Annotated in this window: 92 protein-coding genes and 1 riboswitch (1 of these 93 only partly in view); of the genes, 79 read left to right on the forward strand and 13 right to left on the reverse strand. The window is 47.7% G+C overall.

Going from position 1 to position 115,343, the window contains the following annotated elements; all coding sequences use genetic code 11:
- Together FS818_RS20925 and FS818_RS20930 are read left to right on the forward strand one after the other, a co-directional pair.
- Window positions 1-349 carry the 3' end of a carbohydrate ABC transporter permease gene (locus tag FS818_RS20925; RefSeq protein WP_145334358.1) on the forward strand. The gene continues 536 nt to the left of window position 1, outside the view, so 349 of the gene's 885 nt are visible here — the last part of the coding sequence; the start codon falls outside the window, past its left edge; its stop codon occupies window positions 347-349.
- Window positions 346-1,173, forward strand: coding sequence for a carbohydrate ABC transporter permease (locus FS818_RS20930; RefSeq protein ID WP_090922754.1), 828 nt, complete (start codon window positions 346-348; stop codon window positions 1,171-1,173). The genes FS818_RS20925 and FS818_RS20930 overlap by 4 nt, the downstream gene beginning before the upstream one ends.
- Before the next feature lie 239 nt (window positions 1,174-1,412).
- Here the strand turns inward: FS818_RS20930 and FS818_RS20935 are convergent, their stop codons facing one another.
- Window positions 1,413-2,930, reverse strand: a complete 1,518-nt coding sequence (locus FS818_RS20935; RefSeq protein ID WP_145334360.1) for an aminotransferase-like domain-containing protein — start codon at window positions 2,928-2,930, stop codon at window positions 1,413-1,415.
- A 234-nt stretch (window positions 2,931-3,164) separates the two neighbouring features.
- Between FS818_RS20935 and FS818_RS20940 the strand changes: the two genes are divergently transcribed.
- Window positions 3,165-3,773 carry a LysE/ArgO family amino acid transporter gene (locus tag FS818_RS20940; protein WP_145334362.1) on the forward strand — a complete coding sequence of 203 codons (609 nt, stop codon included), beginning with the start codon at window positions 3,165-3,167 and terminating at the stop codon, window positions 3,771-3,773.
- Window positions 3,774-3,937: 164 nt separating this feature from the next.
- Here FS818_RS20940 and FS818_RS29530 read toward each other — a convergent pair whose 3' ends face one another.
- The 3 genes from FS818_RS29530 to FS818_RS20955 form a co-directional block, all read right to left on the reverse strand.
- On the reverse strand, window positions 3,938-4,774 hold the full coding sequence (locus FS818_RS29530; protein ID WP_145334364.1) for a methyl-accepting chemotaxis protein: 837 nt from the start codon (window positions 4,772-4,774) through the stop codon (window positions 3,938-3,940).
- Window positions 4,775-5,047: 273 nt separating this feature from the next.
- On the reverse strand, window positions 5,048-6,049 hold the full coding sequence (moaA, locus tag FS818_RS20950) for a GTP 3',8-cyclase MoaA (RefSeq protein WP_145334366.1): 1,002 nt from the start codon (window positions 6,047-6,049) through the stop codon (window positions 5,048-5,050).
- Window positions 6,050-6,183: 134 nt separating this feature from the next.
- Entirely contained in the window at window positions 6,184-8,394 is a 2,211-nt protein-coding gene (locus tag FS818_RS20955; protein WP_145334368.1) for a methyl-accepting chemotaxis protein, read from the reverse strand.
- A gap of 519 nt (window positions 8,395-8,913) precedes the next feature.
- Here FS818_RS20955 and FS818_RS20960 point away from each other — a divergent pair.
- From FS818_RS20960 to FS818_RS21010, 11 genes are all read left to right on the forward strand, one after another.
- Window positions 8,914-9,759, forward strand: coding sequence for an ABC transporter ATP-binding protein (locus FS818_RS20960; protein WP_260989934.1), 846 nt, complete (start codon window positions 8,914-8,916; stop codon window positions 9,757-9,759).
- Window positions 9,731-10,552 (forward strand): ABC transporter permease, encoded by an 822-nt coding sequence (locus FS818_RS20965; RefSeq protein ID WP_260989935.1) that lies wholly within the window; start codon window positions 9,731-9,733, stop codon window positions 10,550-10,552. Before FS818_RS20960 ends, FS818_RS20965 begins: the two co-directional genes overlap by 29 nt.
- Window positions 10,549-11,481 carry an ABC transporter permease gene (locus tag FS818_RS20970; protein WP_260989936.1) on the forward strand — a complete coding sequence of 311 codons (933 nt, stop codon included), beginning with the start codon at window positions 10,549-10,551 and terminating at the stop codon, window positions 11,479-11,481. Before FS818_RS20965 ends, FS818_RS20970 begins: the two co-directional genes overlap by 4 nt.
- Window positions 11,482-11,645: 164 nt before the next feature.
- The gene (locus FS818_RS20975; protein WP_145334370.1) at window positions 11,646-12,710 is read left to right on the forward strand and encodes an ABC transporter substrate-binding protein; all 1,065 of its coding nucleotides are present in this window, start codon (window positions 11,646-11,648) and stop codon (window positions 12,708-12,710) included.
- 70 nt (window positions 12,711-12,780) lie between these two features.
- Window positions 12,781-14,169, forward strand: a complete 1,389-nt coding sequence (locus tag FS818_RS20980) for an aspartate aminotransferase family protein (protein WP_145334372.1) — start codon at window positions 12,781-12,783, stop codon at window positions 14,167-14,169.
- Between the two features lie 23 nt (window positions 14,170-14,192).
- Complete coding sequence (locus FS818_RS20985) at window positions 14,193-15,467, forward strand: M20 family metallo-hydrolase (protein ID WP_145334374.1); 1,275 nt, start codon at window positions 14,193-14,195, stop codon at window positions 15,465-15,467.
- 4 nt (window positions 15,468-15,471) lie between these two features.
- Window positions 15,472-16,353 (forward strand): nitrilase-related carbon-nitrogen hydrolase, encoded by an 882-nt coding sequence (locus tag FS818_RS20990; protein WP_145334376.1) that lies wholly within the window; start codon window positions 15,472-15,474, stop codon window positions 16,351-16,353.
- Between the two features lie 107 nt (window positions 16,354-16,460).
- Window positions 16,461-17,828: an NAD(P)-dependent oxidoreductase gene (locus FS818_RS20995; RefSeq protein ID WP_145334629.1), complete on the forward strand. Its 1,368-nt coding sequence runs from the start codon at window positions 16,461-16,463 to the stop codon at window positions 17,826-17,828.
- Window positions 17,829-17,869: 41 nt separating this feature from the next.
- Complete coding sequence (gene preA, locus FS818_RS21000; protein WP_145334378.1) at window positions 17,870-19,165, forward strand: NAD-dependent dihydropyrimidine dehydrogenase subunit PreA; 1,296 nt, start codon at window positions 17,870-17,872, stop codon at window positions 19,163-19,165.
- On the forward strand, window positions 19,162-20,607 hold the full coding sequence (gene hydA, locus FS818_RS21005) for a dihydropyrimidinase (RefSeq protein ID WP_145334379.1): 1,446 nt from the start codon (window positions 19,162-19,164) through the stop codon (window positions 20,605-20,607). The genes preA and hydA overlap by 4 nt, the downstream gene beginning before the upstream one ends.
- On the forward strand, window positions 20,607-20,834 hold the full coding sequence (locus tag FS818_RS21010; RefSeq protein ID WP_145334381.1) for a hypothetical protein: 228 nt from the start codon (window positions 20,607-20,609) through the stop codon (window positions 20,832-20,834). The genes hydA and FS818_RS21010 overlap by 1 nt, the downstream gene beginning before the upstream one ends.
- 103 nt (window positions 20,835-20,937) lie before the next feature.
- Here the strand turns inward: FS818_RS21010 and FS818_RS21015 are convergent, their stop codons facing one another.
- The 8 genes from FS818_RS21015 to FS818_RS21045 form a co-directional block, all read right to left on the reverse strand.
- The gene (locus tag FS818_RS21015; protein WP_222128832.1) at window positions 20,938-22,617 is read right to left on the reverse strand and encodes a PucR family transcriptional regulator; all 1,680 of its coding nucleotides are present in this window, start codon (window positions 22,615-22,617) and stop codon (window positions 20,938-20,940) included.
- A 372-nt stretch (window positions 22,618-22,989) separates the two neighbouring features.
- On the reverse strand, window positions 22,990-26,319 hold the full coding sequence (locus FS818_RS21020; protein WP_145334385.1) for an efflux RND transporter permease subunit: 3,330 nt from the start codon (window positions 26,317-26,319) through the stop codon (window positions 22,990-22,992).
- A 33-nt stretch (window positions 26,320-26,352) separates the two neighbouring features.
- Window positions 26,353-27,282, reverse strand: a complete 930-nt coding sequence (locus tag FS818_RS21025; protein ID WP_222128833.1) for a TetR/AcrR family transcriptional regulator — start codon at window positions 27,280-27,282, stop codon at window positions 26,353-26,355.
- 1,213 nt (window positions 27,283-28,495) lie between these two features.
- Window positions 28,496-28,627 (reverse strand): hypothetical protein, encoded by a 132-nt coding sequence (locus FS818_RS29405; protein WP_260984713.1) that lies wholly within the window; start codon window positions 28,625-28,627, stop codon window positions 28,496-28,498.
- 264 nt (window positions 28,628-28,891) lie between these two features.
- A complete protein-coding gene (locus FS818_RS21030) occupies window positions 28,892-29,206 on the reverse strand; it encodes a DMT family transporter (protein WP_145334389.1) in 315 nt (104 codons plus the stop codon).
- Entirely contained in the window at window positions 29,206-29,562 is a 357-nt protein-coding gene (locus FS818_RS21035; RefSeq protein ID WP_145334391.1) for a DMT family transporter, read from the reverse strand. The genes FS818_RS21030 and FS818_RS21035 overlap by 1 nt, the downstream gene beginning before the upstream one ends.
- Before the next feature lie 5 nt (window positions 29,563-29,567).
- On the reverse strand, window positions 29,568-30,182 hold the full coding sequence (locus tag FS818_RS21040; RefSeq protein WP_145334393.1) for a TetR/AcrR family transcriptional regulator: 615 nt from the start codon (window positions 30,180-30,182) through the stop codon (window positions 29,568-29,570).
- A 293-nt stretch (window positions 30,183-30,475) separates the two neighbouring features.
- Complete coding sequence (locus FS818_RS21045; RefSeq protein ID WP_260989937.1) at window positions 30,476-31,966, reverse strand: phospholipase D family protein; 1,491 nt, start codon at window positions 31,964-31,966, stop codon at window positions 30,476-30,478.
- A gap of 216 nt (window positions 31,967-32,182) precedes the next feature.
- Between FS818_RS21045 and FS818_RS21050 the strand changes: the two genes are divergently transcribed.
- From FS818_RS21050 to FS818_RS21100, 12 genes are all read left to right on the forward strand, one after another.
- Complete coding sequence (locus tag FS818_RS21050; RefSeq protein ID WP_145334395.1) at window positions 32,183-33,124, forward strand: MerR family transcriptional regulator; 942 nt, start codon at window positions 32,183-32,185, stop codon at window positions 33,122-33,124.
- Between the two features lie 279 nt (window positions 33,125-33,403).
- Window positions 33,404-34,954 carry a phytoene desaturase family protein gene (locus FS818_RS21055; protein ID WP_145334397.1) on the forward strand — a complete coding sequence of 517 codons (1,551 nt, stop codon included), beginning with the start codon at window positions 33,404-33,406 and terminating at the stop codon, window positions 34,952-34,954.
- Window positions 34,951-36,414: a phytoene desaturase family protein gene (locus FS818_RS21060; protein ID WP_145334399.1), complete on the forward strand. Its 1,464-nt coding sequence runs from the start codon at window positions 34,951-34,953 to the stop codon at window positions 36,412-36,414. The genes FS818_RS21055 and FS818_RS21060 overlap by 4 nt, the downstream gene beginning before the upstream one ends.
- A complete protein-coding gene (locus FS818_RS21065; RefSeq protein WP_145334401.1) occupies window positions 36,411-37,283 on the forward strand; it encodes a phytoene/squalene synthase family protein in 873 nt (290 codons plus the stop codon). Before FS818_RS21060 ends, FS818_RS21065 begins: the two co-directional genes overlap by 4 nt.
- The gene (locus tag FS818_RS21070) at window positions 37,283-38,050 is read left to right on the forward strand and encodes a carotenoid biosynthesis protein (protein ID WP_145334403.1); all 768 of its coding nucleotides are present in this window, start codon (window positions 37,283-37,285) and stop codon (window positions 38,048-38,050) included. The genes FS818_RS21065 and FS818_RS21070 overlap by 1 nt, the downstream gene beginning before the upstream one ends.
- Entirely contained in the window at window positions 38,019-38,792 is a 774-nt protein-coding gene (locus FS818_RS21075) for a lysophospholipid acyltransferase family protein (RefSeq protein WP_145334405.1), read from the forward strand. The genes FS818_RS21070 and FS818_RS21075 overlap by 32 nt, the downstream gene beginning before the upstream one ends.
- Before the next feature lie 2 nt (window positions 38,793-38,794).
- Complete coding sequence (locus FS818_RS21080) at window positions 38,795-39,955, forward strand: glycosyltransferase family 2 protein (protein WP_260989938.1); 1,161 nt, start codon at window positions 38,795-38,797, stop codon at window positions 39,953-39,955.
- Between the two features lie 113 nt (window positions 39,956-40,068).
- Window positions 40,069-41,589 carry a phytoene desaturase family protein gene (locus tag FS818_RS21085; protein WP_145334635.1) on the forward strand — a complete coding sequence of 507 codons (1,521 nt, stop codon included), beginning with the start codon at window positions 40,069-40,071 and terminating at the stop codon, window positions 41,587-41,589.
- 452 nt (window positions 41,590-42,041) lie between these two features.
- The gene (fni, locus tag FS818_RS21090; RefSeq protein WP_145334407.1) at window positions 42,042-43,109 is read left to right on the forward strand and encodes a type 2 isopentenyl-diphosphate Delta-isomerase; all 1,068 of its coding nucleotides are present in this window, start codon (window positions 42,042-42,044) and stop codon (window positions 43,107-43,109) included.
- A gap of 141 nt (window positions 43,110-43,250) precedes the next feature.
- A complete protein-coding gene (locus FS818_RS28965; protein ID WP_186375561.1) occupies window positions 43,251-43,415 on the forward strand; it encodes a hypothetical protein in 165 nt (54 codons plus the stop codon).
- 1,560 nt (window positions 43,416-44,975) lie between these two features.
- The gene (locus FS818_RS21095) at window positions 44,976-46,289 is read left to right on the forward strand and encodes a transcriptional regulator (RefSeq protein WP_145334409.1); all 1,314 of its coding nucleotides are present in this window, start codon (window positions 44,976-44,978) and stop codon (window positions 46,287-46,289) included.
- Window positions 46,290-46,525: 236 nt separating this feature from the next.
- The gene (locus FS818_RS21100; RefSeq protein ID WP_260989939.1) at window positions 46,526-46,729 is read left to right on the forward strand and encodes an aspartyl-phosphate phosphatase Spo0E family protein; all 204 of its coding nucleotides are present in this window, start codon (window positions 46,526-46,528) and stop codon (window positions 46,727-46,729) included.
- Between the two features lie 89 nt (window positions 46,730-46,818).
- Here FS818_RS21100 and FS818_RS21105 read toward each other — a convergent pair whose 3' ends face one another.
- Window positions 46,819-47,304: a hypothetical protein gene (locus FS818_RS21105; RefSeq protein WP_222128834.1), complete on the reverse strand. Its 486-nt coding sequence runs from the start codon at window positions 47,302-47,304 to the stop codon at window positions 46,819-46,821.
- A gap of 343 nt (window positions 47,305-47,647) precedes the next feature.
- On the opposite strand from FS818_RS21105, the gene FS818_RS21110 reads away from it, so the two are divergent.
- The 53 genes from FS818_RS21110 to FS818_RS21370 all read left to right on the forward strand — a co-directional run bounded on the left by FS818_RS21110 (window position 47,648) and on the right by FS818_RS21370 (window position 114,738).
- On the forward strand, window positions 47,648-48,121 hold the full coding sequence (locus FS818_RS21110) for a GNAT family N-acetyltransferase (RefSeq protein WP_145334415.1): 474 nt from the start codon (window positions 47,648-47,650) through the stop codon (window positions 48,119-48,121).
- Window positions 48,122-48,311: 190 nt separating this feature from the next.
- Window positions 48,312-49,412: a redox-regulated ATPase YchF gene (gene ychF / locus FS818_RS21115; protein WP_145334417.1), complete on the forward strand. Its 1,101-nt coding sequence runs from the start codon at window positions 48,312-48,314 to the stop codon at window positions 49,410-49,412.
- Between the two features lie 223 nt (window positions 49,413-49,635).
- Window positions 49,636-50,235 carry an SUKH-4 family immunity protein gene (locus tag FS818_RS21120; protein WP_186375562.1) on the forward strand — a complete coding sequence of 200 codons (600 nt, stop codon included), beginning with the start codon at window positions 49,636-49,638 and terminating at the stop codon, window positions 50,233-50,235.
- 438 nt (window positions 50,236-50,673) lie between these two features.
- Window positions 50,674-51,741 (forward strand): peptide chain release factor 1, encoded by a 1,068-nt coding sequence (prfA, locus tag FS818_RS21125; RefSeq protein WP_145334421.1) that lies wholly within the window; start codon window positions 50,674-50,676, stop codon window positions 51,739-51,741.
- 24 nt (window positions 51,742-51,765) lie between these two features.
- Window positions 51,766-52,656, forward strand: a complete 891-nt coding sequence (gene prmC, locus FS818_RS21130) for a peptide chain release factor N(5)-glutamine methyltransferase (RefSeq protein WP_145334637.1) — start codon at window positions 51,766-51,768, stop codon at window positions 52,654-52,656.
- Between the two features lie 85 nt (window positions 52,657-52,741).
- Window positions 52,742-53,971: an FtsW/RodA/SpoVE family cell cycle protein gene (locus tag FS818_RS21135; protein WP_145334423.1), complete on the forward strand. Its 1,230-nt coding sequence runs from the start codon at window positions 52,742-52,744 to the stop codon at window positions 53,969-53,971.
- Window positions 53,972-54,281: 310 nt separating this feature from the next.
- A complete protein-coding gene (locus FS818_RS21140; protein ID WP_145334425.1) occupies window positions 54,282-55,508 on the forward strand; it encodes an FtsW/RodA/SpoVE family cell cycle protein in 1,227 nt (408 codons plus the stop codon).
- 494 nt (window positions 55,509-56,002) lie between these two features.
- On the forward strand, window positions 56,003-56,662 hold the full coding sequence (gene spoIIR / locus FS818_RS21145; protein ID WP_145334427.1) for a stage II sporulation protein R: 660 nt from the start codon (window positions 56,003-56,005) through the stop codon (window positions 56,660-56,662).
- Window positions 56,663-56,876: 214 nt separating this feature from the next.
- Window positions 56,877-58,124, forward strand: coding sequence for an L-threonylcarbamoyladenylate synthase (locus FS818_RS21150; protein WP_145334429.1), 1,248 nt, complete (start codon window positions 56,877-56,879; stop codon window positions 58,122-58,124).
- A 260-nt stretch (window positions 58,125-58,384) separates the two neighbouring features.
- Complete coding sequence (locus FS818_RS21155) at window positions 58,385-58,945, forward strand: manganese efflux pump MntP (RefSeq protein ID WP_145334431.1); 561 nt, start codon at window positions 58,385-58,387, stop codon at window positions 58,943-58,945.
- Between the two features lie 65 nt (window positions 58,946-59,010).
- Window positions 59,011-59,583 carry a low molecular weight protein arginine phosphatase gene (locus tag FS818_RS21160; protein WP_145334433.1) on the forward strand — a complete coding sequence of 191 codons (573 nt, stop codon included), beginning with the start codon at window positions 59,011-59,013 and terminating at the stop codon, window positions 59,581-59,583.
- Window positions 59,584-59,679: 96 nt separating this feature from the next.
- A riboswitch (ZMP/ZTP riboswitch) is annotated at window positions 59,680-59,761 on the forward strand.
- A 333-nt stretch (window positions 59,762-60,094) separates the two neighbouring features.
- Window positions 60,095-60,688: a TIGR01440 family protein gene (locus FS818_RS21165; protein WP_145334435.1), complete on the forward strand. Its 594-nt coding sequence runs from the start codon at window positions 60,095-60,097 to the stop codon at window positions 60,686-60,688.
- A 217-nt stretch (window positions 60,689-60,905) separates the two neighbouring features.
- Window positions 60,906-62,153, forward strand: coding sequence for a serine hydroxymethyltransferase (locus tag FS818_RS21170; RefSeq protein WP_186331760.1), 1,248 nt, complete (start codon window positions 60,906-60,908; stop codon window positions 62,151-62,153).
- A gap of 443 nt (window positions 62,154-62,596) precedes the next feature.
- Window positions 62,597-63,226 (forward strand): uracil phosphoribosyltransferase, encoded by a 630-nt coding sequence (upp, locus tag FS818_RS21175; protein WP_090922856.1) that lies wholly within the window; start codon window positions 62,597-62,599, stop codon window positions 63,224-63,226.
- Between the two features lie 39 nt (window positions 63,227-63,265).
- Window positions 63,266-64,423 carry a non-hydrolyzing UDP-N-acetylglucosamine 2-epimerase gene (wecB, locus tag FS818_RS21180; protein WP_145334439.1) on the forward strand — a complete coding sequence of 386 codons (1,158 nt, stop codon included), beginning with the start codon at window positions 63,266-63,268 and terminating at the stop codon, window positions 64,421-64,423.
- A 186-nt stretch (window positions 64,424-64,609) separates the two neighbouring features.
- The gene (locus FS818_RS21185) at window positions 64,610-64,864 is read left to right on the forward strand and encodes an AtpZ/AtpI family protein (protein ID WP_090922860.1); all 255 of its coding nucleotides are present in this window, start codon (window positions 64,610-64,612) and stop codon (window positions 64,862-64,864) included.
- Window positions 64,857-65,234: an ATP synthase subunit I gene (locus tag FS818_RS21190; protein ID WP_145334442.1), complete on the forward strand. Its 378-nt coding sequence runs from the start codon at window positions 64,857-64,859 to the stop codon at window positions 65,232-65,234. The genes FS818_RS21185 and FS818_RS21190 overlap by 8 nt, the downstream gene beginning before the upstream one ends.
- Window positions 65,235-65,281: 47 nt before the next feature.
- Window positions 65,282-66,100: a F0F1 ATP synthase subunit A gene (atpB, locus tag FS818_RS21195; protein WP_090922864.1), complete on the forward strand. Its 819-nt coding sequence runs from the start codon at window positions 65,282-65,284 to the stop codon at window positions 66,098-66,100.
- A 74-nt stretch (window positions 66,101-66,174) separates the two neighbouring features.
- On the forward strand, window positions 66,175-66,399 hold the full coding sequence (gene atpE, locus FS818_RS21200; protein WP_090922866.1) for a F0F1 ATP synthase subunit C: 225 nt from the start codon (window positions 66,175-66,177) through the stop codon (window positions 66,397-66,399).
- Between the two features lie 113 nt (window positions 66,400-66,512).
- Window positions 66,513-67,001, forward strand: a complete 489-nt coding sequence (gene atpF / locus FS818_RS21205) for a F0F1 ATP synthase subunit B (RefSeq protein ID WP_090922868.1) — start codon at window positions 66,513-66,515, stop codon at window positions 66,999-67,001.
- Window positions 66,998-67,546 (forward strand): F0F1 ATP synthase subunit delta, encoded by a 549-nt coding sequence (locus FS818_RS21210; protein ID WP_145334444.1) that lies wholly within the window; start codon window positions 66,998-67,000, stop codon window positions 67,544-67,546. Before atpF ends, FS818_RS21210 begins: the two co-directional genes overlap by 4 nt.
- 16 nt (window positions 67,547-67,562) lie before the next feature.
- Window positions 67,563-69,077, forward strand: coding sequence for a F0F1 ATP synthase subunit alpha (gene atpA, locus FS818_RS21215; protein WP_145334446.1), 1,515 nt, complete (start codon window positions 67,563-67,565; stop codon window positions 69,075-69,077).
- 154 nt (window positions 69,078-69,231) lie between these two features.
- Window positions 69,232-70,104, forward strand: a complete 873-nt coding sequence (gene atpG, locus FS818_RS21220; protein ID WP_145334448.1) for an ATP synthase F1 subunit gamma — start codon at window positions 69,232-69,234, stop codon at window positions 70,102-70,104.
- Window positions 70,105-70,199: 95 nt separating this feature from the next.
- The gene (gene atpD / locus FS818_RS21225; protein ID WP_145334450.1) at window positions 70,200-71,603 is read left to right on the forward strand and encodes a F0F1 ATP synthase subunit beta; all 1,404 of its coding nucleotides are present in this window, start codon (window positions 70,200-70,202) and stop codon (window positions 71,601-71,603) included.
- Window positions 71,604-71,666: 63 nt separating this feature from the next.
- Window positions 71,667-72,071 (forward strand): F0F1 ATP synthase subunit epsilon, encoded by a 405-nt coding sequence (locus FS818_RS21230; protein ID WP_145334453.1) that lies wholly within the window; start codon window positions 71,667-71,669, stop codon window positions 72,069-72,071.
- Between the two features lie 634 nt (window positions 72,072-72,705).
- Complete coding sequence (locus tag FS818_RS21235; protein ID WP_145334455.1) at window positions 72,706-72,963, forward strand: DUF1146 family protein; 258 nt, start codon at window positions 72,706-72,708, stop codon at window positions 72,961-72,963.
- Between the two features lie 521 nt (window positions 72,964-73,484).
- Window positions 73,485-74,831: a UDP-N-acetylglucosamine 1-carboxyvinyltransferase gene (murA, locus tag FS818_RS21240; RefSeq protein ID WP_145334457.1), complete on the forward strand. Its 1,347-nt coding sequence runs from the start codon at window positions 73,485-73,487 to the stop codon at window positions 74,829-74,831.
- A gap of 464 nt (window positions 74,832-75,295) precedes the next feature.
- The gene (spoIID, locus tag FS818_RS21245; protein ID WP_145334458.1) at window positions 75,296-76,681 is read left to right on the forward strand and encodes a stage II sporulation protein D; all 1,386 of its coding nucleotides are present in this window, start codon (window positions 75,296-75,298) and stop codon (window positions 76,679-76,681) included.
- 394 nt (window positions 76,682-77,075) lie between these two features.
- Window positions 77,076-77,813: a stage II sporulation protein SpoIIQ gene (locus tag FS818_RS21250; RefSeq protein WP_145334460.1), complete on the forward strand. Its 738-nt coding sequence runs from the start codon at window positions 77,076-77,078 to the stop codon at window positions 77,811-77,813.
- Between the two features lie 171 nt (window positions 77,814-77,984).
- Window positions 77,985-78,272 carry a sporulation transcriptional regulator SpoIIID gene (gene spoIIID / locus FS818_RS21255; RefSeq protein ID WP_024632710.1) on the forward strand — a complete coding sequence of 96 codons (288 nt, stop codon included), beginning with the start codon at window positions 77,985-77,987 and terminating at the stop codon, window positions 78,270-78,272.
- A 220-nt stretch (window positions 78,273-78,492) separates the two neighbouring features.
- The gene (gene mreB / locus FS818_RS21260; RefSeq protein ID WP_145334462.1) at window positions 78,493-79,491 is read left to right on the forward strand and encodes a rod shape-determining protein; all 999 of its coding nucleotides are present in this window, start codon (window positions 78,493-78,495) and stop codon (window positions 79,489-79,491) included.
- 102 nt (window positions 79,492-79,593) lie between these two features.
- Complete coding sequence (locus tag FS818_RS21265) at window positions 79,594-80,478, forward strand: flagellar hook-basal body protein (protein ID WP_145334464.1); 885 nt, start codon at window positions 79,594-79,596, stop codon at window positions 80,476-80,478.
- Window positions 80,479-80,557: 79 nt separating this feature from the next.
- Entirely contained in the window at window positions 80,558-81,394 is an 837-nt protein-coding gene (locus tag FS818_RS21270) for a flagellar hook-basal body protein (RefSeq protein WP_145334466.1), read from the forward strand.
- Window positions 81,395-81,405: 11 nt separating this feature from the next.
- The gene (locus FS818_RS21275; RefSeq protein ID WP_145334468.1) at window positions 81,406-81,633 is read left to right on the forward strand and encodes a DNA-directed RNA polymerase subunit beta; all 228 of its coding nucleotides are present in this window, start codon (window positions 81,406-81,408) and stop codon (window positions 81,631-81,633) included.
- A gap of 481 nt (window positions 81,634-82,114) precedes the next feature.
- Complete coding sequence (gene fabZ, locus FS818_RS21280; RefSeq protein ID WP_090922893.1) at window positions 82,115-82,546, forward strand: 3-hydroxyacyl-ACP dehydratase FabZ; 432 nt, start codon at window positions 82,115-82,117, stop codon at window positions 82,544-82,546.
- A gap of 315 nt (window positions 82,547-82,861) precedes the next feature.
- The gene (locus FS818_RS21285) at window positions 82,862-84,583 is read left to right on the forward strand and encodes a phospho-sugar mutase (protein ID WP_145334470.1); all 1,722 of its coding nucleotides are present in this window, start codon (window positions 82,862-82,864) and stop codon (window positions 84,581-84,583) included.
- Window positions 84,584-84,774: 191 nt separating this feature from the next.
- On the forward strand, window positions 84,775-86,796 hold the full coding sequence (locus FS818_RS21290; protein WP_145334472.1) for a DUF5693 family protein: 2,022 nt from the start codon (window positions 84,775-84,777) through the stop codon (window positions 86,794-86,796).
- A complete protein-coding gene (csaB, locus tag FS818_RS21295; RefSeq protein WP_145334474.1) occupies window positions 86,772-87,929 on the forward strand; it encodes a polysaccharide pyruvyl transferase CsaB in 1,158 nt (385 codons plus the stop codon). Before FS818_RS21290 ends, csaB begins: the two co-directional genes overlap by 25 nt.
- 7 nt (window positions 87,930-87,936) lie before the next feature.
- Window positions 87,937-88,695 (forward strand): WecB/TagA/CpsF family glycosyltransferase, encoded by a 759-nt coding sequence (locus FS818_RS21300; RefSeq protein WP_145334476.1) that lies wholly within the window; start codon window positions 87,937-87,939, stop codon window positions 88,693-88,695.
- A gap of 380 nt (window positions 88,696-89,075) precedes the next feature.
- Window positions 89,076-90,203 carry a glycosyltransferase family 4 protein gene (locus FS818_RS21305; protein WP_090922903.1) on the forward strand — a complete coding sequence of 376 codons (1,128 nt, stop codon included), beginning with the start codon at window positions 89,076-89,078 and terminating at the stop codon, window positions 90,201-90,203.
- A gap of 167 nt (window positions 90,204-90,370) precedes the next feature.
- Complete coding sequence (locus tag FS818_RS21310; RefSeq protein WP_145334477.1) at window positions 90,371-94,300, forward strand: S-layer homology domain-containing protein; 3,930 nt, start codon at window positions 90,371-90,373, stop codon at window positions 94,298-94,300.
- A 205-nt stretch (window positions 94,301-94,505) separates the two neighbouring features.
- On the forward strand, window positions 94,506-94,847 hold the full coding sequence (locus tag FS818_RS21315) for a hypothetical protein (RefSeq protein ID WP_145334479.1): 342 nt from the start codon (window positions 94,506-94,508) through the stop codon (window positions 94,845-94,847).
- Between the two features lie 586 nt (window positions 94,848-95,433).
- On the forward strand, window positions 95,434-98,718 hold the full coding sequence (locus tag FS818_RS21320) for an S-layer homology domain-containing protein (RefSeq protein WP_186375563.1): 3,285 nt from the start codon (window positions 95,434-95,436) through the stop codon (window positions 98,716-98,718).
- Window positions 98,719-98,849: 131 nt separating this feature from the next.
- A complete protein-coding gene (locus tag FS818_RS21325) occupies window positions 98,850-101,447 on the forward strand; it encodes a hypothetical protein (protein WP_145334483.1) in 2,598 nt (865 codons plus the stop codon).
- Window positions 101,448-101,614: 167 nt separating this feature from the next.
- Window positions 101,615-102,178, forward strand: coding sequence for a hypothetical protein (locus FS818_RS21330; RefSeq protein WP_145334485.1), 564 nt, complete (start codon window positions 101,615-101,617; stop codon window positions 102,176-102,178).
- A 148-nt stretch (window positions 102,179-102,326) separates the two neighbouring features.
- Entirely contained in the window at window positions 102,327-102,602 is a 276-nt protein-coding gene (locus FS818_RS21335; RefSeq protein WP_145334487.1) for an alpha/beta-type small acid-soluble spore protein, read from the forward strand.
- 251 nt (window positions 102,603-102,853) lie between these two features.
- Window positions 102,854-104,056 (forward strand): methionine adenosyltransferase, encoded by a 1,203-nt coding sequence (metK, locus tag FS818_RS21340; protein WP_145334489.1) that lies wholly within the window; start codon window positions 102,854-102,856, stop codon window positions 104,054-104,056.
- Between the two features lie 346 nt (window positions 104,057-104,402).
- Entirely contained in the window at window positions 104,403-104,966 is a 564-nt protein-coding gene (locus FS818_RS21345) for a putative immunity/bacteriocin fusion bifunctional protein (protein WP_260989942.1), read from the forward strand.
- A gap of 504 nt (window positions 104,967-105,470) precedes the next feature.
- Complete coding sequence (locus tag FS818_RS21350) at window positions 105,471-109,187, forward strand: SwmB domain-containing protein (RefSeq protein ID WP_145334493.1); 3,717 nt, start codon at window positions 105,471-105,473, stop codon at window positions 109,185-109,187.
- A 265-nt stretch (window positions 109,188-109,452) separates the two neighbouring features.
- Complete coding sequence (locus tag FS818_RS21355; RefSeq protein WP_145334495.1) at window positions 109,453-112,176, forward strand: stalk domain-containing protein; 2,724 nt, start codon at window positions 109,453-109,455, stop codon at window positions 112,174-112,176.
- Between the two features lie 47 nt (window positions 112,177-112,223).
- A complete protein-coding gene (locus tag FS818_RS21360; protein ID WP_090922925.1) occupies window positions 112,224-113,384 on the forward strand; it encodes a sensor histidine kinase in 1,161 nt (386 codons plus the stop codon).
- 4 nt (window positions 113,385-113,388) lie between these two features.
- The gene (locus FS818_RS21365; RefSeq protein WP_063567747.1) at window positions 113,389-114,111 is read left to right on the forward strand and encodes a response regulator transcription factor; all 723 of its coding nucleotides are present in this window, start codon (window positions 113,389-113,391) and stop codon (window positions 114,109-114,111) included.
- A 207-nt stretch (window positions 114,112-114,318) separates the two neighbouring features.
- Window positions 114,319-114,738 carry a hypothetical protein gene (locus FS818_RS21370; protein ID WP_222128835.1) on the forward strand — a complete coding sequence of 140 codons (420 nt, stop codon included), beginning with the start codon at window positions 114,319-114,321 and terminating at the stop codon, window positions 114,736-114,738.
- Window positions 114,739-115,343: the final 605 nt, after the last annotated feature.

A 115,343-nucleotide genomic window follows, 5' to 3' on the forward strand; every position in this document is an offset into this window, starting at 1 on the left:
ATTGCAGGGTGTACCGAAGAGTCTCAAGGAAGCCGCGGTCATTGACGGCGCAAATGCGTTTCAAGTGCTACGTAACGTCGTACTGCCGATGATTACACATGCGATTACCATCTGTTTCTTCCTGACACTGAACGGTGCATTCAAAGTGTTCGAGGTTGTCTATGGATTAACAGGCGGCGGCCCGGGCCGGGCCACACAGGTCATCACCATGAATATTTATGAAGAAGCTTTCTCGAACAACTTCAGATACGGGTACGCAAGTGCCAAATCGGTTGTGTTGTTCATCATCGTCTTGATCTTTACACTCATCCAGATCACCGTCATGAAGAGAAAAGAGGTGGAAGCATGAGAATGCAGCGACTGAACAATTACCTGATTCGGCTGTTACTGATTCTCGGCTCTCTGGTAGCCATGCTACCGATCTACATGGCTGTGGTGAACTCGTTCAAAACACAGGGCGAGATGTTCCAATCGTTTATCGCTCTGCCGACCACGCTGCATTGGGAGAACTACACGGATGCGTTTAACAAAATCAATCTGCTCGGCAGCTCGCTGAACTCCGCGATTGTGTCCATTCTGGGTATCGGGGGAATTGTGTTCTGTGCTTCGCTTGCAGGTTACAAGCTGTCACGGACTTCCGGCAGGCTTAGCAATCTGATCTTCTTCATGTTTGTCGCTTCCATGCTGGTGCCGTTCCATTCCATCATGATTCCGCTGACGCGTGTCGCAAAGGGGATGGGGGTGCAAGGAAGCACTTACGGACTGGCTCTGATCTATATCGGACTTGGCGTAAACATGGCGATCTTCCTCTATCACGGGTTTGTGAAGTCCATTCCGCGTGAACTGGAAGAATCGGCTCAGATCGATGGATGTAACGAGTTCCAGACGTTCTTTCAGATTATTTTCCCGCTTCTGCTTCCAATCACGGTGACGATTGCCATTCTGGACTTCCTGTGGATCTGGAATGACTTCCTGTTACCACTATTGATGTTGACAGATGTAAACCGGTATACACTTATCCTGTCTACAAACATGCTGTTTGGTGAGTATAACAAGGAATGGCCGCTAATTCTCTCTTCTCTGGTTTTGACTGCAATTCCGGTTATCCTGATCTACGCATTCTTCCAGAAGTTTATTATGGAGGGAATTGCGGAGGGAGCGGTCAAAGGATAAGAGGCTAAGAATAACAGGGCAAAGGAGCTCGTTCCTGGAACCCACCTCTTCACACTTCAGTGTGTATGCTCATGTTTATAGCCTTGAACTACGGACATCCTCCGTTAGTTCAAGGCTATTCTCATTTATCGAAAGACAGAAAAACCAAGGTGAGCATCCCCAATTAACACAAGTTGAGTATCAGAATTGCAAGGAGGGCGGCTATGTATTTTGCCATTTTCTATGCAAAGAGATGTTGCTCACACGCTGGGCTTCATTAGCCTGTGTGCTTCTTGTGCAAGGACAATCAGTCCGCGCTCCATCTCCTCTTGCGAGGCATAGGCATAAGAGAGTCGGATATGACTCGCATCCATGCGATCATACAGATACCCTGGATGAATGAGTACATCTGCTTCCAGACAGACAGAGAACAACTTGCGGATAGACAAGGTTTCTGCGGTGAAGCGCAACCAGATATAGAAGCCGCCTTCAGGTATCTTCCACTCGGCTATGTCTCGAAGGTAGCGATGAAGTAGCTCCAGCATGAAGTCTCTGCGTCTTCGGAGCTCCGGACGTAGCCGATCCATATGAGTTGCGTGATGGCCATCTGCAAACCATAATGCGGCTGCTTCCTGTGCGAGCGAACTGGTACCGTAATCCGTCTGCATTTTAATATCGGCCAGCCTTCGAATGACGGGCACAGGGCCGACAAGCCAGCCAAGGCGAAGACCTGGACTGACCGCTTTGGAGAGTGTGCCCATATGCAGCACCCGGCCCTCTTGATCACTTGCCTTGAGTGGAGGAGGTGAAGGGTGATCCAGCCAAAGTTCCTGATAGGCGGCATCCTCCAATATGGAAATACCGAAACTGCGGGCGAGGGACATCAATTCATCCCGGCGACGGCAACTCATTACGCTGCCTGTAGGATTATGGAAACTCGGAATGGTGTACAGTAGCGGGAAAGACTCGCTGTTATTCTCGTCGTTTCCCGTGTGCAACGTATGTATCGCACGTTCCAAGTGCCCCAGGTGTAAGCCCTCTCCATCCATGGAAATTCCGTTTAGCTTTAATCCTGCCGATTGAAAGGCATGGATGGAATAGAGATATGATGGCTTCTCTAGCAAGACAGCTGATCCACGAGGCAACAGTCCCACAGAGATCAGATGCAGTGCCTGTAGAGATCCCGATACGATCAGGATCGAATCTGGTGAGGCCTGAATGCCACTAGACTGCAAATGTGCGGACAACGCCTCACGGAGCGCCAGACTGCCTTGAGGTTCGATGTAATTCAGCATACGTGTTCGTTTGGACAGGGTCTGGAGGATTCCATTAAACGCATCGTTAGGCATCAGTTCCGGCGCCAACTCACCTGTACCCAGCCGAATAATGCCAGGCCTGAACTCCGCCTGGTTAATCTGCTGAATCTCGGGCAGATTCGGGTAGTACCAGCCTTCCTGTGCAGCTTCGCTCCAGTTGGGCAAGGCGGCATGGGCCATACTGTGCCAACCGGAACCGGAGACATAGGTTCCTCCTCCGTGCCGGCCTTCAATCATGCCTGCCGCAGTCAGGTTATCCAGAGCGGTGACCAGCGTACTGCGGTTTACACCCATGGATGCTGCCAGTGATCGCTGCGAAGGCAGACGAGTCCCGGCTGACCACTCGCCTGTTGTGATTTTCTGCCGGATATAGGCTTCAATCTGACGGTACATAGGCAAATCAAGCGCAGGGTTTGGCTGCCAGTTTCGGCCAGAAGACGTATTGGGATATTGACGTCCCATCAGGTGATTTCACCTCCTGTAGTTATAAAGATAAAGTTGTCGCGTACTTGCTGTCGATCATGTGTCTATGACTGTTGTTAGGATGTACAGAGAAGGAGGGTTCTAAAGAAAGTGTCCGTTATCGTATTTGTATCGTCCACTATACCATTTGGTTGGGTTCTATGCCATCCAAGTGGTTGGTTACGTCTTTCCTGATTTCATTTACGCTGAAGAAAGAGATAAGGGGGATGGACAATGGACGTTTTTATTCATGCCGTGGTGCTGGCATTTGGCTTGATTTTACCGCTGGGTGTTCAGAATGTATTTATTTTTAATCAAGGGTTAACGCAAAAGAAATACCTGTATGCACTGCCAGCTATAATTACAGCAGGGATTAGTGACACGCTGCTGATTGGAGCCGCTGTAGGGGGCATGTCTCTCATATTGGTTCAATGGCCGCTACTCACCCATTTTTTATACGCGGCTGGAAGCCTGTTTTTGCTCTACATGGCTTGGGGACTATGGAAATTATCGGCTTCTTCAGATAAAGCCCCCACTGCGATGTCGGCAGGACGGCAGATTGCTTTTGCCGCTTCGGTGTCTATTCTCAATCCGCATGCCTTGCTGGATACCGTGGCTGTCATTGGTACAAGTTCCATTCAGTATGCAGGGGTGGAGCGTATGTATTTTACAATCACAACAATGGCTGTATCCTGGATTTGGTTTCTGGGGCTTGCCGCTGCAGGCAGCGTAGTTGGCAATCATGACCGCACAGGGTATATACGAATTGTGCTGAGCCGCGTATCCGCTTTGATTATGGTTGGAATCGCACTGATGATGTGCTGGAGGCTTTTTAATTCCTAAATCAGGTGTTCAAAGCTCGTGAGCAGGGTGAACCAATGAAAACCAGGGGATCGTAAAGGCTGGATGAATGTAAGAAGGGGACTTCATTGTACCTACCTACTTGTTAGCACTTGGCATCAAAAAAAGCTCCCCGTCGTAGAATCACGGGAAGCTTGTTATATTGATTATTCTGCCTTTAACAGGATCGATTCAATGAACAATTTAAGCTCCTGGCTTGTTGCGTTCAGATGGTCAATGATCTCGCTGAACTCCGTTACAAGTTCAGATTGTGCATTGCTGGACTGCGTAATAGAAGTAATCTCCTGTTCCATCTGCTGAATGGAGGACTGCACATCCTTGAGGGAGCGTTCAATATTCACCGTCGCCTCTTTCGTTCCGGTGGACAATTTACGCACTTCAGCTGCAACTACGCCGAACCCGGCACCTGCCGCGCCCGCACGCGCGGCTTCAATGGCTGCATTCAGGCCAAGCAAATTCGTCTGTTCCGATACTTCACGAATAAATACGGCAACTTTATTGACCTCACCGGAGTTCTTCACAGCGAGTCGTGTGTTGTCCAAAATTTGCGTAGACGAAGCAGTTAGTTGTTCGGACTGTGCAGCAACGGTCTGCACCATCTCTGATAACCTGCCGCTGATGCCTGTAATCAGGTCGGTAAAGTGCTCCAGTTTTTCTTCGTTTTGAAGTGAAAAACCTATAGCAAGCGTTCCTGCAATCTTTCCTTCATCATCATAAAGCGGAGTGGCGGACGAAATAATGGGTGTGCCGTAAAATTTGGCGTCAATGCGATTGGCTGAGGTCTCGCCATGCACGAGTGCCCGGCGCAGTGTAGGGTCTTCAAGAGAGATCGGATCTCCGGCTCTGATGCCAAGATCAAGCTCGTTGCTGGGAACGTAATACCAGAACTTCTCGGTATCGGTAACGGCAATCATGATATCGTGTTCTTTCAGCATAATTTTAAAATAAGGACTTGCTGCAGTGAGTGCTTCTACGATGTTCAATAAGTTCAGCTCCTGTAGTGTGTGTGTATATCATCTGGGTGTATACTATACATCGTCAGATCGATTAGCAAAATTTAGGCCTGAAAAGGGCATAACGTCTATTACATTTTTTTGAAGCATTTGAATCAAGGGAGGAGAAATATGTCGCCAACATAGGCATTTATCATCAAACAACACAAAAAACAGACGGGAACCTGGGGTTCTCGTCTGTTTTATTCATAAATCATGCTGCGTACTGCGACTGTTTAAAATAAATCGTGTTATGTTTTCCTTTTATCCACCGATCTGAGACATACGTCGTACCGTCGGTGTGTGGGATTGCATTTTTTTCTCCAGCGCCAGCGCCATTTCATGATTTTTCGGTTTGGTACCGAGTGCTTTCAGGAAAAGTGCGGCCATCGCGTCGGGATCATCTACATAGCGGCGAACATTGTACTCATCTGACCAATACAGACAAGCCTTGATATGTCCGTCCGCTGTAAGGCGTAGCCGATTACAGTTATCACAGAAATGGTCACTGACCGGATGAATAAGACCAAATGTGCCTTGGGAGCCTGCGATTTTCATATTACGTGATGGGCCATTCCCGGCAGGGCCTTCGGTATTCTCGACCGTCCAGCCAGCTTCGGCGCATACATCTGTTACGGCCTCCAGCGGCAGATACGATTGGCGCCAGGAGTCGGAAGCCTGCCCGATTGGCATGTATTCAATGAATCGCACATGTAGCGGCTGATCGATCGTCATAGCAATGAAATCCTTAATTTCGTCATCATTAATGCCTTTCATGAGCACGACATTCAGCTTGATCGGTGCCAGGCCCACCGCGGTAGCTGCCTCGATACCCTTCAGCACCTTATTCACATCTCCACCGCGTGTGATCATAGAGAATCGGTCAGCATGCAGGGAGTCCAGGCTAATATTAATGCGGTTCAGCCCCGCATCCTTCAAAGCCTGAGCCTGTTTGTCCAGCAACAAGGCATTCGTGGTCAATGCAATGTCTTCGATGCCATCAATGGCAGAGATCATGCCCACAAGTTTATGCAAATCCTTACGTACCAGTGGTTCTCCCCCCGTGAGCCGAACCTTGCGCATGCCCATCGGGGCGAGCACTTTCAGGACTTCCGTAATTTCTTCATAACTCATAATTTCGTCATGCGGAGCAAACTCCATGCCTTCCGCGGGCATACAGTAGACACAACGCAGATTGCAGCGGTCCGTAACGGAAATACGGATGTAGTCATGTATGCGGCCAAATGAATCCTGAAGCAGTTCCATGCAGACCACCCTTTCAACGGTTCAGATTGGAAATCTTCTATAGAAAATGATACGACAATTGTAAAAGCAACAGTTGCATCAAATTTTAGCTATTTCTCCAATCCGCGTCAATGATGACGTCCCGTGATAGCAATTTAGGCAGGCTGATTCAATTGAAATTGGCCAACGACTTGCTGCAGGAACAGGGTAATGGCCTCCACATCATGAGAGGATTGCTGAACCTTCAACATATCCCGGATCAATGCCAGCATCTCCGCTTCAACCTCGGCAGAGGTCACCCGATTTTGGTGACTGATGGCAGCGATATTTTCCATTAAAAATACGACCTGATCCACGACTTGGGTGCGCTCGGCTTCTTCGGAGCTGGCTTTTTGGAGAAGCTCTGAGGCTGCTTGAACCAGCATTGCTCCTTCCGCAAGCACCTGATCTCCTTCGGTGATTTGCTTTGAAGCTGCGCTTGCAGCCGTCGAGATCCGATCCAAAATCTGATGAATGTCCTCCGTGGAGGAGCGGGACACATCGGCCAGCTTGCGAATCTCTTCAGCGACAACAGAGAATCCGCGCCCATGCTCCCCGACACGTGCGGCTTCAATCGTTGCATTCAATGCAAGCAGATTGGTCTGTGCGGATATTTCTTCAATGACCGCCAAGGCGCGGTAGATGTCTTTCATTGTGCCAAGGAAGGAGAGGATCGTCTGGTTAGTATCCGACACGGCACTGGAGATTTGAATCATTTTATCACCGATGCGATCTACTTCCTGTCTGGCTACACCAATCTGTTCATTGGCTGATGCCTCCAGCTGTTTGAGAGTTAATCGCATATGATCTGCAGCCAGTTTGGCTTGATCCAGGTCTTGTAATTGCGTACGGGTAGCCTGAATCATTGAACCAAGCTTGAGGTTGACGCGGTCAGTTGTCACTTGGGTAGTCTCTGTAGATGCACGCATCAGATGCTGATTATCCATCACGTCCACCGTGGCCCGCTGGACTTTGAGCATGATGCTCTCCAGAGAATCGATCATGTTATTGATCCATTTGGCCAGTTCGCCCGATTCGTCTTGGGCAAAAGCATTCATGTCCAGACGCTGGGTAAGATCACCTTTCCCCTCTGCATTTACTCGAATAAATTGACTGAGACTGCGCAAGTCCGCATGAACGCGGTTGTATTGTTTGCGATGGAGCTGGAATGCACCGAAGAATCCAAAGATGACATGAAAGCCAGCGATTGCAGCAGCGTTCCATCCGCTCCCTGTCAGCGCAAAAATCAAGGCGGCAGCAAGAACGGCCGAGAGCATAATATAGAAGCTATGCTGTTTGAATTGCCGCCATCCGATACTGCGTATTCGGTACACTTCTTCCAGATCACCTTCGCACATCATGCCCCAGCGATCCGGGCAGTGAGGAAGTTGAAAGGTGATACCTTTACCGATGACTGGAATATGGCGGTAATCCGAGTAACCGGGATAGGCCACAAACAGATTGGAGCCGTTCTGAATCGTTTTCGATACGCCCGGATGTAATTGGCCGGTAGAGGGGTCGGTGAACATCAGCTCAAGCTCTGTATGCTGCTGCACAGACACGATGCCCCAATCGGTGGTCACGCCGTCTTTCAGGTTTTCTCCATGCGTAAACGTTCGATCCTCGAAGCGGCTTCGAGACAGGGCAGTACCTGGCAGTAGCTCAGGCCGCAATACAGACTCGGCCATAAACAGATAGTTATCACCTGAGTCCGGGTAGATATGTCCCGATTCGCGCTGAATGAGGTCACCAAGCACGTCTCCAGGAATACGGTTGCATAATGCACCGACATACTTGCCTTGCTGCACGATAGGGGCAATGAACATCAGGGTAATCGCATCATGAAACGTAGACGAGCGTGGCCCGATCTCCATTGTAAGCGGATCAGAATACGGACCGTACAGACACTTCCGGCCTTGTATATCTGCGTGTGCATAGCTCAAGCCGGGACCAAAGGATCTATGCTCGTGCGGGGTATAATGTTGACCTATATGTTTCTTATATGTAGAAAATACAACCTCATTTTGCTCGTTGAGCATGAACCATTCCGTGCTATCCTGAGTTCGTGCGTAGGTCGCCTTAAACCAGGTATCGATCTTATCTGCCTGTGGTGATCCGGGCTTCACACTTTGGAGATCAACCGATTCGATCTGATGAAGCAACCGATCCAGATGGCTCCACTGATCACTCGCCCAATCCATCAGCAACTGTCTTCTAGTCTCCGCGATCCCTTCAAAAATGTGCTCCACGTCTTCCTTACGGTGTGCGTTCAACCGATAAGACCACCACAGCGGTAATCCTTTTTTCCATCCCAGCCAATCAAACATGATGACCACCCCAAATTTTGGATTTAAAAAGATTTGAACATCAAACATGTCGTTTTCCATGACTTTGTGGTAATTCAATTTAAGCTATAAGTGATACAACTGTATCCGACGATGGCTTCATTGCATTCTCTATCTATATCCCTCGTTATACATGAAATCTCATAGGATTACGAGGGGATATGTCATATTTTCCGAATATTTCATCAATTAATACAAATAAATATACGCTGTTTGCAGAAGAGAGGCAGAGCGAGGCACTTCATTTTGTGGCAGTTACATGTTACTTCATGTCACAACAAATGTGCAATCGATATGCAACGGATAAGCTGAGAATCAATCTCATTTTACAGTTTGTCACATGTACAAGCCCATACTCCAAACAGTTTGTATAATGTAATTTTCACGTAAAGCGATATAGTAGTATCTAACAAGTCAACCCGTTACGTTTGTGTAGGTTAACCTTCCACCGATCAACCGATGTCGTCTCCAACCATCCCATCCTTCAAAAGGAGAATGCCTATGACCTCTCCCTCTGTTGTATCCCTTCATCAATCCATGAAAAGTGCCGCTGAACAGCTTCTTATTGATGTGGATCATGTTTCTGTCATTTTTGGCAGTGGTCCTCAGCAAGTAACGGCCCTATCCGATGTGACGTTTCATATTGGCCCCAATGAATTTGTCTCCCTGCTCGGTCCTTCCGGCTGTGGCAAATCAACGTTACTCCGCATTGTCGCTGATCTTCTCCATCCAACAACAGGTCATGTTCGAATTGCAGGGCAGGAACCGAAGCAGGCAAGACTGCAACGGCAATTTGGCATCGTTTTTCAGACTCCGGCCCTGTTCGATTGGCGTACGGTTCGCCACAATGTGGAGCTGCCGCTGGAGTTGCTGGGTACCAAGCGAAAAGAGTGTCGCCGCATTAGCAGTGAACTGCTGGAGATGGTTGGACTGACGCGATTTGCAGATCATTATCCCTGGCAACTGAGTGGAGGGATGCAGCAACGTGTGTCCATTGCACGCGCACTGGCGCTTGATCCGCCCCTTCTATTAATGGATGAGCCATTCTCCGCGCTGGATGAATTCACCAAAGAAAAATTGCAGATGGAACTGCTTGAGATTAAACGTTCTACCGGAAAAACCTTCCTCTTTGTTACCCATAGCATCCCCGAAGCGGTCTTTTTATCGGACCGTATCATTGTACTCTCTGCCCATCCGGGGCAAGTGCATTCGATCCATTCCGTGAACCTTCCAGCCGAGCGAGAGAGCCAGTTGAGGGAAACCGAACCTTTCTATCAGATGATAACGACGATTCGAAACTGTTTTCATGAGGAGCGTGATGCAATCCATGTTCCCTCGTTTGCTTAAACCGGGTTACCGAGCCTGGGTGATGATCTGGATCATATCGATTTTTGTCCTTTGGGAAGGGCTGGCTTGGATGCTACATCTGTCTATGTCTCCGCAACAGGCCACTTCTCGTTTGCCATATCTTCACGTTGTCATGGAGTCGTTCTTCCGTCACTGGAGCACGCTGGCGGAGCAAGGTTCGGTTACCTTTGGCAATGCTGCTATCGGTTTTGCCGGCGGAACATTGCTGGGGGCATTACTGGCACTGCTCATGAGCGCCGCAGTCTGGATTGAACGCACGTTGTCTCCTTACGTGGTGTCTTCACAGATGGTTCCGGTGATCGGGCTTGCTCCGATCGTATATGGCATTATTCATAACGCCGAGTGGGCGCGAATTGTCATGGCGTCATATGTGACCTTTTTCCCTGTCATCATCCATACCTTAAAAGGGTTTAAAAGTGCTTCTCCTCAGCATCTGGAACTCATGCGCGCCTACGGCACTTCGTGGAGAGCACGTTACGTAAAGTGTTTACTGCCTTCGGCGCTTCCAGGTCTATTCTCCGGCATGAAAATTGCGGCTCCACTCGCAGTGACCTCCTCGATTGTCGTGGAGCTGATGGGAGCGCCTGATGGACTTGGGGTACTGATGGTCAGCTCGCTGTATTATGGTTCAGCACAAGCGGGTATGTTCTGGGCAACCATCATGCTTAGCATGGGCATTGGCCTCATCTCCTACCTGTTCATCAGCTTGGCTGAACGTTGGCTTACCCCATGGCAACCTGAATTCAGACCCAAAGGAGGGGAGCAGTCATGAGCGAAGGCAGTATACTCCAGCCCAAAAGTGACGAAGGAACAATAAGCGGAGCTGCGGGGCAACCTCTTCCTGGCAAAAGGGAATGGAGACAACGAGCGGAACATTCGCCTTCAACTACTGACCGTTCCCGTACAGGTACTCAGCTTGTTGGCAAGATGATGGGCATGTTGCTTCGCAGCCTATTGCCCTGGCTCGCAGGAGCACTCTTTCTAACGTTGTGGCAGATGCGTTTCTTTCACGTCCTGCTGTCACTCGAAGATTATCAGTTGCCCGTACCCTCTGCCATTGCTGCATCCATCCGGGACAATGCCGAGATGCTTTTCCGCTATGCCATCTACAGTGGTACCGAGATGCTTGGCGGTTTTCTAATCGGTTCTCTGCTAGGGGCATTGGCTGCGATTGGCGCATCCTTCTTTCCGAATAGTGGCAGGGCCGCTGTCACGGTTCTGTCTGCTCTGAATGCTGTTCCGATTGTGGCTCTGGCTCCCATCATGAACAACTGGTTTGGAGACGGGATCTGGTCCCGTATCGCCGTTGTATCGGTCATTACGACGGCCGCGATGGCTGTCAGCCTGTTCAAAGGACTGACCTCCATTCAGCCGCAGTATGAAGAACTGCTGGGCAGCCTGGCGGCGAGCAGGAAACAGTTTTTTTGGAAGCTGCGGATGCCCCATGCCATGCCTTCTCTCTTTGCAGGTCTGAAAATCAACATGTCGACCAGTATTATCGGCGCCATTGTAGGGGAGTTTTTTATCGCATCCCAGGGGCTGGGCTACTTGCTTTCTGATCAGATCCGGCTCGCCAACATGCCGCTGGCCTGGTCCTGTATCGTCATCGCAGCCATTCTTGGCATCGTGCTCTATGAGACGGTGGTTCTGGCTGAAAAGCGGCTGCTTCACTGGAGTCGTGCGCATACGTCAGCACAGTAGGCAGGTATTGTACAGAAAAAGAGAGCACATAAATAAGGATTCGATTATCCCTCCATACAATTCTTCCATACAATTCTGAATGCTTTGTATTCTAGCTGAAGATTCGCTTTCCGTTTCGCGAACCGTTTACAAAATCGATATATAAATAGGGGGTTGTTCTGTACATGTACAAAACGTTGAAGCCGGGTTTGGGGATGTTGTTTTTGTGTGTGGTGCTGGTGCTGGCAGCATGTTCTGCAAAAAGCGAACCGACGGCGCAGCCAGCCGCTGCAAGCTCGGGTGGTTCAGGAACGGCGGAGCAACCATTAACTAAAGTGAAGATTCAGCTTAAATGGGTACCGCAAGCACAGTTTGCCGGAATATATGCCGCGAAGGAACAAGGTTTTTTTGCAGAAGAAGGCATTGATGCGGAGATTATTCCAGGAGGTCCGGATATCGTTATTGAGCAACAGGTCGTTAATGGGGCAGCCGATGTAGGAATTACGGGAGTGGACAGCTTGCTGGTCAGCCGGGATAACGGTCTCCCTCTCGTTTCACTTGCCCAGATTTCACAGAAGAGCAGCTACCGCTTGATTGCGAAGAAGTCCGCGGGTATTACCGATCCGGCACAGATGAAAGGCAAAAAGGTGAGTACCTGGTTTGGAAGTCAGCAATTTCAGGTGCTTGCTTTTATGGAAAAGAACGGCCTTGATCCGAAAAAAGACATCGAACTGGTGAAACAGGGCTTTACGATGGATCAGTTTTTCAATGATCAGGTGGATGTGGCGACAGCCACGATTTATAACGAATATCACGTTGTACTGGAGAGCGGCACAAAAGAATCCGATCTGGACGTGTTCAACATTGAGGATGCGGGAGTCGGCATGCTGGAGGATACGCTGATTGCCAAGAAGGACTGGGTGGATAATAACCACGAATTGGCGGTAAAAGTAACCCGAGCCATCCTGAAAGGCTGGAACTATGCGATCGATCATCAGGATGAGACGGTGGACATTGTGATGAATAATGTGACGGAGGGCAGTACGACTCGTGAACATCAAGTAACGATGCTCGAAGAGATTGCCAAGTTGATTCGTCCGGAAGGGTTTACCGAGAAACAGGTGGGAAGTTTTGTCGATGAATCGTTTACCCGTACGGCAGATATTGCATTGAAATATGGACTGATCAAGAAAGCAGCCCATCTGGATGAAGCACTGGAGAAGAGCATATATGAAGAGGCTGTGAAATAAGAAATAACCCGGCTGGGCGTGACGTTGGAACGTTGCTGTACGCATCACATAAGGAGAGGGGGCATGATGGATGAGTTCTGTAGATCAGCAATCACAACGTCTGGGCGGTACGAAGGAAGAGTGGCTGGAGAAGGATCGTAAATACGTCTGGCACCATATCTCACCGCATAACGATCATCCGTTGATTGCCGTTAGCGGCGAGGGTAGCTGGATTACGGATCAGGAGGGTAAACGTTACCTCGATGCCATGTCGGGTTTATGGTGCGTCAATGTAGGGCACGGACGTGAGGAGATTGCCAAACGTGCCTACGATCAGATGAAAACTCTCGCCTATATCCCGATGACGCAGAGCCATGAACCGGCGATTTTACTGGCGGAGAAGCTGAATGAATGGCTGGAGGGAGAGTATCGGATCTTTTTCTCCAACTCCGGTTCGGATGCCAATGAGGTGGCTTTCAAAATAGCCCGTCAGTTCCACCATCAGAACGGAGAGCCTACCCGTCACAAATTCATATCGCGTCACCGTGCGTATCACGGTAACTCAATGGGGGCACTGGGCGCCACGGGGCAGGCTGCACGCAAGATCAAGTACGAGCCGCTGGGTGTAGGCTTCTCCCATGTTCCTCCGCCGTACTGTTACCGCTGTCCGTTTGGAAAAAGCAAAGATAGCTGCGGGCTTGAATGTGCCGCCATCTATGAGGAAGTCATTCAATGGGAAGGCGCGGAGACGGTTGCTGGCGTAATTATGGAGCCGGTGATTACCGGCGGCGGCATGATTGTTCCTCCGCCAGAGTATATGCGCAGGGTACAGGACATCTGCCAGCGGTATGGCGTGCTGTTCATCGTAGACGAGGTGATCTGCGGTTTCGGTCGCTCCGGGCAGAAGTTCGGTCACCAGAACTATGGTGTGGAGCCGGACATCGTCACAATGGCTAAAGGCATGACGAGTGCCTACGCACCCTTATCCGCCACGGCGATAAGAGCCGACTTGTATGAATCGTTTCGTGAACCCGGAACGGATAACCACTTTCGCCATGTGAATACGTTTGGCGGCAATCCGGTATCCTGCCGGGTTGCGCTGGCGAATCTGGAGATTTTGGAAAGGGAACAACTGGTCAGCCGGGCTGCGGAACTGGGGCAACTGCTTGGAGAGAAAATATCACCACTACTTGAACTTCCTTCCGTAGGGGATATCCGTCTATTCGGTTTCGCCTGCGGCATCGAGATGATTGAGCCTGACGGCTCACCGGCGACAACAGAGAACGTCACGAAGGTGCTGGCTCATTGTAAACGGGAAGGCATTCTGATCGGCAAAAATGGAGACACCGTTCCGGGTTTTGCGAACATTTTGACCCTATCGCCGCCCTTTGTCACCACAGAGGAAGAACTGGACCTTATCGTAAGTCATTTGTTTACTGCACTTCGCAGTCTGGATGAGGGTAGGCATGAGTTGATTTAATGCGTGACAGGAGGAGAGGAAGGATGCAGACCATAACCGGGTTATCCATTAATCAGCTTCGGCTGAATGAGCATATTGGACAGTTAGCTGAGATCGGCAAGATCGGAGATACAGGGGTATGCAGGCTTGCCCTTACTCCAGAGGACATGGAGGGCATCAACCAGGTCAGGTTCTGGATGGAGGAGGCAGGCCTTGTGACACGAATGGATGCATTTGGCAATCTGATCGGCCGTCTGGAAGGAACAGATGCAACCAGACCGATCCTGATGGTCGGTTCACATATCGACTCCCAGCCGTATGGAGGACGTTATGACGGTGCGATCGGTGTACTCGGTGCGCTGGAGGCCGTACAGTGCCTGATTGAACAAGGCGTACAGCCACGCATGCCGATTGAGGTGATTGCTTTTTGCGATGAAGAGGGATCACGGTTTAACAAAGGTTTATTTGGTTCACGAGGTATCACAAACCAGTTGGAGGAAGGAGAGCTGGAACGTCAGGATAAAAACGGCGTGACTCGCCGGGAGGCATTGGCATCCTTCGGATGTTTGACATCCGAATTCGCGGCGGCGGTATATCCTCCCGGTTCCATTGGCAGTTATCTGGAGCTACATATTGAGCAGGGGCCCGTACTTGAGGCTATGGACGCCCAGATCGGTCTGGTAACAGGTATCTCTGGTCCGCTCTGGCTCACGGTGAGCATGAAAGGGATGGCCGGGCATGCAGGCTCTGTGCCGATGGGGATGCGTCATGATGCACTTGTAGGAAGTGCCAAAGTGATTGCGGCCTTTGATGATATGGTCCGTGAAGAACCGGGAGCGCCCACTGTCGGTACGGTAGGAAGTCTGAGGGTATTTCCGGATTCAAGGAATATTATTCCGGAAGAAGTGAGCTTTACCGTGGATTTGCGTGATATGGAGATGGAGCGGCGTAATCGGCTGGAGGCCCGTTTGATGACATTGCTGGATGAAGTTAGCTCCCGATATGGTCTGACCTATACCGTCACGGAGGATACCAACAGTGAACCGCGTTATTGTGCCGAGTCCATCATGACTGTCATTCGCTCTTCCGCGGAAGAGTTGGGGGTGGTGATGCCCGAATTGATGAGTGGCCCGTTCCATGATGCGCTCGCATTATCTTATGTGTGCGATTATGGCATGATTTTTGTCCGCAGCAAGGACGGTATCAGTCATCATCCCAGTGAATACTCCTCCCCGGAGGATATCGCGTTAGGTACGGAGATGCTCTATCGCACCATTCGCAAGATGTGCACCGGTAATCCAACAAAGGAGGCGGGATAACGTTATGGCGAAAATCAGCATCGGTTTGATTCAGGCTTCCCATGAAATCGAAGGATCGGCTCCTGTTGAAGTGCATAAGGAGGCAGCCATTCAGAAGCATATTACACTTGTGCGCGAGGCGGCAGCACGAGGGGCCAAGATCATTGGATTGCAGGAGGTGTTTTACGGGCCTTACTTTTGTACGGAACAAACGCCCAAATGGTATGCCTCCGCGGAGCAGGTTCCCGAAGGGCCGACGACCCGGCGTTTTCAGGAGCTGGCGAAGGAGCTTGCCGTTGTCCTGGTTCTACCCGTGTATGAAGTGGAGGGCATAGCTTCTTATTACAATACGGCGGCAGTGATTGATGCGGATGGAACGTATCTGGGCAAATACCGCAAACATCATATTCCGCATGTCGAGGCGGGAGAGGGCACAAACGGCTTTTGGGAAAAGTATTATTTTAAACCCGGCAACCTCGGTTATCCGGTATTTGATACGGCTTACGCCAAAGTGGGCGTGTATATCTGCTATGATCGTCATTTTCCTGAAGGGGCACGTCTGCTTGGGCTGGCAGGGGCAGAAATTGTTTTTAATCCGTCCGCCACGGTGGCGGGCACCTCGGAGTATCTATGGAAGCTGGAACAGCCGGCCCATGCGGTAGCCAACGGTTATTATGTAGCGGCAATCAACCGTGTGGGCGTGGAGGCGCCATGGAACATGGGCGAATTTTATGGACAATCGTATCTCGTTGATCCGCGGGGGCGCATGGTAGCCGTGGGAAGCCGGGATCAGGATGAAGTAGTCGTTGGCGAGATGGATACGGAGTTGATCCGTGAGGTGCGTAATGTGTGGCAGTTTTACCGGGATCGCAGACCGGAGACGTATGAACATCTGGTGAGTCTGTAGTTCGAATTTAGGGCGTGTGCTGCATGAGGCATAGGCTTGGCATGTGTCTGGCATATCAATGGATAGGTTGGCAATAGTCGTTAATCTTCGGGAGGTGCGTACTTATGATGAACCGTTCTGAAACCGTGTGGTCCGATTACGGATGGGAGACTCGTTTTAGCGAGATGAAACCAACCATGACCAATAAGGAAGCGATGGAGGAATCCAACCGCTGTCTGTATTGTTACGATGCCCCTTGTATTAAGGCGTGCCCGACCGATATCAATATCCCTTCTTTTATCAAAAAAATAGCAACAGGCCATCTCAAAGGGTCGGCCCGCACGATCATGGATGCGAACCCGCTTGGCGCCAGCTGCGCACGCGTTTGTCCTACGGAAGAGTTATGTGAGGGGGCGTGTGTGCTGAACGACTCGTCCAAGCCGATTCGTATTGGCGATCTTCAGCGCTATGCCACTGACTGGGCAAGGGAGAGGAACGAACCGCTGTTTCATGCAGCACCTGCGAATGGAAGAAGTGTGGCTATTGTCGGAGCCGGGCCGGCGGGGCTATCAGCCGCACGCGAATTGGGCCGTGCAGGATATGACGTGACCATCTATGAAGCCAAAGCCAAGGGCGGCGGACTGAATACCTATGGCATCGTATCATTTCGTTTGCCGGAGTCGATCCCGTTATGGGAGGTCGAGCAGGTAGAATCGCTAGGAGTAAAGATTCGTTACGGTGTACGGGTTGGCGTAGACGTAGCGGCACCCGAGTTGCTGGAGCAGCATGAGGCTGTCATCCTGGCATGTGGTATGGGAGCAGTCCCGATGCTGGGCATTGAAGGGGAAACGCTGGAAGGCGTTTATGACGCGATTGAACTTGTGGAATCGACCAAACAGGGTGTACCGCCAGCGTTACATGGTCTGAATGTAGCCGTAATTGGCGCAGGTAATACGGCAGTAGATGCAGCGACTTGTTCGGTGCGCCTGGGTGCGGAGCAAGTACAGATGTTGTATCGGCGCGGAGAGCAGCAGATGACGGCCTATGCCTTTGAGTACACGTTTGCCAAGCAAGAGGGCGTGGAATTTCGTTGGTTTACGATGCCAAAGCGTATTCTTGGAGACGAGAATGGCAGGGTTCGAGCGGTAGAATGTGTGAAAATGGAGCTCGTAACCCCGCCCGGCGGCGGACGTGCGATGCCTGTGGCGGTAGAGAATTCATCCTTTATTATCGAATGTGACACGGTGATTCGGGCGATTGGACAGAATCGTTTGCTACCACTTATTGAGGCGTTTGAACTGAAGCATCATGGAGGTGTGGTAGAAGTCGAGGCGCATACGTACCGTACCTCGCATCCTCAGGTGTATGCGGCAGGAGACGTCATTTTTGGTCAGGGTCAAGGAGAGGCCATGGTTGTTTCAGCGGCACAACAGGGCAAATTAGTCGCTGCCACGATCATGAAGATGTTGCCTGGTCGCTCGGAAGAGAGCGCGTAAGGGAGCATTGTACCTCAAAATCACATCAAGGAGGATTCGATATGGCTGACTTATCGATTAATCTGGCGGGCATCCGGTCACCTAATCCGTTCTGGCTCGCCTCGGCGCCGCCAACAAATACAGGATACCAGGTACAGCGTGCGTTTGAAGCGGGCTGGGGTGGCGCGGTGTGGAAGACACTCGGCGAGCCGATTATTAACACCTCCTCCCGTTTTGCGGCAGTACATTTTGGCGGTCAGCGTGTGGCGGGTTTTAACAATATTGAGCTGATTTCGGATCGTCCACTGGAGGTCAATCTGCGCGAGATTGCCGAGACGAAGAAACGTTTCCCTGACCGCTCCGTCGTAGCATCTTTAATGGTGGAACCAAAGCGGGAGAAGTGGCATGAAATTGTTAAAAAGGTCGAGGCCGTTGGCGTCGATGGTTTGGAGCTGAACTTTGGATGTCCCCACGGTATGGCGGAACGAGGCATGGGCGCTGCTTCAGGCCAACAGCCTGATCTTGTCGAGCTGCAGACGATGTGGGTGAAAGAGGTGGCTACCACACCGGTTATCGTAAAGCTGACACCCAATATTACAGATATAACCGCGACAGCCCGGGCGGCTGTAAGGGGCGGTGCGGATGCAATTTCCCTGATTAATACAATCAATTCTCTCGCTGGCGTTGATCTGGACTCCTGGAACACCGTGCCGCATGTAGGCGGCAAGGGAGCGCACGGTGGATACTGTGGCCCGGCTGTAAAACCCATCGCGCTTAACATGGTAGCAGAGTGTGCACGACATCCCGAAGTTGGTGTGCCGATTTCGGGCATCGGCGGCATTTCCGACTGGCGTGATACGGCAGAATTTTTGCTAATGGGTGCGACGGGAGTACAGATATGTACGGCGGCGATGCACCATGGATTCCGCATCGTGGAAGACATGATCGAAGGGCTTAGTGATTATTTGGATGAAAAAGGACTTCAGAGTGTAGCTGAACTGGTCGGTCAGACCGTGCCGAGATACTCGGATTGGGGTAATCTGGATCTCAACTACAAGGTGGTTGCCCGAATTAATCGGGATGTATGTATCAATTGCAACAAGTGCCATATTGCCTGTGAAGACACGTCACATCAATGTATTGACATGTTAACCGATCCGTCCGGTGCTTATCTTGAAGTGGTAGAGGAGGATTGTGTCGGATGTAACCTGTGTTCCATCGTCTGCCCGGTGGACGGTGCGATCGAGATGATCGAGCTTGCACCAGAGCAAGAGCCTGTTACCTGGAATGAACGTCAGTCGGCGATTTCCCTGCTGCAATCCATTCATAATCCATCAGCCAAGGAGGCGATCTCATGAGTACGCGTACACTGATTCGCGGTGGTATTTTGGTGACGGCATCGGATACCTTTGAGGCCGATCTATTGATCATATCGGGAAAAATTGCACAGATCGGTATCGGGTTAAGCACCGATGATCAGACAGAAGTGCTTGATGCAGCAGGCTGTTATGTCATACCTGGCGGAATCGATCCCCATACCCATCTCGACATGCCGTTTGGCGGCACGGTCACAGCAGATGATTTTGCTACGGGCACAACGGCTGCGGCTTTTGGCGGCACCACAACCATCATTGACTTTTGCCTGACTCAGAAAGGCCGTCCATTATCCGAATCCCTGCAAGAATGGCATCGTAAAGCCGAGGGGAAAGCAGTCATTGACTACGGATTTCACCTGATGATTGGCGAGATGAACGAGCAGGTTCTGGAAGAACTGCCGCAGATGATCGAAGAGGAGGGCGTATCGTCCTTCAAGGTGTTCATGGCATACAAAAACCAGTTTCAGGCCGATGATGGGATCCTTTTTCAGACGTTGCAAAAAGCCAAAGATTACGGTGCGCTTGTGATGGTGCATGCCGAGAATGGAGATGTCATTGACCTGCTTGTGAAGCAGGCGCTCGCTGATGGTCGCACAGCACCGATTCATCATGCGCTGACCCGTCCCTCCATGCTGGAGGGAGAAGCAACCGGACGTGCGGCCCGTTTGGCCGCTCTGGCGGATTCGCAGCTGTATGTGGTGCATGTTACTTGTGCCGAAGCGGTGGAACAGATCGCGCGTATGCGTGAGATGGGGTACCGAATCTGGGGAGAGACATGTCCGCAATATCTGACACTGGATCAGTCCATAATGGATCAGCCGGACTTTGAGGGTGCCAAATATGTCTGGTCGCCTCCACTTAGGGAGAAGGGGCATCAGGAAGCGCTATGGAATGCACTGCAAAGCGGACAACTACAGACCATTGGCTCGGATCATTGTTCGTTTAATTTTAAAGGGCAGAAGGATCTCGGCAAGGATGATTTCAGCAAAATTCCAAACGGAGGGCCCGTCATCGAGGATCGGCTGAGTATTCTATATTCGGAAGGCGTAGCCAAAGGCCGGATATCGCTTAATCAATGGGTTGACTTGTGCTCGACCAGGGCAAGCAAATTATTCGGATTATTTCCACAGAAGGGAACCCTTGCGGTGGGGACGGATGCGGATATTGTTATTTTTGATCCTTCCGTAACTAGGGTGATTTCGGCGGAAACACATCATATGAACGTAGATTACAGCGCGTTCGAAGGCATGCAGGTGCGGGGGTGTCCAGTGACCGTGTTCTGTCGCGGAGAATATGTGATACGGGATCGGAAGTATGTGGGCAATGCAGGGGCAGGAAAATATGTAAAGCGTCATAAGTATGATGCAGGAGCACCGATTCCATCGAGGCAACCGGTGACTGCGGTTCATGGGGGGCGGAACTGATGTCGGAGCACGAGGCATTTGAAGTGGAGAAGCAGGCTATTGAGCGATTGGCTGCACAGGGGTATCGAATCTGTTCCGTTCGGGAGCATCTGGAGGGGGCTCATGTGACATGGGCACATCCTGATCTTCCGGGAGAAGATGTGGAGCAGTATGTGGGGACAGCCTCGGGCCGGAAGTGGTTCAGCCACATACTCATACGTCAACTGCAGGAACAACGTAGTGCATAATGAAATGTAGGTTACGATGAGGCAACTTTTAAAGATCATCTAAAAAAATAGTCTATGCTACAGGCAAACTCTACTTTAAATTCTATATTAACGTGTCTACGTTCTATATAAGCGGTCCATGCTCATACTCGTAGGCATAGAGGGCGAGTTCCATCGCAACCCGTTTCTCGGGTAGAAGGTAGTCTTTTCCCAAAAGGGATTCAATTTTGTCCAAACGATGGTACAACGTTTGTCTGACGATAAACAGCGCACTCGCCGTCTCTTGTTTGGAGCAGCAAAGCGAAAGGTAGTGTTTGAGTGTGAGGAGCAGCTGACCACCCTTCTCTGAATCATACCGAATCAGTGGCCCAAGGTATTCTGTAATAAAATCATTCAGGTTACCGCTCTGTTTCATACTGGCGATGATGCGGTAACAGTGCAGGTTGCTGTAGAAGGGCTGCTCCATTACTCCGATATCTTTCTGGATACGCAGCGTCTCCTTAGCCGATTCAAGACTTTCTCGCAGGCGTGGGTATTCGGAATAGTTCTGACCGATACCATACAGACCGGAGAAGAGCTGGTGAGTTTGCTCTTGCTCATGCTGTCGAAGCTGCTGAATGCAGGACCAAAGATTAGGTTTACGCAGCGTTTCGGCCTGCGGGTCAATGACAATGAGAATGATCTGGAGGTTAAGTACCGTGCTGTAGAGGGTGAAGCCTTCACGGACAAATACGGAGCGGGCAACGATATTACGCTGAATTAGTATCTTTTGCAGTCTGAGACTGTCGTGTTGCGTAGGACTGCTGTCGAATAAAACAACTGCGGCCTGTCCTGTGCAGAGAGCCGGATTTACGGATGCAAGATATTCATGAATTTCTTTGGCGGAGTGATGTCCGTTTAACCAGTCAATGACCCACATATCTTCTTTATACCGCCGTTTTTCCTCCATGTACTGGGTACGCATCCAATCCTGGGCTATGGCAGCGGCACATCGCTCCAGCGCATGAAAAACGTACTCGTCGGATGGGTACGGCAGAGCTGGAGCGGGAGGTTCAGGGTCGGTGTGTTTCTGAGGGAAAAGGATAAGATCAGCAAAGGTATACTCCAGTGCCTGGACAGGGATGCTGATTGGATTCATGGTGAGCCGACCTGAAAAAGGGTCTGATACCTCTACAGTTGAAGGGTTCACTGTATAACGGTCAAGGGTAGCGTGATCCATCGATTCACGCTGATCCCACCACTGCTGTCTCCGCTTCTCCAGTTGCTCACGTGGGACATGAGGAATGGCCGTCGCTTCACCTTCCAGCGGATATAAGGCGACAGCATACCCGGTATTGCGTGACAGCAGACGCAGTAGCGGCTGAACGCCATCCCCATTCAAAAGCAGCTGATGAAAGGAGGTGGTGAGCTGATCCAGTTCCGCGACCATACGCTGATGGCTGCGAATCAGGGCAAAATGCAAATCCTGTGTAATATCGATATACCGGACTTGTTCATGAAACCAGATTAGCGGGAAATCCGCTGACGCGGCTATTTGTTTCATCACCTCAAGCTGTGATCGTGTATGTTCCCCGAGTTCAATGCATAACCCTGCGGCGCCGCAGGCAATCAATTGTTGCAGAAAAGACAGACCATGCGTCTTGCCTTCGGGCCAGCCGATCCCTGTCGTCAGTACCAGTTCTCCGCCGCTCAGCAAGCCCCCAATCTCAGGAACCTCCATAATATGTACCCAGCGTACATAACGCTCCAACGCACGCTGACTGGCAAGGTACTCGGCTTTGCGAAACACTGGACGTTTCAGCATGTCTCTAATTTGGATATGAAGCGTGGTCTCCCCCACACGATCACCGCCCTTTCCCATGACTCATCTGTAGATTTGATACAAAGGATGCTGGATTCAGGGTGTTTGCTTACTGGATTTTTAAGGATAAGTATACGTGCTTTTAAATGAGATGAGATTAAACCTGACGTTCATTTGGTCTAGATGACAAAAATAGTTGGCCTTTTTGTTTTGTGTCTAAAATGAGCATCAGATATATGTTCGACTTTTTACCATCGACACGATAAAAAAATGCCCTTGGTCAGGCACGGGAACCATTACAGATTCCAGTACCCGTCAAGGGCTAATTTTTTTCTCACCGTCACATCTGAATTGTGGTGATAACGATAGACTGACTTAATCGACGATTTTTTTCTTTTTGAATTTCATCAGGAACTCATACACGATGGGCACGATGACCAGCGTAAGCAGTGTAGAACTGATCAGACCACCAATCACGGTAATTCCGAGTCCTTTCGAGATGATACCTGCACTTTCTTCGAGACCTGTTACCAGTGGCAACAGGGCACCAATCGTTGCCAGAGCGGTCATCAGGATTGGACGCAGACGTGTAGCTCCGGCTTCCAGCAACGCTTCACGTGTCGTGAGTCCTTCATTTTCCTTATGAATAACACGGTCAATCAAGACAATGGCGTTGGTAACAACGATACCGATCAACATCAGTGCACCCATCATTGCGGATACGTCGAGTGTACCCCCTGCGATGAACAAACCAACCATGATCCCGATCACGGTGAATGGCAGGGAGAACAGGATTGCAAATGGTGCAAGTCCGCCGCCAAACGTCACGACGAGCACGAAGTATACAATCGCAATGGCTGCCAGCATCGCCAGACCGAGCTGCGTAAAGGTGTCATTAATCTGTTCGGTTGTACCGCCGAATTTCACTTCAACCCCATCCGGCAAGTCCAGCTTGTCGATGTTTGCTTTCAGGTTCTGCGAAGCTTTGGTCACATCGGATGCCAGAATGTTCGCTGTCACCTGTACAACCACTTTGCCATCAATACGCATAATGGAGTTTGGTGAAGTGCCTTCTTCCACTTTGGCTACATCCTTGATTGGAACCTGGATGCCCAGCGGTGAAGTGACCGTTTCATTTTCAATATCCTTGATGCTGCTGAACGTTTTGTTATTCGTTTCTACATAGACTTTGTACGTTTTATTGTCGATATCCACTTCCGTAAGTACCGGACGTTCACGTACAGGGCTCAGTGCCATTGCCAGTTGACCCGCCGTAAGGCCGAGTTTGCTCAGCTTCTCCTGGTCGGCAACGAGTGTGTACTGACCGTAGGTATCGGAGATCGTGGTATCTGCTTTTTCAAAAGAGTCCTTCTCGGCCTGAACCAGTTTCAGGACTTCTTCAGCTACAGGTTTCAACTGCTCCACACTATCCCCGTAGATGGACAGGCTCAAGTTGCTGCCGCCAAATCCGCCGGACATGTCGAGTTCACTCCATGTGCCTTTGGTCACTTCTTTTTGCAAACCTTCAACCAGCTGTTTTTTCACATCAGTAAAGTCTTTGGTGTCTTTATTGTATTGAATGTAGAAGAGTGCAGAGTTTCCACCGCCTCCACCCATGCTAGCGAGCGGGTTACCGCCGCCGATGGAATATTGCATTTTCTCCAAACCTGGCTGTTTCAGTAACCATTTCTCAGCAACGAGGGCTTCTTTTTCTACATCTTCACGAAGTGAGCCCGTTTCCGGACTATATGTGATCGTAGCAAATTTATCCTTTTGCTCTGGCAGGAAACTTGTGCCAATGAATGGGTACAGGAACAAGCTGCCGACCAATAATAGAATAGCAATGACAACGGTAATGATTTTGTGAGAAAGCGTCCAGTTCAACAGGCGTTTGTAGCTTTCAGCCAGTTTACCTGGTTTTTCTTCATGGTTTTGTTTGTTCTTAATTCCTTTACGGAACAAGCTGTGTGCCAGCATCGGTACAATCGTGATTGCAACCAGTAGGGATGCGAGCAGGGCGAATACCATCGTCAAGGCAAATGGCATGAACAGCTCTCCGACCATACCGCTAACGAGTGCGAGTGGCAAGAAGACCGCAATCGTAACAATGGTGGAGGAGAGGATTGGGATGAACATCTCGCGAGTCGCCTCACGAACCAAATCCCGGCCTTTCAGCTTCTCGTTTTTAAGTGTCAGCCTGCGGTAGATGTTCTCGATAACAACGATGGAGTCGTCGACAACCCGGCCGATCGCCACCGTCATTGCTCCGAGTGTCATCATGTTCAAGGTAATATCCATCAGATTGAGCGCCGTCAACGCCATGAGCAAGGAGAGCGGAATCGAGATAATGGAGATAATCGTTGAACGGATGTTACGCAGGAAGATCAGGATAATCAGAATCGCGAACAGGGCACCAAATACAGCTTTGCCCAGCATCGTGTTGACGGAATCCTGGATAGGCTGACCTTGGTCAAGCAGGATCGTCAGCTCTGCATTTTTAAATTGTTTTTGCAATTCTTCGGCTTTGCTTTTGACGGCCTTAACCACGTCCACCGTATTGGCATCGTTGGATTTCACTACGGAAATACCGATAGATTCCTTGCCGTTCGTGCGGGAAATGGACTCGGCTTGACCGATGACTTCAATCTTGGCGATATCGCTTAGTTTCACGGTAGGGATCCCAGCCGCATTTGCGGCACCAGCGGTTCCTGATGGGTTCGCTGCGGCAGCGTTGCCGCTACTCGTTTGCCCTGCCGCGGGATTGGAACCTTGCGCAGCACCAGATGCATCTTGTCCAGCTTGAGCCGATGGATCAGCGGTTTGACCATTGGCTTGAGCGGCTTGAGCACTGCCGCCTGGGGAAGCCCCTGGCGCACCGGCACCCTGTTCTGCAGCCGATCTAGCACCTTGGCCTGCAGAAGCACCAGCGCCTTGGTTTGCACCAGAACCAGCTCCGCTTGGTACAACTGGAATCGCCAGATTTTTCAGATCATCGAGTCCGATGATGTTGCCGTCCACAACAACGGCTTTCTGGGATTTATCCAGTTCGAATAGGCCAAGCGGTACACGAATGGATGAACCTTTAACGATTCCGTTCACCGTATCCTCGCTTAGACCGAGTTCGGCCATTTTGGCTTGATCAAACGTTAATTGCACTTCTTTGACGTACTGACCGGACACTTGAACCTGAGCTACACCGTCAATATCTTCAAGTGCAGGTTTGATATCTGATTCTACGAGTCGTGTCAGTTCTTCCAAATCCCCGCCGTCCTTGTCGGACAAACTGAGGGATACAACCGGGAACGAGTTAATGCTGAATTTGGAGATGGTTGGTTTCTGCACACTGTCCGGCAATTGCACTTCGTTCAGTGCTTCACGAACCGTAGCTGTTGCGTTCGTCAGGTCGGTTCCATAGTCGAATTCCAGTGTGATGGAAGCCGCATTCTCCATGGAAGTGGAGGTCACGGTCTTCACACCCTCAATGTTGCGCAGCTTCTGTTCCAGCGGCTTCGTGACATCTTCAACAATACCTTCTGGAGCGGCGCCCGGATCGATCGCCGTAACATTCAGAAACGGTACATTGATGTTCGGAATAGTCTCCTGTTTCATCGTCATTCCGCTGTACAAGCCCGCGAATGAGATGATGATGGTCAGAATCCAGATGGCAAACTTGTTGTTCAGTGAAAAGTTAATGATCCCTTTCATACCTTGGTTTCTTCTCCTCTCTGTTGCTCCTGTTTATGTGTGTGACGAGTCAGCTTGGATAAACCGGTTATACATGGTATCCATAATGTGCTGAAGCTCGGAGTGCATCGGTTCAAGGATAGTTATCCCTTCGAGGTTGCGCATCATACCTAGGATGATGGCGCGTCTTGGGGAAAATTCCATAATCTCTTGCCTCAGTATGCCAATGGTCTCTAGCACATCATTTTTGGATTGACCAGCGGGCAGTTCGCTTGAAGCGATATCCTGCATCTGTTTTAAAATATGGGCGGGATGCCGCATCATGGCTGCATCCGGCTGGGGCTCGGCAATCCAGGCCGGCCACTGGTCCAGCGGAATCAGAGGTTCGGGCCGATGCTGGAGGCAGCCCTGTGCTGCATAATCCATCATTTGCAAAAGATGCGTAGCCATCTTATTGACCGTAAGGGATGGCATTTCGGTAAACCAGATTTTGACGTACGACAGGAAAAGCCCGTGTGTCAGCAAAATCAGATCAATCGTATAAGGTTCAATCTCGGGGCCGTATAGATCCTCCAGTTTACTTTTGAACCAATGCAACGTACGAATCTCAATATCTCTTTGCTGAGGGGTGCAGTGCTCCTTGCGCTGTTGTTCATCATCCATCATCATGCTGCGTAGCTGGACGCGTAAAAATTCCTTCAATTCGGCAACGTGGGTCAACAGCACCTCAATCTGTTTATGTAGCCGCTCTCTGGAGGTCAGACTGCTTTCATGTTCAATCTGGGACATCTCGTCCATAAGAATGTACACGCAGTACTCCAGCGTACTGGCTTCCAGTTCCTCTTTGGATTTGAACATCAGATATAAGCTGCCTTTGGACATCCCGCATAATTCGGCAATCTCCTGCATGGAGGTTGCGGCGCTACCCTTGGCCGAAAACAGCTTGAGCGCTGTGGTGATGACCAGTTTTCTTTTTTCATTCATCCCATGGATCGGATTCATTAAGGGTATGTTCACCTCGCTGGGAACTCTTGAGTTCTTGAATTGACTTTGTGGTCAAACTAAGTATAAACGATGTGAATGAGGGATTACAAATGTGCACGGTGTAGGGGGGAAAAGAACCAAAAAGTGGACAGAGAAAAGAACCGATAGAAGAACTCTGAATGAATTGAAATAAGAAATCGAGAGAACTCGAGAGAACTAGAGAAGAACTGAGAAATACAGTACCTTAATACAAGCTGTAAAGTTATGTTGCACTTTTGGGAGAGGGAATGGAAGACTACTGCATAAAGGGCTCGTCAAAAACACATCAAGGACGCTTAAATCACGCTTTAAGAACGCATCAAGTATGTAGGCTTGGCCGCACGGTTGATCATCTTGCTACCCCAAACTCATTAAATCTCGTGCCAGGAGATGCGTACGGTGCAAACACAACGAAAACACAACGAAAACACATCAATGCATCAAGAAGGCTTCAAGGACGACTCGAGAATATATCGAAAATTGCTAACGATCACACCGGAGCTTATTTGAGCAATATACATCCTTTTAAAATTCTAACGATCACCAGAAACCTTATTTTGCAGAAAACACAAGCCACACGTCCATTTTCGCATCAAAATCTTGAAATAAGCTCTCCTGTGATCGTTAGAGATATAAAACCTGTAATATAGCCCAAATAGCGCTACTGGTGATCGTTAGAATTAAAATGTATGAACCGTACTACTTCGAAGAGGAAAAGAGAGAAAAAACGGATGAATATCGAATGAAGGGAACTAGGCCAAGCAAAACAAAAAAACAAGAAAGGGTAAATAAAGTGAAGTAAAGTGAAGTAAGAAGGAAAGAAAGAAATGGGGCGAAAGCGAAGGAGGGTGCAAACAGGAAGAAATGAAAGTAAGCCAATGTAAATCAAAGTAAACCAAAGCAAACCAAAGTAAACAAAATAAAATAAAAGAAAATAAAAGAAAATCAAAGCAAATCAAATTAAAGAAGAAAATAGTGTTCGATAAAAGGAATTAAAAGTAAGAAAGTAATGAATGAAAATCCAAGCAAAGCATTTCGAGTCTAAACCAAAGGAGCCAGTAAAGAAAAGAGAAAATGAAAGAACAGAGAAGGAAATAAAGGGGTAAAGTGAAATGAAGTTATGTGAAGAGAAAGAAAGAAAGAGACAGACAGGCAAGCAGATGATGCACTTCACTTATGTACCTCCCGTAAAATCGTACACAGCGATCATGATGATTACTCCCAAGAAAAAGAGATAGAAGAGTGCCAGTGCGATCAAAAACGAATAACCGGTATATGCGCCGATACGTACCAACCATTTTTTCATAATAAGCACTCTCCTTCTTTCCAACTGAGCTTAATGACAAGGTCATCTCTTAGATTACATTATATCCCAAATCACCTGCTGTGCTTAAAAAATTCCACCTGAAATTTGTACCTACATCAACCTACTGCATAAACCTACCTACACGAACCTGCAGATACAAACGTCCTTAAACAATCGTGCCTACAAAAAAGACGACTCCCTGAGTGAAGTCGCCTTTCTGCCTGAAGTTAATACCGTCCATTATATTGCATGGTAATCAGTACATTACGTAATGATTTTCAATCCTACCGCTGCTACCAAAATCATGGCAATGAACAGTAGCCGCTTCGCTTCTTTTCGTTCACCAAACAGAAGCATACCCGTCACCGTACTTCCCACTGTACCAATTCCTGTCCATACCGCATAGGCTGTGCCCATAGGGATGGATGTCATAGCGTAAGATAACAGAGAAAAGCTGAATACGAATGATACCAGCATCAGGGCAATGTAAGGCCAACCCTTACGCGTAGAAGCCCCGTTAATGCCGATGACTCCGAAAATTTCACAAATTCCTGCGCCTACAATAGCAAGCCAAGCCATCAGACGATACCTCCTTTAACTTGGGGTTTCTGGCTTTCCTGCTGATCGGTGACTAGTTTCAGTCCGATGACACCACATAGCAACAGTCCAATCAATAACATTCTAGCCAAACGGAACGGCTCACCGAACAGCAACATTTCGGCCAACACGGTACCAGCTGTGCCGATCCCTGTAAACACGGCGTAGACCGTACCCACAGGCAGTCGTTTAGCCGCAGCAATGATCAGGCCGAAACTAATGACAATGGCGAGTCCCGTCAATGCCCATTCCCAAGCATTTGAGGCATGTTTTAGTCCGCTAACCCACACAATTTCAATAATGCCTCCTACAAAAACATATAACCAGTTGCGGTTCATGATGTTCAATCTCCTTCTGGCACGATAAGGCGTGCCTGTTCATTCAAGCTGTGTATACCATTCCAAAAGACAGGCCAGGAAGCATCCAGCCGTCTCTTGTACCGACGTGAGCTTCCATAGATAATTTCAACAGTAATGCCATCGAGAAAGGTCATAAAAGCAATGGCGGCCTGCCCGGCAGGAATAGGTGGAACATCCCCCTCGCGATTCGCTCGCTGCAACAGCCGGGATAATGCGCGCTCCATGCCGTCCAAAAATGGATATACCAGATCCATCACCTGGCTGTACAGATCGGGCGGCGGATAATAACAGTTGCGCAGCATTAACCTGGCAGAGGCGTGATCCTGATACTCCTGCTCGAACCACGTCAGCATCCCCCGCAGACGTTCCTCCAGTGGCAGGTGAGCGTGGTCGCGGAAATATTCCAAGGTATGTCGCCGTACTTCATCAAATGCATACTCAAGCGTATGCATAAACAAGTCTTCTTTACAGCTAAAATGCGCATATATAGAGGGTTTCTTAATCCCGACTTCATCAGCGATCGCTCTTAGCGAAGCTCCTTCATAGCCGTCCCTGGCAAAATGAAACAGGGCTGCATCCCGGATAGAATAACCAGTCATCACATTCACCTTCCTAACGATCGTTAGGTAACATCTTTTCACACATTACATCCTCTGTCAAGACAATACAGAAAACAGCAAATACACCCGCCGCACATGAATAGTGCAGACGGATGTATCTGGTCACAAGGATATATAGGATGATGTTGGGCGTAGATGCTATCACCGAATTGTTCTTTTGATATAAGGCAATCAAAAAATCCGGGGAGTAAGTGTGGCTATCCCGTTATAGTCATCGGAGCGATCATGTCGATAATCCCTGGTTCAACGAATATCGAACATACATGCGTCGATCAGAAGGTGGTAAACCCAAGAATGAGCTGCAGCTTATATACAATACCTTTCAAGAAGGTGGTCTTCTCCTGAAACTCTTCCAGATTCAAGGTGAATTCGGCATCCGCGTTTGTCCAAATACGTTCGAAATAATTCGCCACATCTACCGTAAATGCATGGTCTGCCGGAGCTGCAATCCACACATTGTTCTCCAGGTTGTAATCGTTCAGGTTCCGTGGGGTGAAGTTGGTTGATCCACCGAGCACGATATGATCTCCAGCAGCTTTGGCGATATACATCATTTTGGTATGGTACTGCTCTTTGGTGGTGTTATACCAGCGAATCTGGATTTTGCCATTCGATTTATCGTGCAATTCAGCTGCCACCGGACGATTGGGAATACCAATCTTCTCCTGGCCAAAGGCATTTTCATTAGGATCAAGCACAAGCCGGATGTCTGCTCCTCGTGCTGAAGAATCCAGCAATGCCTCCAGTACTTTCGGTGAAGCGATGTAGAACATTCCCATCCAGATTGTATCTCCTTTACCCGTTTGACGGAGCTCACCCAGCAGGGCATCGTTCACTTTGCCTTCGGTCAAATATCGCAGGCGAACAGGCCCATTATTTTCATTGGCTTCCGAGGACGTGCTGGAAGTTTCGTCATAGACAGGGAGCTGGCCTCCGCCGGATATATCTACAACAGCTTGCTCCGATTGAATGATATCCCCAATGATCGGACCGGTAACCTCAAAGCCAATGTTAGAGTGATAAGCGCTAGGGTCATGAATGTTGCCTGATGATACAATAGCTGTTTTTTCGCTGAGAACAACCTTGCGGTGATTGGCCTTTACATTCAGCAATTTCAGATAGGAACGCAATGTAACATCCGGGCCATCTGTCGCCATCAGGTTAGGAATCCAGCCTTTGCCGGACTGACCAAACCACTGGAAGAACGTACGCCAGACTGCGGAATATACCGGTGTAGAATCACGCAGTGGATCAACATTGGTGATGACGACATGAATATCGGCCTGTTTCATCTGTTCCAGCAGCGGATTCGGGGCCGAGTTATAGTTGGTGTTTACTTCATCCGTAATGAACCAGATGTCCATATCGGGATGCTGCATTTTTTTGGCGATAAGTGCATCCGTAAACTCCTGACTGACAGGTGGAAAGTTCTGTCCTTTGTGCTGGTAGTTGTTGAACAGAAACATATCGACCAGTACAAACTGTTCCGCTTCCTCAACGACCTGTAGCATCCGCTGAAAAATCTGTTGTTCATGCTGCATTTGTCCATCGGAAGAAGGGTACGTAAGATCATGAAGGAACTCCACGTTCTTCACCCGGTATTCGGGGCTTTCATAAGAGATGCCTGGCGGTAGCGGTTTATAGGTCTGATAGAGCATAACAGCAATAAACCATAGGATAAGTAATGCAATTACTGTGCGTATGTATGGGAATTTGCCGCGGGAAGATTTGCGGTCAGAGGTATGGCGGCGCAATGGGAACAATGTTGGACTCCCCCTTTCTGTACTTGCTGACGTTTATTACCACAGGTGCAGCGATGTTGACGCAGGAGACAGAATTCGGATGTTGAATGAGAATCATGAGATTTTTACAGGGGAATCATGCAATTTGGATTGGATGAATCGACAGCTGTAGGGTCGTTGTGTATAATGAACGTATTATTTTTGTAGAACGTTTATGGAGAGAAAGTAGGTAATCACGTGTATTCCATCAAACAAGTCGCTGCTATGCTGGGCATTCAGGCGGTCACGCTCCGGGCTTGGGAAAATCGATATGATGCAGTTACCCCTGAACGGACAGAGTCGGGTTATCGCATGTACACGGAAGAGAATGTAGCGGATCTGCGCTGGCTAAAGGAGCAGATTGATCAGCATCAGGCCAATATCTCCGAGGCTGTACGCATGTTGAAGATCAGAAAAGCCCAAATGCCTGACTCTTCCTCACCTGCGCCGATGGTGCCCCCAGTACCCGTGATGGAAGAGGCTCATGCACAGATGGCCGATCAGATCTATGACTCCCTCTATCATTTTCAGGGCGAGCGTGCCAACGGTTTGATTGATTTTGGTTTCACGATGTACGGATATGACAGCATGTTCTACCATGTACTCGTACCGATCCTGGTTCGGGTTGGAGACGCCTGGGAAGCGGGACGTGCGACCGTAGCGCAGGAGCATTTTATGACGCAACTGATCTCCCAACGGTTTTATCAGTTTTTCCATCTGTTCCCGATCTATCCGCATCTGCCCAAAGTTCTTGCTCTCTGTCCGGAAGGAGAGCATCACCAGGTCGGTTTATTGTTGTTCTCTCTATTTATGCGCAAAAATGGAGCGGAAGTCCTGTATCTCGGGGCTAATACGCCGGAGGAAGGGGTATTTCCAATTCTCCGTGAGCAGAAAATTAAACTGGTCTGTCTTTCGATTACGAACCCCGGACTTGTTGAAGCTTGCGATCAGCTGATCGGCCGAATCCGGGACGAGTTTCCTCATATTCGTTTTGTGCTGGGCGGCAAAGGTTTTGAACGTGCGAAGAATGCCCGTTACCCGGAGTGGATTATGCCCGAAGATTCGGCAGATTGGCAGTCCTGGATGGAACGGGAGTATTTCACGGATCGGCCATCGGGTGCCGAACAAGTGAGAAGGTGACAATTGAACATAAGGCAACTGCCGATGGAATATATTCAGATAGGACATCCTTTGATCCAAGATCAAGGGATGTTTTTTTTATGGATTATTCGGGTCGTTAACGTATAAAAAACAATTAATTTGACCCGTCGGTCATTTTATGTTTTACTTGTCGTATAATATTTGTACACGATTTGTATAATGTTTTTGAGTTTACCCGATTAAAGTGTTTCATGGCGGTTTAATAATAGGTTAGGGGCTTGAGAACTAGAGACAGTCCTACATAGAAAGGTGAGTGGCATGATACCGAATCAACAACGCAAACGTGCAGCCGTCATTGGCGCAGGCCCGGGTGGGCTTGCAGCCGCCATGTTACTGTCCGGTCAGGGATATGAGGTTGATGTGTACGAGAAACAGCCAGCTATCGGCGGACGTTCTTCCCGTCTGGAGCTTGGTGAATACAAGTTTGACCGCGGGGCTACCTTTTTGATGATGCCTCAGTTAATTGAAGAGATGTTTGATGTGGTCGGACGCAAGCTGTCGGATTATGTAGATATGAAAGAACTGACCCCGCTGTACGCTTTGAACTTTGGAGATAAGGTGTTCACGCCTTCACGCAATCGGGAGGATACCGCGGCGCAGATCAAAGAGCTGTTCCCCGGCAATGAAGAGAATTACCTCCGGTACATGCGGGACGAAGAAGTGAAGTTTGGGAAAGTGATGCCACTGCTCCGCCGTCCGTTTGGCAAGCTCACCGATTATTTACGTAAAGATGCGATTACGGCCCTACCTAAACTGGATATAAATAATACGGTTTACGGCATTCTTTCCCGGTACTTTACCGACGAACGTTTGCGCTGGGCGTTTACATTCCAGTCCAAATATTTGGGAATGTCCGCGTGGGATTGTCCCGGAACGTTTACGATCCTGTCGTTTATCGAACACCAATATGGACTGTTTCATCCGATCGGCGGCGTAAATCGGGTATTTCAGGCGATGGCAGATGTCATTGCAGAGAATGGCGGACGTGTTCACACGAATACATCTGTCAAGCAGGTTATCGTTCGCAATGGTCGTGCGGAGGGCGTATTACTTGAAAACGGCGAACGGATTGAAGCTGATCATGTCGTAGTCAATGCCGACTTTGCCCATGCAGTGAACCATTTGTTCGAACCTGGCGTACTTAAAAAATATACACCCGAAAAAATGAAGCGAAAAAAATATTCCTGTTCCACAGCGATGCTGTATCTGGGTGTAGATGGCGAGATCGACCTGCCGCATCACTCGATCTATTTTCCAGAAGACTATCGGGTGAACGTTGATGAGATCACGAAGCACAAAATTTTATCGGCAGACCCGTCTCTATATGTTCATAACCCATCCAGGCTCGATCCGACACTCGCTCCGGCAGGAAAATCTGCACTTTACGTGCTGATGCCAACACCAAACCTTACAGGAGACATTGACTGGGAGGCGGAACGAGCGAAGGTGCAGGAAGACATGTTGAAGCGGCTCGAAGCGATTCCCGAGCTGGCAGACATCCGCGGGCGGATTGAAGAATGCATGCTGTTTACCCCGCTGGATTGGCAAAATGAGCTGGATGTATACCAGGGAGCAACGTTTAATATGGCACACAACCTGGGCCAGATGATGTATCTGAGACCGCACAATCAGTTCGAGGAATTGGAACGGGTTTGGCTGGTGGGTGGAGGTACACACCCGGGTAGCGGCTTGCCGACGATCTTTGAATCGGCACGAATCAGTGTCAGATTGATTCAGGAAGAGGATGCGCGAAGACGTGCCAAGCCATCCTCCTACGTGAAGACCGCCCAGGCCGGAGGAAACTCATGAAGCGGGCTGCTGTTGTAGGAGCAGGGATTGGAGGACTTACCTCAGCTTTGTTGCTGAACCGTCAGGGATGGGATGTTACGGTATACGAACGAGGTTCCCGTGTAGGCGGACGGATTGCTTTTGAACAGGAGGGCGATTACCGGATTGATCAGGGGCCGACCATTGTCCTCCTGCCCGAGATGTTGCTTGGCATTCTGGAAGAGGCCGGTGTCGATCGCTCCAAAGTCGAGTTGCTGCGCTGTGATCCGTTATACCGGGTCCACTATCACAGTGGACGTGTCATGACCAAGAAGACAGACCGGATGGAGCAGACGGCCGAGATTGAACGGTTATTCCCGGGAGAAGGCCGAGGATTTACGAGATTCATGAAGGATATGGACACGTTGTTTCCCGCAGGCCGGGCAGCGTTTCTGGAACAGATGTTTCCGCGCAAAAGGGATTTCTTCACCCCTTCGCTCATGTCGCTTATGGGCAAGCTGCGTGCACACAAGAGTGTGCGGAAGGCCGTAGGGGATTATTTTGAACATGAAGAATTGCTCGATGCGTATTCGCTGCAAAGCTTGTATATCGGTGGATCGCCCTTTGGTACACCTGGGATTTATTCGTTGCTTCCTTACGCTGAACACGAATATGGCATCTGGATGGTGAAGGGTGGTTACGCGGCTTTGCCCGCTATTCTGGAGCAGGAACTGCTCTCACGTGGCGGAAAGATCAAGCTGAACACAGAAGTCACCGGATTGAAGATTCATAATGGAGTGTGCGAGGGGATTGAAACGGCTGACGGTGCTGAAAAGGCGGATGCCGTAATCTACAACGGAGATTTTCCGAACTTGAATCAGCTCTTGAAGCAGGTGTCAGAAGCACCCTTGAAACGTAAGCCGTATCGCCCTTCATCGGGGTGTGTGCTGATTTACGCCGGAGTAGATAAACGGTGGGAGGATGCCACAACGCATCAGTTTTTCTTGCCACCAAGCCTGGATGGTAGTTTGCGCCAAGTGTTCAACGAGCGCCGTATTCCGGCAAAGCCATCATTTTACGTATTCAACCCGGCTGCGGTGGACGAGACGGCTGCACCTCCGGGACAGAGTGTACTGTATTTCCTCATTCCGGTACCGGACGCTGAAGGCGTGGACTGGGAGCAGGAGAGTGAAGCGCTGGCGGAACGTGTGCTGGAAGAAGCAGAAGAGCGGGGATTCCCGGGACTCCGTGCAGCGTTGCAGTGGAAAAAAGTACGTACACCTGCTGACGCCGCGCGTGATGGCCTATACGGTGGAGGAAGCTTTGGCATTGCACCTGTCCTGTTTCAGTCGGGTGTGTATCGACCGCAGCCCAAGCCGTTTTCGAAGATACAAGGTTTATATGCTGCCGGAGCATCGGTGCATCCAGGAGGCGGCGTGCCCATCGTCATGCAAGGCGCAAGGATGGCTGTCAATCAACTCATGAAGGAGATGGGGAAATGAACGAAGCAATTTTGAGCAGGTGTGAAGAGTTGATGCAGAAGGGTTCCTCGTCTTTTTATCAGGCGTTTAAAGGCCTGCCAAGTCCCCGCCGGGAGGCGGTGTATGTCATCTATGCGTTTTGCCGCATGATTGATGACAGCGTGGATGAGCCGGAGCAATCAACGTATACGATCCATGAGATTCGTGATTTATTTGAACACCTCGAAGAAGCGGAGGGGCACTTTATCTGGCCGGCACTGAGATGGCTGTTCAGCAGCTTCCCTCATCTGGACAAAGGCCCGTTTTTTCGTCAGATGGAAGGCCAATTAACGGATCTGGAAGTGACCCATTATACAACGCTGGAGCAGCTGGAGCACTATTGTTATCTGGTTGCCGGAACCGTAGGCGAGATGCTGCTGCCTGTGCTACGTAATGATAACGGTGCGGAAGTAGCGATGAATGGCATCGCACTGGGCAAAGGCATGCAGATTGTGAACATTATTCGGGATGTGGGGGAAGACCGGGCCAGAATGCGCCGTTATGTACCGCTTGAGATCATGGAGAAACACGGATACTCCGAACAGGACTGGGAAGACGGCATTGTGGATGAGAGATTTATCGCCATTATTCAGGATCTGAAAGCGGCAGCGCTGAACTGGTTCCGGATCGGCATGGATCGTCTGGATACCTATCCGGTTGAGAGCGCCTTTTCGATCGAGTTAGCCGCGGCCTTCTATTCAACGATCCTGCACGCCGTGGAGCGTAACGACTATGATGTGTACACGAAACGAGCGTATGTCAGCGATGAATTGAAACTGGAGATGCTGGGTGCGATTGTGAAACGATATCCGATGCTGGCGTATCAAGCTTCCCGAATGGCGGTATCCTGATGGTTCAGTGGGTATACTGGGTATGGTACGCCATAGGTGCCATCCTGATGCTTACGATTGGTGTGCCTGAGGCGTTATCCTTCTCTAATGGGCTATTTCTTGTATTCTACGCGTTGTATGTGCTTGACCTTATATATCAGCAACATCGCCGATCTGACCTGTCCGACCAGTCAGTCAAGTGGCTACGGCCCGGCCTCTGGATATCGTCCTTTATCATCTGGCTGGGCGGGATGGGCGTGGAGTGGATCGGTGTACATACACACTGGCCTTTTGGCGAGTATGCCTATTCCGACTTCTTCGGCATCCATCTGTTCAGTGTACCGGTAACACTTGGATTTGCCTGGATCGCAGTCGTTGGCAACTCGGCGCTAATTAGTGGCGGTGGATCGACTTGGGGTGGTAAGTTGGTGCGAGCCCTCAAAACGGGATTTTGGGCAATTGTGCTGGATTTCGTACTCGACCCTGTCGCCCATGCAAGGGGATTCTGGGAATGGCAGGCACCGGGCGGGTTCTACGGTGTTCCGTGGACAAACTACATCAGTTGGTTCATTATGGGGGCATTTCTGTCTCTCTTTTTGCCGGCGATGCCTAAGGACGGGCGTTCCTTACTTCGGGCAAAATGGCTGTACCAGCTGTTTATCCTTCTGTTTGGCGTGCTTGCGCTAAAGGAAGGTATAACAGGCAGCTTCATCATCGCCATTGCAGGTGTGCTGCTTGCCGAGGGGAGCTGGCTGTATGATTCGCGCCGTAAAGTCCAAAGCGTTTGACCGGGTCTTCTCGCTGTACAACCATTATTATTTGCTACGCAGACGTTTTCGTTCGTTTACGCTCTCGGGTTCGCTCGATCCACATATGGTAGATCGTAACGGCGTGGATGGGCTACTACCTATGGCACCGGATCAGCCCGTTGTCTATTTCATGAACCACAGCTCATGGTGGGATGGTCTGCTCCTGTATCATGCGGCGAAGCAAACTTCGCGTGGGGATCATTATGTGATGATGGAGGAGCGACAGCTTCGGCAGTATGCTTTTTTTCGCAAACTCGGGGCGTATTCGATTAACAAGGACAGTGCATCGGGTGTTCGGACATCGTTGCAATATACAAATGAGTTGCTGGCTGCCGGCAAAAGGGTCTGGATATTCCCGCAGGGTGAAATTCTGCATCAGGAGGCTCGGCCGATTCAGTTCCGTCCGGGCATCGGACTCGTGCTTCGTCGTTTTCCGCAGGCTATTGCCGTGCCAGTCACCTTATGTCATGGCATGGTTCAGCATGACCTGCCGGAAATCTCAATGAAGGCCGGCTTACCGATTGTGGAAGACTGGAAAACGTGGAGAAGTGAAGAGATTGCTAATCGGCTGGGACATGTGCTGGAGCAACAACTGAATGATCATAGAGCAACGTTGATTCGGCTTGGACAAGGAAGTCTGCCAGATGCCCAGCCTCTGATTCGGGGAATTCGCTCCACTAGTGAAAAATACGATGCGGCACGAAAGCGGGTGAACCGATAAACATGAATGAGAGTATGAATGCATCTGAGATGTTGTGGATGTGTCTGGTGGGAGGGCTGTTGCTACAATTGCTTTTTGCGGTGTGGAATGCTGCTTGCCTGCCCAAAGTACGATCATTCCGTAAGGGGAATATCGTGCCATCCGATCAGCTTGTTTCGGTATTGATTCCCGCTAGAAATGAACGAATACATATTGAAGCATGCTTGGAAAGTGTGCTTGCCAGCGATACGAAGGGGTTTCGTATGGAAGTGCTGGTACTGGACGACCGCTCCGAAGATGAAACCGCCGCTTTGGTTCAGGCGATTGCCCAGCAAGATTCACGCGTACGCCTGCTTCGTGGTACAGAGCTGCCTGTTGGCTGGATGGGGAAATCCCATGCCTGTCACCGGTTGGTTCAGGAAGCGCAGGGGGAATGGTTTATGTTCGTGGATGCAGACGTTCGGGTCAAGCCGGATGCCATTCGGCAGACACTTGCCGCGGGGTGCGCGCAGGGAGGCGGGCTGGTTACCGGATTTCCGTATCAGGTCGCGAAGACCTGGATGGAAAAGCTTGTTGTGCCCATGATGATGTTTACGATCATCAGCCATCTTCCTATTTTTATGATACGCAGATCGGCAAGTCCGATGTTTGTCGCCGCTACGGGGGCTTTTTTGCTAATCCATCGAACAAGTTATGAAGCATCCGGCGGTCATGCAGCGATTCAAGGGCATCTGGTGGACGACATGAGTCTCGCCAAAGCGGTGAAACGTGCCGGTCATCCCGTGATGCTGGCGGATGTCCACGATGTAACGAGTACGCGGATGTATCAGAACGGTGCAGAGGTATGGAACGGATATAAGAAAAATATGTATGAAGGCATGGGTCGCAAAGACGTGCTGTTGCTTGGGACGATGCTGATGTATTTTGTGATGTATATTGTGCCGCCGCTGGGTCTGGTTCTAGGGATAATAACGGGCAGTGAAACGTCATCTCTGTATGGTTTCATAGGCACGTTGCTTGGCATGGCTGTAAAACGGGTATCCGATCATATCGGAGGTCAGCCGTGGTGGCTGGCTCTTTTTCAACCGGTTAGCATGGCGTTTGTGATTGCTATTGGTCTGGCCTCATGGCAGGCAGGTCGATCTGGTAAAGGGTACGTATGGAAAGGCAGGCGTTATAGCTGATGCAGAGTGTACAAGGGAATGGAAATGGTGACGGTTCAGAAGATACAGAGGTAGACAAAGGAACAGGAGAAGGTAGTAAAGGAGCAGGATTGGTGCTGGAAAAAGGAATAAAAATGGATATCGGGCACCGGGTAGAAGCTTCAAGCGGGAGCTTAAAACAGGATGTTATTATTATCGGGGCAGGCTTCGGCGGTCTGTCCTGTGCGATTCGCCTGGCTTCGGCTGGCTTGCGGGTAACCATTTTGGAGCGCCAGGCGCATGTGGGCGGCAAGCTGCAACAGATCCAGCAGGACGGGTACCATTTTGACCGCGGGCCGAGCACCATTACGATGCCGGATGCGTTTCGCTCGGTTTTTGATCAGGCAGGCGTGGCGATGGAGAACTATGTGCAACTGTACGAGCTGGAGCCTCGAACACGTAATGTTTTTGCGGATGGAACAGTGGTTGATCTGTCTAGAAACCGCGGCTGGATGAAAGAGCAGATTGCTGCGTACAGTCCAGAGGATGCCTTGCGTTATGATGCGTTTATGGATGAATCTGCCGCATTGTATGCGGAGGCGAATCGTCATTTTCTCGGCAAATTGCTGCTGAACCCGTCCGATAAATACAATCTCCAGATGTTGCGCAGTCTGCTTCGGGTGCGGCCTACAGTCAGACTGGATAAACTGCTGCGCAGGTATTTCAGCCATCCGCACACACTCGCCATGTTCGGGCGGTACGCCACGTATGTAGGATCATCGCCGTATCTGTCGCCTTCCATTTTTGCCATGATGGGTCATGTGGAAGCAGAGGTAGGCATCTACGGGGTCAAAGGCGGAACGTATCAGCTGATTGAAGGCATGACCCGGCTTGCGCAGGAAAAAGGTGTGCAGATTCTGACGGGTGTAGAGGTGCATCAGATCGTGGTTCGGCATGGCAAGGTGATCGGCGTGGATACGGATCGGGGCTTTATGGAAGCGGAGCAGATCGTGGCCAATGGAGATGTGCTTAGTGTAAACAGGCTACTGCTCGCGCCGGAGCATCGGAAGCGGTTGAGTGATGCACGGATCGCAAAATACGAACCGTCCATTTCAGGCTTTGTTACCCTGGCCGGTGTACGCAGGCAATATGATCAGTTGCTCCATCATACCGTCTTTTTCCCGGAGCAGTACAAGCCGGAGTTCGATGATATTTTCCGTGACCGCAGGATGCCTTCCGATCCGACGATATATATCTGTTACTCTGGTTACTCCGAAGCAGGCATGGCTCCAGAGGGAGCCAGCAATCTGTTCATTCTGGTGAATGCGCCGTATTTGTCTCAAGCGTGGAACTGGGAAGAGCAGAAATATCGTTACGGTGAGCTTGTGCTGGAACAATTGGAGGCGCGAGGTATTGGTGGATTGAAAGAATCGGAAGTGTTAATTTGTTATACACCGCAGGATATTGAACGAGAGACGCTGGCTCATCAAGGGTCGATTTATGGCATTTCCTCCAATTCGGTGAAACAAACTTTCATGCGACCAGGCAATCAGAGCAAAGATGTCCACGGACTCTGGTACGTTGGCGGCACAACCCACCCTGGCGGCGGAACCCCGATTGTTACGCTGTCCGGCCAGCTTGTGGGGGAGCGACTTGTAGCGGAGCTGGGGAGGTAGAGCAGGTACGGGAGGGCCAGGTGTGCTGAAACCTCGATGAAGTTAATCAATTCAATGAATTTAATGAGGTAGAACGAGGTATTGCAAGGTCTAACAATGTATCATAGTTGATTCGAGGCTTTAATAAGCAAAATAGGTGCTCCGAAATTCTAATGAATTCATGATTTGAGATCATGGGGGTTTTGGAGTGTCCTTTCATTAGGTTGAGAGGAACGGTATACTGGATAGAGTTGTCCATTGATGGACACTACCCTATATGGTTTTTCTAAGAACCGAATGAATAAGCCGAGCGATTAAGGACACAAGGAAGATTTATCGAATAGGTGTGAGTGGATGGAACCATATATCGATAGAAACATGGATGCCAGCCTGCCGTCTATTCCATCGCATTTACATAGAAACAAGAGGTACAGAGCAACTCAGCACATCATTCTCACATTGGAGGTCTCATCATGAACGAACAAGAGCGAGCCGGCAGACGGCTGCTACCCGACGTGGCAACGGGGGAACGGAAGCTGGAGCACGTGCGTCTCTGTCTGGAGGAGAATGTGGCAGGAGAAGGCATAACGAGCGGACTGGAGAAGTATGCGTTTCGTCATCATCCGCTGCCGGAGCTGGACTTTGAAGAGGTAAATCTGGACACTTCGTTCCTTGGCAAAAAAATGCGTACACCTCTGCTCATCAGTTCGATGACGGGTGGAAGCAAAACGACAGGCGCGATCAATGAGCGCTTGGCACGGGTAGCGAACGCCCGAGGCTGGGCGCTCGGCGTAGGCTCGATCCGGGCTGCGGTGGAGCAGCCGGAACTCGCAAGCACATTTGATGTCCGCCGCTGGGCACCGGACATCCCGGTCATCGCGAACCTCGGCGCGGTTCAGCTGAACTATGGCTTCAGCACGGCTGATTTCCAGCGTGCCGTGGATATCGCCGGCGCGGATCTGCTAGTGCTGCATCTGAACACGCTGCAGGAGGTATTCCAGCCTGAAGGCAATACGAATTTCAGCGGTCTATATCAGCGGATCGAGACATTGTGCCGTGAGCTGGACGTGCCTGTGGGTGCCAAGGAAGTGGGTTTTGGCATCGATGGCGTGACGGCGCAGCGATTGTACGAAGCCGGCGTGGCCTTCATCGATGTGGCTGGCGCGGGCGGGACAAGCTGGGTGCAGGTGGAGAAGTATCGAAACAATAACCCGGTACGCCGGGCGGCTGCGGAAGCTTTTGCCGATTGGGGCATTCCGACGGCTGAATGCATCCAGAACGTGCGCGCGCTGAACCCCGATGGGGCGCTGATCGGTAGCGGCGGACTGTACACTGGCGTGGATGCGGCCAAAGCCCTCGCGCTCGGTGCCGACCTTGCAGGCTTTGGCCGATCGTTGCTCGAATCCGCCGTCACCTCGGACGAAGCACTGTCCGAGCGGCTGGAGCAGGTCGAATTCGAGCTACGCACCGTCATGTTTGGCATCGGCGCAGGCAGCGTTGCAGAGGTGAAGCGGACAGAACGTATGGTTGAGCGGCGGTAATGTTAGGGGAGTTGGGTGACGGACTGGTGGCAGCGCCGCTGGCGCGCATTTTAACGTTACAAAAGAGATTGAGATTTGGCTGACCACCTTGTCATGAAGCGGGGCATCCCTTGCTGAGAGCTGCAAGCTACATACTATCCAATGGCTGATGATTACAGGGCATCACGCAGTTGGATGTGCGCTGAGGACAGTGGAGACCGTGTTGCTGGAGATACTGGAGATACTGGGGCGCACTGGGAAGAGGATATTGGTGAGCATGGCATATGGACGCCGAGGAGTCGGAGTGGACGAACTAAGGTTAGTTAGTGGCGTGGCTGTATCGCTTTAGAAGTTCTAACGATCTCACAGAACCTTATTTTGCGCTTTTTGCGGTGTGTACAAATCTAACGATCACCAGAAGCGCTATTTGTGCGAAAACCTGCAAAACTGGGCTAAAAACGTGGCTTTTCAAGTAAATAAGCTCCCTGGTGATCGTTAGAATTTCAAAGTAATCAAAAAGGGGCAAATAGCGTCGCTGGTGATCGTTAGAATTCGTGGAGTCCCATTTGGCACTTGATGATTGTTTGATGTATGAATGTAGTGTGTTTACTGAAGGAGATTTCGTGGTGCGAACCCCAAGCTCACATGATTTCCCTGGGAGATTCGCACCAGTATTTTGATGTTTTCGTGACCTTTTGGCAACAGTTTGTGATCAAATTGGAGTGTTCTGGAAGTCAATGGTAAGGTTGATTGATATAATATGAAGAAGATACGTCATGCGAATTAGATGTTACAACTTTACTGCGTCTTTTTTCGCTGTCGCACTCCGTATGGAGTGCGTGGATTGAAATGATTGAATCTTGTAATCCGAATTGTGGTGTTCGTGTCGCACTCCGTATGGAGTGCGTGGATTGAAATTTATTATGCTTCGCATCAAGACGCGCGTTGTAAGTCGCACTCCGTATGGAGTGCGTGGATTGAAATTTCGTATCATCTTGATATACATCATAGTACGTAGCGTCGCACTCCGTGGGGAGTTATGTAACATTGAAATCGTATCCAGCTACTGGATATCATTCTTAGTTGCATATACCCTTTCCCCTAAGGGAGCACGTAGAATAAGGTATGTTACAATACTATGAATGCCAGCATTTCTATCAAATAGAATGAGGTGAGCTCTATGCGATGTAATGGGATTATGGAGTATATTTTTGATAATGAGTAAATTCAATCAAGTGTTGCTGATGTTTTTGATCCCGATGCCCTTCACTATTATCAATTTTAGTTCATATCTAAAGGGGTATTCCCCTAACATCGTTCAATTCGTAGCGTCTTTGTTATTCCTTCTTGTATGGTTTGCTCTAGGCATGAAGAGCAGGGGGAACGAGTTTGTACTGCGATCCACGCTGTTTTGGTTAACGGGGGCGGTCTTGCTTCTTGTTGGGTTTTATCTGGACTTAGCCATACTCTTTATACCTGCGTCCATCGTTTGGGCGGGGCCTGCTTATGGAATCAGGTACGTTCTAAATCTTCCGTCGGATGTGATGTTCGCCTTAATAAGCGTCGTCTGTACTTATCTTTTCGGGTTAATGGGGGTTGCTATAGGACAGTCCCTTCAGAAAAGTGTATAATTTCGCAGACTGAGGAATGTACTACAATGGATGGAGTTCGAATCGTACTGAATAATAATCCACAAAAAGATCCGCTCAAATAAAAATGGGCGGTTTTTTGCATATTAAAGTAAAATATTTACAAGTAAAATATTGATGATGCTTACTAAAATATTGTATTATCGCATTAAGCTTCATTTCATGGGAAGGCGGTGTCCCTTTGAGCGAAAAAGCTACAATCCGTGATCACTTGGAACATTTTTTAAAAAGGAATCGAATGACCATCAATCGCTTTTCCGAGATTTCCGGCGTGAATTCCGGGACATTGAGCGGCACGTTAAAAGGGAATCGGCCCATAGGCTTAAATCAATTGGATCGCATTACGGCTGGCATCGGGATGCCTGAAGGCGAATTATATGAACTGTACATACATGAGTACTTAGTAGACGCTACCCTGGATTGGCGCAGGCTCAGACCTTTTCTATATCGTTGTGCAGAGCTAGGCCATATAACACATATGGAGACAGCGGTGAACTATGTGATGGATAACCTTTCCTATGTCCCTCTGTTATTTGAGCTGGCAGAGCAGTTGCATAGCGAAGGCAAGATGGAGGCTTGTAAACCGCTCTATCGTTGTGTTGCTGAGAGTGAGAAGTTGCAACATTCGGAACGTCTGGCTTTATGCCAATATCGTCTGTTTTCAGTAGGACTTTCGAATGACCAGATTCATAATCTTACGCTAGCCACACGATTCGAACTATTTGTAGAACGTCTTGATGAGCAATATCAATTTGATGCGCTGAATGAACTGATCAATGTATATGCATCCTTGCGCCGCTGGGACAAAGTGAAACAATTCGCTGACCAGTTACAGATCAAAGCTTTTATACAATATGATGCCAAGAAAACATTACGGGAAGTGGAGACTGGAACCAAAAAGAAGATCGTTTATTATGCTTTGTATTCGTATCTTGCTCTTGCTGAGGTCAGTTACCAACATGGAAAATATGAAGAAACGCTTCAGTATGTCTCAAAATACGCTGATTACAGCTGGATTAAAGATCCCACAGAAGAGGAAAAGATGGTGATTCTTCAGTTTCAGGATTGGTCAGAGGGAAATAACTACTATTTCAGATTGCTGTCAGGTGAAACAGAGTTGATTCCAGATTATTTAACGTATATCTCTGATCGCAAAAAAGAAATATTTCCTGCACTATGCGCCATTGTGACCGCAGCGAATCGATATAATGTCAATATTGACGATGTACTTGAACAGTACCAATCTCATCTGGTTTACGAGGAACAGAGCAGTCGTTTCGGGAAAATGAGCAAGCAATACACCAACGATCAATACGGCATTTTGCTAGCAGGGTTAGGTACGTACTATTTAAAAAATAATGACTATGACAGAGGCGTAGCTTACATTCGCCAAGGTATGGAATTTGCGATTGAAAATATGAATAAAGATGGGCTTCTCGATTGTTTGGGACTGTTTGATGATTTGCAGTACGTTGTTACTGGATCGGGGGTCAAGCCAAGCGCCGAGATGCTTATTCAAAAGATTCAGAGATTGTACAGTCCGGAACGATGAAAGAGTACAAAAAGCAGACAATAGATAAGGCCGAGTATCGTATCCACTTGTAAGTATAGGCTAGATGTTATCCCCCAAGTTCAAAAAAGATTAGGCTCGTCGCACTGTGATGCATCCTCCGTTTTGAAATTCCTTATACAGACAGTCGGTTAGATTGTCCAAAGGTGTTTCAGAAAAGGGTGTTTTTTTGTCGTTTTCACTGTTGGAGTTTATTTGAATTTATGTTAATTAGCAGGATGTCCTACAATGGTACAGCAGGGAGGGGTGTTATGGAGCGGGATGAACTCAAACTGCGGATCGAGGAAGCAAGGGAGAAACTCCACCAGATAAAGACGGAGTACGGCGAGCTTCTTCACCCTCAGGTGATCCACCAATCTATGGTGCTGGATGAACTTATTAATATGTACAATCAGGTTAAAAGGATAAAGCCGATGGAGTAATCCATCGACCTCTGGGCGAGAAACTTTGGCCGGTCGCTCGCCCTTATATTTTAACATAGCTAGATATGAAGAAAGAGAAACATTCAATTTTACATACAGTTTTCCTTCACGGTGATATTCTCGTTAGTTATCGTGATGAGGGAAGTTCCTGACACAGATTCTGTATATCCACAGGCTGTTTTTGTATAGGTTTTGCCGCGACTGTCCTTAAGTATGACGTAGACGGAACTTTCGCCTAAAAAATGCAATTTTGGAGTAAACTTTATTTTTTTTCCGCTAACGATTTCTTCGCTAAAGGTATAGAGCAGGTCGGAATCTTCTGTTTTATCTGCTGTGCTTGCGTCGAGAACGGGTTGATTCAAATGGGTTATGCCTGTCTTAATCTGAGTAATGTCATAGTCCGACTGATTATCAATCGTAATTCTGAGTTTGCGGAACGGATCCATGGCATTTAGAAGACTCATCACTACAATGGTACCCAGTGCAAGGAACAGGCCAAGGGCAATCATTAGTTTTATTTTGGAAAAGGGACGACGTGGTCTGGTGTGCATGGTCAAACCTTCCTTTCTATTCAATAATTTTATACGGGTGTATTGTATAAAAGATATAACGCAGAGCTGCGTGTGAAAGTTTGTACTGGCGCATCATTTTACAGTTTAAGTTCAACGAATAAGGTATAATACGAAGGTGATATGAAGGAGAAACGGCAGATCAACAGGATATATGTTTGGAACGTATGAAGTCGAATAGGATGAGTGCTTGAGATAATAAAAAGTTGAGGTGCCTGGAATAAGGTTCATTTGATGAGTTTCATGCAATGCGGTGCTTTGAGGCGGTTCTGAACTGTACATAAAGATAATTGTAGATCATCCTAACATTCACACCGAAGGGATCACACCTAGATCAGGAGGAAATAACATGGAACTGTCTCCAATGAATACGGAACAATTCGCGAGTTTTCGCAGACGTTCGATTGCAGATTTTGCACAGGAAAAAGTAGAAGCAGGAACGTGGGCGCCAGAAGAAGCGCTACAACGGGCAGAGGAATCGTATGAGCGTTATCTTCCGGAAGGATTAGAGACGCCGGGGGCATATGTGTTTAATCTGATGCATCCGGTGGACGGCATTGTCGGATACCTCTGGTTTAATATTACGGAGAATCGGCGCGGGAAAGAGGCTTTTCTGCTGGATATCGTGGTGGAAGAAGCATATCGCGGCAAAGGGTACGGCACAGAAACGATGGATGCGCTCGAAAAGACCGCGCGAAGTCTTGGGGTGGATCGCATTGGGCTGCATGTGTTTGGACATAATGTGCGGGCAAGCAGCTTGTATCGCAAAATGGGATATGAAGTGACGGACTTGACGATGTACAAGGAAATCAAAGGCCAGTAAGAACCAGGGAATTGAAGATGTGGATGTCCGCCGATGATATGGTTGCCCTTCATCTGCAGCAACATGTGAAGATTCGGTTGTCCCACGAGATATCGGGTCGGCGAAGTTCCTTGATGCCTTGGGGTTTGTCATATATAATGGATAGGATTATCCATACCGAACAAGTAATGAATGAGGAGTTGTCATATACATGGCTTTGAAAGCTGGGATCGTTGGTTTGCCGAACGTTGGTAAATCTACATTGTTTAACGCAATTACACAAGCAGGTGCCGAGTCGGCGAACTATCCGTTTTGTACGATTGACCCGAACGTGGGGATCGTTGAAGTACCGGATGAGCGTTTGGACAAATTGACAGAACTGGTTGAACCGAAAAAAACGGTTCCTACCGCATTTGAATTCGTAGACATCGCAGGTCTGGTACGCGGAGCTTCCAAAGGCGAAGGCCTTGGCAACAAGTTCCTTGCCCACATCCGTGAAGTAGATGCAATCGTACACGTGGTACGTTGTTTCGTCGATGAGAACATCACTCACGTGGATGGCAAAATCGATCCGATCAGCGACATCCAGACGATCAACCTGGAGTTGATTCTGGCGGATATCGAGAGTGTCGAGAAAAAAATCGATCGCTCCAAGAAAAACATGAAGGGCGGCAACAAAACGGCTGCTCAGGAAGTGGAAGTATTGGAGAAAGTCAAAGCGGTTCTTTATGAAGACATGCCTGCACGTAGCATGGAATTGTCGGATGAAGAGCGCCTGATCGTACGTGATCTGCACTTGCTTACGCTGAAGCCGGTTCTGTATGCTGCAAACGTGGCTGAGGACGAAATTGGTGACGTAGCGAACAATGCTTACGTGCAAAAAGTAAGAGAATTCGCTGCTGCGGAAAACGCAGAAGTGGTGCCAATCAGTGCGAAGGTGGAGGAAGAAATCTCCGAACTGGAAGGCGAAGATAAACAAATGTTCCTCGAAGAGCTGGGTATTGAGGAATCCGGTCTGAACCTGCTCATCAAAGCGGCTTACAAATTGCTCGGCCTGTACACGTACTTTACGGCGGGTGTACAAGAGGTTCGTGCATGGACCATCCGTAAAGGAACGAAAGCGCCTGGCGCAGCGGGTGTTATCCACACCGACTTCGAACGCGGATTCATCCGTGCAGAGGTTGTTTCATATGACGATCTGGTAGCAGCAGGTTCCATGAACGGTGCCAAAGAGCGTGGTCAACTGCGTCTGGAAGGTAAAGAGTACGTGGTGAATGACGGCGACGTGATGCACTTCCGTTTCAACGTGTAATCTTAAAAAAAACAGATTAAAGACGGGTCAGCGCTCATAGGCTTACCGGTTAAAATAAAGAACAGCACTACGCTCTTTCGCGGGGGAATAGTGCTGTTTTCGTTTTCATTTTACTCCGAAACGACAGGTCAGTTTATGCAAGTTTGATGACGTTTTCACTGGATTGTTTACCCATGATGCATATAATAAAAGAAAAGAAGTACCTTTGCAGGAGGTGGCAAGAGTGGATATAACGTCTCGGTATATTCGATATAATCCTCTGCTTGTAGGAAAGGCTGATTTATCCGAAGAAACGCAGCAGTTATTGCTTCATTCTGGCTTGCCACAGCTTACGTTGGATGGTGAGGATGTCCTTGGGATCAGCTTTAATCCGATGCCGGATATGGGGTTGATGAGCACATGGGATGAACTCAAAACGCTTTTACCCATCGGTTATGAATGGGATGAGGAGACAGCGATTCTCGGCTTGGAAGCTGGAACGGGCATATTGTATAGAGTCGATGTGCAGAGCAGAGAGTATGATGTAATGAACAGCAGTATCCACCTGTTTCTAACGTTTCTAAGAAGGTACAGGGAAATTGTACAGGATCATTCCCAAACGAATGAGCCGAGTGTCATGACACTGGAGCAAGTGCAGGCGAAGCTGGAGGCGTTCCGCCGTGGAGAGATTAAACCTCATTTGCAGAAAAAAGAGCAATCCGGAAGAGATGAAGCGGTGAAACAACTTCGTTTATTTTATACAGAGAAAGACCCTGTAAGTGTGCTTCATGAAGAAACCTGGTGGAGTGTTGTGCTGGAGCAGTTGGAGGATGGATTGCTTTAGCGCCGCGGATAAGTGAAGAGTGTTTCCAGGGAAGATGAAGGCGAAAGCATGAATTTTGGTGGATCGTGGTTTTACGTAAAAAAATCATGTTTACACCATGAACTGTTGCTGTTCAGAAGCATAAGCATATGCTATAATTAAGAGTCGTATACCCTTGATTAACTATTCGTTGTAATCGATAAGATGAGGCGGCGGTTTTCAGGAGGTAGGCGATTTCTTTATATCACTTTAAAAGTAAAGGATTTGATGACGTTGTAGCGAGGTTATACGTCGATCATATAACTCAGAATTCGAATGAGATGCTGCGGTCAGGGGATTCAGAAGAATCCTGTGGTTTGTGGAATTTTGAATGATAGATATATACAGCAAGTGTGCATGTTGGTTCGTTATGAAACACGGCATGTGCAAAGACAAAATTAAAACGTGAGGTGACTATACATGTTGGATAAATTGCAGGCATTGGCCGATCGTTATGACAAGCTGAGCGAGCTTTTGTGTGACCCGGATGTAGCTAGTGATAACAAAAAGCTTCGTGAATATTCGAAGGAACAATCCGATCTTCAGCCGACATACGATGCGTATAATGAGTACAAACAGGTAAGCGAGGATTTGGAAGCGGCGAAGGAAATGCAAGGCGAGAAGCTGGATGACGAGATGCGCGAGATGGTCAAAATGGAGATTGAAGAATTGTCCGCTCGCCAGAAAGAACTGGATGATCTGATTCGTGTACTCATGTTGCCGAAAGATCCGAATGACGACAAAAACGTTATTGTGGAAATTCGCGGCGCGGCTGGTGGAGATGAAGCAGCATTGTTTGCGGCGGATCTGTACCGGATGTATACCCGTTATGCGGATGCACAAGGCTGGAAAGTCGAGCTGATGGATGTGAACACGAATGACCTCGGTGGGTTCAAAGAGGTTGTATTCATGATCAACGGCCGCGGCGCGTACAGCAAAATGAAATACGAGAGTGGAGCACACCGTGTACAACGTATTCCGACAACGGAATCCGGCGGACGGATTCATACATCGACTTCAACCGTTGCGGTAATGCCGGAAGCGGAGGATTTTGATATCGAAATTCACGATAAAGACATTCGTGTGGATACGTTCTGTTCCAGTGGTGCCGGTGGACAATCGGTCAACACGACGAAATCGGCGGTACGTGTAACTCACGTACCAACAGGCATCGTAGCGACGTGTCAGGATGGTAAATCCCAGAACTCCAACAAAGAAAAAGCGTTGCAGGTTCTTCGTACACGTATCTTTGATATGAAACGGATGGAAGAAGAAGCGAAAATCTCCGTGGAGCGCAAAAGCAAAGTGGGAACGGGTGACCGTAGTGAGCGCATTCGCACGTACAACTTCCCGCAAAGCCGTGTAACGGATCACCGCATCGGTCTGACAATGCACAAGCTGGATCAGGTGATGAACGGAGAGATTGAAGATATCTTGTCTGCACTGACGATTGCTCAGCAGACCGAGATGATGGACAGAGGAGAATAATCTGTGACGGGCGGACAGTTTGTAATGACGCCGGAGCAGAGTTGCCGGGAAGCCTTCGTAGAGGCTTCCTCTTTTTTGGAGAAGTGCGGCGTGTACGAGCCGCAGGGCAATGCACGGCTGCTGCTGGAGCATGTACTGGGCGTCTATGGCGCCCAGTATTACATGATGCAGCCGGAGCCGTTCCCGAGCGGGCTGCGTAGCCGCTGGGAGGACGCCGTCACGCGCAAGGCCGCGGGTGAGCCGGCGCAGTACATTATCGGCAGCCAGGAATTCTACGGGCTGCCGTTCGAGGTCACGCCGGCCGTGCTGATTCCGCGGCCGGAGACCGAGCTGCTGGTCGAGGCTGTGCTACGCGCAGCGGACCGCGTGTTTGCCGGCGACGGCGGTGCAGTGCACGCCGTCGACATCGGCACGGGCAGCGGTGCCATCGCGGTCACGATGGCTTCGCTTCGCCCGCAGTGGCAGGTGTCCGCCGGGGAGCTCTCGGCGGATGCCCTGCAGGTGGCCGCGCGCAACGCGGCCGCGAACGGCGTACAGATCGACTTCCGTGAAGGCGATCTGCTTGCCCCGTTCGCCGGGGAGCGGTTGGACATCCTGGTGTCCAACCCGCCCTACATCCCGGCGGGAGATATCGCCGGGTTGCAGCAGGAGGTGCGCGATCATGAGCCGCGCCTCGCTCTGGATGGCGGTCCGGACGGGCTCGCCCCGTACCGCATCATGGTAGAGCAGCTGAAGCTGCTGCCTGCGCCGCCGCAGATTGTCGGTTTTGAGCTGGGCATGGGCCAGGCTCATGACGTGGCGGCTTTGCTGGAATCGGCGGGGCACTGGCCGGAGATTATCATCGTTCCCGACCTTGCCGGAATCGAACGGCATGTCCTGGGTGTTCGACCTTCGGAACAGGTGACAAAAATGTAAGGCACGTAAGTTTTCTTTTTGCCGCGAAATCCTCTACAATGGGGTATGCCGAAGATTTTCTGAATGCTTGGGGGAACATAAAGACATGCTGCACAAATTCAAAAAGATCGACTACTCCATCGTTTTTATTTTGGTGATCCTGATGGTCATCAGTATTTTGTCCATTTACAGCACCACGTTTGGCCGTCCGAAGCTGGAAGGACTGACACGAAGTGCGGTGATCTTTTATATTCTGGGGTTCATCATTTTCTTCGGAATGTCGATGATCAACTACAAGTTCATTATTAAAAACTATCTGTATATCTACGGTGTAGGTATGCTGTTATTGGTTCTGGTCATGTTTATTGGTCAGGAATATTACGGTGCCAAAGGCTGGCTCTCGATCTTTGGATTCAGTCTGCAGCCTGCGGAGCTGTTTAAGCTATGCTTGATTGTATTTCTCTCAGCACTGCTGGCGCGCAAGCGAAACAGGCCGCTGTATTTTGGCCGGGATGTCATACCGATCTCACTCTGTGTGCTGCCGCCACTATTGCTGGTATTGCTCCAGAATGACTTGGGGAACGCACTGAGTTACGTGATTATTCTTATTGGTCTGCTATGGATCGGTAATATCAAATTTACTCATGCGTTGATCGGGTTTGTGATTGCAGCGGCTGCATTTGTCGGGGGCACGCAGGCATATATTCATTATCATGATGAGATTGTCAAATTTCTAAAGGATATCGGCCGTTCGCACTGGGCGGATCGTTTTGACCCATGGCTTGTGCCGGATCAGACATCACGGGATGTGTTGTGGCAGACGTATAATGCGAAGCTGGCCATCGGTTCAGGCGGAATTACAGGTAAAGGGTACATGGAAGGAACAACCATTCAATCCAACCGTGTGCCACTGGCTTACGCCGACTCGATTTTTGTTCAGATCGGAGAAGAGTTTGGTTTTATCGGGGCCTCCGTGCTGCTGCTCCTGTACTTTATCCTGATCCACCGATTGGTCTTGATCGCACTGGAGTGTAAGGACCGAGCGGGGCCATACCTTATCGTCGGGATTATCGCGATGCTGCTATACCAAATCTTTGTTAACATCGGCCCATTCATCGGTCTAATGCCGTTGACGGGTATCACGTTGCCGTTCATCAGTTCAGGGGGAACGTCGCTCGTGCTGAATATGATCAGTATGGGCATTGTGATGAGCATCAAGGTGCACACGGAGGAAAACGAAGATATTCTCGGATCGGCGGAGCAACCGAGTATTACGGAACTGGTGATGAAGCTGTTCAGACGTAAACCCGTGCAACAGAAGCAACCGGAACAGTAAACCTCGACGTTTATATTGAGATGAAGAGGTTAACAGCAACAACTCTACCATTAAAGCTCCATGTTTTAATGGTGCATCCATCGTAGAGAACGATCTCAAAAGAAATATCTCATAAGAACTACCGTAAAAGTAGTCAGATCAACCTTGGAGAATCGTTCTTCCCGGCATTTGCTGGGGAACGAACTTTCAAGGTTTTTTTGATTGGTTAAAGTGAACCGGATTTCCATTCTCCCATCCAATTAGGTACAATGGTAATATTGATCATTATTGGTAAAGCGCGATGTGTGAACTAGGGGGAAATTCAAACATCATGTGGAAAACGGTAAAAAAGCTGGATGGCGTCATTCTTTTTGTCCTATTGTTGTTAATGATTATAAGTATACTTGCGATTTACAGTGGAACACGCTTTGATCCCAAACTTGCGAATCATCATGTGAAAACGATCTATTTCTATGTGGTCGGATTCATCGCGGTCATCGGGATCGGTTTGTTTAATTACAAGTTGTACGTAAAATACGCTTTTCTTCTATATGGTATAGGCATTGTTTTCTTGATCCTGGCCAATGTGCTTGGAAGTACGTTGAATAACGCGAATGGCTGGCTGAAAATAACGGAAAGCATTTCGTTTCAACCTGCGGAATTGTTCAAAATGATCCTTGTTCTCTTCCTCGCCCATTTAATTGTGAAGCGTAAACGTGGGGAGCTCGGGTTCTGGAGAGATGTCGTGCCGATTGGACTCTGGACATTTATTCCGTTTGCACTCGTTATGGCGCAGAATGACCTGGGTAACGCTCTCGGTTATGTGGTTATTCTGGTTGCGGTTTTATGGATCGGCAATATGAAGCTGAAACATGCGTTAATCGGGCTCGCGATTGTGAGTGCTTTCTTTATTGGTTTCATCAAATCCTACACCTTCTACCATGACGAAGTGTTTACCTTTTTGGAAAAGATTAAACGGGAGCACTGGGCTGAACGGATTGATCCGTGGCTTGTACCCGAAAAGGCAACAGCCAAAGCGATGTGGCATACGAAAAATGCAGGACTTGCCATCGGATCGGGCGGAATTACGGGCAAGGGCTTTTTGGAAGGAACCTCGGTTCAAAGCGGGCGTGTGCCGTATACGTATTCGGATTCCATCTTTGTGGTGGTGGCAGAAGAATTCGGTTTTGTGGGAGCTTCGCTCTTAATCCTGTTATATTTTATACTGATCCACCGGATGGTGTTGATCGCATTGGAGTGCAAAGAACGCGCCGGACCCATTATCATTGTGGGTATTATCGGGATGTTACTGTATCAGGTGTTCGAAAATGTAGGTGCATTCCTTGGCCTCATGCCACTGACGGGCATTACGCTGCCATTTATTAGTTATGGCGGTACGTCTTTGCTGATTAACATGGCCTGTATCGGGCTGGTGATGAGCATTAAGCTGTATGGTGATGAAGACGAGGATGAATGGTTTCCGGAGGAACAGTCTCCGTCGTTGGTGCAGCGGATTCGGAGTCTACTGAAAAAGGAAAAAGAGAACAGCACCGTGTAGTTGTATTTTTTCACGAGCTGGAGGGATTATTCATGATGAATAATTTTCAAAAAATGGTGGCTGTATTACTCGTGATAATAACGATTTTACTGTGCCTAATCTATGTTGAAATGAAACGTAGTAATCAAATGCAAGAGAAGATCGTTCACCACCTGTATAATTCAAATTAAAGTAGCACTCTAATCCATTGCTATCTTCGAAAAAGCTTAGTGATCACTAAGCTTTTTTTTATGCCCGAGAAGGGCTGGTTTAGGGGCATTTAGTAGAAAACATGAGTGCTGAAATCATCTCCTTTTCGTAAGAAATCTCTTTTCGCAACGCGGATAATGAATATGTCTGTGTTCCTGTCTCCGATCAATGAAGCCAATTCATCCGATTCTATGAAAAATGTTAATAGATTTGTGAATGTACTAGGTTTACTTCTTCCTCTACCGGGCATACTGATAGACATGAGAGAGTTACAGCTGGATAACGGATTCGAGGGGGAGAACGGGATGAACAGACGAATTGGTAAACAAATTGGACTTATCCTTGTATGTCTTATGATGATCATTATGATGTGGGAAGGTCAGAAAACCGATGCGGCTGTTGCTGCTACTACTATTCCGGAGCAATCGATCCGTTTGCGGATTCTAGCGAATTCCGATGCGGCTGGAGATCAGCTCGTGAAACGCGAGATTCGGGATGCGGTCGTTGCACAGATGGGCGAATGGGTTGGGGCGCTGGAGAATCCGCAAAGTCTGGAGCAGGCTCGGTATGTCATTCGTGAACATCTGTCCGAGATTGAGAATCGGGTAGGGGAAGAGCTAATGAAACGCGGTCTGACTTATGATTATCAGGTGGAGCTTGGCACGGTTCCTTTTCCAACAAAGCTATATGGCGGTACGGTGTACCCTGCCGGCGAATATGAAGCAGTACGGATCACGCTGGGCGAAGGCAAAGGGCAGAACTGGTGGTGTGTGTTGTTCCCGCCGCTCTGTTTCATTGATGCAAGTACAGGAGATGCGCTGGCCAAACCATCGACAGTCTCTGCCTCGGCTGCCGATGCAGTAGAGGTGAAAGCAACTGTGCAAGGTGAGACGCCTGAAGCGAGATTCTTCCTGTGGGATGTGGCCGTGAAAATATGGGGTTGGATAGCAGGATTATTCACTTAACAACGAATTTAAGATATAATGAAATGCAGTGCGTTAGAATAAAAAACTTAGAGATGGAAGTTTCGTTGCAGGTGTGCGAGGAGCTTCCTTTTTACGTGAACAGGATATGCGGGGGAGGTACCTCATCGTTGGATCAAACCTGAAACGTGACAGATATGGTATACTTATATGTACTGAAATTAAACCTACTTGAAGTTTAGGGATGATGATATATATGACCAGAGAACACGAAAAGATACAACAACCCTCGTTAGAGGACAAGCGCGATGATGCGGCGTTAGAGAGAGCCAAGGGGGAGTACAACACAGCCTTCTGGGATGTCAGCGCGTTGTTGCATGAGCAGAGTGAGGCCGAGAACATAGATGTGAACGTGCAAGAGATTTCCCCAGTATCGGATGCGAAAAAGGGGAGCGCCGCCCGCGAAGCAGCACTCGCTGACTTGCAGGCAGCCGCGGCCTGCCTTCGTCAAGGGGAGACGGTTGCCTTCCCGACCGAGACGGTCTACGGCCTCGGCGCAGACGCGCGTAGCACGGAAGCGGTTGAGGCGGTATTTGCCGCCAAAGGGCGGCCTTCCGACAATCCGCTGATTGTGCATATCGCGCACCGTGACCAGCTACATGAGCTGGTCACCGAGGTGAATGCAACAGCGGAAGCGCTGATGGCGGCCTTCTGGCCGGGCCCGCTGACGCTGGTGCTGCCGGTTAGGCCAGGGGCGGTATCCCCTCGGGTCACTGCCGGACTGGATACAGTGGCCGTGCGCATGCCGGACCACCCGGTGGCACTGCCACTCATCGCGGCGGCGGCATGCCCCGTGGCTGCGCCGAGTGCGAACCGTTCCGGGCGGCCTAGCCCGACCCTCGCCGCACATGTGCGGGAGGATCTGGATGGCCGCATCGGCGGCATTGTGGACGGCGGCCCCACGGGGGTGGGCGTCGAGTCCACCGTGGTGCAGGCCGGTGACGACGGTACCGTCACCATCCTGCGCCCTGGCGGCATTACGGCGGAACAGCTGTCCGCCGTAGCCGCCCGTGTCGCCACGGACCCAGCGCTTCTCGCTGAAGGGTCCGGTGGCGACAGCACCAGCCCGGCGCCGCGCTCGCCGGGCATGAAGTACACGCACTACGCACCCGAAGGGGCGCTGTGCGTGGTAGAGGGGCCGCCCGCAGCGGTGGCGGCCTGGACCCGCGCCGCCCTGGCGGAGGCGGCGCAGCGCGGAGAGCGCACCGCGGTGCTGGCGTTCGCCGAGCACGCGGAGCAGTACCGCGCCGATGCCGTGTTCTCGCTGGGCGACGCCAGCGAGCTGCAGGAAGCTGCGCGCAGGCTATACGCCGCGTTGCGCAGCTGCGATGAGCAGGGCGCCACATATATTGTGGCGGAGGCCTGCTCGCGCGAAGGGCTGGGAGCAGCCGTCATGAACCGGCTACTCAAGGCGGCGGGCAACCAACTTATTCAAGTTGGTTGAGCCGCTCACCTAAACGCTCCTGCCCACGGGATCAGGAGCGAGCCTCGGCATTCGCAAGCAGTCATCACGCTTGCATGCAGTCGTCACGTTTAACGTTCCAATCTATTATTTTCATATTAGCAAGGTCGCACTTGATCTGTTTTTTCATCATCGGAAAGCTGTACCCCACACTTCTTAGCTCCGTTTCCCTGTAACCGTCATGTTTGAGTTCTTGTCCGCATATCGTGTACAAGAACCTTATGTGACTTGGGGGTATGAGGATGTGGGATGTGTCTGCCCATGTAGGGCAGTTGGTAACCATTCTGATTATGGCGGTTGCGCTGGGGCTTGATGCATTCTCGCTGGGCATCGGCATTGGCATGAAGGGTATACGGCTACGGGATGTATTGAAAATTAGCACCGTTACGGCACTGTTTCATGTCATCATGCCGCTTGCCGGCATGTATATGGGTAAGTATGTCAGTTCCTTGCTGGGCAATATTACGAATTACGCGGCAGGCGGCCTGCTGGTACTGCTAGGCGCTCACATGATTTTTAATGCGTTTCGTGAAGGGGAAACCAAGCTGGTCGATCATCGATCTTTGCTGGGTATTCTTTTGTTTTCGCTTAGTGTCAGCGTAGATTCATTCTCTGTCGGGGTGTCACTTGGCATGTTCAGTAGTGATCTTGTCCTTACGATTTTGGCCTTTGGTTTCTGCGGTGGCTTGATGTCGATTATGGGTCTGCTTCTGGGGCGTAGGGTAAGCCAGAATTTGGGGGATTACGGTGAAGCTGTAGGCGGAGCGATCTTGCTTGCCTTCGGACTTTTGTTTATATTTTAAAAAATAAAACGTTTGAACGATACGATAGGTAGTTCACATCTTGATCATATGGGGAGGCTATTACAATGAAACATATTTTGTTTGTATGTACAGGAAACACGTGCCGCAGCCCCATGGCAGAAGGGCTTATGAGGAAACTTGCAGCCGAGCGCGGCATTGAGGTACATGTACGTTCCGCAGGTGTGGCTGCGTCGTCAGGTATGCCGATATCACGTCATGCCGAAGCGGTTTTGAAAGATCATCAGGCAGAAGGCCCATCCCAGTCTACACAGCTGAGTGAAGCGTTGGTCGAATGGGCAGATCTGATTCTGACGTTAACGCGGAGCCATAAGCAACATGTGATGCAGGTGTTCCCGGATTCTATTCAGAAAACGTACACGCTGAAAGAATATGCCGAGAATGATGCACAAGTGCTTCAAGACCTGGAGGAGTTGGACAGCCTGTTTGCTTCACTAGAGATGAAACGGGCCCTGGGCCAGGAGATTCTGGCATCGGAGCGAGAGCGTGCGATCGAAATTCGGCAACGCATCCCGAGTTTTGATATCTCCGATCCGTTTGGCGGTAGCCGGGACGATTACAACATTGCGGCTGCGGAGATTCGTACAGCGTTATCCAAGCTTCTAGATAAGCTTGAATAATTCAGCTGTACAGAGACAAGATATACAAACAGAACATGGAATGTAAATTAACCGTTGATTTTCAAGGTGGGTTGATTTATGATGAAGGGGAAAACAGGGATCCGGTGTAACTGGCGACGAAGTGGGCACAACCACAATGGAGCACCGGAACAAACGGCCGGTCGCCTGGGCAAAAGAGCAATTCTGCGATACCCGCAGACTGCTCTTTTTTTCGTCTTTCATCTGATTTTTCGCTATAATAGTACCTGAAATGCCATGTAGCGCATGTGTAGAGCAAACATTCACTATATAAGTTGAACTATTTATTTACACGTTAACGGAGAGGACAGAAAAAACCTGAAAAAGCGAAGCGGTCGCCTTTATCCCCGGATTTTCCCCTTTGGGAAAGGGAATCGAAAAAATCTGGGGATAACAGCGATTGGAAGGTTATTCTGTCATCGGAGTGGACTGTGTAAGATCTTTAGTTCAACTTGTATAGATAGCGGGCATGATTTTATCGGGAGGCGATAGGATGACAATTGAATTGGATTCGGAACAACCCGGATTGCAACAACAGACGGCATCAATCCTGCGCGAACTGGCGACAGCCGGTAAACTTGGCTCTGGCCATGTTGTTGTGATCGGCACGAGTACAAGCGAGGTCGCAGGCCAGCGCATTGGAACAAGCGGTGCCGTCGACGTGGCGGATCAGTTGCTTGCAGGTATTCGCGAGGTGCAGACGGAGTTTGGTTTCGACACGGTATTCCAGTGCTGTGAACACCTGAACCGAGCCCTTGTAATGGAACGTGCGTTGCTTCATCGGCTTGGATTAACGGAGGTTGGCGCTGTACCTGTGCCGAAAGCTGGGGGTTCCATGGCATCTACTGCCTATCGTTCACTGTCCGATCCATGTCTGGCTGAGCACGTTCAAGCCCATGCAGGTCTGGATATCGGTGAGACCATGATTGGCATGCATCTTCGCCATGTTGCGGTTCCTTTCCGGACATCACTTCGTTACATTGGAGAGGCTCGTGTTACAGCAGCACTTACACGTCCGAAACTGATTGGCGGCGAACGTGCGGTTTACCGAATGGAGGAACAACCTGATTCGACCTTTTGTGACTAACGTATAAAGCGAAATCGTCAGGTTACACTCAGACTTCGATTGCATCACCGTCTTACGATCGCTATTATCCCCAGATTTCTTTGAATCTCCTTTTAAAAGGGAAAATCCGGTGATAAATGCGAACGCGCTGCTTCTCCAGATTGGTGTTGCACTCTCCGTTTACGTGGAAACATCATTTCGCTTTATAACTTCATTATAATTTAGGAGGAATTTAATCATGGAACAATTGCGTAAAAATGACCCTGCAGTATTGGAAGCAATGAATCTTGAACTGAAACGTCAACAGAACAACATCGAGCTGATCGCATCCGAGAACATCGTAAGTGAAGCGGTAATTGAAGCACTCGGCTCCGTTCTGACGAATAAGTACGCTGAAGGTTATCCAGGCAAACGTTACTATGGTGGCTGTGAGCATGTCGATGTCGTTGAAGATATCGCGCGTGATCGCGCGAAAGAATTGTTTGGTGCAGAACATGCGAACGTGCAGCCGCACTCCGGTGCACAAGCGAACATGGCTGTATATCTGGCGGCGTTGAAGCCTGGCGATACCGTTCTGGGTATGAACCTGGCACATGGCGGTCACTTGACGCATGGTAGCCCGGTGAATGCTTCCGGTTTGCTGTACAACTTCGTTGCGTATGGCGTTCAAGAAGATACATTCCTCATTGATTATGATGAAGTTCGCAAAGCAGCATTCAAACACCGCCCTCGTCTGATCGTAGCAGGCGCAAGTGCATACCCGCGTACGATTGATTTTGAAAAGCTGGCTTCGATCGCGAACGATGTTGGCGCGCTGTTCATGGTTGATATGGCACACATCGCAGGACTTGTTGCTGCTGGATTGCATCCTAACCCGGTGCCACATGCCCACTTCGTGACAACAACGACACACAAAACATTGCGCGGACCACGTGGCGGTATGATCCTGTGCCGCAAGTCCTGGGCAGCTGCTATTGATAAAGCGGTATTCCCGGGTTCCCAAGGTGGACCTTTGATGCACGTAATCGCTTCAAAAGCTGTTGCATTTGGTGAAGCTTTGCAACCTTCGTTCAAAACGTATGCTCAGAACGTGGTGAAAAACGCACAGGTGCTGGCTGAAACATTGATCTCTGAAGGATTGAACATTGTATCCGGCGGTACAGACAACCACTTGATGCTGATCGATACTCGTAGCGTGAACATCACGGGTAAGGAAGCAGAGCATGTACTTGATTCCATCGGTATTACCGTAAATAAAAACGCGATTCCGTTTGATCCAACAAGTCCGTTTATCACGAGTGGTATCCGTATTGGTACACCTGCGGCGACTTCCCGCGGTATGGACGAGAAAGCAATGGTAGCGATCGGTAAGATCATTGCCAAGACGCTTAAAAATCCAAAAGATACAGCAACACTGGATCAGGCACGCGCTGAGGTAACTGCCCTGACGGATCAGTACCCGCTGTACACTGACCTTAAATACTAGGATTTTTACTACTACTGCTAAAAACATTGCTCGCGCTGTTTGATTTTGAAGGTTGCTAAAATGGAATACAAAGTAACGTAGCGAGCAGAATGAGGCCGTAGAAGCGAAGCGCTCGCATTTATCCCCGAATTTTTACCTTTCTAAGGTGATTCATAAAATTTGGGGATAACGGCGATCGAAGGAGCATTCTGGTGGCGGAGTGCTATTGTATTTAACATTTTGCTATTCAACTCACACAACAGCACGAGCAAACAGGACCGGATGGATCATTTTCCGGTCCTGTTTTTGTAGGATTTGCTTTTCTGTAATGATTAGGTGCCCTTTGATGGTGTAATTCAGTGTGGGTGATGATATAATATACAGGATTTATCGAGCCTGTGAATGACGGCTAGGTATATTTGGAAATGCTTAACTCATGAAGAACTTACCGGAGGGACAATTTAATGGGAAAATTAGTAATATGTGATCACCCCCTGATTCAACACAAACTGACGTTTATACGCGATATGCGTACGAATACGAAAGATTTTCGTGAATTGGTTGATGAAGTAGCAACATTAATGGCCTACGAGATTACAAGAGACGTTGAGCTGGAATCCATTGACGTACAAACGCCTGTAGCGGCGACACAAGGAAAAGTAATTTCTGGACGTATGCTTGGACTGGTACCGATTCTGCGCGCAGGACTGGGGATGCTGGATGGCGTGGTGAAGTTGCTGCCAGCGGCAAAAGTAGGACATGTTGGCTTGTTCCGTGATCCGGAAACATTGCAACCGGTAGAATACTACACCAAGTTGCCTACAGATGTAACTGAACGCCAGCTGATTGTGATTGACCCGATGCTTGCAACAGGCGGTTCGGCGATCGCGGCGATTGACGTGCTCAAAAAGCGCGGTTGCACTCAGATCAAAATGATGAACCTGGTTGCAGCGCCAGAGGGCGTAAAAGCAGTACAAGATGCACATCCAGATGTAGACATCTATGTAGCTGCGCTTGACGACCGTCTGGATGATCACGGATATATCGTGCCAGGACTTGGCGATGCGGGAGACCGTCTGTACGGAACGAAATAAGCATATTTTCATGCGGATTAGAAAAGGGGCTTTGCTCGAATGTCCAAAAAAATTAAAGTGATGACTATTTTCGGGGTGCGTCCAGAAGCGATCAAGATGGCTCCGCTTATTCTGGAATTGCAAAAACATCCCGAGTCTATTGAGTCGATTGTTTGCGTAACCGCGCAACATCGCCAGATGCTTGATCAGGTTCTTGAAGTTTTCGACATTCATCCCAATTATGATCTGGATGTCATGAAGGATCGCCAGACCCTGAACGAAATTACCATTCGTGTTCTTGGCGGTCTGGAGCCGGTTTTGCGTGAAGCCAAGCCTGATATCGTGCTCGTTCACGGTGATACGTTGACTACATTTGTAGCCAGCTATGCAGCCTTCCTGCAACAGATTCAGGTTGGGCATGTGGAAGCCGGTCTGCGGACGTGGAATAAGCTGTCGCCTTACCCGGAAGAGATGAATCGCCAGCTGACGGGTGTTTTGGCCGATCTGCATTTTGCACCAACGGATTGGTCTTCTTCCAATCTTGCAAAAGAAAATAAACCGGAGTCTAGTACCTACGTCACAGGCAACACGGTAACGGATGTGTTTCAATATACAGTACGGGAGGATTACAAACACCCGGTACTTGATTGGGCACAAGGCAAACGCCTGGTGCTGATGACTGCTCATCGCCGCGAATCTCAAGGCGAGCCTCACCGCAACATTTTCCAGGCCGTCAAACGTATTGCAGACGAATTCGAAGATATTGCCATCGTGTACCCGGTGCACCCTAGTCCTGCTGTGAAGGAGCCGGCTCACGCGATTTTGGGGAATCATCCCCGTATTCGGTTAATTGATCCGCTAGACGTAGTGGATTTGCATAACTTTTACCCGCACACTCACTTGATCCTGACTGATTCAGGCGGTTTGCAGGAAGAAGCGCCTTCGTTTGGTGTGCCTGTTCTTGTATTGCGCGATACAACAGAGCGCCCGGAAGGCATCGAAGCGGGCACGCTCGAATTGGTAGGGACAGAAGAGGAACGTGTATATGAACGGACCAAGGCTCTGCTTACAGACGAAGCACTGTATGCAAGCATGAGTCAAGCTGCTAATCCATACGGTGATGGACATGCATCGGAAAGAATTGTCAATGCGATTTTGCACCATTTCGGCGTAAAAAGTGAGCGCCCGGAATCATTTCACAGAAAGTTCAAAAAATAATTCACATTTTCTGTTGGATTTATAGAGGGGATAGCATACAGTTAAACTGTACGGTTTACGCGGGTTTACGGGCTGTAATAAGCTGTAGACCCGTCGTTTCTCCCTTTAAAACGCTAAAATCAATCAATTGACAAAGGCTCTCATCATTCAGTAAAATTAACTGGGATTGCAAGGGTGGCGTGGAAAATGGCCGATTCGAACAAACCAAATTCATCCCGTAACCATGATGATAAGGTCTGGAAAGCAATGGGGCTCGTGACAGCTTTTGGAATCGAGATTGCCTTGCTCGCTGTTGCCGGATATTACGCTGGCTCGTGGTTGGACAGGACCATTGGAGGCAACGGAATATGGATCGCCGTAAGCGTTCTCTTTTTTCTTGCGGCAGGCGGGGTAAGCATTTACTTTATTGCTAAAAAATTCATGGGGGAAAGTGATGAGTGAACTAGCCAGATATCGCAGATGGATGACCGTTTCCGTCATGTATATTCTCATGATTTGTTTTCTAACGGCTGCATTTGTACCTCGTTTGGAAACGATTGCTTTGGGACTGGCCCTGGGTGTTAGCATAAGTTTGATTAATGCATTTTACCTGGGCTACAAGGTGAGGAAGATGTCCGATGATGCGGCAGAAGGTAATCTGAAGCGTGTGAACCTGGGATTTTTGACAAGAGCGGCGCTCGCAGTGCTTGGTATTTACATATCGATGCGCTTTCCGCAGTACTTCAATACATATGCGGTTGCAGGCGGTCTGGCCATTGCGCAATTTTCCCTATTAATTATAGGGATCATCATGTCCCGCAAAGCAGAGTGATTTTGAGTGTGGCAACTTTCAGGTAGAGAAAGGGGTGAGAAAAAAATATGCATGAAGCTCCAGTGATTATGCTTGGTGGATTTCATCTGGACTTGTCCGTACTATTGATGTTGATTGTAACCAGCGCCATTGTCTTCATTTTTGCCATCATCGCTACGCGGAACCTGTCGGTGGATAATCCGGGAAAGCTGCAAAACTTTATGGAGTGGGCTGTTGAGTTCGTTCGTAATCTGATATCCAGTACGATGGACATGAAGAAAGGCAAACACTTTATTTCTCTCGCACTTACGATGATTTTGTTCATCTTCGTAGGAAATATGCTTGGGCTTCCATTCCAGGCCGTTACCGATGTTAAGGATGTTAATGCAGCTACCGTTTTCGGGAAACCAATCGTTACAGCGGTTGAGGCTTATGAAAAGGCTCACGCGAAGGATCCAGAAGCGCATCCACATATCGAGCTGGCTTGGTTCAAATCACCAACAGCTGACTTGTCCGTAACGATGGGACTAGCTCTCGTAGCCTTCCTCGTAGCACATGGACTTGGACTGTTCAAGAACACTAGAGGTTATCTGAAGCACTATGTGCAGCCGTACGCGTTGTTCCTTCCGATTAATATTATCGAGACCGCGTCCAAGCTGCTCACGCACGGCATGCGTTTGTTCGCGAATATTTTTGCGGGTGAGGTGCTGATTGCAACCATCCTCAAACTGACCAGCTTTAAAGTGCTGGGCGCCATTTTCGCAATACCGCTACTTGCAGTGTGGCAAGGTTTCAGTATCTTTATCGGCGGGATTCAAGCTTTCGTTTTCGTCATTCTAATGATGGTGTACATTTCACAGACCATCGAAACGCACGAAGAACATTAAGTTTTAGACCTGCGGGGATCTCTCCATCAGGCTGAACAATAAAATTGATTTATAATTTTAAGGAGGATATACAAATGGGAGCAATGGCATTAATCGCAGCAGCAATTGTTGCAGGATTGGGCGCTTTCGGCGCAGGTATCGGTAACGGTATGGTAATCAGCAAAACAGTGGAAGGGATCGCGCGTCAACCAGAAGCGAAATCCACACTGCAAACAACAATGTTCATCGGGGTAGGTTTGATCGAGGTATTGCCGATCATCGGTGTGGTACTCGCATTCATGTTCTACGGTGCTGCTTAAGACATAACACAGTACGGCGGGGAAGGCTGTAGCCCTCCGCGCCTTCTTTTTAGCTAGGAACTTATCCTGTAAGGGATAACGGTTTAGGATACCTCCAGGAAGGAGTGAACAGATTGAGTTTCTTATGGGAAAATACGCTTCTTGCGATTATCGCATTTTTGGTTTTATACTGGCTGCTTAGCCGTTATGCTTTCGGTCCGTTGTTCTCCATCATGGAAAAGCGTCGTGAACTCGTAATGAGCCAGATGAATGAGGCTGCTCAGACTCGGGAACAGGCGATTGCTTATGTGGAGGAGCAAAAACAGGCTCTCGAACAAGCGCGCAAAGAAGCTCACGACATTATTGAACAGTCCAGACAAACGGGTGGCAAGCAGGCTGAATCCATTCTGGCTGATGCCAAAGCTGAAGCAACTCGTCTCAAAGACGATGCTGTACGTGAAATTGAGAGCGAGAAGAACAAAGCGGTTGCCGCACTTCGCAGCGAACTGGGTACTGCTTCCGTTCAGATTGCTTCCAGATTGATCAAAAAAGAAGTTGAGAACGGTCCAGCACAAGAGGAACTTGTGAACCAATACCTCAATGAGGTAGGGGGCCGACAATGAGCCGCGATACGATTGTTGCCAAGCGTTATGCAAAAGCATTGTTCGAAGTTGCTCTTCAGCAGCAGCAAGTGCTTGAAGTTGAACAGGAACTGCGTGCCGTTGTCAGTGGATTAACCGGAGATCCAGAGATTATTAAATTTATTGTTTCTCCTAACATCTCTGATGAAGCTAAGCAAAATGTGCTTCATGCAAGCCTTGATGGCAAAGTGTCCGAACCTGTCCTTCGCACGGTTTTGCTTCTGATTGAGCGTGGCCGCGTGGAATTGTTGCAAGACCTCTTGAATGATTATGTGAAAATCGAAGGGGATTCCCTTGGGATCGCCGATGCTCGCGTATACTCGACCTATGCATTGAAGGAAGAAGAGAAAGAAGCGGTAGCCCGTGAGTTCGGTGGCCGTGTGAATAAAAAGATCCGTATCGAGAACATTGTTGATCCTGCACTGCTGGGCGGATTGAAAGTCGCCATTGGCGATACGATCTATGACGGCAGCTTGGCTGGCAAGCTCGAACGTCTTGAGCAGTCTTTTAACAGACGAGTACAGTAGATTGGGGTGAGGACACTTGAGTATCAAACCAGAAGAAATCAGTACATTAATTAAAAGTCAGATTGAACAATATAAGACTGATATCGATGTAGTCGAAGTTGGTACAGTTATTGAGGTTGGTGACGGGATCGCCCGTGTATACGGACTCGAGAATGTCATGTCCAACGAGTTGGTTGAGTTCCCAAGCGGTGTAATGGGCCTCGCCATGAACGTAGAAGAAAGCAATGTGGGTGTCGTTATCTTGGGACCTTACTCGGATATCCGTGAAGGAGATCAAGTAAAACGTACAGGTCAGATCATGCAAGTGCCCGTTGGCGAAGCATTGATCGGACGCGTTGTGAACCCGCTCGGTATTCCAGTGGATGGCAAAGGGCCAATCACTACAACGGAATTCCGTCCGGTAGAAGGTAAAGCACCAGGCGTTATGGATCGTAAATCGGTTCATGAGCCGATGCAAACAGGGATCAAAGCGATTGATGCGATGGTTCCAATCGGCCGTGGACAACGTGAGTTGATCATCGGTGACCGTCAAACGGGTAAAACATCGATTGCGATCGATGCGATCCTGAACCAAAAAGGTAGCGGCATGAAATGTATCTATGTGGCTATCGGTCAGAAGCAGTCCACTGTTGCTCAGGTCGTAGAAACGTTGCGTCGTAGAGGTGCAATGGAATATACCATCGTAGTAACGGCATCCGCTTCCGATCCATCACCATTGCTTTATATTGCTCCTTACTCCGGCTGTTCCATGGGTGAGTATTTCATGTACAAAGGCGAGCACGTGCTGGTAGTATATGATGACTTGACTAAACAGGCTGCGGCATACCGTGAGTTGTCCTTGTTGCTTCGTCGTCCACCAGGCCGTGAAGCTTACCCAGGTGACGTATTCTACTTGCACTCCCGTTTGCTTGAGCGCGCTGCGAAGCTGAATGATGAACTTGGTGGTGGTTCTTTAACCGCTCTGCCATTCATTGAAACACAAGCTTCGGACGTATCTGCATACATTCCGACTAACGTAATCTCGATTACGGACGGTCAAATCTTCTTGGAGTCCGATCTCTTTAACGCCGGACAACGTCCAGCGATCAACGTAGGTATCTCGGTATCTCGTGTCGGTGGTTCTGCACAGATCAAAGCGATGAAAAAAGTTGCAGGTTCCCTGCGTCTTGATCTCGCTCAATATCGTGAATTGCAGGCGTTCTCTCAATTCGGATCTGACTTGGATAAATCCACTCAGGCTCGTCTGAATCGTGGTGCGCGAATGATGGAAATCCTGAAGCAAGGTGTAAATCAGCCACTTCCTGTAGAACAACAGGTTGTCAGCTTGTACACTGCAGTTAAAGGGTACTTGGATGAAATTCCGACAGGTGATGTAACTCGTTTTGAGCGTGAGTTCCTTGCGTTTATGGAGAGCAACCATGAGGAAATCCTTGGGTCCATCCGTGATACAAAAGAATTGACAGCAGACAATGAGAATGCACTTAAAGATGCAATTGAGAAGTTCAGAAAGAGCTTCGCTGTCTCTGTCTAAATAGATTCATGTAGCTGCGGAGTTGTTTAACCGATTCCGCATGTCTGCATGTGTAACTTGTAACGAAGCTTACGAAGTAACTTTGGCTCTGCCAAAGTAGGATTATGCTTACGATGTAGTTTTGACTTTGTCAAAACTTTAAGGTGGTGAAATCATGGCAAAAGGCATGCGCGAAATTAAGCGGCAAATTAAAAGCGTACAAAGCACAAAGCAGATCACCAAAGCAATGGAGATGGTAGCTGCTGCAAAACTGCGTAAAGCGCAGGAAAAAGCAGAGGCTGCCCGTCCTTATTCAGAGAAGTTGAAAGAGGTAGTGGCGAGTATTGCATCAAGCACGCAAGGCATCCAGCATCCAATGCTGGATAGCCGTCCGGTGAAAAAGACAGCTTATCTGATCATTACATCGGACCGTGGTCTTGCAGGTGGATACAATGCGAACATTTTGCGTCAGGTTAATCTGACGCTGAAAGAACGTCACAACTCTCAGGACGACTATGAATTGTTCGTTATCGGACGTAAAGGGCGCGACTATTTCAGACGTCGTGAAATGGCTATGTCTTCCACGATAACGGATTTGTCGGATTCACCTGCATTTGCCGATATCAAATCCATCGCTCATGAAGCGGTTCACGGATTTGAACTGGCTAAATTTGATGAATTGTACATTTGTTATAACCGTTTTGTAAATGCGTTGACCCAGATTCCGACGGTAGAAAAACTTCTTCCTATGGAAACACCTGAGTTATCTGCTGCGGATGGACCGACTGCAAGCTACGAGTATGAACCGTCAGCTGAAGCTGTGCTGGAAGTATTGCTTCCGCGTTATGCGGAGACATTGATTTACGGCGCATTGCTGAATGGTAAAGCGAGTGAGCTGGGTGCGAAAATGACGGCAATGGGCAATGCAACCAAAAATGCATCGAAGCTCATTAATGATCTGTCATTGACATATAACCGTGCCCGTCAAGCGGCGATTACGCAGGAGATTACGGAAATTGTGGCAGGTGCCAACGCAGCACAAGGCTAACCGTTTTTTATTTAATGAAGGCTTGCACTGCAAAAATGAATGAACGGAACTTTATTTTTGTCAAAGTAGCAGGCTTGTAGGAGGGGAACGTTAAGATGAACAAAGGACGCGTTGTGAGCATCATGGGTCCGGTTGTTGACGTCGAGTTTGATCGCGGCGGTCTGCCGGAAATCCTCAATGCCATTACGATCACTACAGTAAGCGAAAGCGGTGTTAGTGTAAATCTTACACTCGAAGCTTCGAAACATCTGGGTGACAACCGGGTACGTTGTATCGCGATGTCCTCCACGGACGGTCTCGTACGTGGCATGGAAGCCGTAGATACTGGAGCTCCAATCTCTGTACCTGTCGGTGAAGCGACACTGGGTCGTGTATTTAACGTACTCGGCGAAGCGATCGATACTGGCGGTACAGTAGCAGCTGAACACAAAAATCCGATTCACCGCTCTGCTCCTGCATTTGATGAACTGACTACCCAAGCGGAAATGCTTGAAACAGGTATTAAAGTTATCGACTTGCTGGCTCCTTACGCAAAAGGCGGTAAAATCGGTCTGTTCGGTGGTGCCGGTGTAGGTAAAACGGTAACCATTCAGGAACTGATCAACAACATTGCGCAAGAGCACGGCGGTATCTCCGTATTTGCCGGTGTTGGTGAGCGTACACGTGAAGGTAACGACTTGTATCACGAGATGAGTGATTCCGGCGTTATCAACAAAACTGCAATGGTCTTCGGACAAATGAATGAGCCACCAGGCGCACGTCTTCGTGTAGCCCTCACGGGTCTGACGATGGCGGAATATTTCCGTGATGAAGAAGGCCGTGACGTGTTGCTCTTTATCGATAACATCTTCCGTTTCACCCAAGCGGGTTCAGAAGTATCTGCCTTGCTTGGACGTATGCCTTCCGCGGTAGGTTACCAGCCTACGCTGGCAACAGAAATGGGTCAATTGCAAGAGCGTATCACTTCAACGAAAAAAGGATCGGTTACATCCATCCAGGCGATCTACGTACCTGCGGATGACTACACTGACCCTGCTCCTGCAACAACGTTTGCTCACTTGGATGCAACAACAAACCTGGAGCGAAAAATCTCCGAGATGGGTATCTATCCAGCGGTAGATCCACTCGCATCCAGTTCCCGGATCTTGTCTCCTGAAGTTGTTGGCGAAGAGCACTATAGTGTTGCACAAGGTGTTAAACGTATCTTGGCACGTTATAACGAACTTCAAGATATCATTGCGATCCTGGGTATGGACGAGCTTAGCGAAGAAGACAGAGCGCTCGTATATCGTGCGCGTAAAATTCAACGTTTCTTGTCCCAGCCTTTCCACGTTGCTGAAGCATTTAACGGTATTCCGGGTAAATACGTTCCGGTTAAAGAAACGGTGCGCAGCTTTAAAGAGATTCTCGAAGGCAAGCATGACGATCTGCCGGAAGCAGCATTCCTCTTCGTGGGTACGATTGAAGAGGCAGTGGAGAAAGCTAAAACACTGGTATAATCTGAGTCCAGGATTGTCCTTATGAAGCGAGCTATCCTTCGGATAGTTTCAGGAGGGATGGAATTGAGCACCTTTTTGTTGGAAATTGTAACACCTGAGCGTCTTGTTTATTCACAACAAGTGGACAGCATTATTGCTCGCGGTATTGAAGGGGAACTGGGGATTCTCCCAGGTCATATCCCGATGGTCACACCTTTACAGATTGCACCAATCATTATTAAAAACGGAAAAGAGAACAAGCAGGTTGCCATTGGCGGCGGCTTTATCGAAGTACGAAAAGATAAGGTTGTTGTACTCGCGGAGAGTGCCGAATTCCCGGAAAGTATTGATGTGGATCGTGCGCGTGCGGCTAAAGAGCGGGCAGAACGCCGGCTTGCCAGTCAGAGCAATCAGGACCACTTTGATCACCGCCGTGCAGAGATTGCTTTGCAAAAAGCGGTTAACCGGATTAACGTGTACGGCAAATAAAGTGATTTAAGGAACCCGGTGGCCTAGTCTACCGGGTTCTTTTAATCATTTTTGAGGGAATTAAACTAGTGGAGTACAACGATGGTATACCACTACAGTATTCATGGATTTGAATGTTAGAGAGTGTTCTCTTTATATAGTATGAATGGCTTCACATGATTAGATTCACCTTTCAATGATCAGGTGAATAATATGTAGGACTTAAGTAGTATGGGCATATCCCCCTAATAGAACTAATTTTACGAGATTCAGTAGAATTATTTCCGAGGAAATGACAGAATCGATATCGTTATAACGCTCTTTTATGTCGTTTTAGTCACACAATACTGGCGGATACAAATTAAAATTTTTTTTGAAGTGGAAATCAATGTAGTTGACAAGTAATAGTGAAACAGCCTATATTCCTTAGAGTCAGCAGATGCAGGAAGTAGGGCGCTAGATGTTCATTATCTTGCAGAGTTGAATTGTTGTTGCTTGGTCACGTAGGCATCAGAGATCTTGTCAATTCGAGGGGGACCTGAGCGTAGAACAGAGATGTTTTTCTGCTTCACACATTCCTGTGTACTAACAAGTTATGGGGGCTAGGCATATGATATGCCGATCGTTGCAACAATCAAGGTGGAGGTAAGAAGATATGGGTAATGATCTGGCGAATCAGGTGAACCAGACATTGAGCACAAACAGCCTGATCTCAATTTTCGTTTCTCTTATATGTATAGCGATTACATGGTGGTCATTGCAAAATCTGAAATTGGATTTAGTGATCAGACAGCCGAAAGGTCCTCAGGGGAGACTGTTACATTTGTTGCTGGCCATTATTCTAGGGCATGCCGTTGCTGGCTTTGTTATTGATTATTTGTCCTGGACTCAAATGTTAAGAAATTTGTTTTAATGTCGAGATGGTTGGTTAATCATCTGTTAGGTTCTTCAAGCGGCTCATTGTCGAATAACATCGATTAATTGTGTTAACAATTAGAGTATGAGCTGTCGGACAAAATATAAGAAAGAAATGTGAACGTTTAACTGACCGAATTTGAAATGTTTATGTAAAAAATGCTTGTATCAAACAATTCAACAATGTTATGATGGAAGTTAGGGAATTCACAATTTTTCACTAATTATGTAGGTTATAAAGGGGATATCCGGTAGTTACCGGCTAAAAATCATCCCAATTGGTCTGTTCTGATGCTAAGATGGCCTTTTAAATGAGTTTTCGAGCCATGAAGCAGGATGTACAGTACACATGGTATCATCGATATGAATTATACAAACCAATTCTTTTCTGATCAGACATCTGTGCGTACATGCCAGAATTTGTCGAAATTCCACACACAGCAACAGTCCTTTCTGTCACAGTGGGGCTTACGTATTCCGGAATGAGGAAAAGGGAATAAAAGCGCGGAGGGAACCATGATGAGCAAATTTATCGTCCGCGGTGGCAAAAGGTTGACCGGAAGTGTCAAAGTTAGCGGCGCTAAAAATTCTGTTCTTCCGATCATCGCTGCCTCTCTCTTAGGGGAAGAAGGACAAAGCGTTATTATTGACGCACCTCCTCTAGACGATGTGATGACGATTAACAAAGTGTTGGAATCGCTAGGAGCGGGAGTTACATACCGGGACGAAGTGATTACCGTAAATGCGGAGAACCTTACTTCCTGTGAAGCCCCGTATGAATGGGTTAGTAAAATGCGGGCGTCTTTTCTGGTCATGGGGCCTTTGCTGACGCGTTTGGGTCAAACAAGAATCTCACTGCCTGGGGGATGTGCCATCGGTACACGACCGATTGATCAGCATCTCAAAGGGTTTGAAGCCATGGGAGCCGAGATTAGCTTGGGCCAAGGTTATATCGAAGCACGTAGCCAAGGGCGGTTGCGCGGGGCGAAAATTTATCTGGATGTGGCTTCCGTTGGAGCTACTCAAAATATTATGATGGCTGCAACTTTAGCCGAAGGTGTAACGGTTCTGGAGAATGCGGCGAAAGAACCCGAGATTGTCGATCTGGCTAACTTCCTGAACGGGATGGGAGCGAAAGTTCGCGGAGCCGGTACAGGCGTCATTCGTATCGAAGGCGTAGAGAAGCTGTCTGGCGTTAAGCATACCGTAATCCCGGATCGTGTTGAAGCAGGTACGTATATGGCTGCCGCAGCAATCTCTGGTGGTGACGTATATGTTGAAGGTGCCATCTCTGATCACTTGGGTTCCGTTATTGCTAAGCTTGAAGAAATGGGCGTAACTGTACAGCCTGACGAGAATGGTGTGCGTGTCATTGCAGACCGTCCACTCAAAGCAGTGGATGTCAAAACGTTACCATACCCAGGATTCCCGACAGATATGCAATCCCAAATGATGGCTTTGTTATTGGCATCCGAAGGAACTAGCGTTGTCACGGAAACGGTTTTTGAAAACCGCTTCATGCATGTTGATGAGTTCCAACTGATGAACGCAGAAATCAAAGTTGAAGGAAGATCCTCCATCATTACCGGCAATGCTAAGCTGAAAGGTGCTAAAGTGACAGCTACAGACCTGCGTGCAGGGGCTGCTCTAATCATTGCTGGCTTGGTAGCTGAGGGCACAACTGAGGTAGGTGGTGTACATCACATCGACCGTGGTTATGTACATTTGGCAGAAAAGTTGAATGGCCTCGGGGCAGATATCTACCGAATTTCGGTGGAAGAGCCTAAGCTGGATGCAGTTAAGGCGCCTAGCGAAAAGGTTGAGGAAGAAGTTCCTATGTTTAAAGTACAACCAACTTGGGTGTAAACCCTCGTTTATATCACATAGCGTTATTTCTGCATAGCTACCTTTCTGTAGAAAATGCAGGAACAAGATCAAATGGATCATATCTGTTTGATTATGAAGCTGAGCCTCCGGGCTTGGCTTTTTTTGTGTTCTTTTTACAAGTTAAACGATATAGAGGATGGTCTGTTAAGGACCTGATTCTATTAATACCTGATCCTAACTTTGTATAACATAATATTTAGGCTTATATCTATTTGGACCATATGAAAGATCAGGTGCATTGATTAAGATGCACTGTGTAACCCGCGTAGCAGCAATATTTTCAGCCATCTGCTTCTACAAAGGAAGAGGTGCTTATTAGATAGCAACGTTTCGCGTTTCTCTTAAATCCGGTTCTATCAGATCGAGTGAACTCATATCTTAAACTATGGATTTGAGAAAAAACCAGCCATGACCTGGTCATCGACAACGGAGGGTTATCACGGATGAAGGAAGCTCGTGTACAGGTGAAAGTACCTCTTGCCCCGCGGCCCGGAATGCAGGGATCAGAGGAGAGTTCAACTCAGGATGCAGAGAAAGACAGGTTGGCTTCTGAGAAGAAGAGAGGTAACTCGTTACAGATGGCGAAGGTGCAAATAGTAATGGGGAGCAAGCAAGAAACGGTACATGCGAAACGTGGGGAACATGTAGCGAAGGAACCGAAACGGGAAGCCACAGAGCATAATAATGTCCCGCTTATTGAGTTGGATGCGTTTCGTAAGGTGAAACGTCGTCGTATGCGTTCATTCGGTCGCCGTCACCGCTGGGGGCGCCACCCAGGGCGTTGGCAGCCCGCAGTAGCGGTATCAGCACTGCTTGTTCTGGCGATATGCATTCCGGTCATTCTGGTGTGGCCGCGGGCAGGCGAACAGGTAAAATCAACGCCTGCTTCTACAGGTATGAACTCTGGTACCAGTCTACAGTCTCCTAATCCTGTACCTGCAGCGCCTGTAAGCTATCCTGAGCCGAAGGTGCGTATTTACTTGTCTGCTACCGGGACAACGTTGGAATTACCGCTTGAGACATATGTGACGGGAGTAGTTGCTGCGGAGATGCCAGCAGACTTCAAGTTAGAAGCGTTAAAAGCGCAAGCGATAGCTGCTCGCACATTTATCGTGAGAAGACTTGTTGCAAATGATACAAGTGGCGTGCCTTCAGGCATAGCAGATGTCACGGATACGATTAGTCATCAGGTCTTCATTCCACCAGATCAGGTAAAGGCAGATTGGACAAGGCTAGGTAAAACGAAGGAATGGCAAAAACTTCAGCAGGCCGTTCGTGAAAGCCGCGACGCAGTTATGACGTATCAGGGTCGTGCGATCACAGCATCATTTTTCTCAACCAGCAATGGATATACGGAAAATGCAGAGGATGTGTGGGGCAACGTTGTTCCCTATTTGAAAAGTGTAGCTAGCCCATGGGATAAAGAGCTTGCACCAGGTTTTGAAGAAACAATTACGATGAAACGCAGTGAAATTTTGCGGAAGATGAACCTGGATGCAATTCCCGTCTCAGCAGAAAAGAACGGTTCCTGGATCAAAGTGTTATCTACAACCAAAGGGCATCGTATTAAAGAAATGCAGATTGCAGGTGAAACGTTCAGTGGCCCGGAAGTCCGCAAACGCCTCGGGCTCAGATCCAGCCAATTCAGCTGGAGAACAGTAGGCGATGAAGTGCAGATTACAACGTATGGTTACGGCCATGGAGTGGGTATGAGTCAATGGGGAGCAAATGGTATGGCGCAGGAGGGGCACACGGCTACAGAGATTCTGAAACATTATTACACGGGAATCTCGTTTGGACAGGCATCCAGGATGCTAGCCTCAAAATAAGAGAAGAGATGATTAGATTGATAACTATGAAGGATGTTTCTCTACTACCCTCCCACTACGGAGCTTTTAAGATTTGGCTATATATGATGAGTAAAGTGAAATTGTACGGAGAGCGTAGGGGACAGAAAAGGCCTGTAGAAACGAAGTTGAAAGCTTTCTGAAAGAAAGCTGCATCGGAAGCATAAACTTGCCTTTACTACCGAGTTTCACCTTTGAATAAGGAGATCGAAGAAATTCGGGTAGTAACCAGCGGTCGAAAGGTTTTCTGGCCCCGGAGCGGTGCACGCACTAACCACCCATATATAGCACTCTTTGAAAGCTGCGTGAAAATTTTTAGAGTCGCGCGTGTATAAAAGAGTTGCACCCGGTAACACTTGTTACTGAGGTGATCAAGATGAATGAAAACAACAAAAAATCAATCCAAGAAGAAACTCCTAAAACAACTCAAGGAGTACCGGCGGCTCAGCCCTCTTCATGGAGAAAAGCAATGTCCAAACGTTGGGTTTTCCCGGCAGTCTACATCGCAGCAGCAGGCATTATACTAACTCTAGTGTGGGTCTATCAGGGAACAGGCGATAAAGCGCTGAACCCGGACTCTCCTAAAGAATCAGTAGAAACCGGCGCAGCGAGCAATGAGGGAGCCGTTACAGGTGGGGATCAGGAAAGTATGGAAGTTGTTGCAAAGTCGGAAAATTTTGTTTGGCCAGTAGCATCTCCGTCCGAGATCTCGGTTGTGAAACCATTCTATGACAACGAGGCTTCAAGTGAAGAGCATGAAGCAGCGATGGTGCAGTACAATGACACATTTATTCCCAATACGGGTGTCGACCTGGCACGCGGCGATAACAAATCATTTGAAGTCAAGGCAGCACTCAGCGGTAAAGTTACACGTGTTGAGCAAAATCCGCTTACAGGTCAAGTCGTGGAGATTACTCACAGCGATAACCTGAAAACCGTATACCAAAGCCTTGCGGACGTCAAAGTAAAACAGGACGATGAAGTGAAGCAAGGAGATGCGATTGCATCTGCCGGTGTGAGCGAGCTTGGCAAAAACCTGGGGAACCACCTTCACTTTGAAGTTTATGAAGATGGTCAGCCTGTAAACCCGCAAGGATATCTTCCGGAAAAATAAATGATTTTTACCGCACTAACAGGATGGGCAGGGGTGAATAACCTCTGCTTTTTTTATGCTTTTCAGAAAATAATGGGACCTTCGAAGCTTGTCACACCTCTAAACCGCGAATATATAGGCATGCTCCTCATATAATGTACCAAACTATCCACACAGTAGGGAGGCGGGAGCGTGCACGATTACATCAAGGAACGGACCATCAAAATTGGTCGCTGCATTGTTGAGACAAGAAATACGGTCCGTACCATTGCCAAAGAATTCGGCGTGTCAAAGAGTACTGTGCATAAGGATCTGACGGAGCGTCTGCCGGAAATCAACCCTGATCTTGCTGACCAGGTCAAACACATTTTGGAATATCATAAGTCGATCCGTCATTTGCGGGGCGGTGAAGCGACCAAAATCAAGTACAAAAAAACGAGTGGAAAAAAACGTGAGGTGCTGGCTTCCGCCAAATCATAAGCAAGTTCTTCGAGAACTAGGCCAAAAAGCTCACAGCATGGATTGAATCCCTCCCCTGAAGTATGATATGTTAAAAGCTGGTACAGGATCGAATTATGACATCTTATCAGCCCGATTTTTACATATATATGTTGCACTTTGTCGAACGAGCGGTGACGTGATAAGAGACACTTTTTCACAGGATACGCTGACCAAATAATATCACTTTGGGGGCTCTTTTATGTTTAGCAAGGATATCGGTATTGATCTTGGCACGGCAAACGTGCTTATTCACGTGAAAGGAAGCGGAGTTGTGCTCAATGAACCTTCCGTCGTGACCATTGAAAGCGATACGAAGCGGGTCCTTGCTGTAGGGGAAGAGGCGCGTCGTATGGTGGGGCGTACGCCGGGTAACATTGTTGCCATTAGACCGCTGCGCGATGGGGTTATTGCGGACTTCGAAATTACGGAAGCCATGCTTAGACATTTCATTAGTCGTGTAGGGGCAAGAAGCTGGTACAGCCACCCGCGAATTTTGATCTGTGCACCAACGAATATCACTTCCGTAGAGCAAAAGGCCATCCGTGAAGCTGCGGAGCGCAGCGGTGCCAAAGAAGTATTCCTGGAAGAAGAGCCGAAAGCGGCTGCTATCGGAGCAGGTATGGATATTTTCCAGCCGAGCGGCAATATGGTCGTGGATATCGGCGGCGGAACGACTGACGTTGCAGTCCTGTCTATGGGCGACGTAGTCACCGCCTCTTCTATTAAAGTTGCGGGGGACAAGTTCGACGAAGCGATTATCAAGTATATTAAAGCCAAATACAAACTCATGATCGGAGAACGTACAGCCGAAGATATCAAAATCGCGATTGGCACCGTTAACCCGGCGGGTCTTCAAGCCGAGATGGATGTTCGCGGCCGCGATATGGTAACCGGTCTGCCGGTTACAGTCACTGTGTCAGGTAGTGAAGTGCAGGAAGCGCTATGGGATTCCGTGCAATCCATTATCGTTGCGGCCAAGTCGGTACTGGAGCGCACACCACCTGAACTGTCTGCGGACATTATTGACCGTGGTGTCGTTTTGACTGGTGGAGGTGCATTGCTGAACGGATTGGATGAACTGTTGTCCAATGAATTGCATGTTCCGGTATGGGTTGCAGAGGATCCGATGCACTGCGTGGTAAAAGGAACTGGCATTATGCTGAATAATTTGGATCAAGTGGTTAAGAAAAAGTTCTAGTCTGCCGATATAAAAAGCAATAGGTTCACCGCTGAGGTGAACAGAACGGACAAACAGCTACCTGCTATGCAGGGACAAGCGTTTGAGGAGAGGGGTTCATTCATGTTAAGAGGTCTGTACACCGCTGCTGCGGGAATGATCACAGAGCAACGCCGCCATGACACTGCTACACAGAATATCGTAAATATGAACACAACGGGATACAAACAGGTGAACAGTGTAAACCGCTCCTTCCCGGAAATGCTCATTACTTTAACGGGCGGGGATGCCAATCTTCCAACAAAGCGGCTGGGCAAACTCAACTCGGGCGTATTTGCCGAGGAAAGCTTATCCATGAATGTTCAAGGCGCTCTTATGGAAACGAAGCGAAATAGTGATTTTGCAGTCTCTTCCAATATAAATGTGGATGATCCACAAACATTGGAGCCTATTCCGTTTGATGCTTCCGGCAAATTTGTAGGGGCAGATGGAACGGTAACATACCAGCCACAAGCCTATTTTACGGTTCGTGATGCAGGTGGTAATACCCGTTATACACGTGATGGTCATTTTGAAGTGAGCGCAACCGGACAGCTTCTTACTTCCACCGGTTCCCAGGTAATGGATATGGACGGGCAACCCATTGTATTGACAGGTTCTGTGGAGCAATTTAAAGTGGATGAGATAGGCCGCCTTGTTAATGCGGTTACAGGTGCACCAACCGACGTTAGGCTTGGAATCAGCATTATTGACCAGCCGAATCAGCTAGTTCGTCAAGGAGACGGTAATTATAGTCTGAATGAAGAGGATGGAGCAACTGCACGTATGATGGGTGCTGCGGATGTTGTCCAGATCCATCAAGGTTATCTGGAAGGATCGAATGTGGACGCCTCACAGGCTACCGTTGACATGAATGCTGCATTTCGTGCCTATGAAGCGAATCAGAAGGTCATTCAGTTCTATGATCGTAGTTTGGACAAAGCCGTTAATGAAGTTGGTCGTGTCTAGCGCTAACCGTCACCATATAACCGCGTAGTAATGGGCAATAGGCCCTTTGCAAAGAGAAGCAGGGAGGTAAAGCCACCGCATGAATAATTCCATGATTAGTGCCAAGGTCTCTATGACAGCGATCCAGCAACGGCTGGATGTCATTTCCGATAATATTGCCAACGTGAATACGGCAGGCTATAAAAGTAAACAGGCAAGTTTTGAAGATGTATTGACCCGTACACAGCAACAAGATGATAAGTACAAGCAGGATGGACGTTCAACACCGATGGGGTACAACCTTGGTTTTGGAGCACGTCTGGTCAATCTCACCAGAGATATGTCCCAAGGCAGCATGATGGAGACAGGCAACCCTACAGACCTCGCTATTGAGGGTAATGCGTTGTTTGCTGTTCAGGAAAGGGGTCAGAAAGTGTGGACACGACAAGGGGCATTTCATTTTGTACCGGATATGCGACCGAAGGCAAATCCCAATGATCCTGACCTGATGGTGCTCGTCAATGACGATGGCCATTTTGCTCTGAATCGTCAGGGAGAGCCCGTTACTGCTCCGAAAGACAGCACAGTTGCTTTTGATGAGAAAGGTAATTTGTTGGTGCGTCAGGGCAATGGCAATGCCGTAATTAGGGGACAACTGCAGATGGTGGATATCGAACGTCCTGAAGGACTGGTTCAGTTAGGCGGAAATTTGTTTGGGCTGGATGCCGGGGTAACCGAGGACGATGTGTTTGGGGCGAATGCAGCAACACGTGAGCCACAGGCATCGATACGTACGGGTTTTCTTGAGCAGTCCAATGTGGATATGACGCAGGAGATGGCGTTGCTCATGCAGGGTCAGCGGACATATCAACTGGCGGCACGGGCGCTTACATCCAGTGATTCTATGGCGGGTCTTGCCAATAATATGAGAGCATAAAGGTGAATGGGATGACAGAAACACAGCAGCAGAACAGCAAGCCGGAACAGAAGGAAGTCAAGAAGAAAAAGAAGAGTTGGCGGCGCATCGCAAGATGGTTTCTGATTCCGATTTTGCTTGTTCTTGCCCTCGCTGGCGGAATGGTCGCTGGATATGTGGTACTGGGCAAACAGGATATCGGTTCCGTATGGCAATGGAGTACCTGGAAGCATGTCTATGATCTGGTATTTGCTCCCTAAGATAACGAGTTCAGCGAAAACTCCTGCGCAGGCAGGAGTTTTCTTTTTGGTGTTGAAAACAGTATAATGATGGATGACGTTGAACGTCAGAAGAGGCCTCCCCTGCGAAAGACATTGCTTGTCATCGCGAAGAGAGACCCCTTATCTCAACCTTCACTACTGCAGTCATGAAGGATATAACTAGTGTTAACCCTAAATCAACATTTCATACAACATTAAAAATGAAACTCATTTATATGAGGATCGACTTAATCATGCTCGTTTAATGGTTTCCGCACTACAGTAAGTGGAGGGAAGAGAATCGTTCAAAAGAAGCAAAGCGCTCGCGTTTGTCACAGAATTATACCCATTATAATGGAATCAAAAAAATTCAGGGACAATGGCGATCATAGAACGATCTCTTTCCGAAACGACGCTATTGCGCCGCCATTATTGCATGATGGAGAGCCCTCGTATAAACACCCCGAGAGGAGATTAAATTGTGTTAGATATCAAACAAATTCAATCGATTATCCCGCATCGCCCGCCGTTCCTGTTGGTGGACCGAATTTTAGAGATGGAGGACGGCAAACGTGCGGTTGGTTTGAAAAATGTAACGATTAATGAACCGTTTTTCATTGGACATTTTCCAGAGTATCCGGTAATGCCAGGCGTATTGATCACAGAAGCATTGGCTCAGGTTGGAGCAGCAGCTATGCTGAATTTAGAAGCGAACAAAGGCAAAATTGGTTTCTTGGCGGGACTCGACAATTTCCGGTTCCGTGGTCAAGTTGTGCCTGGGGATACGTTAATTCTCGAAGTAGAAATTACACGTCTGAAAGGTTCGATTGGTAAAGGTCAAGCTACTGCTCGCGTGGATGACAAAATTGTCGCTGAAGGCGAAATCATGTTTGCACTGTCAGACCCAAGCTGATTACATAGGCATGTATATATCATGCAAATAAGTTGACTAATTCTTTACACTTAAACGGAGAGGACAGAGAAAACCTGAAAAAGCGAAGCGTTCGCCTGAAAGCTTTCTAAAAGAAAGCTACATCGGAAGCATATGCTTATCACCGGATTTTTCCCTTTTAGAAAAGGGAATACAAAAAATCTGGGGATAACAGCGATTGGAAGGTTGCTCTGTCATTGGAGTGCAGGTGTAAATATCTTTAGTGCAACCTATGACTACGCTGAACAGCTACGTGCATAAATAGAATTTTATATAGACGGAAGGGGCTTATTGGATATGGAACAGTTAAGCGCAGCAGCAGCCGAGACGTTGCAACAATGGTTGGAGGATGCTTCTATTGATGAAGCAACGAAACAGGAGCTTCGTGATCTAAAGGATCAACCCAAAGAGCTGGAGGAGCGCTTCTACAGAAACCTGGAGTTTGGTACAGGTGGATTGCGCGGTGTGATTGGTGCGGGTAGCAACCGGATGAACAAATATACGGTCGGTCGTGCAACACAAGGCTTTGCCCGTTATTTGCTGGAGCAACATGGAGACAAGGAAGGTAAACCTTCTGTTGTCATCGCACATGACTCCCGTCATTTCTCACCTGAATTCTCGCTGGATGCGGCGCTGGTGCTGGCGGCTAATGGTATCGTAGCCAAGTTGTATCCTTCCCTGCGCTCTACACCACAGTTGTCCTTCAGTGTGCGTCATCTGCAAGCGACAGGTGGTATCGTTGTAACAGCAAGCCATAACCCGCCGGAGTACAATGGATACAAAGTGTACAATCACGAAGGCGGGCAACTGGTACCACATGAAGCGGAGCAAGTGATTCAGTACATTCAAGAGGTGCCTTCTCTCGCAGATGTGAAAAAAATGACGCGCGAAGAAGCCGAAGCACAAGGTTTGCTGGTTTGGCTCGGTGAAGAAGACGATCAGGCATTCGTAGACACCGTGGCAAGCCGCAGTCTAAGCCGTGAGCTGATTCAATCCGGCATCGGCCGTGATTTCAAAATCGTATATACACCGCTACACGGTACAGGCAACCTTCCGGTTCGCCGCGTACTGGAGCAGATCGGATTCGAGCAATTATATATCGTTGCGGAGCAAGAGCAGCCGGATGCTGAATTTTCCACAGTGAAGTCCCCTAACCCGGAAGAGCGCGAAGCGTTCACGCTGGCAATGAAGCTGGGCGAATCCGTAGGCGCAGACATTCTGATCGGTACAGATCCGGATGCAGACCGTATGGGAGCTGTCGTGAAAGACAAGGATGGCAAATATTTCGTCTTGTCTGGTAACCAATCGGGTGCCATTATGGTACACTATCTGCTCAGTCGTCTCCAAGAGACAGGCGCTCTTCCAAGTAACGGTGCAGTAATCAAAACGATTGTAACGAGTGAGATGGGTGCAGTTATCGCTCAGCATTACGGTGCAGAAGTGATGAACACCCTGACGGGCTTTAAATATATCGGTGAAAAAATGAACCAGTTCGAAGCAACCGGAAGTCACACCTTCCTCTTCGGATATGAAGAGAGTTATGGCTACCTCTCCGGCAACTATGCCCGTGACAAGGACGCTGTTCTTGCCTCGATGTTAATTGCCGAAGCGGCTGCTTACTATAAGAGTCAAGGCAAAACACTCTACGATGTGTTGCAGGAGCTGTACAACCAGTTCGGATTCTTCCTGGAGAAACTGGAGTCTCGCACCCTGAAAGGCAAAGACGGAGTCGCACAGATTCAAGCGAAAATGACCGATTGGCGTTCTAACCCACCGAAGGAAGTTGCTGGCATCGCTGTACAGGAAGTGCTGGATTACTCCTTGGGTCTGGACGGTCTGCCGAAGGAGAACGTGCTGAAATTTATTTTGGCGGATGGATCATGGTTCTGCCTGCGCCCTTCTGGTACAGAGCCGAAGATCAAAGTATACTTTGCTGTCCGCGGTGAGAGCTTGCAAGATGCAGAGAGCCAGATCGAACGTCTGGTTTCGGAAGTCATGTCGCGTGTAGACGCGCAATAAAACAAATGGTACTGTAAGAAAAAGATGCAGAAGGCCTCTCCGCACCGTAAGGTTGGTTGGCGGAGGGGTTTTTCTTTGAAATAAAATGGATCGTGTGCTGGCATATTAGAGGGCATGTTAACACATGCTGAACGTAACAATTTTAAGAGCAGAACGGGCATTTGGTTCCAACAACTGAGGAGGTACACGTAGTGCGTCAAAAATGGCTTTATTGGAATAACGCTTCCCGGAAGTGGTTGTGGCTCATCGTTATTATTGGTTTGGTGGCATCCATTCCGGTTATCCGTGATCGGGTGCAAACAGAATCTTCTGCGAACAAAGTAGAACTGGTCTTCAACTACCGAGGGCTACTGGATATTTCCGCGTATCAGGCTCACCCGCAAGATTTTATGGATGAACAAATGACACGTCTGAAAGACGCTGGTGTGACAACGATGGCTGTGTTTGAGAGTACGCTGGATGAACTCAAAAAAACGCGCCGCTTGATGGTTTACTCAGGTCAGGATCTTGCGAATATGACCAAAGAAGTGATTCCTTCCAACGCGAACTATACCTATGTATTGTTCACATCTGAAGAGAATGCACAGACCTATACCCCTATTATTGAACAAACGTTCGCTGAGCGTCAGATCCCGGTTCAACCATGGGAGTATGAAGGTCGCAGCGGCTTAATATTGCAGACACCGCCGGAGAATGCCAACATGCAGCCGATGCAGCCTGACCCGGTTGCGGTGAACATGCTGCGTGATAAAGGTTTTCATATTTTACCCCGTATCTCCGACACGGTACCTTACAACCAACAATCGATGGAACGTTTGCTAACCTTCTTCGAAGAGAATGGCGTAACACGTATCCTGTTTGATGGGGATGCAGTGAAAGGGTACAATGATAATGCAGAGATGAAAAGTCTGGATCAGTTTGCTCAGCTCCTGAACAAACATCATATTGGTCTGGCGGCGATTGAAAATCTGAAGAAGCCGCAGGCAGGATTCCAGACGCTGGCTTACAAAATCGATTACAACGTCACTCGTCTTTACTCACTAAGCGATTCCGATGCGAATCTGAAAGAAGATACCATTGCCGACCGTTTTGTATTGGCAACCAAGGACCGTAATATTCGCATGATTTATATGAACGCTTCACCGAGCCGGAACACGGCCAAAGCTGAGATTACAGACCCGATTGAAAATCTGATCAAAAGTTTGGGTGAGCCAGGACATGCGGTTGAACGTATGGCCAAACACGGCTTTGAGCTTGGACAAGCTGAAGCATTCACTGTGAAAGATTCGTCTATTCAACGGTATGCGAAGCTGATCGCTCTCATCGGAGCAATCGCTTTGATCACGCTAATGGTTTCATATTTTGCACCAGTATTCACCATTGCAGTGTTCCTTCTTGGACTAGTAGGAAGCGCGGGTCTGTTCCTGTTGAAACCTACATTGCTGGAGCAAGGAATCGCCTTGCTGGCGGCCATTTCCGCACCAACCATTGCGATGGTATTGGCTGTTCGTACAGTGAATGCAACACAACTGCGTCAACCGGATGCCCCTGCGGGTCGTCGTTTGGCACAGACCCTTGTTTTATATGTAAGAACATCGATCATTTCGTTCGTAGCTGTACCTTTTGTGATCGCATTATTGAATAGCATTACGTACAGCCTGGTTATTAACCAGTTCCGTGGGGTCAGCTTGTTGCACTTCGCTCCGATTGGTCTGGTTGCGGTCTATATTATATTCTATCGCGGTTCCGGTTCAATCTCTGTGAAACAAGTGAAAGACATGCTTCGTATGCCAATCAATATTTTGATGGTTGTACTGGCGCTTGTTGCCGCTGCTGTTGGATATTATTATTTGAGCCGTACAGGTAACGCTGGTTCTGTCACACCATTTGAGATGTTCCTGCGTACCACACTGGAAGATACGTTTGGCGTACGGCCTAGATTCAAAGAATTTGTACTGGGACACCCGCTGTTTATCGTTGGCGTGTTCGCCGCTTTAAAATACCGTAAAGTGATTTTTGCGCTAATCATCGCCACGATGGGTCAATTGTCTATGGTAGATACGTTTGCGCATATTCATACACCAGCCGTACTGTCACTGATTCGTGGGGTGATGGGACTCGGACTTGGCTTGATCTTTGGTATCATTGCTGTGGGTGTGTGGCAAGTCGCGGAAGGATGTTGGAAAAAATGGTCACCACTTCTAAAAAGTTAGTCATCTCAGGGTACTATGGATTCCGCAACAGCGGAGATGAAGCAGTGCTGAAATCCATTCTGACTGCCCTCCAGGAAGAGAGCCAGCGGTCCAATGTTACCATTGAACCGATTGTGCTCTCCATTGATCCGGAGTGGACAACCTCGATGTATGGCGTCCGTGCTGTACATCGTATGAAGCTGAAGGAAGTTCGTGAGGCGCTTAAGGAAAGTGATGGACTCATCAGTGGCGGCGGAAGTCTGTTGCAGGATGCGACGGGACTGAAGTCCATTCCTTATTATTTGGGTGTGATCAAGCTGGCTCAGTGGTTGAAAAAGCCTACATTTATTTATGCGCAGGGTATTGGCCCTGTTCACCGTAAAATCTTTAACCCGATGATCAAATCGGTATTTAAATCCTGTACCTATGTATCGGTTCGAGACGAGCAATCCGCAGATTATCTGCGTCGTCTTGGACTAAAGTGGAATCAGATTCATGTCGTGCCTGACCCAGTGATGGGGTTACCTTTGCCGGATACAGCATCACCGGTTCGGGAAGAAGCAGACACTTCCATTGCGGAGGGACAATCAGATCACGCCAAACTGCCGGTGATCGGTGTGTCTGTTCGGTTCTGGGAATCGGATCGCAAGGAACTGACCGCCATTGCGGCCGGATTGAAGAAGTTGGTTGCGAAGAAGGCTGTGCATCTGCGCTTTATGCCGTTTCATCTGCCCGATGACGTGCAAGCATCCCGGTTTATTATGGAAATGCTCGGAGATGTGACAGTTAAAGGTAGCGAAATTAGCATTACGGAGGATGTGACTGATCCTCAACAAATGCTGGAGGAAGTCAGTCGCTGTGATCTGATGATCGGTATGCGTCTGCATAGTTTGATCTACGCGGCTTCACAGTATGTTCCGCCTGTTGGTATCTCGTATGATCCCAAAATCGATCAGTTCCTGCTTCGATTGGAAAGCGAGCCTGCAGGCAATACCAGTTCACTGGATGGGGATAAATTTGCAGAAACGGTTGCTGGATTGCTGGAACAGCGTTCACAATGGTTGAAGCAACATGAAGATCGTATTACTGCATTGAAGCAGGAGGCCGTAGAGCCTGCCAAGCAAATTATTACCTATTTAGGCCGCAAAGGATGAGATAACAATGAGTCAGACCGGATCTATTCCTACCGTTTCCATCTATGGTATCCCCTTTTCCAAACTAACGATGAAAGAAACGGTACAGGTGCTTGAAGAAGCCGTATTGTCGAAACAGCCGCATCAAGTGATTACGGCTAATCCAATTATGGTCATGGCTGCGCTGGAGAATCCCGCAATCATGAAAGTGATGAAGGATGCGGAGATGATTGTTCCGGACGGAACCGGCGTCGTATGGGCTGCGGGCTACTGCGGTGATCCTGTAGCAGAACGAGTGCCGGGCTTTGAACTTTTACATGAATTGTTGCGGGTTGGAGAAAACTATCGGTGGGGCGTGTATTTGCTCGGTTCGACTCCTGAGGTGATTCAAAAAACGGCAGTTCGGTTACAACAGCAGTATCCGGCTATTCGTATTGTGGGTTATCGCGACGGTTTCTTCGGTTCGGCTGAGGATGAGCAGGTTGTGGCTTCAATTCGGCAGGCTACACCTGATCTGTTATTCGTCGCTCGCGGAGCGGATACCCAAGAACCCTGGATTCACAAACATAAGCATGCGCTGCAAGTTCCTGTCATGATGGGGGTTGGCGGCAGCTTTGATGTGATCTCGGGCAAAAGCAAAAGGGCGCCTAAACTGTTCCAAAAGTTAAGACTGGAATGGTTCTATCGTTTGCTTCGTGAACCTAGCCGCGCTGGACGGATGCTTGCGCTCCCGAAATTCGCAGTGAAAGTGATGCGGGACAAAGAAAACGTGACAAAAGCCCGTTAAAAACAGGTAATTACGAGATAAATGCTTGTTTTTGCTAGAAATTGAGGATAGCTTTTCAGAAATGATCAGCGTATAATTCATTCCGGCACATACGTGTGTCACTCAAATGAAAAAAAGCTCTATTGCACTACGCACTCCGATGTCAGAATAATCTTTTGATCGCCCTTATCCCCAAATTTCTAATTATCCTTGTTCAAGGATGAAATTCGTTGATAAATGCGAACGCTTCGCTTCTCTAGATTATTTCTGCCCTCTCCGTTAAAAGTGCAATAATTCATTTTCATCAAAAGTGAAAAACAATGTTTCTTTATATATAGAAAAAGAGATCAGGGGATTTATAATTTTTCTGCAGGTATTATAATTGGGGGTCGAATGTTCAAATGGTAGCGATCTTTATCATTGGATTTCTGGTGTCAATGGGACTTGCTTTAGCTCTTACACCGCTTGTTAAAAAGTTCGCAGTCCGCATCGGTGCAATGGATACACCGAATGCACGTAAAGTGCATACACGTATTATGCCGCGTCTTGGTGGATTGGGTATTTTTCTGGCATTTATTATTACGGTTGCGGCACTGCTTCCGTTCGTCTCTGCTTGGTTTACGACGCGGGATATGAGTTTTGTCAGTGCATTTCTGGTCGGGGGCTCCATCATTGTGTTGATTGGTGCACTTGATGACCGTTTTGAACTGTCTGCCAAAGTGAAACTGCTCGGACAGATCGTGGCTGCGTCGGTTGTTGTATTTGGATTTAACATCCGTGTAGATTTCGTGAACATTCCGTTTCAGGATGCGTATTCTTCACTCGAAACGTGGGTGTCCATTCCGCTGACGATTTTGTGGATTGTTGGTGTGACGAACGCAATTAACTTGATTGACGGACTGGATGGTCTCGCTGCCGGTGTATCGGGTATTGCCATTGGAACCATAGCGGTGATGTCTTTCCTGATGGGTAATACGATGATTGCCCTGATGTGTCTTGTATTGCTCGGTAGCATTATCGGATTCCTGTTCTTTAACTTCCATCCAGCGAAAATATTCATGGGAGATACCGGTTCGCTATTTCTTGGCTTCTCCCTGGCGATGCTTTCGATGCTCGGATTTAAACAGATTGCAGTCGTGTCCTTCATTACACCGCTGATTATTATCGGTGTACCGCTCTCGGATACATTGTTCGCGATTATTCGCCGTGCGGTGCAACGGAAACCGATCTTCTCACCGGATAAAGGTCACCTGCATCACTGCTTGCGTGAACTTGGATTCAGCCATCGTCAGACCGTACTGATTATCTATGGTATTGCCGCGTTCTTCGGTGTGCTGGCTATTATCCAGTCTTCGGCTGCGATGTTTGAAGCTAACTGGGTAACCTTTGTCGTGATCTGCATCATGATGTTCTTCCTGCAAGTAGGGGCAGAAGTCATCGGACTTGTAAGTAAAACGAGAAAACCAGTGATTAACTTCCTGATGCGTATGCGCGTGAAGCTTAATCCACAGACCCGTTCGAAATCCTAAAAAATTATTTCGTTTCCTGCTATCGTTCAATATTCTAATATTAGACCCTTGCCTTATCCCGATTGGGATAAGGTTTTTTGTTTTTTTTGAGATTTTTACTAAATAATTGGAACCTTTTTGCCGATAAATATTGGTAACTGACTTAAAAAGAGGAGAGATGATACGTAATGCAACAAAAGAAACGGCCGTTGATTTGGATCATGTTGGTCACCATGGTGCTCTCGTTGTTCCCACAAGGTCTATTCGGTGGGTCCGTTGCTTCGGCTGCCAACGCACTGACTACCTACTTTACACCAGATAATACTGTGATTAGCAAAACAGCGGATCTAAACATTGAAGACTCAGACAATACAAGATTCTTGACTCGGGATCGAGCTTATCAGACGACTCAAGGAACACTTACGATAACAGGTGCTTACGCCTTCGTATCCAAAGATACGATGCGCGTCAAAGTCGAGCAATTGAACTCGGTTAGTGCAGGAGATGGGAAAACAAAATGGGTGCCGGATGCTACCCGTTCTAATACTACTGCAGTAACAGCTAGTACAAGCGGAAACAACAACTTTACGGCAAATAATATCACCTTGTTCTCCGGTTTTAACCGGATTACCTTCACGGGTACTCAAGGATCAGTAGAACGTTCAGATACGTTTTATGTGTTATATGACCAGGTTCCTTTTATTCAGGACTTCAAAATCTTTACGGACCCAAGTAGTGGCTCCAATACGTCTTACGGTCTGAACGAAGGGGCAGAGACGGTAGTTAATACGCAGTTCGTATCCGTACAAGGTAAAGTGCAGAATGCAACGAAGGTAACCGTTTCACTGAATGATGGAGAAGAACTAGATTCCTCATTGCTACCTAATGGAACATTTTTCACGCCGCAGTTGAAACTGACTGCTGGTCTGAATAATTTGAAATTCAAAATTGCCAATGGCTCGGACTCTATCCTTACCGAACGTGCAGTTTATTATTATGATAAGGATCAGCCGTTCTCCAAGCTGAATATTATGCTGACGGCCGGGGCAGATACCGAAAGCAATTCGGTGCTGAATAACGTCCCGACTTATGGTACAGTAGCAGCAACTGATGCTAAGCTTCAAGTTCAGTTGGTATTGCCTTATTCAGCGAGCGCTACTTCGTTTGAAACTTCAGGTACTCTCACAGTAAATGGAACAACGATGACAAAGGGGGCAGTTAAAGAAACCGTTATCCCTGGTCCTGACGGTTCCACGCCTGAATATCGGATCGTAGAGTTCACAACAACGGACGCATATCCTTTACAGACCACAACGACTCCAGCCGGAGTTGCGAAAAATCAAACCGCTACCGTTGTTGTCGGACACGGGACGTTTAGTTCCGGTTATACAGCGAAGTTTATTTACGCTCCAGGTATCAAGACCATTACGAATATGTACTACCTGCCAGATTACAATGGCGGGGCTGTGACGAATAAAGTTTCATTGAATAATGCTCAGATTGCCACAGCAGATTTCTACATTTTGGTGGAGTCTAGCCAAGCTATTGCAGGCGAAATGGTAAAAGGTGAGTACCTGCCAACCGGAACAACCAAGCTGACGATTGAAGGGGCACCAACGGGAACGAATGTACCTACCGGTCTATCGAATAATCAAGCGGTCTACTTGGTAAAAAATGTGGCTAATGGCACGCAGAAAATTCGTTTCTATTACGGAAACCCTGATCCACATTACGATGTTACCGTATCGTATGCTTCCAAAAGCTATATTTACGTAGCTAATCTGTATGACGGACAGAACTATAATTTCAATTCAAAAACATCTCATTCCTTAATGGTCAATGGTGAGTTTATTGGATTTAGTACGCTGGATTTTCCATTTACAAGTCAGCTTTTAGTCAATGGGGTAGTAAGAACGCCCACTGGTTTTACGTCGGTAGCTGCCAATAAAGGCAAGTTCTCTTTTGAACTATTCATTGGCGAAAAATCTCCAGGTGTTCCAGGTGAACTGGTATATGGAGAGAATACCATTACAATTAAAGGCACGGACAAGGACGGCGCAGGCAAGACGAAAGTGATTGAGAAAACATTAAGAATCTATATCTCGGACAGCAACGTGTCCAATATTGATCGATTCATGCCGGTCCCTGTTCCAACCGATGGTCGTGTCGAATTTCTCGAGAAAGATGTAAGTCTGTATACTCCTGAACAGATGGCCAACATCTTTAAAGTCACGCCAGACTTTATCATTCGTGATGGTAAGTATGTAACGAGCAAAGATAGATATGATTTGGTTTATAAGGGCGGCGGAGCATCCATTGCCAACCTGTATTCGGGTTCCAATCTGATCTATAACTATTCGATTCCAGCAGAGGACACCAGTGACTCCATTTTACCAACCAAGGACGGTCATTTTGCTGATGTTACCGGGAATCAGGATGAGTTTATGATCCGTATTCGCAACTATATCTTTGATGCACCAGGAAGCCATGTGTACACATTAGAGCTGATCAACAGCACGGGAGCAAGAACGACACAACGCTTGGAGATCGTACGAGAACCATCTTCATATCGTATCCTGTCCCCTGTAGCTACAGTAGGACAACAGATTGTCGTTAACAAAAACTATGTTCACTTTGATATTGAAGCAGAAGGTGCAACACAGGTGCTGATTGGTAAGGAAGAGGCTGTTAAACGTCCAGATATGGATAACCGTTTTGTTCTGGATTATGTAGGATTATCTCCGGATAAGAACAATGCCATCAAAATCCAGATTACACGGGATGGCGGCAAAATTAACGATACGGTTAACGTATTCTATACAAGCACCGTTGGTGTAGATGCACAGTATATGGCCCCGAAAGTGGCGAACAAATATTCTGCTTTTAATAAGAAGCTCGAATTGTCGTTCCCGAAAGGAACCATTCTGCAATCCGCTTCCAAATCAAGCAGTGGCGTAATCAAGTTCTACCCGGATAACAAAATTCTGTTTGGTATTGCTGATCCGAAGGACGGCGTATTGGAACGGAAAAATGATTACGGCTTTAATATTGGACAGGCAGACCCACGCAGTACTGGAGGTTTGTCACCAATCACGGTTCCGACGATTTTGACAGAGATGTTTAACTCTAACCTGACGACAAGTAACTTTGTTCCGGTATCCGATACGTACTGGATTAATGGCGGAATTGGTGAACTTGGAGATAAAGGGACAAGTGGCTATAAGGCGGGAACGAACGGAGTAACACCATACTCTCTGGAAGGAAGTTTTACACAATTCCCTACAGAACGGGTTCTGGTGCCTTCTAACCGGGGTACACTGACACTGGCTTACGATCCATCGATTGTAGATGAAGTAGGTTCAACCATTAGCGTATTCCGTTATACTGACAAGAGCAATATCGGACAATGGAAACCGATTGGCGGAGCTGTGGATACCAAAAAACATACGATTACCGTGTCGTTTGACGAATTCGGTTATTACAAAGTGATGAAGCTAAGCAAAAGCTACACGGATATTACGAATCACCCATGGGCAAGAAATATTTTGAATGCCCTGTACTCCAAAGGAATCATGAATAACCTAAGATACAACGCATTTGGTGCAGACGATCAGACTTCACGCGGGGAGTTTGCTACCCTGCTGGTCAAAGGTTTGGATATTCCTCTGAACTATTCGAAGGATATACAAACCTTCTCAGATGTAAATTCATCAACAGCAAGCGATACATGGGACTTTGCTTCTATTGAAACAGCGGCCAAAGCGGGAATCGTTACAGGACTCACTGATGGATACTTTGGTGTAACAGAACCTATTACTCGTGAACAAGCGGCTGTCATGATTGCACGTGCGATGAGCATGAAGCTCGCCGCGAATGATAATAAGCTCTCAGGACAGCTGTCCAAGTCGTTCCAGGATTCATCGTCCATTGAGTATTATGCACGTCCGGCGGTACAGGCGATATCCAAAGCTAAAATTATGGAAGGCAGCCCAGTACAGGGGAATGCAAAAATGTTCCTTTTCAATCCCAAAGGGAACCTGACTCGTGCTGAAGCAGGCAAGATTGCTGTGGAATTGTTCAAGAAAGGTACAAAACTTTTCCCGAAAACACTAAGTTAATTTAACAGATCTGGAATTAGTTTAGGAAGAGCCTGTCCCTTAAACGAGAAGGGGCAGGCTCTTTTTATAGGGAAAGTTGAGATTGTATAGAAAGCATTTATAATAGAAGGAAACGGATTTTTACCAATAACTATTTTTGTAATTTGCTAGAGATTAAGATACAATAGCGGTAAATACACAATGATCTAGAGGGTGAAGTTAGCTTATGAAACCGATTTATTCTAAGGCCCAACTGGGCTACATGAAGGCAAAGACACAGTTTGAGAAGCAGGCAGTCTTTCTGGAGAAGAAGCTGGAAGACACTCGTAAGACACAGGAGATTTCTCAGGAAGTGATGGAAGGGCTAGTTCAGACGACCGGCTTCCATGATGCGTATAATAATCTGGTTCTGGCGGAGAACGAACTGATCGAATGGTCTCATATTACAATGAAACATGAGAAGACATATCGTGAGAACAGAATTGCGATTGATGACATGTACCTGAAACTGAACAGTGATCCGAAAATGCGTGCACAGATTATTGATTTGGCTATGAAAATTCGATAATTCACAAAATTTACATCTGAAAGAGGGCCAACGGGCTCTCTTTTTTTATTTTGAAATTTGTGGAATTTGTCGCTTCATTGTCAAAAATTTCGGGTATAAATAAACGTCCAAGACAATTCTGACACCGACATACCCGCATGTAGTGAATCAGCAAAGTGGCGCCACGACTGGTTTTGAATATGCTATAAACCCGCACTGTATCAATACATAAATAAATTCAAAACTTTTTTTGTGGAATGCGCAACTTTTTGAAATCTACTGCGTTTAAGATGTAGAGTCAAAAACATTGGGGAACTTACCAAGAATGACCTCGTGAAGAATCTTGTCTATTTATTAGAAAAAATTGCTTTACGGCACGAGAGACCCATTGTATAATACGTAAGGTAGGATTAGGAAACTACTCTATTTACGTGCGATTCTATCATTATTCTAGGTAACAAGTTTCTGTGATATGCTCACAGACATCATTTATATTAACTTGCTCATGACTCTGGAAAGGGGGTGCGACAATAGAATGAGGAACACGAGCGACCCTATTAAAGAAAATTCCAATGTTATGAACACCCAAGGAGGAGAAAAAAAGGTTATGAAGAAAATTTTATCCGTAGCATTGTCTACAGCAATGGCATTCTCAATGTTTGCTTCTGTAGCATTCGGTGATACAGCAGTTTCCCCGCAACAACAGTTTGACGCATTGAAAGCAAAAGGTATCTTCGAAGGCTTCCCTAACGGTACAGCTGGATTGGATCAAGAGATGACTCGCGGTCAATTCGCAAAAGTTATCACTAAATTGCTCGGTTTGAAAGAAGTTACTGGTCAATTGTCTTACACAGACAAAAACTATAACGCTAAAAACTGGGCTGTACCTTACATCGAAGCAGTAACTGCTGCGGGTATCATGCAAGGTAAAGACACAACTAAAAAAATCTTTGACTTCAACGGTAAAGTGACAATCGCTGAAATGGCGACTATCCTTACTCGTGCGCTTGACCTGGAAGTTCCAGCTGAAACGAACAACAACGCTCCAGAATGGGCTAAAAAAGACGTTCAAGCAGCAATCAACGCTGGTCTGGTAGATGCTAACGCTAACTTCACAGCTAACGCTTCCCGCCAATTGTTGGTAGGTGCAGCTTACGCAGTGGATCAAGCTCAAAGCTTGAAAGTTGCTTCTTACGAAGTAAGCGAAGCTGGTAAAGTTGTTACTTTCAAAATCAGCGACGGTGAATCCGTTAAAGTAACTTTGGATAAAGCTCTTGAAGCTAACAAAGAAACTGAAGTGAAATTCACTTACAAAGAAAAAGAATTCACTGAGAAAGTTACTTATGTAGTAACTACAGCTACTAAAGTTGAGAGCGTAACTGCTACTAACTTGAAAGAAGTAACTGTAAACTTCGACGGAGATGTTAACAAAGCATCTGCTGAGAATGTAGCTACTTACACATTGAAAAATGAAGCTGAAAACAATGTGGCAATCAAATCTGCTGAACTTCAAAACGGTGGTAAATCCGTTATTCTCACTTTGACTAACGCTCTTACTAACCAACAAAACTACAAACTTTCTGTTAACTCTCTGAAAGGTTCAGACACAACTAAAGTTGTAACTCAAAAAGATATTGAGTTCAAACCAGTTGACTCTGTATTGCCTACAGTAGAAAAAGTAGAAGGTTTGGGTAACAAAGCAGTGAAAATCACTTTCTCTGAGCCGGTTGAAGTGACAAGTTCTGTTGCTGCGACTTTTAAACTGGACGGAAATGCAATCTCTGGTGTGGTTTCAGGATCTGGCACTCGTGAAGTGATTGTAGAAGTGTTCAACACATTGACTGTTGGTAAACACACTTTGACAATCAACGATCGCGTTCAAGATTATGTTCCTTACAAATTGATTGAAACAACTAAAGACTTCGAAGTTGTTGAAGACAAAACTGCTCCAACAATCACAGAAGTTAAAGATGTTACTCTTGAAGGTGCAACAGTAGTATTTAGCGAAGATGTTAAAGACTCTGAAGCAATCAAAGGTGGTAACTATTATTGGTTGAATGGTTCGACTAAACACTATGCTAACAGCACTGTTGAAAGAATCAACTCCAAAACATTCAAATTGACATTCAGTGGTTCCGACAAGCTTCCAGCTGTTGCAACTGACCTGTATGTACAAAATATTTCAGACTACAGTGGCAATGTAATCGCAGCTGATACTAAAGTATCGATTAGCCCAGTTGTTGACCAAGTTCGCCCTGAAGTAGTAAGTGCATTGTATGACGAATCTACTTATGACAACATTAAGTACACTTTCACTAAAGCGGTTGACTTGTCTTCTTTCAAAACAACAAATGTTGTTATCAAAGACAAAGATGGTAAAGCAGTAACTGATGTTGGTGTATCCATCGTTGGTGGAGCAACTGGAACAACAAAACAATTTACTCTTCAATTCTCTAAAGCTTTGGATTCAGGTAAATATACTGTTGAGTTGTCTGGATTGCAAGATACAACAACATTGAAAAACACTATGCTTCCATACACAACTACAATTGAAGCTAAAGATGCTGCAGCACCTACAGTTGCTGGCGTATCCGGTAGCGGAAATGTGTATTATGTAACTTTCAACAAATCTATGGACGTTTCTACTACAGCTTCTATTCTTAACACAGAGAACTACTTTGTTAAGTACAATAGAACTGGAACAGCTAATGATATTACAGGTAAATTGCCAGCTGGTACAAACATCACACCAGTAAATGACAATAAAGGTGTAATCATTACTCTTCCTACAAACGTAACTGCCGTTAAAGAGCTTACAATTCAAGGTGTTAAGAGTAATGCGGGTGTATTCTTGGATGGATACTCCAAAACTTATGGAACAGCTACAAACCCAATCACTAACACATTTGGTGTAGAGCGTGTAAATGCAACTGCAAAAGATACTGTATTGGTTAAGTTTAACCAACCTGTATCCACTGTAAATGCTGCTGGATTCAGTCTTGCTGGTAACACAATCACTAATGCTGTTGTAGATTCCAATGACAACACAGTAGTTAAATTGACACTTGGAAGTAAATTGCCTGCAAGCGCTGGTGGAAATCTTGTTTTCACTGCAGCTGCAGCTAAAAACCTTGTAAATGCTGATTTGACTCCTAATAATGCTGTTATTGCTGACACTATTGCTCCATCTGTAAACAAAACTGATGGTGGTAAAATTGCATTGGGTACTGATATTAAGTTCGACGGTACTACAAACGAAGTAACTATCAGCCTCGATGAAGAAGTAGTTGTTAAAAACACTGCTAACCTGAAAGATAACTTCAAAGTTTACAAAGCTGATGGTACTGAAATCACTTATGGTAACGGAGCAAACACTTACGCTGTTAAAAATGTTGCTGCACTTACTGCAAATGCTGGTGATGATGCAATCGTGCTTGATTTCGCTAATGTAAACTACAGCGGCGCTATCAACGTTGTATTCACAAACAGCAACGGTAACTTTGTTGATGCTTCTGCAACAGGACTTGATGGTCAACCTAAAACAGACCTGAAACTTGCTGATTTCGATACTCGTGGCTCCGATAATTCCACTGGTACATTGGCAGTAACTTCAGGTACTAGCGCAGCTCCAGCTGCAGCTGATATCACTGTGACTGTTGTTGTTGGTGCAGGTGATTCTGTTCAAGTAGATAACGTAGTTGCAGGTGACGTTGTTAAAGTATACGATGTTGCAACTGGTGGAACAGCAATCGGTTCTGTTACATCTACTGGAACAACTGCTACTGTAACTGGACTTACTTTGAACCCTGCTGGTGATTCAGTGTATGTAACTGTAACTAAAGCTGGTAAAACTGAGTCTGCTCGTACAGCTAAAGTTTTCGCAGCTGAGTAATTCCTTTTTAAGGAAAGCATCTTTCTCATATGAGAAAGATGCTTTTTTTCTTTTACAACAACATCGTAACTTTCTCCCTTTCCCAAACGTTTATACTATATAGCAACAAGCAACTTATGGGAGGTTTGGAAGTGGATCAAAAGAAAATGGTTGTGAGCTTGCTCGCCAGTGCCATGTTGATCAGTTCAACGGCTGGTGCAGTGATGGCTGCCAATACAACAGCGAAATCATCGGCTACCAGTAGCAATAGTAAAACAACGAAGAAAACAACAACACCGAAAAAACAGGTGGTACATACCCTGGGGAACCTGGCCCCGGTTAAAGTGACAGCACGCAGTACTGTACGATTAACGGATGTGAACATCTTGGCTCAGGATGATGGTAACGTCGTGACGTATACATTGTCGTATCAAAATAATGACAGTAAACCTCTGATGATGATTGATTATTGGAGTAAGGTGAAGACCAATGGAGGTACGTTGTTCTCCCCTAAACTGATTGCAAAGGATCAGGAAAAGAAATCCATCTCGCCTGGTTCGACGGTAGATCTGACTTATGTGATGAAAGCGGGTCGAGAAGTAAAGATCAGTGATCTGAACTTCCTGATTGTGAAATGGGATTTCAGTCAAGCCAACTATGAACGTACGCTGGGCAAGTTTAATGTGCCAGCCTCCTATAGCATTACTACACCTGTAGGCAAACCGAAGACGGTTCGTCTGAGTGACTCTGCGGTAAAAGTTAAAGTTGCTGGCATCAAAGTCTATCCAGGTGAAGATAAGAATCAGTATGTGAAAATTGGTGTGAATTTAAACAACATTAGCTACAAATTGTTGGAGAATCCGAATATCAAGTGGATTTTGCGTACTCCGGGCGGAGCAAATTACCCGTTAACGCCAGATAAAGACAGCGCTACGGTGAGCATTCAGGCACAGGCGAACAAGTCTCTTGGTCTGATGGCCTCTCTTCCTACATCCGTGAAACTGCAAAAGTCTGAGTTATTGCTTGTCGAAGAACAGGGCGAAGAGAAAAGTGTTCTTCCTGTAGCGGCTCTGCAACTGCCTGAAGCGAGTAAAAGCAATGTCAGTGTGGCAGCAAACCAGCCTAATATTATTTCGATTGATGGACAGCCTCTGTCAACGTTGCTAAGCTCATCCAGAGTTCGGATCGAAGATGAGGAATATACGTTGAACATGCAAATGGTACTGAAGAACGAAGGGAAAAAGGCCATCAAAGTACCTACGTATTCCTTCGAAGTACGTACAGCCGATGGAACGATTAATCCGATTGAAACTAAAGCGTTGGATAATTTGAAATTGAACCCAGGTGATATCAAAACGATTAAGCTGAGTGGAACATTCCAAGGGGATGGAGATACGAGCAAGATGAAGTTGTATGTGATGAGCCCTAAGGATAAGACCGAGGGCACGGATTCGACAACAACAACTCCTGCAAACGGATTGATCTTTTCCTATCCTGTTGGGGTCTATACTTTGCCTGAATCACCATCCAGTGGAGATGCTCTGACTACAGAAACCGTCATCAAAAACAATAAAGGTACATTCGGCGTATCCATTGGTTCGTTACAACGTCTACCGTGGTTGGATAGCGATATTATTGCTGCGAAGGTGACCATTCGTAACGCATCGACCAAAACGGTACAACTTCCAGAGCTGGAAGCAATGTATACGATTGATTCCGCTCAAATTGATGGAGATAAGAAGTTAATCTACACGCAATCCGGTAAACTTCTAGGTGCAGGTATGACGACGGAAGCTTATCTGTTAACAAAAATACCATCCGATCTGCGGATGTCTCGTCTGGAACTCAGCTTGAATGAGAAGGTGAGTGAAGAGGAAACGAATGAATGGATTACCCTGAGTACTTCTGGATTCATTCAATCGGTATCCTATGTGTCCAAGGGCAAAACGTACACATCGGGTACAGGCGATAAAGAAACGGAGATGGGTGCTCGCAGAACAATTCGTTATCCAGGGGCATCCTCGGATATCGTGTATACCGAATTTGAAATGACGAATAAATCGCTGCGTCAGAGTGGCCTTGGTAAGTTGGTGGCTTACTACAAATCAGCGGATGGTCAGTACTACAGAGCGACAGCGAAACAATCGGAGCGTCTGCCGGGACCTGGACAGAAATCCATTGTGACGTTCTGGGCTAAATTGCCGAAATCCGTTACCTTCTCCGACCTGAAACTGGTTGTAGGTGAAGGAGTTGCGGATGGCAAGTTTGTAACAGGTGAAGGCGAAGCAACGGCTTATGTTAACGCTATGGCATATGAGGTTCCGCCAGTCTCTATCAGTGTGTCAGGTATGATCAGCAACATTGATCTTTATCCTTATAATCTGACTGCCAATAGTGTGCGCGCTTATCTCGCGGGTAGCACGTCTGTGCAGATTGAGATGAACTATACGCTTACTCGTAACGAAGAGACAGAGATGGCGGAGAATGAACATAAGTTGATTCTCACACTGACGGATCAAGCGGGCAAAACGTATGAGAAAGAGTTGGCGTTGGATACCGACATTAAAGTAGGTAAAAACCAAACGCTGACGTGGAGCATTGAAGATAGCTTCTTCGAGAAGCTGCGTGGCGGTTCGTATCGTCTGAGCTTGGATGATCAATTCCAAGGACAGCGTCTGCGTTTGGCAGAGCAAACCTATGGATATGATCTGACCAAGCTTCCGAAGGAAGAACCAACAGACATAAGATAGTTCATACTAATCTCTTACAATGGCCTATTAGGACCATACTATAATCATAGAAATGTACGCAGAAAACCTCGCTCCCCTATGCAAGGGAGCGAGGTTTTACTTGTCCCATCTGATCTTTTTCTCTATAGTTAAAGTTAATAGATTACCAGAGGAGGAACAAATTACAGATGAAACCTTATATGAAAGTATCTTTGGCTGCACTGGCAATTGGTGTTGGCGTGTGGGTCGGAGCGGTCTATAACGATACAGCCATTGGCGCAGGCACAAGTCAGCCGGGAACGGCAGATGATCCAGTCGTGACGAAGAGTTATGTGGATCAGCAGATTGCAAAGGCACTGGGTGGCGGTGCTAGTACAAGTCCAGGCACGTCTACTGGCAACAACGGATCGACAGGCACAGGCAACGCAGGCGGTTCGAGCACCGCTCCGGGACTGCCGCCGCTGGTATCAGGTACAACCGATGCCGTAGAGATTGTAACCGTGAAGCCGGGTCAACAGCTGCTCGGCAAATCTGGCGCGGAGTTCATTGTACGTAGCGGTAAAGCTGTAATCGTCAGTGAGGGTACGAACGGTGTAGCCGATCTGACGGACGGGGTGGACCTGACGAATGGGCAGGTAGCGCCGACCAACCACCTGCTTTCTTTTCCAAGGGACGGACGTGGCATTACGGTTCTGGATGGTAACAAATACAGCCTGACGGTTATGGTACGCGGTGGATATACGTTGAAATAGGTTGTGCAGTTTGGTACGGAATTATTCTCTTTTATTCGCGGTTTATTGCTCAGATTAACCAGTTCTAACAATCATTAATACGGCTAGCCGGGCAAGTTCCTGCCCACTCTATACCTGTAGACAACCCACAAACGGAGGTGCAGGAACAATGGCTAGAAGTAATAAGAAGGTCGTACCGGAAAGTCGTCAAATGCTCGATCAGATGAAGTATGAAATTGCTGCTGAGTTTGGTTTGAATGTTGGATATGGTGGGCGTGGAAGTTTGGTTGGTGCAGATACGGAGTTTGGCGGAGAGCTTGGCGCGATAAGTGATCATTCATACGGGCAGTATAAAGGCTGGGGTCATCTCACATCCAGGGAGAATGGATCGGTCGGTGGAGAGATTACGAAACGCTTGATTCGCCAGGCAGAACAGCACCTCTAGAACTTATACGTAACGCGCTATAATTGACACCACTTGACAAATACGATAAGATGAAAGTTGAGGTATGCAACCTTTCCACTAGGGAAAGGTTGATTTTTTGTTGAGGCAATTACCTGAAAAATCCTTGTCTTCGTTATTGCGGATCAGTGTCCTTATTATACTGTAAGCTTCTTCGAGGGTATAGTGAACGAATCGCCGTTATGTTTTGTTCGGGCAATCGCCATACTATAGTTATGGGAGGTTGAAACTTCATGTCTATTAAAGGCCGACATCTATTTACATCAGAGTCTGTAACCGAAGGACATCCGGATAAAATCTGCGATCAGATCTCGGACGCCGTATTGGACGCGTTTCTTGCGAACGATCCAAACGCTCGTGTAGCGTGCGAAGTTTCGGTAGCAACAGGTCTTGTGCTTGTTATTGGTGAGATCAGCTCTGCGTCTGAATATGTGGACATTCCGGCAATCGTACGGAATACTGTCAAAGAAATTGGGTACACTCGTGCCAAGTACGGTTTTGATTATAATACATGTGCGGTACTGACATCACTCAATGAACAGTCCGCTGATATTGCACAAGGTGTTAATGCCGCGCTGGAGCATCGTGATCCAGAGCAAATGGCACGTGAAACAGAGAACATTGGTGCAGGTGACCAAGGTTTGATGTTTGGTTTTGCAACGAACGAAACACCAGAGCTGATGCCGTTGCCAATCGCATTGTCTCACCGTATTGCACGCCGTCTGGCGGAAGTGCGCAAGAACGGTACGCTGGATTACCTTCGTCCGGATGGTAAAACACAAGTGACGATCGAATACGACGGTGACAAGCCGGTACGTGTGGACACGATCGTTGTATCTACACAGCATGCGGAAGAGACAACACTGGAACAAATCCAGAAAGACATCAAAGAGCAGGTTATCTTGCCCGTTGTTCCAGCAGAGTTGCTGGATGAGCAGACGAAATATTTTATTAACCCTACAGGGCGTTTCGTTATTGGCGGACCTCAAGGGGATGCAGGACTGACTGGACGTAAAATCATTGTTGATACATATGGTGGTTATGCTCGTCATGGCGGTGGTGCGTTCTCAGGTAAAGATCCGACAAAAGTAGACCGCTCTGCAGCTTATGCGGCTCGTTATGTAGCGAAGAATCTGGTTGCTGCGGGTCTGGCTGACAAAGTGGAGATTCAGCTCGCTTACGCGATTGGTGTAGCGAATCCGGTATCCATTAACGTGGACACATACGGAACAGGCAAAGTCAGCGAAGAGAAGCTGGTGGAACTGGTACGTAACAACTTCGACCTTCGTCCAGCTGGTATCATCCGTATGCTGGATCTGCGTCGTCCGATCTACAGACAAACGGCTGCTTACGGTCACTTTGGCCGTACAGATCTCGATGTACCTTGGGAACAAGTGGACAAAGCAGAACTGTTGAAAACACAAGCGGGTTTGTAATACGATCAGGCAAACATAAAGCTCCTGGTTCCGTTTAGGAACCAGGGGCTTTTTTGTACTAACGGATATTGAGATATAAAGAAAAGGTTTACAAACTCATTATTTTTAAAATAACATAAATAATGTATATTATGGAATTGGAGGGTAGTTAGTTATTGCTTACATATGTAAACATCATGATTTGTAATCCAAATTACGAAGGAGGTTGTTTTCATTGTTTAAGAAATTGATTAATCTATCTGTTATTTTTAGTTTGGTTTTGTTATTTGTTGGAGGAGAATTCACTGTTAAAGCAGAGCCGGAAGACTGTCAATGTTCTAAAAGTGGTAATTGAAGTATTCAAGAGATTAGAGAGAAGTTGGAAGCTGAAGGGGTTGAGATCATAGATTCCCTTTCTAGCAGAGATAGACTTTATGTGGACTCTTTATTGGATCAGAAGCTTAAACAGTATAATAATGAATTAGAGAAATTTAATTATGGTGAATATTCGTTACTCCTTAATGCTGAAATGTATAAAGGATTCAAAAACGTCCAGATAAATAGTGTAACATATGAACAAATTGCTGTTAAATACGTAGTTTTGGAAAATAAGTCTACTGGAGAACTTATAACACAGTCAGCGTGGGTAGATCTCAAAAGTAAAGATATGATTGATTTAAGTGTAGTTCATATCGATGAAGATCTAAATTTCAGTCTAATCTTTGATTACAAGAATTATTTGGTTGGTAATGGCATGGATTACTCCGCGAATGACTTTAATTTTAATGGAAAAAGCTTTGCTTGTAGTCTAACGGGGGTTTTCGCATGTATCTCGTATTGTGGCATTTGGCATGTTGTAAATCCTGCAATAGGAGTAGGATGTGATATTCTATGTGGAGGGGCATTTGCCTTTGCATGTGCTGGAGTATAAAGGAGATGTGTGATTAAAATGAAACAATTCTTTTCTATACGATCCATCTCTTTATGGATGTTGCCACTTATACTTATTATTTTGTATACGTTTTTTCGTTATGGTACTTTGAAATTCAGTCTGATTTCTTGGTTTTCACCATTCGAGGGAGCATATCTGGTATATATCGGTTGGTTTCTAATTGGTTTAATTATTGATATCCTGTTATTTTTAAGACGTAAATAAGTTAAGGAACTGCATAACCTTAATAAATGTCCTCATCTCTTGTTACTCTTCGACTTATAAAGTCACAGTTAACAACGTAATGAGGGCGTTCTTATTATGTATCTTATAAAATAATAGACTCTTGTGTGCAAGTAATATTGTAAAACAAACAATACGCACTAATCCATAAATTAAATGTAATATATACCCAAATAACTAACAGATATTCCTTCTATGGCCGACATACATATAGAGGTCTGTACATCAGACATAAGGACTAAGGATTAGGGGGAAGGAAAGGTGTTTGTGAAAAATTGGGCCCGTAAGGGATGGATTGCACTATTGGTCGTCATGTTGGTGACACAAGGTTTGCTACCCGGGTGGACAAGCGGAAATACCGCGTATGCTGCGGATGATCTCACCTCGAAAGGAATTAGCGCCACAGTGCCTTTGTTAAATGCGACACAGGCGGATGGAACGCAGCCGCTTAAGATTGAATTCACCAACCCTGTAAAAAAGGTAAATGGAACAACTGAGAAAATCATCATTCAACGACTTTCGGATAACTCCATTGTGCGTGAAATCAATGTCAGTGATCCAGCAGCAGTAAGTATTACACCGGATGACGTGACGGAACCAACGCTGGGAAAAGTGGTTACGATTACGCCTAGTCCGGCATTGCCAGGTGGAAGCTTCTATGTTTCTATTGGCAGTGGATCTTTTGCTTATGCGGACAACCAGCCGTTCACTGGCTTGAATAAAGAGTGGACCTTCCATGTCGCTACTGCAAGTCCGGCCAGACTCCTTAACCGTACGCCGCAAACGGCATCTACGGGTGTATCGCCATCGGCTAATCTTACCTTGGCCTTTGATCAGGCGATGTCCAGAGGTACGGGAAAACTGCAAATCTATCAAGGAAACACACTATTTGAAGAGGTAGATGCGAGTTCTTCACAAATTAGCTTCAACGGCTCCCAAACGACAGTGACCATTGACCCTGTCCGAAATTGGGCCAATAACAGCACCATATACATAGCTGTACCCGAAGGTTTTTTCCGTGATGCGCTTGGCAATGACACGGCTGCGATCCAGCGAATCGACTGGGGCTTCAGTGTGATCTCTGATCCATCGGCCATCACCGTGGCTTCGTTATCTCCTGCGAATGGGGCAACAGGTGTCGCTCTTAACACGGAGTTGAATGTAACCTTCACCAAAGAGCTGGATACGAGCTTCTCTGCTCAGGCCATCCTGAGAAGTTCGAACGGGGGTACGGTGAACGCAACAACAATCATTAACAGCTCCAACAACCGTCAGCTACGTATCATTCCGCAATCCAGCCTGACGAGTAACACAACGTATACGGTGGATATTCCGGGTAACGTCTTCCGGGATCGGTCCGGCAATCTGTTTACAGGCCTGACGGGCACAACCTCGTGGACGTTCAGAACCTTGTCTGTTGACACGACACCACCGGTGCTCAAAACAGCAAAAATGTATAGCAATACGATTATTCGTCTGACGTATGATGAATGGTTATCTACCTTTGATCCGCTGACTTCCAGCTTTGCAGTGACAGTCAATGGAGAAAATCGCAGTGTAAGTACTGCATATGTTTCAGGAGATAGTGTACACGTTGTGCTGGATACAGGTGTAGCTGTGGGTCAAATTGTGAAAGTAGCTTATACTGTTCCAGCGACAACTACACGCAGAATTCAGGATTTGTCCCTGAATGCAGCTGCCTCCTTCTCGGCACGCGATGTGGAAAATGGACTGGATTCCATCATGTCCAAACCTCGTGAAGGTATGGCATATACCAACAGCATCGTTCTCTACTATCCAGAGACGGTATATATCAACTCCAGTGATGCATATAAACAGTTCAGTGTTACTGCCGATGGCAAAAACATTGGCGTAAGTAGCATCTCAACCAACACGAGCTCACAAGTTACGTTGAACCTTAGTTCTTCCATCGGCAATGGTGAGGTGGTACGAGTATCGTATCAGCCAGGCGACCAGCCTGTAAAAGACAGCCGCGGGCAACCGCTTGCAGGTTTCACCGGATTCTATGTACGGAACAGCAATGATTCGAAGCCGCCTGTCTTCCAGAAGGCTGAAGTAAACACGAATAAGCTGTGGATCTATTACAATGAGCCGCTCAGCCGGTTAAACAAACCGATGAATAATCAATACTCGGTATTGGCAGATGGCAAAGCCATTTTTGTGAGTAATATAGACATTGATGATGATCTGGTGACATTAACACTGGCAACTCCAGTGACAAGTACACAAGTGGTGACATTATCTTATGTACCAGGAGCCTCTCGTTTGACGGATCTGGGGAACAATCAGGCCGCATTGCTGGATCTTGTACCTGTTACACAGACTTTCGGAAACGGTACAATCCTGTCCGGCATTTTGCAGGGGGATAATATTCAAATTAACTTCCGAAACGCATTAAAATCAGAAGCGGTGTTGACTCCTTCGCAATTCAAAGTACAGATTGGTAATGAAGTCATTCCGGCTAGCTCAGCCTCTGTTAACGGGTCAGTTGTAACTATTAAACTCTCTAAAACTGCTCAGGCCGGACAGTCTGGTACGGTGACGTACACCCCAGGAGGCGTACAGCTTAGAGATGCACTGAATACGGAAGTGGCTGCGTTCGGGCCGTTAACATTGCAGGAGAAGGCAGCGACTACGACGCCAACAGATAATACAACGGTAGGACTCCCGGCGTGGCTGACAGAACGTAATGCAAATAACTCTGGTTTTGCTCAAAGTATGTTAATTCTAAGTACAGATGCAGCAACAGCTAAGATGGCAGCATCTCGTTATAACCGAACAACACAGCAGTACACACTGGACGAAAATAAACTTGAACAGGCGTTCAATTATGCATCGAGCAGCTTTAAGTTGAATCAACCGATCGTATTCGAAGTGCCAACGACGAGTGAAGCAGCCTATGTGGGTATTCCATTCCACAAGCTCTCCCAACTGGCAGGCAAATATCGTGCAGGTACGATCGGGGTCAAATTTAAAGATAATGTATGGATGGTGCCTCTTGCGGACCTGGCGTTTGTATCTATGGGACAAAGCGCTGGCATCACGACAGCTCCAGGGACAGCAACCATGTATGTTCAGATGGAGTCTGTGCCAAGACTTTCAGCAGGTGCCATGGACTTCATGTTATCCAGATCCAATGCACAGAGTCTGGGAGAAGCAACAGAGACCTTCATTACAATTTTTAACGGTAACACGGGGAAAAGTGTAGAGCAGAATATTAAAAGTCAATATATCACCAAGTTGCCTGGAAACACATCTACACTGTTAACGACCTTGACAGCGATTGACCCCAACTCACAATCGTTATCGTATATACCGACGGCTTACCGGACCTCTTCGACAGGGATCGTAGCACGTGGCTTGTTGGATGGAAATCGCGTGATTGCACCGATCACCCATCTGGTCAGCTTCCCTAAGGCATCAGACTGGTCCAGGGAAGCATTAACGGAACTCGCTTCCAAATGGATTATCACTTCAGATAATCTGGACAAGTATAATACCAGAACGAATATCACTCGTTCCGAGTTTGCTGAACTTGTTGCAAGAGGATTGGGGCTCAAGCCGGATGCTTCTGCAGCACCATTTACGGATCTTGGCAGAAAACCTGAGACCAATGGATATATCGGCGCTGCCGTGAAGGCAAAAATTATTCAAGGGGTGGGCAAGGGGAAGTTCCAGCCAAACAGCCCGGTCACGCGTGAACAGATGGCAATTATGCTGGTCAATGCAATGAATTTTGTAGGCCAGCCTCCGGCACTTCAGGAAAAGGCAGAGGATACGCTCAAGGTATTTAAGGATAAAGCCAAGATCAAAGCCAAGGATTCGGTAGCCAAAGCCGTGCAAACAGGAATCATCCAAGGGTATCTCGATGAGACCTTCAAGCCTACGGGTAAGGCGACCAGAGAACAAGCGGCGGTCATGCTAAAACGGATGTTGGATCGGATTGATTATCTGTAAACATATAAAGCTGGATTCAAACCCATTCAATATAAAGGTTTAAATATCAGTATGCAGGATGATTCCCAGGTATGGAGGACTTACTCTATACCTGGGTCTTTTTTTACCAGAAAAGCCCTTAATATTCATGAGTAACGTAACTTTTTCTCGAAAAAACAGTCTATTAATAGAAGGGTATGCTAGGCATCATGCTACGAGACTGTCGCTAGACAGAATCTATGTGATATCTAAGATTCATATACAAGATGGGAGAGACGTTTCGAACATGCTGGGGAAACATGGGAAACAGCTGGAAGGCGTTAAGTACAATAAGGCAAAGAAATGGGCAATTGTAACACTGGCAGGTGTGATCTGGATTGCGCCTGTGATGAATGCAGGTGGACAGATGTGGTCAGGGACTTCGTGGCAATCCGTAGCCGCGGCGGCATCGACGAATACGAGCAAGCTGGGCGAAGAGATTTTGACTTCGGGTGCGAAGCTCATGAAATACAGATATACGACAACACGTTCAGGTTCGAAGGTAAATGTGCTTGCCGATGTGATCCAGGTAGACTTGCAAAATCCATACGTGAAACTGGATGTAATGACAGGCAAGGGAAATAAATTAAACAGTAAACAAAGCACGGGCGGTATGGCGAAGGAAAACGGCGCAGTCGCTGCGGTGAACGGGGATTACTTTAACGTATCTGGAGAAATGTCACCGATCGGCGGTCAAGTCTCTGACGGTGTATTGGTGTCTACACCATCCGAACTGAAAGGGATGTACGCCCTCACTGTAACCAAAGATGGCAAGCCAATGATTGACGAATATTCTTTTGATGGCACAGTAAAAGCGCAGGATGGTTCAACATTCGCTCTGCGTGGGATAAATAAGGAGGACTATACGGTTGAAACGGGAGCGGGTACATACAGCCATGCGAACTCCATGTATATTTATACACCTGCATGGACGTCAACCAAACGTCCAAATGATCCTTCCACCACGCCGACGGAGGTGCTCGTACAGAATAATGTCATCACGCAAATTTCGGATAAAAAGGCATTAAATATGACTGTACCGTCAGACGGGTATATTTTGCGTGCACACGGTACGGCGGCTACATGGGTTATGAGCCACTTGTCTGTTGGGCAGACACTGGGAGCAGATTACAAGCTGGTTGCCAAAACGACAGGACAGACGGTTGACCCGAGTAATCTGGAAATGATGATTGGCGGTCACACGATTCTGGTCAATGGAGGCAAAGCGGCTTCCTTCTCACGGGATATAGCTTCTTCGGGAATCGGAGGTGTTCGTGCCAGAACAGCAGTAGGGTACTCTCAGGATGGTCGATATGTGTATATTATTGCAGCTGAGAAAAACAGTAACAGTAGCGGCTTGTCTTTGACCGAATTACAGTCATTTATGACCAGTATCGGGGTATGGAAAGGCATGAATCTGGATGGCGGCGGATCGACGACAATGGTTACACGTCCACTGGGTGAACAATCCGCAAGTCTCACATTCAATACCGAGTACGGCACCGAGCAACGTCAAGTGGTGAATACACTTGGAGTGTTCTCAACGGCACCTGAAGGTAAGTTAAAAGGTTTTGCGGTGAGCGGCAACCAGACGTTGCTTGCTGGTCAGGAAGGTAAATATTCCGCGAAAGGGTATGACACGTACTACAACCCAATCGCGACAGGTAATATTCCATTGACCTGGAAATCCAGCAATAACGGCATTGTCAGCGTCAGCAACGGAACGATTAAAGGTGTGAAGCCGGGTACAGCAACGTTAACGGCTACAAGTAGCGGAGCGTCCTCTTCCATCAAAGTGACGGTGCTGGGTGGAAACGAACTGGCTTCCTTGACTGCCGGATCTGGTCTGGGCTCACTTCAAGCGGGAACTACAGTCTCGATTCCAGTGACAGCTACAACAAAGGGCGGACAAAGCGTGACGGTACCAGCCGATTCCCTGACATGGGAATTCATCGGATTTAAAGGAAAAGTGGCAGGTGACCAGCTGACGGTATCCTCTGTGAATGATGGAGCACAGGTTGGTTATGCAATCGGCCGATATGATGGTTACAGCACGGTGGTAGTACTCTCTGCAGCAGCAAGCGAGACGATCTGGGAAAATTTCGAAAACGCGAACTATCCGATTAACTTCACTACAAATGTGGCAGGGGTGACGGGGGCGGCCTCAGTCGTGGCAGGAACCGGTGAGAAGGCAGGCTCAAAGGTACTGCAACTCAGTTACGATATGACGGGTGGAACCGGTAAAATGTATGCTTATGCTCAACTGAACGGTTCAACGGGCAGAGACGTATCAGCAGCCGCAACGTCCATGTCGATGGATGTGATGGGTGACAAGAGCCTGAACTGGCTACGTGCAGAATTTACGGATGCTAAAGGCAAAACGGTATATGCCGATCTGGCCAAAGCCATCGACTGGAATGGATGGAAGAAAGTTAATGTTGACCTGAATGGACTGAACATCGCTTATCCGGCGAAACTGAAACGTGTGTATGTCGTGAATGTGGAAGATGGACAGGATGAGCGTGCGATGACGGGAACGGTTGCGTTCGACAACATTTCATTCACCATGCCTTCCAAATCCAGCGAAGTCGGATTGCCTACGGGTACAGCTTCACTAGTACTTGGACAGAAGTCTATGACAGTAAACGGGACAACAAAAACCATTGATGCAACACCGGTTCTTAAGAATGGAACTATGTATGTACCGATCAAACATGTACTGGATGCCTTTGGCGGACAGGCGATCTGGGACAGCAAAAATCAGCGGATTACAGTAATCCGCGGCAGCAAACTGATCGATCTGGTGGTAGGTCAGAAAGAATTTGTTCTCAATGGCAAAAGACAGAGCGCAACGGTTGCACCTTACGTAAGTGGAGGTAGGACTTTAGTCCCTCTCAGACTCGTTTCCGAGCAACTTGGGCTGACTGTAAAATGGGAACAGAACACGAAGACCGTTACCATCTCATCGTGATATGGTATGATATATACCGGAAACGATAGAAATGGAGTCGAACAAACGTGGATTTACAAGCCGATGCCATAGACCGCGTCATAAAAAACGCCATACAAGTCATGGAAAACAGCAAATATCAAATGTTTGAAATCATGGACTCCACTCGCGATGAGCTGAAGACGCTCAATGAGGAGCTCAAGTCTGTGCTGAAGGAAACGGCGGAAACGATCGAGAAAGTAGATCAATTGGAGCTGAATTACCGCCGTTCCCGGATCCGGCTTACAGAGGTGAGCCGCGACTTTGTCCGTTATTCGGAGCATGATATCAAGCAGGCGTATGAAAAAGCGACACAGCTACAGCTGGATCTGATGATTTATCGTGAGAAGGAAATGTATCTAAAGGCCCGTCGGGATGATCTGCAGAAGCGTGCCAAAAATGTGGAGGCTTCTGTAGAGCGTGCCGAGACGATTGGTTCGCAGATGGGCGTTGTGCTAGAATACTTGTCAGGAGAGCTGGGTCAGGTGACCCGGATCATCGAGTCTGCCAAGAATCGACAAATGATTGGTTTGAAAATAATTTTGGCCCAGGAGGAAGAGCGGAAACGTATTGCCCGCGAGATTCATGACGGGCCTGCGCAGATGCTTGCCAATCTAGTGCTTAGGACGGAAATTGTAGAAAGAATGCTCATGAAGCAGGATTTTAAGATGGTTCAGGCCGAAATAGTAGATTTGAAAGGCCAGGTTCGTTCAAGTCTTGAAGAAATGAGAAAAGTTATATTCAATCTGCGTCCTATGGCACTGGATGATCTGGGATTGATTCCAACGCTTCGAAAGTATGTGCAGGATTTTGAAGTAAAAACAAAAATCCGGTCGCTTTTTGAAACAAGAGGTAAGGAACATCGTCTCTCATCTGCAATGGAGGCCGCAATCTATCGTCTCGTGCAGGAAGGTCTGTCTAATGCTGCCAAGCATGCTTATCCCACATATGTTGTCGTAGAAATTACATACCAGGCTCAGCTCGTCAAAATTGTCGTTCAGGACAATGGGCTTGGGTTCAAACCGGAGCTTCTTGCCAAGAAAAGCAAGGATCACAACCACTTCGGTCTGATCGGGATGAGAGAACGGGTTGAACTGTTAGAAGGAAGAATAGAGATTGAATCCGCAGAGAACCAGGGAACCAAAATAGTCATTCATATCCCGACAAACGTGGATAAGGGAAAGGAGTAGCAGGATGGAAAACCGTGATACTGGAAAAACATCAATTAAAGTTCTCTTGGCTGATGATCATCAGCTGTTCCGAGAGGGCTTGAAACGCATTTTAAATATGGAGGACGACATTGAGGTCATCGGGGAATGTGGCGATGGCATTCAAGTGCTCGAATTCTGTAATCAGGATAAACCCGACATCGTTCTGATGGACATTAACATGCCTGTAGAGAACGGCGTCGAAGCTACTGAGAAACTGCGCGAGCTGTTCCCGGATGTAAAAGTTATTATTTTGTCCATTCATGATGATGAAAGCTATGTATTCGAAACACTCCGTAAAGGAGCCAACGGATATTTGCTGAAGGATATGGAAGCAGAGTCGCTGATCAACGCGATTCGTTCTGTTCATGAAGGTCATGCATTTATTCATCCTAAAGTAACGGGCAAACTGATTATGCAACTTCGTCGTATGACGTATCTTAACGAAACAGGTGCGATGAGCGAAGGCGCTTCGAAGGAAGCAGGCGTTAAATTTGTTGCTGGAGACAATAACCCGCTGACACGTCGTGAAGCTGAGGTATTACGATTGATGGCCGAGGGTAAGAGCAACAAGATGATTGGTGAATTTTTGTTCATCAGTGAAAAAACAGTTAAAAACCATGTCAGCAGCATTCTGCAGAAGATGGAAGTGGACGACCGTACACAGGCCGTTATTAACTCCATTAAATATGGCTGGGTTACGCTCTAATTCTTATAATTGTTTGACAGGTATCTACTCGCGCCATATCCAGTATGGATTGGTTTGCGGGTTGATGGACTTTATCACTGTACATGAACAAAGTGTAAGGATGCTCTGAACATTGGTTCAGGCGAGCACCGACGGGGTGTTTGGCTGTAACCCTTCGGAATACGCTGCATATACTGCGGTATACAGGGATGTTCGCCATGGGTGAACATGACCTTCCGAGGAGGTGCAGTTGCCATGGTTGCTCATCTGACTATGATTCTGCTCATATACTTCCTGGCGGCAATGGCCGTTCATCTTATGCACCAGCGCCATACTTCCCGCCCGGAGTCCGAAGGCTTCGAGCAGATTTTGCTCATTCCTTCCAATCAGGTAGGACGGATTGAAGGCATCATTCGATCACTTTGTCTGGAATTATTATATCGTGGCAAGAGCTTTACATTAACGGTGGTCGCCGAGCAACAAGAAGCAGAGACGATAACCATTATTGAGAAGATGATGCAAAGGCAAGGCATGGAGCTGTCTTATCTGCCTGCTGTGCCAGCAGAACTTGAACATACCGGGCAGAGGAATGGTAACTATCGCCTCATTGATCTGCGTAGGTCCAATGATGAAGCCGGGTGCAGGTAATCCTAACATTTTACACGTTTGCAGACGTTGATATGCCGATTCGATATGAGAAAGATTACAGCTTGATGCTGTAATCTTTTTTTTGTAATTGTAGCCAAGTCTGCCTTTAAATTGAATATGGGTTTTATTGCAATCTATGGTTAAAGACTGGATTTATCACTTCGGATGTCGCTGAAGAAGCATTTTGAAGTCAGAAGTCTTAACTTAAAAGTATAGACTGATAAAACTGGAAAAAGTTGCGCATATTCAATGGAAAAATTCCAAATTTTTAAGGGATCGGGAGTGAAGCCAATGTTACATTGACGATTAGAAAATAAAACCATATACTTGATTTATATGAATATTCAGGATGAATGGAGCCGGACTCTTGAAGAAGTACTTATTTTGCAGTAGCTGAAGAAACAGGATACGGTGAGACTGAAATTCGAAACGCTTTAGAAAATGATGAAATGATCAAATTTATATTCAATCAAGCATTAATGAGTAGAAAATTTGTGTTATAAGGAATGGACATGAAGCACATGCTCCGACGAAGACGTCGGTTTAGCATGTGCTTTTTTATTTTTCGGATACGAACAAGGGGAGGGAAGACGCGATGCAGGTTG

The organism is Paenibacillus xylanexedens, assembly GCF_007680605.1.
Classification (GTDB): Bacteria; Bacillota; Bacilli; order Paenibacillales; family Paenibacillaceae; genus Paenibacillus; species Paenibacillus xylanexedens_B.

What these genes read in the sequence shown, in the direction of transcription:
- FS818_RS20930 (WP_090922754.1), top strand. Translation starts at nt 346, where the DNA reads ATGAGAATGCAGCGACTGAACAATTACCTGATTCGGCTGTTACTGATT.
- FS818_RS20935 (WP_145334360.1), bottom strand. Translation starts at nt 2,930, where the DNA reads ATGGGACGTCAATATCCCAATACGTCTTCTGGCCGAAACTGGCAGCCA.
- FS818_RS20940 (WP_145334362.1), top strand. Translation starts at nt 3,165, where the DNA reads ATGGACGTTTTTATTCATGCCGTGGTGCTGGCATTTGGCTTGATTTTA.
- moaA (WP_145334366.1), bottom strand. Translation starts at nt 6,049, where the DNA reads ATGGAACTGCTTCAGGATTCATTTGGCCGCATACATGACTACATCCGT.
- FS818_RS20955 (WP_145334368.1), bottom strand. Translation starts at nt 8,394, where the DNA reads ATGTTTGATTGGCTGGGATGGAAAAAAGGATTACCGCTGTGGTGGTCT.
- FS818_RS20960 (WP_260989934.1), top strand. Translation starts at nt 8,914, where the DNA reads ATGACCTCTCCCTCTGTTGTATCCCTTCATCAATCCATGAAAAGTGCC.
- FS818_RS20965 (WP_260989935.1), top strand. Translation starts at nt 9,731, where the DNA reads ATGCAATCCATGTTCCCTCGTTTGCTTAAACCGGGTTACCGAGCCTGG.
- FS818_RS20970 (WP_260989936.1), top strand. Translation starts at nt 10,549, where the DNA reads ATGAGCGAAGGCAGTATACTCCAGCCCAAAAGTGACGAAGGAACAATA.
- FS818_RS20975 (WP_145334370.1), top strand. Translation starts at nt 11,646, where the DNA reads ATGTACAAAACGTTGAAGCCGGGTTTGGGGATGTTGTTTTTGTGTGTG.
- FS818_RS20980 (WP_145334372.1), top strand. Translation starts at nt 12,781, where the DNA reads ATGAGTTCTGTAGATCAGCAATCACAACGTCTGGGCGGTACGAAGGAA.
- FS818_RS20985 (WP_145334374.1), top strand. Translation starts at nt 14,193, where the DNA reads ATGCAGACCATAACCGGGTTATCCATTAATCAGCTTCGGCTGAATGAG.
- FS818_RS20990 (WP_145334376.1), top strand. Translation starts at nt 15,472, where the DNA reads ATGGCGAAAATCAGCATCGGTTTGATTCAGGCTTCCCATGAAATCGAA.
- FS818_RS20995 (WP_145334629.1), top strand. Translation starts at nt 16,461, where the DNA reads ATGAACCGTTCTGAAACCGTGTGGTCCGATTACGGATGGGAGACTCGT.
- preA (WP_145334378.1), top strand. Translation starts at nt 17,870, where the DNA reads ATGGCTGACTTATCGATTAATCTGGCGGGCATCCGGTCACCTAATCCG.
- hydA (WP_145334379.1), top strand. Translation starts at nt 19,162, where the DNA reads ATGAGTACGCGTACACTGATTCGCGGTGGTATTTTGGTGACGGCATCG.
- FS818_RS21010 (WP_145334381.1), top strand. Translation starts at nt 20,607, where the DNA reads ATGTCGGAGCACGAGGCATTTGAAGTGGAGAAGCAGGCTATTGAGCGA.
- FS818_RS21015 (WP_222128832.1), bottom strand. Translation starts at nt 22,617, where the DNA reads ATGCTGAAACGTCCAGTGTTTCGCAAAGCCGAGTACCTTGCCAGTCAG.
- FS818_RS21020 (WP_145334385.1), bottom strand. Translation starts at nt 26,319, where the DNA reads ATGAAAGGGATCATTAACTTTTCACTGAACAACAAGTTTGCCATCTGG.
- FS818_RS21025 (WP_222128833.1), bottom strand. Translation starts at nt 27,282, where the DNA reads ATGAATGAAAAAAGAAAACTGGTCATCACCACAGCGCTCAAGCTGTTT.
- FS818_RS29405 (WP_260984713.1), bottom strand. Translation starts at nt 28,627, where the DNA reads ATGAAAAAATGGTTGGTACGTATCGGCGCATATACCGGTTATTCGTTT.
- FS818_RS21030 (WP_145334389.1), bottom strand. Translation starts at nt 29,206, where the DNA reads ATGGCTTGGCTTGCTATTGTAGGCGCAGGAATTTGTGAAATTTTCGGA.
- FS818_RS21035 (WP_145334391.1), bottom strand. Translation starts at nt 29,562, where the DNA reads ATGAACCGCAACTGGTTATATGTTTTTGTAGGAGGCATTATTGAAATT.
- FS818_RS21040 (WP_145334393.1), bottom strand. Translation starts at nt 30,182, where the DNA reads ATGACTGGTTATTCTATCCGGGATGCAGCCCTGTTTCATTTTGCCAGG.
- FS818_RS21055 (WP_145334397.1), top strand. Translation starts at nt 33,404, where the DNA reads ATGATACCGAATCAACAACGCAAACGTGCAGCCGTCATTGGCGCAGGC.
- FS818_RS21060 (WP_145334399.1), top strand. Translation starts at nt 34,951, where the DNA reads ATGAAGCGGGCTGCTGTTGTAGGAGCAGGGATTGGAGGACTTACCTCA.
- FS818_RS21065 (WP_145334401.1), top strand. Translation starts at nt 36,411, where the DNA reads ATGAACGAAGCAATTTTGAGCAGGTGTGAAGAGTTGATGCAGAAGGGT.
- FS818_RS21070 (WP_145334403.1), top strand. Translation starts at nt 37,283, where the DNA reads ATGGTTCAGTGGGTATACTGGGTATGGTACGCCATAGGTGCCATCCTG.
- FS818_RS21075 (WP_145334405.1), top strand. Translation starts at nt 38,019, where the DNA reads ATGATTCGCGCCGTAAAGTCCAAAGCGTTTGACCGGGTCTTCTCGCTG.
- FS818_RS21080 (WP_260989938.1), top strand. Translation starts at nt 38,795, where the DNA reads ATGAATGAGAGTATGAATGCATCTGAGATGTTGTGGATGTGTCTGGTG.
- FS818_RS21085 (WP_145334635.1), top strand. Translation starts at nt 40,069, where the DNA reads ATGGATATCGGGCACCGGGTAGAAGCTTCAAGCGGGAGCTTAAAACAG.
- fni (WP_145334407.1), top strand. Translation starts at nt 42,042, where the DNA reads ATGAACGAACAAGAGCGAGCCGGCAGACGGCTGCTACCCGACGTGGCA.
- FS818_RS28965 (WP_186375561.1), top strand. Translation starts at nt 43,251, where the DNA reads ATGGCTGATGATTACAGGGCATCACGCAGTTGGATGTGCGCTGAGGAC.
- FS818_RS21095 (WP_145334409.1), top strand. Translation starts at nt 44,976, where the DNA reads ATGACCATCAATCGCTTTTCCGAGATTTCCGGCGTGAATTCCGGGACA.
- FS818_RS21100 (WP_260989939.1), top strand. Translation starts at nt 46,526, where the DNA reads ATGTCCTACAATGGTACAGCAGGGAGGGGTGTTATGGAGCGGGATGAA.
- FS818_RS21110 (WP_145334415.1), top strand. Translation starts at nt 47,648, where the DNA reads ATGGAACTGTCTCCAATGAATACGGAACAATTCGCGAGTTTTCGCAGA.
- ychF (WP_145334417.1), top strand. Translation starts at nt 48,312, where the DNA reads ATGGCTTTGAAAGCTGGGATCGTTGGTTTGCCGAACGTTGGTAAATCT.
- prfA (WP_145334421.1), top strand. Translation starts at nt 50,674, where the DNA reads ATGTTGGATAAATTGCAGGCATTGGCCGATCGTTATGACAAGCTGAGC.
- prmC (WP_145334637.1), top strand. Translation starts at nt 51,766, where the DNA reads ATGACGCCGGAGCAGAGTTGCCGGGAAGCCTTCGTAGAGGCTTCCTCT.
- FS818_RS21135 (WP_145334423.1), top strand. Translation starts at nt 52,742, where the DNA reads ATGCTGCACAAATTCAAAAAGATCGACTACTCCATCGTTTTTATTTTG.
- FS818_RS21140 (WP_145334425.1), top strand. Translation starts at nt 54,282, where the DNA reads ATGTGGAAAACGGTAAAAAAGCTGGATGGCGTCATTCTTTTTGTCCTA.
- spoIIR (WP_145334427.1), top strand. Translation starts at nt 56,003, where the DNA reads ATGAACAGACGAATTGGTAAACAAATTGGACTTATCCTTGTATGTCTT.
- FS818_RS21150 (WP_145334429.1), top strand. Translation starts at nt 56,877, where the DNA reads ATGACCAGAGAACACGAAAAGATACAACAACCCTCGTTAGAGGACAAG.
- FS818_RS21155 (WP_145334431.1), top strand. Translation starts at nt 58,385, where the DNA reads ATGTGGGATGTGTCTGCCCATGTAGGGCAGTTGGTAACCATTCTGATT.
- FS818_RS21160 (WP_145334433.1), top strand. Translation starts at nt 59,011, where the DNA reads ATGAAACATATTTTGTTTGTATGTACAGGAAACACGTGCCGCAGCCCC.
- FS818_RS21165 (WP_145334435.1), top strand. Translation starts at nt 60,095, where the DNA reads ATGACAATTGAATTGGATTCGGAACAACCCGGATTGCAACAACAGACG.
- FS818_RS21170 (WP_186331760.1), top strand. Translation starts at nt 60,906, where the DNA reads ATGGAACAATTGCGTAAAAATGACCCTGCAGTATTGGAAGCAATGAAT.
- upp (WP_090922856.1), top strand. Translation starts at nt 62,597, where the DNA reads ATGGGAAAATTAGTAATATGTGATCACCCCCTGATTCAACACAAACTG.
- wecB (WP_145334439.1), top strand. Translation starts at nt 63,266, where the DNA reads ATGTCCAAAAAAATTAAAGTGATGACTATTTTCGGGGTGCGTCCAGAA.
- FS818_RS21185 (WP_090922860.1), top strand. Translation starts at nt 64,610, where the DNA reads ATGGCCGATTCGAACAAACCAAATTCATCCCGTAACCATGATGATAAG.
- FS818_RS21190 (WP_145334442.1), top strand. Translation starts at nt 64,857, where the DNA reads ATGAGTGAACTAGCCAGATATCGCAGATGGATGACCGTTTCCGTCATG.
- atpB (WP_090922864.1), top strand. Translation starts at nt 65,282, where the DNA reads ATGCATGAAGCTCCAGTGATTATGCTTGGTGGATTTCATCTGGACTTG.
- atpE (WP_090922866.1), top strand. Translation starts at nt 66,175, where the DNA reads ATGGGAGCAATGGCATTAATCGCAGCAGCAATTGTTGCAGGATTGGGC.
- FS818_RS21210 (WP_145334444.1), top strand. Translation starts at nt 66,998, where the DNA reads ATGAGCCGCGATACGATTGTTGCCAAGCGTTATGCAAAAGCATTGTTC.
- atpG (WP_145334448.1), top strand. Translation starts at nt 69,232, where the DNA reads ATGGCAAAAGGCATGCGCGAAATTAAGCGGCAAATTAAAAGCGTACAA.
- atpD (WP_145334450.1), top strand. Translation starts at nt 70,200, where the DNA reads ATGAACAAAGGACGCGTTGTGAGCATCATGGGTCCGGTTGTTGACGTC.
- FS818_RS21235 (WP_145334455.1), top strand. Translation starts at nt 72,706, where the DNA reads ATGGGTAATGATCTGGCGAATCAGGTGAACCAGACATTGAGCACAAAC.
- murA (WP_145334457.1), top strand. Translation starts at nt 73,485, where the DNA reads ATGAGCAAATTTATCGTCCGCGGTGGCAAAAGGTTGACCGGAAGTGTC.
- spoIID (WP_145334458.1), top strand. Translation starts at nt 75,296, where the DNA reads ATGAAGGAAGCTCGTGTACAGGTGAAAGTACCTCTTGCCCCGCGGCCC.
- FS818_RS21250 (WP_145334460.1), top strand. Translation starts at nt 77,076, where the DNA reads ATGAATGAAAACAACAAAAAATCAATCCAAGAAGAAACTCCTAAAACA.
- mreB (WP_145334462.1), top strand. Translation starts at nt 78,493, where the DNA reads ATGTTTAGCAAGGATATCGGTATTGATCTTGGCACGGCAAACGTGCTT.
- FS818_RS21265 (WP_145334464.1), top strand. Translation starts at nt 79,594, where the DNA reads ATGTTAAGAGGTCTGTACACCGCTGCTGCGGGAATGATCACAGAGCAA.
- FS818_RS21270 (WP_145334466.1), top strand. Translation starts at nt 80,558, where the DNA reads ATGAATAATTCCATGATTAGTGCCAAGGTCTCTATGACAGCGATCCAG.
- FS818_RS21275 (WP_145334468.1), top strand. Translation starts at nt 81,406, where the DNA reads ATGACAGAAACACAGCAGCAGAACAGCAAGCCGGAACAGAAGGAAGTC.
- FS818_RS21285 (WP_145334470.1), top strand. Translation starts at nt 82,862, where the DNA reads ATGGAACAGTTAAGCGCAGCAGCAGCCGAGACGTTGCAACAATGGTTG.
- csaB (WP_145334474.1), top strand. Translation starts at nt 86,772, where the DNA reads ATGGTCACCACTTCTAAAAAGTTAGTCATCTCAGGGTACTATGGATTC.
- FS818_RS21300 (WP_145334476.1), top strand. Translation starts at nt 87,937, where the DNA reads ATGAGTCAGACCGGATCTATTCCTACCGTTTCCATCTATGGTATCCCC.
- FS818_RS21305 (WP_090922903.1), top strand. Translation starts at nt 89,076, where the DNA reads ATGGTAGCGATCTTTATCATTGGATTTCTGGTGTCAATGGGACTTGCT.
- FS818_RS21310 (WP_145334477.1), top strand. Translation starts at nt 90,371, where the DNA reads ATGCAACAAAAGAAACGGCCGTTGATTTGGATCATGTTGGTCACCATG.
- FS818_RS21315 (WP_145334479.1), top strand. Translation starts at nt 94,506, where the DNA reads ATGAAACCGATTTATTCTAAGGCCCAACTGGGCTACATGAAGGCAAAG.
- FS818_RS21320 (WP_186375563.1), top strand. Translation starts at nt 95,434, where the DNA reads ATGAAGAAAATTTTATCCGTAGCATTGTCTACAGCAATGGCATTCTCA.
- FS818_RS21330 (WP_145334485.1), top strand. Translation starts at nt 101,615, where the DNA reads ATGAAACCTTATATGAAAGTATCTTTGGCTGCACTGGCAATTGGTGTT.
- FS818_RS21335 (WP_145334487.1), top strand. Translation starts at nt 102,327, where the DNA reads ATGGCTAGAAGTAATAAGAAGGTCGTACCGGAAAGTCGTCAAATGCTC.
- metK (WP_145334489.1), top strand. Translation starts at nt 102,854, where the DNA reads ATGTCTATTAAAGGCCGACATCTATTTACATCAGAGTCTGTAACCGAA.
- FS818_RS21355 (WP_145334495.1), top strand. Translation starts at nt 109,453, where the DNA reads ATGCTGGGGAAACATGGGAAACAGCTGGAAGGCGTTAAGTACAATAAG.
- FS818_RS21365 (WP_063567747.1), top strand. Translation starts at nt 113,389, where the DNA reads ATGGAAAACCGTGATACTGGAAAAACATCAATTAAAGTTCTCTTGGCT.
- FS818_RS21370 (WP_222128835.1), top strand. Translation starts at nt 114,319, where the DNA reads ATGACCTTCCGAGGAGGTGCAGTTGCCATGGTTGCTCATCTGACTATG.